The 102,280-nt window shown below is 66.8% G+C and carries 84 protein-coding genes and 1 tRNA gene; 54 read left to right on the top strand and 31 right to left on the bottom strand.

Annotated elements, in window-relative coordinates; genetic code table 11:
* Positions 1–489 precede the first annotated feature (489 nt).
* On the bottom strand, positions 490–1,071 hold the full coding sequence (locus J7J50_RS07805; RefSeq protein ID WP_215059652.1) for a MarR family winged helix-turn-helix transcriptional regulator: 582 nt from the start codon (positions 1,069–1,071) through the stop codon (positions 490–492).
* Positions 1,072–1,169: 98 nt separating this feature from the next.
* On the opposite strand from J7J50_RS07805, the gene hppD reads away from it, so the two are divergent.
* From hppD to J7J50_RS07770, 7 genes are all read left to right on the top strand, one after another.
* Entirely contained in the window at positions 1,170–2,261 is a 1,092-nt protein-coding gene (hppD, locus tag J7J50_RS07800; RefSeq protein WP_215059649.1) for a 4-hydroxyphenylpyruvate dioxygenase, read from the top strand.
* Positions 2,262–2,287: 26 nt separating this feature from the next.
* Complete coding sequence (locus J7J50_RS07795; protein ID WP_215059647.1) at positions 2,288–2,785, top strand: hypothetical protein; 498 nt, start codon at positions 2,288–2,290, stop codon at positions 2,783–2,785.
* Between the two features lie 190 nt (positions 2,786–2,975).
* Entirely contained in the window at positions 2,976–4,259 is a 1,284-nt protein-coding gene (gene hmgA / locus J7J50_RS07790) for a homogentisate 1,2-dioxygenase (RefSeq protein ID WP_215059658.1), read from the top strand.
* Positions 4,260–4,548: 289 nt separating this feature from the next.
* Entirely contained in the window at positions 4,549–5,169 is a 621-nt protein-coding gene (locus J7J50_RS07785; protein WP_215059656.1) for a lectin, read from the top strand.
* Positions 5,170–5,298: 129 nt separating this feature from the next.
* A complete protein-coding gene (locus tag J7J50_RS07780; RefSeq protein ID WP_251047316.1) occupies positions 5,299–6,324 on the top strand; it encodes a sodium:calcium antiporter in 1,026 nt (341 codons plus the stop codon).
* 172 nt (positions 6,325–6,496) lie between these two features.
* Positions 6,497–7,726 carry a Na+/H+ antiporter NhaA gene (gene nhaA, locus J7J50_RS07775; RefSeq protein ID WP_215059642.1) on the top strand — a complete coding sequence of 410 codons (1,230 nt, stop codon included), beginning with the start codon at positions 6,497–6,499 and terminating at the stop codon, positions 7,724–7,726.
* 4 nt (positions 7,727–7,730) lie between these two features.
* Positions 7,731–8,597, top strand: a complete 867-nt coding sequence (locus J7J50_RS07770) for a nucleoside-diphosphate sugar epimerase (protein ID WP_215059640.1) — start codon at positions 7,731–7,733, stop codon at positions 8,595–8,597.
* Positions 8,598–8,684: 87 nt separating this feature from the next.
* On the opposite strand, the gene J7J50_RS07765 is transcribed toward J7J50_RS07770, so the two are convergent.
* Entirely contained in the window at positions 8,685–11,606 is a 2,922-nt protein-coding gene (locus J7J50_RS07765; protein WP_215059638.1) for a S8 family serine peptidase, read from the bottom strand.
* 611 nt (positions 11,607–12,217) lie between these two features.
* Entirely contained in the window at positions 12,218–13,102 is an 885-nt protein-coding gene (locus tag J7J50_RS07760; protein WP_215059637.1) for an EamA family transporter, read from the bottom strand.
* A 78-nt stretch (positions 13,103–13,180) separates the two neighbouring features.
* On the opposite strand from J7J50_RS07760, the gene J7J50_RS07755 reads away from it, so the two are divergent.
* Complete coding sequence (locus tag J7J50_RS07755) at positions 13,181–13,606, top strand: hypothetical protein (RefSeq protein ID WP_215059635.1); 426 nt, start codon at positions 13,181–13,183, stop codon at positions 13,604–13,606.
* Between the two features lie 15 nt (positions 13,607–13,621).
* On the opposite strand, the gene J7J50_RS07750 is transcribed toward J7J50_RS07755, so the two are convergent.
* The 3 genes from J7J50_RS07750 to J7J50_RS07740 form a co-directional block, all read right to left on the bottom strand.
* The gene (locus J7J50_RS07750) at positions 13,622–14,116 is read right to left on the bottom strand and encodes an Mpo1-like protein (protein WP_215059633.1); all 495 of its coding nucleotides are present in this window, start codon (positions 14,114–14,116) and stop codon (positions 13,622–13,624) included.
* Positions 14,117–14,195: 79 nt separating this feature from the next.
* Positions 14,196–14,531 (bottom strand): multidrug efflux SMR transporter, encoded by a 336-nt coding sequence (locus tag J7J50_RS07745; RefSeq protein ID WP_215059631.1) that lies wholly within the window; start codon positions 14,529–14,531, stop codon positions 14,196–14,198.
* Positions 14,532–14,930: 399 nt separating this feature from the next.
* Positions 14,931–15,860 carry a phosphoribosylaminoimidazolesuccinocarboxamide synthase gene (locus J7J50_RS07740; RefSeq protein WP_057944238.1) on the bottom strand — a complete coding sequence of 310 codons (930 nt, stop codon included), beginning with the start codon at positions 15,858–15,860 and terminating at the stop codon, positions 14,931–14,933.
* Between the two features lie 240 nt (positions 15,861–16,100).
* Here J7J50_RS07740 and J7J50_RS07735 point away from each other — a divergent pair, with 240 nt between their 5' ends.
* From J7J50_RS07735 to J7J50_RS07650, 18 genes are all read left to right on the top strand, one after another.
* Positions 16,101–16,433, top strand: coding sequence for a DnaJ domain-containing protein (locus tag J7J50_RS07735; protein WP_251044474.1), 333 nt, complete (start codon positions 16,101–16,103; stop codon positions 16,431–16,433).
* Positions 16,434–16,564: 131 nt separating this feature from the next.
* On the top strand, positions 16,565–17,260 hold the full coding sequence (gene rpe / locus J7J50_RS07730) for a ribulose-phosphate 3-epimerase (protein WP_215059627.1): 696 nt from the start codon (positions 16,565–16,567) through the stop codon (positions 17,258–17,260).
* A 125-nt stretch (positions 17,261–17,385) separates the two neighbouring features.
* The gene (locus J7J50_RS07725; protein WP_343222453.1) at positions 17,386–19,911 is read left to right on the top strand and encodes a N,N-dimethylformamidase beta subunit family domain-containing protein; all 2,526 of its coding nucleotides are present in this window, start codon (positions 17,386–17,388) and stop codon (positions 19,909–19,911) included.
* Between the two features lie 159 nt (positions 19,912–20,070).
* Positions 20,071–20,544: a ribonuclease E activity regulator RraA gene (rraA, locus tag J7J50_RS07720; RefSeq protein WP_251044475.1), complete on the top strand. Its 474-nt coding sequence runs from the start codon at positions 20,071–20,073 to the stop codon at positions 20,542–20,544.
* A gap of 334 nt (positions 20,545–20,878) precedes the next feature.
* Positions 20,879–21,865, top strand: coding sequence for a lipid kinase YegS (gene yegS, locus J7J50_RS07715; protein WP_215059623.1), 987 nt, complete (start codon positions 20,879–20,881; stop codon positions 21,863–21,865).
* 147 nt (positions 21,866–22,012) lie between these two features.
* Positions 22,013–23,503: an anthranilate synthase component I gene (gene trpE, locus J7J50_RS07710; RefSeq protein ID WP_215059621.1), complete on the top strand. Its 1,491-nt coding sequence runs from the start codon at positions 22,013–22,015 to the stop codon at positions 23,501–23,503.
* A gap of 320 nt (positions 23,504–23,823) precedes the next feature.
* Positions 23,824–24,018 (top strand): hypothetical protein, encoded by a 195-nt coding sequence (locus J7J50_RS07705; protein WP_215059619.1) that lies wholly within the window; start codon positions 23,824–23,826, stop codon positions 24,016–24,018.
* Positions 24,019–24,272: 254 nt separating this feature from the next.
* Entirely contained in the window at positions 24,273–24,947 is a 675-nt protein-coding gene (locus J7J50_RS07700; RefSeq protein WP_057944232.1) for a response regulator transcription factor, read from the top strand.
* A 52-nt stretch (positions 24,948–24,999) separates the two neighbouring features.
* Positions 25,000–26,358: a sensor histidine kinase gene (locus J7J50_RS07695; protein ID WP_215059617.1), complete on the top strand. Its 1,359-nt coding sequence runs from the start codon at positions 25,000–25,002 to the stop codon at positions 26,356–26,358.
* Between the two features lie 522 nt (positions 26,359–26,880).
* Positions 26,881–27,462 (top strand): aminodeoxychorismate/anthranilate synthase component II, encoded by a 582-nt coding sequence (locus tag J7J50_RS07690; RefSeq protein WP_215059614.1) that lies wholly within the window; start codon positions 26,881–26,883, stop codon positions 27,460–27,462.
* A 152-nt stretch (positions 27,463–27,614) separates the two neighbouring features.
* The gene (gene trpD, locus J7J50_RS07685; RefSeq protein ID WP_215059612.1) at positions 27,615–28,649 is read left to right on the top strand and encodes an anthranilate phosphoribosyltransferase; all 1,035 of its coding nucleotides are present in this window, start codon (positions 27,615–27,617) and stop codon (positions 28,647–28,649) included.
* A 221-nt stretch (positions 28,650–28,870) separates the two neighbouring features.
* Complete coding sequence (locus tag J7J50_RS07680) at positions 28,871–29,236, top strand: antibiotic biosynthesis monooxygenase (RefSeq protein WP_215059609.1); 366 nt, start codon at positions 28,871–28,873, stop codon at positions 29,234–29,236.
* Positions 29,229–30,434 carry a beta-aspartyl-peptidase gene (gene iadA / locus J7J50_RS07675; protein ID WP_215059608.1) on the top strand — a complete coding sequence of 402 codons (1,206 nt, stop codon included), beginning with the start codon at positions 29,229–29,231 and terminating at the stop codon, positions 30,432–30,434. The genes J7J50_RS07680 and iadA overlap by 8 nt, the downstream gene beginning before the upstream one ends.
* Before the next feature lie 31 nt (positions 30,435–30,465).
* Positions 30,466–31,311 (top strand): cyanophycinase, encoded by an 846-nt coding sequence (locus tag J7J50_RS07670; protein WP_215059606.1) that lies wholly within the window; start codon positions 30,466–30,468, stop codon positions 31,309–31,311.
* A gap of 72 nt (positions 31,312–31,383) precedes the next feature.
* Positions 31,384–34,173: a cyanophycin synthetase gene (gene cphA / locus J7J50_RS07665; RefSeq protein ID WP_215059604.1), complete on the top strand. Its 2,790-nt coding sequence runs from the start codon at positions 31,384–31,386 to the stop codon at positions 34,171–34,173.
* A 3-nt stretch (positions 34,174–34,176) separates the two neighbouring features.
* Positions 34,177–36,006 carry a Mur ligase family protein gene (locus J7J50_RS07660; RefSeq protein ID WP_215059602.1) on the top strand — a complete coding sequence of 610 codons (1,830 nt, stop codon included), beginning with the start codon at positions 34,177–34,179 and terminating at the stop codon, positions 36,004–36,006.
* A 3-nt stretch (positions 36,007–36,009) separates the two neighbouring features.
* Complete coding sequence (gene trpC / locus J7J50_RS07655; RefSeq protein WP_215059600.1) at positions 36,010–36,801, top strand: indole-3-glycerol phosphate synthase TrpC; 792 nt, start codon at positions 36,010–36,012, stop codon at positions 36,799–36,801.
* A gap of 35 nt (positions 36,802–36,836) precedes the next feature.
* On the top strand, positions 36,837–37,571 hold the full coding sequence (locus J7J50_RS07650) for an HAD-IB family phosphatase (RefSeq protein WP_251044479.1): 735 nt from the start codon (positions 36,837–36,839) through the stop codon (positions 37,569–37,571).
* Between the two features lie 158 nt (positions 37,572–37,729).
* On the opposite strand, the gene J7J50_RS07645 is transcribed toward J7J50_RS07650, so the two are convergent.
* Both J7J50_RS07645 and crp read right to left on the bottom strand, forming a co-directional pair.
* Positions 37,730–38,191 carry a GNAT family N-acetyltransferase gene (locus tag J7J50_RS07645; protein WP_215059595.1) on the bottom strand — a complete coding sequence of 154 codons (462 nt, stop codon included), beginning with the start codon at positions 38,189–38,191 and terminating at the stop codon, positions 37,730–37,732.
* Positions 38,192–38,197: 6 nt separating this feature from the next.
* Positions 38,198–38,863 carry a cAMP-activated global transcriptional regulator CRP gene (gene crp, locus J7J50_RS07640; protein WP_056106010.1) on the bottom strand — a complete coding sequence of 222 codons (666 nt, stop codon included), beginning with the start codon at positions 38,861–38,863 and terminating at the stop codon, positions 38,198–38,200.
* A 237-nt stretch (positions 38,864–39,100) separates the two neighbouring features.
* On the opposite strand from crp, the gene speD reads away from it, so the two are divergent.
* The gene (gene speD, locus J7J50_RS07635; RefSeq protein ID WP_215059592.1) at positions 39,101–39,895 is read left to right on the top strand and encodes an adenosylmethionine decarboxylase; all 795 of its coding nucleotides are present in this window, start codon (positions 39,101–39,103) and stop codon (positions 39,893–39,895) included.
* Positions 39,896–40,116: 221 nt separating this feature from the next.
* On the opposite strand, the gene coq7 is transcribed toward speD, so the two are convergent.
* Together coq7 and J7J50_RS07625 are read right to left on the bottom strand one after the other, a co-directional pair.
* A complete protein-coding gene (coq7, locus tag J7J50_RS07630) occupies positions 40,117–40,758 on the bottom strand; it encodes a 2-polyprenyl-3-methyl-6-methoxy-1,4-benzoquinone monooxygenase (RefSeq protein ID WP_057944219.1) in 642 nt (213 codons plus the stop codon).
* A gap of 247 nt (positions 40,759–41,005) precedes the next feature.
* A complete protein-coding gene (locus tag J7J50_RS07625; RefSeq protein ID WP_215055963.1) occupies positions 41,006–42,169 on the bottom strand; it encodes a (Fe-S)-binding protein in 1,164 nt (387 codons plus the stop codon).
* 168 nt (positions 42,170–42,337) lie between these two features.
* Between J7J50_RS07625 and rplM the strand changes: the two genes are divergently transcribed.
* From rplM to J7J50_RS07600, 5 genes are all read left to right on the top strand, one after another.
* The gene (rplM, locus tag J7J50_RS07620) at positions 42,338–42,766 is read left to right on the top strand and encodes a 50S ribosomal protein L13 (RefSeq protein ID WP_215055964.1); all 429 of its coding nucleotides are present in this window, start codon (positions 42,338–42,340) and stop codon (positions 42,764–42,766) included.
* 9 nt (positions 42,767–42,775) lie between these two features.
* Complete coding sequence (gene rpsI / locus J7J50_RS07615; RefSeq protein ID WP_057944216.1) at positions 42,776–43,168, top strand: 30S ribosomal protein S9; 393 nt, start codon at positions 42,776–42,778, stop codon at positions 43,166–43,168.
* A 72-nt stretch (positions 43,169–43,240) separates the two neighbouring features.
* Positions 43,241–43,315, top strand: a tRNA-Gln gene (locus J7J50_RS07610).
* A gap of 317 nt (positions 43,316–43,632) precedes the next feature.
* A complete protein-coding gene (locus J7J50_RS07605; protein WP_215055965.1) occupies positions 43,633–44,184 on the top strand; it encodes an ECF-type sigma factor in 552 nt (183 codons plus the stop codon).
* 28 nt (positions 44,185–44,212) lie between these two features.
* Positions 44,213–46,996, top strand: a complete 2,784-nt coding sequence (locus J7J50_RS07600; protein WP_215055966.1) for a serine/threonine-protein kinase — start codon at positions 44,213–44,215, stop codon at positions 46,994–46,996.
* A gap of 329 nt (positions 46,997–47,325) precedes the next feature.
* Here J7J50_RS07600 and J7J50_RS07595 read toward each other — a convergent pair whose 3' ends face one another.
* On the bottom strand, positions 47,326–49,293 hold the full coding sequence (locus J7J50_RS07595; protein ID WP_215055967.1) for a peptidoglycan DD-metalloendopeptidase family protein: 1,968 nt from the start codon (positions 49,291–49,293) through the stop codon (positions 47,326–47,328).
* A 492-nt stretch (positions 49,294–49,785) separates the two neighbouring features.
* Between J7J50_RS07595 and J7J50_RS07590 the strand changes: the two genes are divergently transcribed.
* Together J7J50_RS07590 and maiA are read left to right on the top strand one after the other, a co-directional pair.
* Entirely contained in the window at positions 49,786–50,772 is a 987-nt protein-coding gene (locus J7J50_RS07590) for a fumarylacetoacetate hydrolase family protein (RefSeq protein ID WP_215055968.1), read from the top strand.
* 188 nt (positions 50,773–50,960) lie between these two features.
* Complete coding sequence (gene maiA / locus J7J50_RS07585) at positions 50,961–51,623, top strand: maleylacetoacetate isomerase (protein WP_215055969.1); 663 nt, start codon at positions 50,961–50,963, stop codon at positions 51,621–51,623.
* A gap of 1,080 nt (positions 51,624–52,703) precedes the next feature.
* Here the strand turns inward: maiA and J7J50_RS07580 are convergent.
* Positions 52,704–53,819 (bottom strand): PilT/PilU family type 4a pilus ATPase, encoded by a 1,116-nt coding sequence (locus tag J7J50_RS07580; protein WP_057944209.1) that lies wholly within the window; start codon positions 53,817–53,819, stop codon positions 52,704–52,706.
* Positions 53,820–53,917: 98 nt separating this feature from the next.
* Here J7J50_RS07580 and J7J50_RS07575 point away from each other — a divergent pair, with 98 nt between their 5' ends.
* The 13 genes from J7J50_RS07575 (at position 53,918) to J7J50_RS07515 (ending at position 71,687) form a co-directional block, all read left to right on the top strand.
* Positions 53,918–54,298: a DUF4398 domain-containing protein gene (locus J7J50_RS07575; protein WP_215055970.1), complete on the top strand. Its 381-nt coding sequence runs from the start codon at positions 53,918–53,920 to the stop codon at positions 54,296–54,298.
* A complete protein-coding gene (locus J7J50_RS07570; protein WP_215055971.1) occupies positions 54,295–54,933 on the top strand; it encodes a hypothetical protein in 639 nt (212 codons plus the stop codon). Before J7J50_RS07575 ends, J7J50_RS07570 begins: the two co-directional genes overlap by 4 nt.
* A gap of 615 nt (positions 54,934–55,548) precedes the next feature.
* Positions 55,549–55,764: a YdcH family protein gene (locus J7J50_RS07565; protein ID WP_215055972.1), complete on the top strand. Its 216-nt coding sequence runs from the start codon at positions 55,549–55,551 to the stop codon at positions 55,762–55,764.
* 451 nt (positions 55,765–56,215) lie between these two features.
* Positions 56,216–57,586: a pyridoxal-phosphate dependent enzyme gene (locus tag J7J50_RS07560; protein WP_215055973.1), complete on the top strand. Its 1,371-nt coding sequence runs from the start codon at positions 56,216–56,218 to the stop codon at positions 57,584–57,586.
* 415 nt (positions 57,587–58,001) lie between these two features.
* Positions 58,002–59,183, top strand: a complete 1,182-nt coding sequence (locus J7J50_RS07555) for a cystathionine gamma-synthase (protein WP_215055974.1) — start codon at positions 58,002–58,004, stop codon at positions 59,181–59,183.
* A gap of 80 nt (positions 59,184–59,263) precedes the next feature.
* Positions 59,264–60,643: a glycosyltransferase gene (locus J7J50_RS07550; protein WP_251044482.1), complete on the top strand. Its 1,380-nt coding sequence runs from the start codon at positions 59,264–59,266 to the stop codon at positions 60,641–60,643.
* 2 nt (positions 60,644–60,645) lie between these two features.
* Entirely contained in the window at positions 60,646–61,437 is a 792-nt protein-coding gene (locus J7J50_RS07545) for an ABC transporter permease (protein WP_215055976.1), read from the top strand.
* Positions 61,434–62,690: an ABC transporter ATP-binding protein gene (locus J7J50_RS07540; RefSeq protein WP_215055977.1), complete on the top strand. Its 1,257-nt coding sequence runs from the start codon at positions 61,434–61,436 to the stop codon at positions 62,688–62,690. Before J7J50_RS07545 ends, J7J50_RS07540 begins: the two co-directional genes overlap by 4 nt.
* On the top strand, positions 62,687–64,087 hold the full coding sequence (locus J7J50_RS07535) for a methyltransferase domain-containing protein (protein WP_215055978.1): 1,401 nt from the start codon (positions 62,687–62,689) through the stop codon (positions 64,085–64,087). Before J7J50_RS07540 ends, J7J50_RS07535 begins: the two co-directional genes overlap by 4 nt.
* The gene (locus J7J50_RS07530; RefSeq protein ID WP_215055979.1) at positions 64,084–65,019 is read left to right on the top strand and encodes a GDP-mannose 4,6-dehydratase; all 936 of its coding nucleotides are present in this window, start codon (positions 64,084–64,086) and stop codon (positions 65,017–65,019) included. The genes J7J50_RS07535 and J7J50_RS07530 overlap by 4 nt, the downstream gene beginning before the upstream one ends.
* Complete coding sequence (locus tag J7J50_RS07525) at positions 65,016–65,990, top strand: GDP-mannose 4,6-dehydratase (RefSeq protein WP_215055980.1); 975 nt, start codon at positions 65,016–65,018, stop codon at positions 65,988–65,990. Before J7J50_RS07530 ends, J7J50_RS07525 begins: the two co-directional genes overlap by 4 nt.
* Positions 65,991–66,049: 59 nt before the next feature.
* Complete coding sequence (locus tag J7J50_RS07520) at positions 66,050–70,186, top strand: glycosyltransferase (protein WP_215055981.1); 4,137 nt, start codon at positions 66,050–66,052, stop codon at positions 70,184–70,186.
* Positions 70,146–71,687 carry a class I SAM-dependent methyltransferase gene (locus tag J7J50_RS07515; protein ID WP_215055982.1) on the top strand — a complete coding sequence of 514 codons (1,542 nt, stop codon included), beginning with the start codon at positions 70,146–70,148 and terminating at the stop codon, positions 71,685–71,687. Before J7J50_RS07520 ends, J7J50_RS07515 begins: the two co-directional genes overlap by 41 nt.
* Positions 71,688–71,911: 224 nt before the next feature.
* On the opposite strand, the gene J7J50_RS07510 is transcribed toward J7J50_RS07515, so the two are convergent.
* From J7J50_RS07510 to J7J50_RS07475, 8 genes are all read right to left on the bottom strand, one after another.
* Positions 71,912–73,927, bottom strand: coding sequence for a hypothetical protein (locus tag J7J50_RS07510; RefSeq protein WP_215055983.1), 2,016 nt, complete (start codon positions 73,925–73,927; stop codon positions 71,912–71,914).
* 11 nt (positions 73,928–73,938) lie between these two features.
* Complete coding sequence (locus tag J7J50_RS07505) at positions 73,939–75,267, bottom strand: NAD(P)/FAD-dependent oxidoreductase (protein WP_215055984.1); 1,329 nt, start codon at positions 75,265–75,267, stop codon at positions 73,939–73,941.
* A gap of 25 nt (positions 75,268–75,292) precedes the next feature.
* Positions 75,293–75,703, bottom strand: a complete 411-nt coding sequence (locus tag J7J50_RS07500) for a GtrA family protein (RefSeq protein ID WP_343222452.1) — start codon at positions 75,701–75,703, stop codon at positions 75,293–75,295.
* The gene (locus J7J50_RS07495) at positions 75,696–76,655 is read right to left on the bottom strand and encodes a glycosyltransferase family 2 protein (protein WP_215055985.1); all 960 of its coding nucleotides are present in this window, start codon (positions 76,653–76,655) and stop codon (positions 75,696–75,698) included. Before J7J50_RS07495 ends, J7J50_RS07500 begins: the two co-directional genes overlap by 8 nt.
* A complete protein-coding gene (locus J7J50_RS07490; protein ID WP_215055986.1) occupies positions 76,652–77,344 on the bottom strand; it encodes an NAD-dependent epimerase/dehydratase family protein in 693 nt (230 codons plus the stop codon). The genes J7J50_RS07495 and J7J50_RS07490 overlap by 4 nt, the downstream gene beginning before the upstream one ends.
* Positions 77,345–77,501: 157 nt before the next feature.
* Positions 77,502–78,443, bottom strand: coding sequence for an electron transfer flavoprotein subunit alpha/FixB family protein (locus tag J7J50_RS07485; protein WP_215055987.1), 942 nt, complete (start codon positions 78,441–78,443; stop codon positions 77,502–77,504).
* Positions 78,443–79,189 (bottom strand): electron transfer flavoprotein subunit beta/FixA family protein, encoded by a 747-nt coding sequence (locus J7J50_RS07480; protein ID WP_215055988.1) that lies wholly within the window; start codon positions 79,187–79,189, stop codon positions 78,443–78,445. The genes J7J50_RS07485 and J7J50_RS07480 overlap by 1 nt, the downstream gene beginning before the upstream one ends.
* Before the next feature lie 151 nt (positions 79,190–79,340).
* Entirely contained in the window at positions 79,341–80,177 is an 837-nt protein-coding gene (locus J7J50_RS07475; RefSeq protein WP_215055989.1) for a D-hexose-6-phosphate mutarotase, read from the bottom strand.
* A 180-nt stretch (positions 80,178–80,357) separates the two neighbouring features.
* On the opposite strand from J7J50_RS07475, the gene J7J50_RS07470 reads away from it, so the two are divergent.
* A complete protein-coding gene (locus J7J50_RS07470; protein WP_215055990.1) occupies positions 80,358–81,770 on the top strand; it encodes a mannose-1-phosphate guanylyltransferase/mannose-6-phosphate isomerase in 1,413 nt (470 codons plus the stop codon).
* A 191-nt stretch (positions 81,771–81,961) separates the two neighbouring features.
* On the opposite strand, the gene J7J50_RS07465 is transcribed toward J7J50_RS07470, so the two are convergent.
* Positions 81,962–82,870, bottom strand: coding sequence for a hypothetical protein (locus J7J50_RS07465; RefSeq protein ID WP_215055991.1), 909 nt, complete (start codon positions 82,868–82,870; stop codon positions 81,962–81,964).
* A 117-nt stretch (positions 82,871–82,987) separates the two neighbouring features.
* Between J7J50_RS07465 and J7J50_RS07460 the strand changes: the two genes are divergently transcribed.
* The 3 genes from J7J50_RS07460 (at position 82,988) to J7J50_RS07450 (ending at position 87,003) form a co-directional block, all read left to right on the top strand.
* Positions 82,988–83,707: a CoA transferase subunit A gene (locus J7J50_RS07460; protein ID WP_057944181.1), complete on the top strand. Its 720-nt coding sequence runs from the start codon at positions 82,988–82,990 to the stop codon at positions 83,705–83,707.
* A gap of 178 nt (positions 83,708–83,885) precedes the next feature.
* The gene (locus tag J7J50_RS07455; protein ID WP_215055992.1) at positions 83,886–84,518 is read left to right on the top strand and encodes a CoA transferase subunit B; all 633 of its coding nucleotides are present in this window, start codon (positions 83,886–83,888) and stop codon (positions 84,516–84,518) included.
* Positions 84,519–84,678: 160 nt separating this feature from the next.
* Positions 84,679–87,003 (top strand): FG-GAP-like repeat-containing protein, encoded by a 2,325-nt coding sequence (locus J7J50_RS07450; protein ID WP_215055993.1) that lies wholly within the window; start codon positions 84,679–84,681, stop codon positions 87,001–87,003.
* 167 nt (positions 87,004–87,170) lie between these two features.
* On the opposite strand, the gene J7J50_RS07445 is transcribed toward J7J50_RS07450, so the two are convergent.
* Positions 87,171–88,838, bottom strand: a complete 1,668-nt coding sequence (locus tag J7J50_RS07445; protein ID WP_215055994.1) for an electron transfer flavoprotein-ubiquinone oxidoreductase — start codon at positions 88,836–88,838, stop codon at positions 87,171–87,173.
* A gap of 293 nt (positions 88,839–89,131) precedes the next feature.
* Between J7J50_RS07445 and J7J50_RS07440 the strand changes: the two genes are divergently transcribed.
* Positions 89,132–89,722: an alpha-ketoglutarate-dependent dioxygenase AlkB gene (locus tag J7J50_RS07440; protein ID WP_215055995.1), complete on the top strand. Its 591-nt coding sequence runs from the start codon at positions 89,132–89,134 to the stop codon at positions 89,720–89,722.
* 208 nt (positions 89,723–89,930) lie between these two features.
* Here J7J50_RS07440 and J7J50_RS07435 read toward each other — a convergent pair whose 3' ends face one another.
* From J7J50_RS07435 to J7J50_RS07410, 6 genes are all read right to left on the bottom strand, one after another.
* Positions 89,931–91,127: a glycoside hydrolase family 16 protein gene (locus tag J7J50_RS07435; RefSeq protein WP_215055996.1), complete on the bottom strand. Its 1,197-nt coding sequence runs from the start codon at positions 91,125–91,127 to the stop codon at positions 89,931–89,933.
* Between the two features lie 200 nt (positions 91,128–91,327).
* Entirely contained in the window at positions 91,328–92,005 is a 678-nt protein-coding gene (locus J7J50_RS07430) for an ABC-type transport auxiliary lipoprotein family protein (RefSeq protein WP_215062830.1), read from the bottom strand.
* 56 nt (positions 92,006–92,061) lie between these two features.
* Positions 92,062–93,003 (bottom strand): MlaD family protein, encoded by a 942-nt coding sequence (locus J7J50_RS07425; RefSeq protein WP_057944176.1) that lies wholly within the window; start codon positions 93,001–93,003, stop codon positions 92,062–92,064.
* Between the two features lie 34 nt (positions 93,004–93,037).
* On the bottom strand, positions 93,038–93,922 hold the full coding sequence (locus J7J50_RS07420) for a CPBP family intramembrane glutamic endopeptidase (RefSeq protein WP_215060932.1): 885 nt from the start codon (positions 93,920–93,922) through the stop codon (positions 93,038–93,040).
* Positions 93,919–94,779 carry an ABC transporter ATP-binding protein gene (locus tag J7J50_RS07415; protein ID WP_215060930.1) on the bottom strand — a complete coding sequence of 287 codons (861 nt, stop codon included), beginning with the start codon at positions 94,777–94,779 and terminating at the stop codon, positions 93,919–93,921. Before J7J50_RS07415 ends, J7J50_RS07420 begins: the two co-directional genes overlap by 4 nt.
* 85 nt (positions 94,780–94,864) lie before the next feature.
* Positions 94,865–95,986 (bottom strand): ABC transporter permease, encoded by a 1,122-nt coding sequence (locus tag J7J50_RS07410; RefSeq protein ID WP_215060928.1) that lies wholly within the window; start codon positions 95,984–95,986, stop codon positions 94,865–94,867.
* 198 nt (positions 95,987–96,184) lie between these two features.
* Between J7J50_RS07410 and J7J50_RS07405 the strand changes: the two genes are divergently transcribed.
* On the top strand, positions 96,185–97,435 hold the full coding sequence (locus J7J50_RS07405; protein ID WP_215060926.1) for a threonine/serine exporter family protein: 1,251 nt from the start codon (positions 96,185–96,187) through the stop codon (positions 97,433–97,435).
* 160 nt (positions 97,436–97,595) lie between these two features.
* Here the strand turns inward: J7J50_RS07405 and J7J50_RS07400 are convergent, their stop codons facing one another.
* The 3 genes from J7J50_RS07400 to J7J50_RS07390 form a co-directional block, all read right to left on the bottom strand.
* Positions 97,596–97,991 carry an H-NS histone family protein gene (locus tag J7J50_RS07400; protein WP_215060919.1) on the bottom strand — a complete coding sequence of 132 codons (396 nt, stop codon included), beginning with the start codon at positions 97,989–97,991 and terminating at the stop codon, positions 97,596–97,598.
* Between the two features lie 765 nt (positions 97,992–98,756).
* On the bottom strand, positions 98,757–100,478 hold the full coding sequence (locus J7J50_RS07395) for a proline--tRNA ligase (protein ID WP_215060917.1): 1,722 nt from the start codon (positions 100,476–100,478) through the stop codon (positions 98,757–98,759).
* A gap of 216 nt (positions 100,479–100,694) precedes the next feature.
* Entirely contained in the window at positions 100,695–101,198 is a 504-nt protein-coding gene (locus J7J50_RS07390; RefSeq protein ID WP_251044476.1) for a DUF4124 domain-containing protein, read from the bottom strand.
* 110 nt (positions 101,199–101,308) lie between these two features.
* Here J7J50_RS07390 and pssA point away from each other — a divergent pair, with 110 nt between their 5' ends.
* Positions 101,309–102,106, top strand: a complete 798-nt coding sequence (gene pssA, locus J7J50_RS07385) for a CDP-diacylglycerol--serine O-phosphatidyltransferase (protein ID WP_215060916.1) — start codon at positions 101,309–101,311, stop codon at positions 102,104–102,106.
* Positions 102,107–102,280 lie beyond the last annotated feature (174 nt).

Genomic DNA, 102,280 nt, shown 5'->3' with positions numbered 1-102,280 from the left:
CAAACGCTTCAAGCAAGAGCAAACGCTACAAGCAAGATCAAACGCTAAACGCTTCCGCCATGGAGCGGCGGGTCACTTTCTTTGTCCAAAGCCACAAAGAAAGTAACCAAAGAAAGGGCTTTGGGCTGTTTCGAGTCAAAAGCCACGAGTGCGGTGCTTGCGCAGGCAGGTGCCACATTGGGCATCCTGCCCAAGGTGGCACCCGGCGCACGTCCATGTGCGCCGCCCTTCGGGTGTCCCTGGTCTCGCGAGTTACAAGCTGCGCCCGGCAACAACAACAACAACAACAACAACAGCAACGGCAACGGCAACGGCAACGGAAGCCACCATTGTCAGTGCAATTTAGAATGGGGTTGTGGCGGTATCGCAACCGCAAAGCGGATTACGGTATGCGCCGGAAGCACGTCGCAGCCCGCAGCCTCAGCGCGCGGCGCTCAAGGTCGGAGCGTCAGCGCGCACCACCCGCGCCGACGGCAGCGCGCGCGCTGGTCAGCGCTTATCCGCCGCCATCTCCGCTTCAGCCTGCATCTCCAACTCATCCAGCCGGTCCAGCAGACGAAAGAGCGCATCGCGCTCGGCCGACTCGATCCCCGCCAACAAGCGCTGCTCGAACGCCAACGCCATCGGCGCGACCTCGTCGTAAATCTTGTAGCCGTCCGGCGACAACTGCAGCACCGAACGGCGACGGTCGTCGTCGTGGGTGTCGCGCTCCAAACGGCCGGCCTCGGTCAGGCGGGCGACGGCGCGGCTCACCGCGACCTTGTCCATCGCCGTGCGCTGCGCCACTTCGTTCGCGGACAAACCGGGGAAGCGGCCGAGTACGGCCATCACCCGCCACTCGGTCACGCTCAGGGCGTAACGCTCGGAATAGACCCGCGCGATCGCGCCGCTGACCCGGTTCGACAACACCGACAGGCGATAGGGCAGGAAATGGTCCAGGTCCAGCTCGGCATGCCGGGCCGGGCCGCGCGCGGCGGCGCGGACGGGGGGCGCGGTCGGGCCGGGGCCGGCCTGTTCAGGGTCGGAGGGGGCGGTGCCGGCCGGGCCGGACTGTGAGGGCGGTCGATTCATGCTGCACTGTGCCTTGCTTATGGTTTCATGTGAAACTATAACGACCCTTTCCCTGAGGCCGTCCGCAGCGGATCCGGCCGCCACCCGAGAACAATGCCATGAATGCACAGCCCAACCTCGGCATGCAGGTCACCACCTTCGAAAATCCGCTCGGCATCGACGGCTTCGAGTTCGTCGAGTTCGCCGCCCCGGTCGGCCAAGGCGAGCTGCTCCACGACTATTTCCGCCGCCTGGGCTTCACCGCCGTGCTGCGGCACAAGTCGCGGCCGATCACGGTCTACCGCCAGGGCGGGGTGAACTTCCTGGTCAACGAAAGCCCGGACAGCTTCGCCTCGGCCTTCGCCGACGCGCACGGCCCCTGCGCGGCCGGATTCGCGATCCGCTTCAAGAAGCCGGCGGCCGAGGTGCTCAAGGCGGTGCTCGGCAACGGCGGCGAAGCGGTGGGCGAGCGTGCCGACACCCGCGTCATCGACGCGCCCGTGGTCAAGGGCATCGGCGACTGCATGCTGTACCTGGTCGATCAGTACGGCGACAAGGGCAATGCCTACGCCGACTACGAGCCGATCCCGGGCGCGGACCAGAACCCGGCCGGGTTCGGCCTGACCTTCATCGACCACCTGACCCACAACCTGTACTTCGGCAACATGCAGAAGTGGTCGGACTACTACGAGCGCTTGTTCAACTTCCGCGAAATCCGCTACTTCGACATCAAGGGCGTCAAGACCGGCCTGGTGTCCAAGGCGATGACCGCGCCCGACGGCGTGGTGCGCATTCCGCTCAACGAGTCCAACGATCCCAAGAGCCAGATCAACGAATACCTGGACGCCTACAAGGGCGAGGGCATCCAGCACATCGCCTGCTTCACCGACAACATCTACGAGACCGTCGAGGCGATGCGCGCGCGCAATGTCGAGTTCCTCGATACGCCGGATACGTATTTCGACGTGATCGACATGCGCGTTCCTGACCATGGCGAGGACGTCGCGCGGTTGGCCAAGAACAAGATCTTGATCGACGCCGACCCGGAGACCCATCAGCGCAAGCTGCTGCAGATCTTCACCAAGAACGCGATCGGCCCGATCTTCTTCGAGATCATCCAGCGCAAGGGCAACGAAGGCTTCGGCGAGGGCAATTTCCAGGCCCTGTTCGAGAGCATCGAGCGCGATCAGATGCAGCGCGGCGTACTATAAGGCTTCCTCATCACAAGGCTGTGGGCATGCTCAGGGAACTCGTCGATCGCTTGACCTTTCGCGAACTGGAATCCGAGGAAGTGGATTCGCTGGTCGCTTCGATCGAAGGCGCCGGAAACGATCCGGACTTCGACTGGATGGAAGACCCCTCGCCCGAAGAGGTGAGGCAGACCGCGCTGGTGTTCCGGCTGATGCAGCACTTCGCGGTCGGCGACAAGATCGACGAGGTGCACGAGCAGATCAGCGACTGGTTCGACCCGCCGCTGCCGGACTTTCCGCAAGGCGAGAACGGTTCCAAGTGGCTGGTCAGCGAGTATTTCGCCTGGCTCGACCCGCTGCTGGCCGAGCGCGAGGACAACGGTGGCTACGAGACGCTGGTGATCGACGACCGTATCAGCGACAACTTGAACGTCATCATGGTGTGGCGCGCGGATACGCCACGAATCCTGGAGCTGGCGACGCAACTGGCGCTGGTCATCGACCGCACGCACCCCTACGTGCTCAGCCGCGCCCTGGGCATGTAAGGGGCGCCGGCTCGCTCGTATCGATTCACCGCCGTATGCATCACCACCTGCGTCACGACCCGATTGCGCGCCGCCCGCGGCGCGGCGTCCAACAGCCCAGCGAGCCCGTATGAGCACCGCAGCCACCGACATCGACAACGTCATCCCGATGCCCAGCACTGACAGCCTGCGCCAGCGTCCGCGCGGCTACATGAGCGGGTTCGGCAACGAATTCGCAAGTGAAGCGGTGGCCGGCGCGTTGCCGGAAGGGCAGAACTCGCCGCAGCGCGTGGCGATGGGCTTGTACGCCGAGCAGCTCAGCGGCACCGCGTTCACCGCGCCGCGCAAGGAAAACCGGCGCAGCTGGCTGTACCGCATTCGTCCGGCGGCGATGCACGGCACCTTCTCGCAATATCGGCAGCCTCAGTTCCATAACGAGTTCGGCGACGGCCCGGTTTCGCCCGACCAGTTGCGCTGGGACCCGCTGCCGTTGCCGCAGGCGCCGGTCGATTTCGTCGATGGCCTGTACACGATGGCCGGCAATGGCTCGGCCGCGGGCCAGCATGGCTGCGGCATCCATCTGTACGCCGCCAACCGTTCGATGGAAGGCCGATATTTCTACGACGCCGACGGCGAGTTGTTGATCGTGCCGCAACACGGCCGCCTGCTGATCGGCACCGAGTTCGGCGCGATCGAGGTCGAGCCGTTCGAAGTGGCGGTGATTCCGCGCGGCGTGCGCTTCCGCGTCGAGCTGCCCGACGGCGCTTCGCGCGGCTACGTGTGCGAGAACTTCGGCGCCGCGCTGCGGTTGCCCGACCTGGGCCCGATCGGTTCCAACGGCCTGGCCAATTCGCGCGATTTCCTCACCCCGCACGCGGCCTACGAGGACATCGACGGCGAGTTCGAACTGGTCGGAAAATTCCAGGGGCATCTGTGGCGCGCCGACATCGGCCACTCGCCGCTGGACGTGGTCGCCTGGCACGGCAACTACGCGCCGTACAAATACGATCTGCGCCGCTTCAACACCATCGGCTCGATCAGCTTCGACCATCCCGATCCGTCGATCTTCACCGTGCTGACCTCGCCCAGCGATACGCCTGGCACGGCCAATATCGATTTCGTGATCTTCCCGCCGCGCTGGCTGGTGGCGCAGCACACCTTCCGGCCGCCGTGGTTCCATCGCAACATCGCCAGCGAGTTCATGGGACTGGTGCACGGTGTGTACGACGCCAAGGCCGGTGGCTTCGCCCCGGGCGGCGCTTCGCTGCACAACTGCATGACCGGGCATGGGCCGGATGCGGAGACGTTCGAGAAAGCCTCGCATGCCGACCTGAGCAAGCCGCATGTGATCACCGACACCATGGCTTTCATGTTCGAGACCCGCGCGGTGATTCGTCCGACCGAGCAGGCGTTCGATGCGGCGCACCGGCAGCGCGACTATCAGGCGTGCTGGGCGGGGTTGCGCAAGCATTTCGATCCGAATCGGAAGGAGTGAGCGTAGCGGTCGCCGGTCTCGTGCGAGGGCTTTTGTGTGAGGGGCTTTTGTGGGAGGGGCTTCAGCCCCGATGCTCTTCGCTCCGATCGCTTGGAACTTCACTACTTCTGATCGAAGAGCATCGGGGCTGAAGCCCCTCCCACAAAAGCCTCACGCCGCTTCTCGCCGCGTTCACGTAAAAACGCTAGGCTGCTTCGGCCATTCGAATCGCGCCCCGGGCGCCGGAGTTCCGCCGATGACACACACGCCGACGACCTTCGCACCGACCCGCGCCGCTTTGCTCGCCGCGATGGCGTTGAGCCTGGGCCTGAGCGCCTGCCAGCGCGAGGCGGCGCCGACCGCCGCGACGCCCGCGGCCGACACCGCGCCGGCGGTCAATCCCGCGCCGATCACCGATCAACCCGCTGAAAACGTGCCGCCGGCGACCGCGCCGGTGTCCAACCCGCCGCCGGCCGCGAGCAGCACGCTCGCGCGCTTCGACGGCTACGGCGACATGCGCTTCGGCATGAGCGTGGAGCAGACCAAGCAGGCCTGGGGCGGCGAACTCAAGGGCAAGCCCTCGGCAGACAGCACCTGCTATTACCTGCTGCCGATCTGGGTGAACAATGCGCGCGAGTTCGGCTTCATGGTCGAAGACGGCAAGTTCGCGCGCGTGGACGTGGGCGGCGACAAAGAAGTCGCGCCCGGCGGCGGCAAGCGCGGCATGAGCGCGGACGACATCCGCCGTTTGTATCCGGGCAAGGTCGAAGAGCAGCCGCACAAGTACGAGCAGGGCGGCACGTATCTGCGCGTGGCCGATCCGGCCGGCGGCGCCGGTGTGCTGGTGTTCGAAACCGGCGCCGACGGCAAGGTCGGTCGCTGGCGCATCGGCGTGCCGCCGCAGGTGGACTACGTCGAGGGTTGTTTCTAGCGCGCCGCTCCCGGCGCGGTGGCCGTCGCCGCCGGCGTTGACCGCCGGCGGACGAACCGGCCCGCCCGGGCATAGAATCGGGTTCGGAACGCTCGCGCCGGTAGTGCGCGAATCATTGATCGCAAGGGGATGACCGCCATGTTCGAAGCCGTCGGCTTGTTCGTATTGGGCCTGTTTCTGCTGGCTCTGGGCGGCGATTCGATCGTCAAGGGCGCGTCCGGCCTGGCCCAGCGCTTCGGCGCCTCGCCGTTCGCGGCCGGTCTGGTGCTGGTGGCCTTCGGCACCTCGCTGCCGGAACTGGCGGTCAATCTGCAGGCGGTGCTGCGTGGGCAGCAGGCGCTGGCGCTGGGCAACGCGGTCGGCAGCAACGTGGTCAATTTCGGCCTGACCCTGGGTCTGGCCGCGCTCGCGGCGCCGCTGCTGGTGCGCTGGCGGGCGCTGGCGCCGCTGTTGCTGGTGCTGCTGGTGGGCACGGCGGCGGTGATCGGCCTGAGCCTGGACGGCGCGCTGAGCCGGGCCGAGGGCCTGGGCATGATCGTGGTGTTCGTCGCGGTGGTCGCCTTCGCGGTCGCACGCACGCGCCGCGAGACGCCGGAGCTGCAGGACGCGATCGCCGCGTTCGCGCAGACCCAGACCCATCTGGGCTTGAATCTGGTGCGGGTGTTCATCGCTGCGGTGCTGTTGCACATGGGCGCGTATCTGATCGTCGGCGGCAACGGGCTGTGGAGCTTCGCCGCCGCCGCGCCGGCCGTCGCGGGCGGTTTCGGTTCGCCCAACGCGGCGATCATCGGCGCCGGCCTGGGCCTGTCGCCGCTGCTGACCGGCTTGTTGCCGGTCGCGATCGGCACCGCCTTGCCGGAAGTCGCCGCCGCCATCGCCGCGGCGCGGCGCGGGCAGGGCGACATCGTGGTCGGCCACGTGATCGGTTCGAGCCTGTTCAATCTGCTGATCGTGCTCGGCGGCATGGCCGCGCTGCACACGGTGCCGTTGCCGGAATCGTTCGTGCGTTTCGAACTGCCGGCCGCGGCGGTGTTCGCGCTGATGCTGTATCCGATGCTGCGCGGCGATCTGCGGGTGAGCAAGCGCGAGGGCGGGATCTTGCTGGCCGGGTTGCTGGCGTGGGTGGCGTTCGAGTTGGTGATGTTGCATCACTGATCCGGTTCGGATCGCGGATATCGCTGAGTAGCCGCGGTTCTCCCTCGCCCGCGCGCGGGCCGGGGTTCCGCGTACCCTCATCCGCCCCCGGGCCCCTTGTCCCGTAAACGGGAGAAGGGAATAAGCCGCGCATCCACAAACCCCATGCAACCCTCACCCCTATAATGGCCCGATGAGCGAACTCACCTCCTCGCCGCGCCTCACGCGCCGCGCCCTGCGCGCACTCAGCGAATTCTTCCGCCTCGAAGCCGCTGGCGGCATCGTCCTGATCGGCGCCGCGGTGCTGGCGCTGATCGCGGCCAATTCGCCGCTGCACGAGGCCTACGAAGCGTTCCGCCAGATTCCGGTGCAAGTGCGCATCGGCGCGCTCGACATCAGCAAGCCGCTGCTGCTGTGGATCAACGACGGGCTGATGGCGATCTTCTTCCTGGTCGTCGCGCTGGAGATCAAGCGCGAAGCCCTCAGCGGGCAATTGGCCGAACGCTCGCAACTGGTGCTGCCGTTGCTGTGCGCCTGCGCCGGCGTGATCGCGCCGGCGCTGTTGTTCTACGCGCTCAATCACGGCGATGCCGCGTCGATGCGCGGCTGGGCCGTGCCGACCGCGACCGACATCGCCTTCGCGCTGGGCGTGCTGGCGCTGCTGGGCTCGCGCGTGCCGGTGGCGATGAAGCTGCTGTTGTCGACCATCGCCGTGGTCGATGACCTGATGGCGATCCTGATCATCGCGTTCTTCTATTCGCACGGCATGTCGGTCGCCGCCCTCATCTGGGCCGCGGTCGCGCTGGCGGCGATGTGGCTGCTCAACCGGCGCGGAGTGAAGTCGCTCGGGCCGTATCTGGCGCTGGGCGTGGTGCTGTGGGTGTGCGTGCTCAAGTCGGGCGTGCACGCCACCTTGGCCGGCGTCGCCACCGGTCTGATGATTCCGCACATCGACAAGCGCAACAACATCGACGACGCCCACGAGCATTCGCCGCTGGAAACCCTGGAGCATGCGCTGCATCCGTGGGTGGCCTACGCGATCCTGCCCTTGTTCGCCTTCGTCAACGCCGGCCTGTCGCTGAGCGGCGTCAAGCTGGAGGACGCCACCGCGGCGTTGCCGATGGGCATCGTGCTGGGCCTGGTGATCGGCAAGCCGGTCGGCATCGTCGGCGCCGCGGTGCTGATGCGCGCGCTGGGCTGGGCGCGTTTCCCCAACGGCATGGACCTGCGCGCGATGATCGGTCTGGGGCTGATGTGCGGTATCGGTTTCACCATGAGCCTGTTCATCGCCTCGCTGGCCTATCAGGACCCGGCGCTGTACGAGGAAGCGGTTCTGGGTATCCTTGCCGCCTCGCTGCTGTCGGCGGTGATCGGCTTCGGTTGGCTGCGCGCGGTATTGCCGGTGCGCGGCGCCCAGGATTGAGTGCATGAAACATGCTTTGGTGTTCGGCGGCAGCGGCCAGATCGGCCTGCCGCTGCTGCAACGTTTGTCCCACGCCGGTTGGCGGGTGACCGCGATCTCGCGGCACGAACAATTCGATCGCCCCGGTCTGCACTGGCTGCAGGGCGATCTTGAGCAGATGCCGGAATTGCCGCCGCGGGTGGATGCGATCTTCAGCTGCGGTCCGCTGCTGAAGTTCGCCCATTGGTATGCGCAGTCCGGGATCGAGGCCACGCGGGTGATCGCGTTCGGCTCGACCAGCGCCGATACCAAGCGCGGCTCGGCCGATGCGGAAGAACGCCGCGTGGCCGGCGAATTGCGCGAAGGCGAGGCGGCCTTGTTCGCCGCCGCGCAACCGCGCAGCGACGCGGCCACGGTGCTGCGTCCGACCCTGATCTACGGCGCCGGCCGCGACGCGACCCTGACCCGGATCGCCCAGCTCGCCAAGCGCCTGAAGTATTTCCCGCTGCCGCGCGGCGCCAACGGCCTGCGCCAGCCGGTGCACGTGGACGATCTGGCCGACGCCGCCTTCGCCGCGCTGACCGCGCCGGCGAGTTTCGGCAACACCTACGCGGTGCCGGGCGGAGAGACCTTGAGTTATCGCGACATGGTCGAACGCACGCTGGCCTGCCTGCGTCCGCCGGTGAAGCTGGTCGAGTTGCCGTCGCCGTTGTTCAACCTCGCGCTGGTGGCCGCGCAGGCCGCCGGCCGCGCGACCGGGCTGGGCGAAGCGGCGGTGCGGCGCATGCGCACCGACATGACCTTCGACGCGGCGCCGGCGCGGCGCGATTTCGGTTATGCGCCGCGCAGCTTTCAGCCGAGCGCGGAGATGTTCGAGACGCCGCGCGAGTAAGCGCCCGAGGCAGTGGTTGTGGGAGGGCTCTTTGTGGGAGGGCCTTCCTCCGCGCAGCGCCCCGAGCCGGGGCGCTGCGCGAGACGATCAGCCGCCGTTGGCCGCTGCCGCCGTTTCCGTCGTAGCCACCGCCGCCGGAGTCGCCGGCGCCGCGGCCGGAGCCGGAGCCGGAGCCGAACTCACGCAGCCCGACAGGACGCCTTCGACATCGCTGCCGATCGCGCGCACCGCATAGCCATAGGTCTTGCCAGCGGCGATGAGGCCGTCGCTGAGGCTGGTGCCGGTGCCGGCCGCGACCAGGCGATAGGCCTTGGCGCCCACGGCCGGACAGCCGCCTTCGGCGCGGTAGAGCTGGTAGCCGGTGGCGTCGGCGACCGCGCCGAAGCTGAGCGAGGCGCTGGTGGCGTCCGCCGCGCGCGCGGTCGCGCTCAGTTCGGCCGGAGCAGCCAACTGCGCCTTGCCGGCCGCCGGCCCGAACGCGCCGGACACCGCCAGCGCATAACCCTGGCGATCGCTGCCTGCCAGCGACTCGCCCGCGCCCGGCACCGCGGCGCCCTTGATGCGCAGGATGTATTTGCCGGCGGTCGGCGCGGTCAGTCGGACCTGTTCGACGTTGTTGAGCGCGTCGGTGTGAGTGGCGCCGGCCACGGTGCAGCCCGTCTGGGTTTCCGAGCGGGTCTTGGTGCAGTACTCGGTCGAAACGCCGGCGGTGAGCTGGTTGCCGCGGTAGATGCGACCGTCCGGCCCTTCGACTTCCAGGTCGAGGTTGTTGACCAGAGCCAACGCCGCACCGGTCGTGGCCGGCGGATCGGTCCAGGTCAGGGTGATGCGTAACTCCTCGCCCGCGCGCACCGCGGCGATTTCGTACTCGTTCGAGTCGCCGGTCTTCAGGCCGCTGCCGTTGCCGCGTTCGAACAGGCGCAGGCGGCGCTTGTCGTCGCCGCCGGTCTTGGTGCTTTTGAACCACAGGTTGCCGTCCAGCCACGGCCGGCCCCAGCCGCCGCCGACGATCGGCCAGTCGGTGCTGCCCTTGTTGACATAGCTGGAAGCGTTGGCCGAATCCTTCACTGGCTGCGTTGCGTTCAGCAGCACCGCCTTGAGCAAGGCCGAACTCGGGACGATCCCATCGGCGGCGTTGCGCGCGCCGGACGGATAGAAGCCGTCGGTGAAGTACTGGCGCACGAGCGTCGCGGCCGCGCTGATCGCGGGCGTCGCCATCGACGTGCCGGTCTTCGTGGCCGTCTTCGGTTTGTAGAGCGCCTTGTTGACATCGGTGCTGGTTTGATAAGCCACCGAAACCACGCTGCTGCCCGGTGCCATGATGTCGGGCCTGAAGCGTCCATCCAGCGTGCCGCGGGCGGAGTAGTCGGCGACGTCTTTCGACGAGCCGTGGCCCAGCGCGCCCACCACGAGAAGGTTCTTGGCCGCGGCCGGATCGCCCATGCTGTTCCAGCAACGGCCGCCGCGGTAATCGCTTTCGCCGCAAACCAGGCGGTCGCCGCTGGATTGCGTAGTGTCGGCGTTGCCGGTGTTGCCGGCGGATTTGACCACCAGAAGATCGTCGTTGCGATAGGTCGCGATGTCCGCCGAGCGCGACAGTTGCGCGTACGTGCCGTATGTAGCGCTCCAGCTGTCGCTGTGGATTCGCGCACCCGCGGCATGAGCCTGATCGAGCAGCTTCTGCAGCGGGTAAGCGCCATCGTCGTAAGTGAGGAACTCCAGACTCGTTCCCAGCAGCTGCGCGTTCGGCGCGATGCCGTCGGCCGCATCGTGATTGGCTTGGCTCTCGCTCGACGCTGCGTACTGGCTGGTGCCGTATTTTCCGGACAGGTCGCCGGCGATGGTGCCGGCCGTATGGGTCCCGTGGTCTTGTGCCCCGTCCACTTCATTGGGTTTGACCCAGAAGCCGATGATCTTGTTACCCGGATGCAGCGAGCCCAATGCGAGCGCCGCCCCGTCGGTGGACGCGGCGATCTCCGAGCGCGGCGTGATGGCGATGGCCGCGGTGTCGCTGTCGGTCTTGCGCTGGTAGACGAAGGAAGCTTCGTCGCGGTCGATTCTCGAATCCAGCAGGCCGACGATCTGGCCCGCGCCGACGATGCCCTGGTCCCACAAAGGCGTCGCCCCGGCGACTTTGCCCGTGCCTGGCTCGGAGGTCGACCCCGGTGTGTAATTGCTCTGCAACACCGGAATGGTCGCGGTGTTGTCCAGTTGCGGCCCCACGTACAGGCTCAGCTGCTGCACCGCATCGAGCTGGCTCAACGCCGACAGGGCCTCGGCCAGCATCTTGCCGGGCACCTCAAGGTTCAAGGCCGGCGCTTCGGCATCGTTGAAGATATTGCCCACACGGGCGTCGGGCAGGCGCGACTGGATCGCCTGGGCCGCGCGCCGCGCGTTCTCGCGATCGAACAAGGTCGCCACCAACCGGGTCGGGCCGGCTTGATCGGTGGAGGCCACGTGTTGCAGCAGGCCCGGCGCGAGTTTCATGTCGGAGCGGTAACCGCCTGCCCAGCGCACGCCGCTCAGGCCTTGCAACCCGGCGATGCCGCCGCGGTTGTCGGCGCGCACCAGATAGGCGTTGTTGGGCACGTAGCCCAGGATCGTCGCGCCGCTGCGTTCCAGCGCCTCGCGCGGCGACTGCGCGCCCGCGGCGAACTGCACGATCGCGTAGCGCTGCGACACCGAGACACCGGCATTGGGCGCGTTCTGGCGGGTGTCGAGTGGATCGAACAGGCCCGATTGCAGGATCAACTGGTGCGGATCGCGCACGGCCGCGCCGATGCTGGCCGGGCCGGGCTGCGCGACGCCGCTGGGCGGCGTCACGGCGGACAGCCATTGCTGACGCGCGCGGCGCGCGGCCGGATGGTCGGCTTGGCCGTCGCCGGTGTCGGCTTGCGCGACGGTACTGGCCGATCCGGTTTGCGCGTAGTTGGTATAGGCCAGGCCGCCGAGTGCGACGGCGACGGCCGCGGCGATGCCGCTGCGGATCAGCTTTCCTCTCTTGCTCATGCGATTCCCCTGCAGTGCGGTTGAAGTCGGAGGTGCGAACCGCCGCGCAACGCGGGAGCGTCGGTTCGGCGATGCGGGGCACATGAGGCAAACCAGCCCGGCCGACGAACGACACCGCGGACGCGCCGCGCGACCAGGTTCGCAAGAGGAGCTCGCGCGTCGAAATGGTTTCCGGCGTTACGGATCGCACATTGAATTTGCGAACTCCATCCGGGATATCGCTGTAGCTCCCATAACGCGGACATGGGCCGCGACCTCGGCGCCCGCGAATCGGTTTCGTGTGCCGTCATGCGGGCTTTCGAAGGATTGCGCTACGCGGCGATGCATGCGCCGTTCGGCGTGGGCGCGGGCGCCGTGCGCGTTCGGTGCGGTGGCGATCGACGGCGCGAACGGTCGGCGAAGGCATTGCAGCCGGCATCGCGTCCCATGGCGGCGTGTGATGTCGGGACGTGGCGCAGGAACGCGCCCCTATGTACGAAAACGGCGCCGTTGCGGCTCGCTCTGCCGAGCGGGCGCACGCCTTCCTGCGCGCGCAGACGCTTCAGCGCGCCAAGTTCACCAATGCATATTTCATGACAGGTCGCGGCACGGATCGCCGCGGCGTGGGCGCTTCAGTCGATCGCGGCCGCACGCGCACGCGATTTGGACAACGCGCGCAGCGCGATCATCAGCACGCCGCCGAGCACCATCGCGCCGCCGATCCACAGGCTCGGCCCGGGCCGATCGCCCCAGAACGCGATGCCGAGCGCGATCGCGAACACCGGCACCAGCAGCAGCCACGGCGTCACTTGCGCCACCGGATGACGCTGCACCAGCACGTAGTACAGGCCGTGGCCGAGCAGCGAGGACACGAACGCGGCATAGATCGCGCCGGCCCAGGCGACCCAGCTGATCCGCGGCAACGCGACCACGCCGCCGGGCTCCAGCACCAGGCTGATGATCAGCAGCGGCGGCACCGCGATCAGCGCGGTCCAGCCTTGCTGGGAAAACATGTCGAGCCCGCGCAGGCCCTTCATCAGCACCGTGCCCAGGGCCAGGAACGCGGCCGAAACCAGCATCAGCACCACCGCCAGCGGCTTGTCCAGCACCAGCGGATCGAAGCCCAGCACCAGCACGCCGCAGAAGCTGATCGCGATCGCCACGCCGGTGCGCCAGGCGAAACGCTCGCCCAGCAGCCACCACGCCAGCAGCGCGGTCATCGGCACGTAGCTCTGCAACACGATCGCCGGCGAGGACAGATCGCCGGCGGCCTTGAGCGCGCTGAAGCTCAGGCCGAAATGCAGCACGCCGATGCACAGGCACACCGCGATCAGGCGCGGCCACTGGCCCGGCGCCGGCCGCTTGAGGAAGAACACCAGCGGCAGCGCGAGCAGGGCGAAGCGCAGCGCGGTGAACAGGAACGGCGGGATTTCGCGCAGCGCCAGCGCCGAGGTCAGGAAATTGATCGCCCACGACAGGACGACGAGCATCAGCAGAACCAGATCGCGGGCGGGCATGGCGGTGTCGCTGGCCTGTCGTGTGGGCTATCGTGGCCGCCTTGCGGACGGACGCGAACGGCGCGGTGGATCATCATTGTGAACGATGCGATGCAGTCTGCGGGGCCGCTGTTGTGGCTGCTGGGCATGGCGGCGCTGGTGGCCGCGCTGGCGCCGGGCGCGTGGCTGTTGCGCGCGCTGGTCGCGCGCGTGGTCGGAGCGCGGCCGGCGTTCGGCGCGGCGCTGTGGTCGGTGGTGTTCGGCCTGATCGTGTGGGCGATGCTGGCGGTGATCGCGCTGATGGTCGCGCGCGGCAGCGCCGTGGGCAGCGGCGCGCCGTTCGTGGCGCTGGCGATGGCGTTGTCGTGGTGCGCGCTCAGCCTGAGCGTGCGCCTGTATCTGCCCGATCCGGCCGGGCTCAAACTGCCGTGGCCGCGCGCGCTGTGGGTGTCGTTGGCGCCGGTGCTGTTGCTGTGGGCGGAACTGGCGCTGGCGTGGTGGTGGCTGATGCCGCGGATCGACTGAGGCCGCGCGCGCGCCTCAGTACGACCAGCCCAGCTTGCGATACAGCTTGGACAGCACCCAGGCCGGGCCGATCAGCAGATAGGTCAGGTCGGTGAGGAAGCTGGGCTTCTTGCCTTCGATCTTGTGGCCGATGAACTGCGCGATCCAGGCGACCACGAATACGCCGATCGCCAGCCACAGCAGCGCGTTCAAGCCCAAGCTCGCGGCGATCCAGTGGGTCAGCAGGGTGAACGCCGCGAACTGCACCAGCATGCCCAGGCCGAGTTTGCGCGAGGCGCGGTAGTAGAACAGCATCGCGGCGAACATCGCCATGGCGGCCCAGATGCCCGGCTTGAACCAAGTGCCGGGCGCGGGGATGCACCACAGCAGCGCGATCACGCTCCACAGGATCGCCGGCACGGCGAATACGTGGATGAGCTGGTTGGTGTCGTTGCGGTGATCGCCGGAGTAGCTGGCGAACCAGCGGTCGATCGGGCGGTCGTGTTCGGTGGCGTGGGCGACGCGGCTCATGTTCGGCTCCCGGTGAGGCGTGACGGGCGCGAGGCCCGCGCGGTGGCTGGCGCGCCCGCGACGGGCGCGCGTGGTGCGGCTAGTGCGCGGCCGCTTTCGAGAATAGCTGGATCACGATGACGCCGGCGACGATCAGGCCGATGCCGGCCAGCGCGCCCGCGTCCAGGGCCTGTTTCATGAACAGCCAGCCGATCATGGCGATCAGCACGATGCCCACGCCCGACCAGATCGCGTAGGCGACGCCGACCGGCACGGTCTTGAGCACCAGCGACAGGAAATAGAACGCGACCGAGTAGCCGGCGGCGACGACGATCGTCGGCCCGGCCTTGGTGAATCCGTCCGAGGCCTTGAGCGCGCTGGTGGCGACGACCTCGGCGGCGATGGCGATGGCCAGGTAGAAGTAGCCGATGTTCATGCGCACCCGGGGCTGCGTGGAGTAAGGCGGGCAGGGTAGCGCGCATGGCGGGCAGGCGTGGCGGAGGGCGTCGGGGCAGTGTTGCGTATTGGGTGGGCGGGGTCTGTAAAGCAGACGACAGTCGGTTAAGAGCAAATCCCCCCTAGCCCCCCTTTTTCAAAGGGGGGAACAACAACGGCAACAGCAACAGCCGCGTCAGCATCAACGGCCCGTGCTGTTCCCCCTTAGCAACAGCCGCGTCAGCATCAACGGCCCGTGCTGTTCCCCCCTTAGCAACAGCCGCGTCAGCATCAACGGCTCGTGCTGTTCCCCCCTTTGAAAAAGGGGGGCAGGGGGGATTTGCTCCACCCAACAAAAAGGCCGCATCCGCGGCCCTTTCGCTCAAACCCACCGCCCAAATCAATCCACCGAAATCCCCGCCAGCTTCAGCAAGGCCTCGGCGTACTTCGCCCGCGTGCGCTCGATCACTTCCGCCGGCAGGTTCGGACCCGGCGGGGTCTTGTCCCAGCCCAGCGTCTCCAGATAGTCGCGCACGAACTGCTTGTCGTAGCTCGGCGGGCTGGTGCCGACCTGGTATTCGTCGGCCGGCCAGTAACGCGAGGAATCCGGCGTCAGCATCTCGTCCATCACGTACAGACGGCCGTCGGCGTCGGTGCCGAATTCGAACTTGGTGTCGGCCAGCAGAATCCCGCGCTCGGCGGCGAAATCGGCGGCGAAACGGTACAGCCGCAAGGTCGCGTCGCGCACCGCTTCGGCCAACTCGGCGCCGACCGTGCGCACCGCGGTGTCGAAGTCGATGTTTTCGTCGTGATCGCCCACCGCCGCCTTGGTCGAGGGGGTGAAGATCGGCTCGGCCAGCTTCTCGGCCTGACGCAGGCCGCTGGGCAGGGCGATGCCGCTGATCCGGCCGGTGCGCTGGTAATCCTTCCAGCCGCTGCCGATCACGTAGCCGCGGGCGATGCATTCGATCGCCACCGGCTTGAGCCGCTTGGTCACCACCGCGCGCTTGGCGTAGAGCGCGGCGTCCACGCCCTGCGGCAATACCGCGGCGACGTCGATGCCGGTGAGGTGGTTAGGAATGATGTGCGCGGTCTTGCCGAACCAGAAATTGCTGATCTGGCACAGCATCTCGCCCTTGCCCGGGATCGGGTCGGGCAGGACCACGTCGAAGGCGCTGAGCCGGTCGGTGGCGACCATCAGCAGGCAGTCGCCGCCGGGAGCGGCGCCCGCGGGCAGGCGGTCGGCGGGCAGATCGAAGACATCGCGGACTTTGCCGCGGTGGCGCAAGGGCAGGCCGGGCAGTTCGGATTGCAGCAGTGTGGTCGTCAACGTGGGGACCCCTGAAGGCAGTGCGTAGTCCCTCCATCGCGGTGCACAGGTCTGAAGCCGGCCTCCGGGAGCCGTCCGGCTCGCGCGTGCGTGCGCGACGGGGCCGGGCAGTGTACGCCGCCTGAGGGGTATGTGTAGCCCCCCGCCGGCCGGCGGGCCCGGGCCCGGCCGCGGCGGCCCCCGGTTAAGATGACCGCCGGTGGGCCGCGACGGCCCGGAAACGAGGCGGCCGGCGACCCGATGAAGCGTTGGTACGGCAAATTGCTGGGATTCTTCGCCGGCGCGGCCCTGCTGCGCGGCAACCCCTTTCTGGGCGCGGTGATCGGCGTGCTGATCGGCCACGCCTTCGACACCGACTGGTTCAAGCTGCGCGGCGACAACCCCTACGAGGTGCTGGGCCTGACCCTGGAGGCCACCGACGCCGAAGTCGATCAGGCCTACCGCCGGCTGATGGGGCAATACCACCCCGACCGCGTCGCCCAGGCCGCGCCCGACATCCGCCAGCAGGCCGAGACCAAGGCGCGCGAGATCAACCGGGCTTACGATCGCATCAAGACGCTGCGAGGGCGCTAGAGCCAGAAACGAGTGCACAGGAGTGAGGAGTGAGTAAAAGCCCCGGTCTCGCCGCTTTTACTCACTCCTCACTCCTGTGCACTCGTTCCTGAGCTTTTACAATAGCCGCCAGTCCCGTCCGGCCCGCCCCCATGTCCCTGCAATCCACCGTCATCGCCCCTTCGATCCTTTCGGCCAACTTCGCCAAGCTCGGCGAGGAAGTGGACAACGTGCTCAAGGCCGGCGCCGACTGGGTCCATTTCGATGTGATGGACAACCATTACGTGCCCAACCTGACCATCGGTCCGCTGGTCTGCGAAGCGCTGCGCAAGCACGGGGTGACCGCGCCGATCGACGTGCACCTGATGGTCGATCCGGTCGATCGCATCGTCCCCGACTTCGCCAAGGCCGGCGCCAGCACCATCAGCTTCCATCCCGAAGCCAGCCTGCACGTGCACCGCACCATCCAGCTGATCAAGTCGCACGGTTGCGGCGCTGGTCTGGTGTTGAACCCGGCCACGCCGATCGAAGTGCTGGACTGGGTGCTGGAGGATCTGGATCTGGTGCTGCTGATGTCGGTCAACCCGGGCTTCGGCGGCCAGAGCTTCATCCCGTCGGCGCTGGACAAGCTGCGCCGCGTGCGCGAGCGCATCGACAACAGCGGGCGCGCGATCCGGCTGGAAATCGACGGCGGAGTGAAGGCGGACAACATCGCCGAGATCGCCGCCGCCGGCGCCGACACCTTCGTCGCGGGGTCGGCGATCTTCAATGCGCCGGGGGCGGATCAGCACGGCTATGGCGATATCGTGCGGCGGATGAAGGACGCGGTGGCCGCGGTGCGTGCCTGAGGAAACTACTCGGCACATCTGTTCCATACCGAGTCAAACAACAAGCGAAAATACTTGTTTTCGGCTCTTAACCAGCGAGATTCGAAGCGAGTAACGTGAGCTCCGTACCACCCACGGAGCTTTTCATGAATCGAGTTCAGCAGGAAAACCAACGCCCCGGCCATTCCGATTGGCCGCTCACCGATCCCGCCACCGCGCGTGAGATCGAGGGTTACGCCTCCAAGACCAGCTACAACCGCGGCGAAGAGGTGGTGTTCTTCGTCAACATGGGCAACGGTGCGGCGCCCGGCACCAACTGCAGCGCGCCGGGCGCGAATTGCCCGCGTTATACGCTGGAAGTGTTCCGCATGGGGTGGTACGCCGGCGCCGGCGCGCGCAGGGTGTTCGGGCCGCAACAATTGCCCGGTTACGCGCAACCGATGCCGGTGTTGGATGCATCCAATCCCGCTTACGCGGAATTCGGCCTGATCGAATGCCAGTGGCAGGAGTCGTATCGCCTGTCGACCGCGTTCACGACCGATGCGGATTGGGTCAGCGGCATTTATCTGGCGCGGGTGACCATCGTCGCCGACGGCGCGCAACAGCCGCAGGCCAAGCAGAGCTACGTCGTGTTCGCGATCCGCGACGATGCGCGCGCTTCGGATTATTTGTTTCAGCAGAGCGTGACGACCTATCAGTCGTACAACAACTGGCCCGGTGCACTGGCCGGCGGTAAATCCAGCTATGGCAACTCAAGTCCGTTTCCGGATGCAAATCCCACGGGGGAGAGTGGCATATACGCCCGAAAAATATCGTTCGATCGGCCGTATGGGATTCGCGAAAATCCGTCATACCTCGACAATGGAGCGCCCGCGAATGCGATAGTCTCCGGTCGCGAAGCCGGCAAGTACGGCGTGGGTGCCGGTGAATTCCTGACCACGCTCAACCATACGCACTTCACCAGCGGTCGTGGCCAGGAATACAACTTCGTCCGCTTTCTCGAACGCGAAGGCTACGACGTTACTTATGCCACCAATGTTGATGTGCATCGATCCGCCAGTGTGCTGTTGAACCATCGCGGCTTCCTGTCGGTGGGGCACGACGAGTATTGGTCCAAATCGATGCGCGATCATGTGGAGGCGGCGCGGGATGCTGGGGTCAATCTCGGATTTTTCTCGGCCAATACCTGCTTCATCCAGATTCGTTTCGAGGCCGGTGCTGGCGGCGCAGATCGCGTGGTGGTGTCTTACAAAAGCGCTGCCGATCCCTGCGCGTCGTCCACGACTGGCGACTGCCCGGCCAACGCCACGATGCCCTTCAGAGAGTTGCCTGTGCCCAGGCCGGAGCATTGGTTGCTTGGCGTCGCCTTCCGTTCCCATCTCGATCAACCTAAAGGATCGGCGGGAACACCGACGGGTAACCCGACGGATTACTACAGTGCCGATTTCGTCGTCGATGACGCCGGCACCTGGGTGACTCAGGACACTGGTCTGCAACACAGCGATCATTTGCGCGCGCTGATGGGCTATGAGGTCGACAGCCTTCCCGAAAACATCGCGGACCGGCGCCCTGGAATCAAGACGATCGGCGCGTCGCAAACCCACTCCATCGACAACAGCACGATCGCGCACACCACCACCCACGATGTTGCATCGGGCGCCACCGTGTTCGCATCGGGCTCGATCCAATGGAGCTGGGGCGTCGATAACTACAATGCCGATCCGGTCGTGTATCCCGATGCCAACGGCGTGCCGTTCAACACGCAACTGGAAAGCGAGCCGGCCAAGCAGATCACCCGCAACGTGCTAGAACGCCTGCGCAGCCGCAACCGCACCGATGTGTTCGCGCTCGGCCTGGACAATGGCATGTACTGGCGATCGAGAGTCGGCGGGGTCTGGCAGGATTGGCAGGGGCTCGGAGGCGGCTTCCTGTTCGCGCCCGCGGTGACTTCGAAGGCGGCGAACCGGCTTTCCTTGTTCGCGGTCGGTCTGGACAGTCATCTGTATCAGAACCTGTGGAACGGCTCGGCCTGGTTGGGCTGGACCCACCTGGGCGCGCCAGCCGGTCGCACGCTGACCTCGAACCCGGCGGCGATCAGCCGTGACGGCGTGACCACCGACGTGTTCGCGCGGACCAGCAACGGCAGCGACTTCGAGATCTGGCGCCTCACGCACGACGGCACCTCATGGGGCAGTTGGCAGTCGCTGGGTGGCGGTTTCAAGTCGGGTCCGGCCGTGTCGTCCTGGAACAGCCAGGAGATGACCGTGTTCGCCATCGGTCTGGACGATGCGCTGTGGAACAACCAGTGGACCGCCGGAACCTGGTCGGGCTGGGTGTCGCTGGGCGGGCCAGGGCAGGCCCTGGTATCGACGCCGGCGGCGGTGTCGCGGGGCGACGGCAAGATGGATGTGTTCGCGCTCGGCGCCAACAAGCAGATATGGCAGCGCAGCCACGACAACGGCTGGCAGCCGTGGGCGTCGCGCGGCGGTGTGGCGGGGCAGGGACCGGCGGTGGCTTCGTGGCATGCCAATCGATTGACCCTGGTGGCGGTCGACGAGAACAAAAAGCCGATGGTCTGCGAGTGGGATCGCGGTGTGTGGTCGTCCTGGACCGGCCAGGACGGCAGCCTGATCTCGGCTCCGGCCGCCGTTTCCTGGTACGGCAACGAATGACCTGAGTACCGGCCGGCCCGGGGTTCGGGCCGGTCTTTCAGGCCGATCGGGGGGATTTTCCGCGCACGACCGTCACCGGCGGTTCCGTTATCTTTGACGAACGCCGCGGATCGACGTACCACCGTCGCTGCGGTGAACGGCCATCGGCGGAGAATCCGGATGAACACCTGCGACCTGTGCGACCTCCACGAAGCGCAAGTGCGCGTGCTCGAACTGCCGCTGCGCGACTACGGCGGCCGCATCGCCTTCGACGGCATCGTCAGCACCATCAAGGCCTACGAAGACAACGCCCTGGTCCGCGAGGCGGTGGCCGAAGCCGGCAACGGCCGGGTGCTGGTGATCGACGGCGGCGGCTCGCTGCGGCGGGCGATGCTCGGCGATCTGCTCGCGGCCAAGGCGGTCGAGAACGGTTGGGCCGGGGTGATCGTGTTCGGCGCGATCCGCGACAGCGGCGCGATCGGCGCGATGGAACTGGGCGTCAAGGCGTTGGGCACCTGCCCGCGCAAGACCGACAAGCGCGGCCAGGGGTTGCGCGATGTCGAGGTCGAATTCGGCGGGGCGACGATCCGGCCGGGCGAGTGGCTGTGCGCGGATGAGGATGGCGTGGTGTTGGCGCGCGAGCGGTTGCGCTGAGGCGAGCGGCGGTTTTTTGTAGGAGGGCCTTCAGGCCCGATGCTTTTCTTTCAGATCGCGACGATCGGAAAGAAAAGCATCGGGCCTGAAGGCCCTCCCACAAGGGCTTTGCGCGATGGCCGCCACAAACAAAAGAACGCGGACCTTGCGGCCCGCGTTCCTGGAATATTTGGAGGCAATCCAGCCTCCGCCCGTCGTCCCTGATATGGCCTCCCATATTCCGGATCGGCCATGACAGGTGTGTGACAGGTTTTGCGCATTCGTACATTCACCTGCGCCGACGGCGGCGGCTGTTAGCCTCGCGGGCCCTGCATAACCGACGGATCGGCGACTCATGAGCTCACCGCGCTGGCGTTTAATCCTCAACGGCAAATCGGCCGGCGACGATGCCCTGCGCGAAGCGGTGGCGGCGATGCGCGACCGCGGCGTCGCCCTGGATGTGCGGGTGACCTGGGAAGGCGGCGACGCCGAGCGCTACGTCGCCGAAGCCATCGCCGATGGAGTCGGCACGATCATCGCCGCCGGCGGCGACGGCACGCTGAGCGAAGTGGCGACCACGCTGGCGCATCGCGACGAACCGGCCGACGCGCTGCCCAGTCTCGGTCTGGTTCCGCTCGGCACCGCGAACGATTTCGCCAGCGCCGCGCTGATTCCGGCCGATCCGGCGCTGGCGCTGGATCTGATCCATCGCCAGCCGCCGCGGCCGATCGACCTGATCCGGCTGCAGGCGCCCGACGGCCTGCACTGGGCCGCCAATCTGGCCAGCGGCGGGTTCGGCACGCAGGTCACGATCGAAACCGATGCGGGGTTGAAGAAGATGTTGGGTGGGCTGGCGTATCTGGTCACCGGCATCTCCAAACTCGGCAAGATCGAGCCGATCCGCGCGCGCCTGCACGGCGAGGATTTCGAATGGGAAGGCGAGTTCATCGCCCTGGGCATCGGCAACGGCAAGCAGGCCGGCGGCGGCCAGGTGTTGTGTCCGGACGCCCTGATCGACGACGGCCTGCTCGATGTGACCGTGGTTCCGGATCTGTCCGGCGAAGTCGGCGCGACCGCGCGCACCTTGCTCACGCAAGGCAAGCACGCCGCGCTGGACCGCGTCGCCACGCGCGCGCAACTGCGCTGGGTCGAGATCGAATCGCCGAAGTCGCTGACCCTCAACCTCGACGGCGAACCGGTCCAGTCGCATCACTTCCGCATCGACTGCATCCCGGCGCGCGTGCGCATGCACCTGCCGGCCGACTGTCCGCTGCTGTCGGCGGTCGCGCACGCTGCCGTCGCCGCCGGTGCGACCGCCGCGGCCGACGATCCGGGCGCCTGACCCCGTCGCGCCGCGCCTGCGAAGCAGTTACAGTTACCGGCATGAAAGCCTGGGCGAACCCGCATTTCCTCTGTGCCGACGTGGGTTGGCGATGGTGGCCGTCGGCCATCGTCGCTCCTGCCCACTCGTCCATGAAGGAACCGCCGCGTGATTTCGCACGAACTCTTCCAGCAACAGGCCGCTAACGGCTACACCCGCATCCCCGTCGTGCGCGAGGTCCTGTCCGACCTCGATACGCCGCTGTCGGTCTATCTCAAACTCGCCGACGGCCCGCACACCTACCTGTTCGAATCGGTCGAAGGCGGCGAACGCTTCGGCCGTTACTCGATCATCGGCCTGCCCGCGCAGCGCGTGTACGCCTTCGCCGGCCACACCTTGTTCGTCAGCGAGCACGGCGAGCTGATCGAAAGCCGCGTGGTCGAAGACCCCTTCGCCGAAGTCGAACGCCTGCGCACCGAATACCGCGTGCCGAAGATCGACGGCCTGCCCGGATTCACCGGCGGCCTGGTCGGCTGGTTCGGCTTCGAGTGCATCCAGTACATCGAAAAGCGCCTGGCCGGCCCGGGGCCGGACGGCGCGCACAAGCCCGATGAGCTCGGCACGCCCGATATCCTGCTGATGCAGAGCGAGGAAATCGCGGTATTCGACAACCTCAAGGGCCGGCTGTACCTGATCGTCCACGCCGATCCGCGCGAACCGCAGGCCTATGCGCGCGCCAACCGTCGCCTGGATCAACTGGTGCATCGCCTGCGCATCGGCGGCGCCAGCTATCCGGAAACGCTCGATCCGGCGGGCCTGGAGGAAGGCGACTTCGTTTCCGGCTTCACCCGCGAAGGCTTCATCGACGCGGTGGAGAAATCCAAGGAACTGATCCGCGCCGGCGACATCTTCCAGGTGGTGCTGTCTCAGCGGCTCAGCGTGCCGTTCAAGGCGCGCCCGGTCGATGTGTACCGCGCGCTGCGCGCCTTGAACCCGTCGCCATACATGTATTTCCTCGATGTCGGCGGCACTCAGGTGGTCGGTTCGTCGCCGGAAATCCTGGTGCGCCTGCAGGACGGCGAAGTCACCGTGCGTCCGATCGCCGGCACCCGCCCGCGCGGCAAGACGGTGGAGGAAGACCACGCGCTGGAAGCCGAATTGCTGGCCGATCCGAAGGAGCGCGCCGAGCACCTGATGCTGATCGACCTGGGCCGCAACGACGTCGGCCGCGTATCGCTGCCGGGCACGGTCGAGGTCGGCGAACAGTTCGGCATCGAGCGCTACAGCCACGTCATGCACATCGTCAGCGAAGTCACCGGCAAGCTGAAGGCGGACATGAGCTACATGGACGTGCTGCGCGCGACGTTCCCGGCCGGCACCGTCAGCGGCGCGCCGAAGATCCGCGCGCTGGAAGTGATCCGCGAGTTCGAGCCGGTCAAGCGCAACGTCTACTCCGGCGCGGTCGGCTACATCGGCTGGCACGGCGACGCCGACACCGCGATCGCGATCCGCACCGCGGTCATCCAGGACGGCCGCCTGCACGTGCAGGCCGGCGCAGGTATCGTCTACGACTCCGACCCGCAGAAGGAATGGGAAGAGACGATGAGCAAGGGCCGCGCGCTGTTCCGCGCGGTGGCCGAGGCGGCTCGCGGGCTCTGAGGTTCGGAGCGATCGCGCCATGAAGCGATGACGCTCGCCTGAGTCGGCGGCGTCATCCGCTAATCGCAGTCGCGGCTTCGAGTGTCGCTGCGCTCTTGCTCGTCATTCCCGCGTTCGCGGGAATGACGGACTGGCGATCTTGAGCGGGCCATGGCACAGCCCCCAGCGGCAAACCCGCCGTCGCCATTCCAACCCCCCACATTAAAAAAAGTTCATCCGCCGGAAAGGCCCGGGGCAGGGCGGCGGGAGCAATCTGACTTCGCGATGGGGCCCACCCCACCGGCCAGACCTCCCACCCAAACGTTTCCCAGGAGCCTCACATGAACGTCCGCAACGCTCTGATCGCCGTCGCTCTCACCGCGTTCGCCGGTTCCGCCTTCGCTGCCGCGCCGGCCACGACCACTTCGGCCGCCGCGCCGGCCGCCAAGACCGTCAAGCACAAGCATCACAAGGCCAAGAAGGCTGTGGCACCCAAGGCCGCCGCGGCTGCGGACGCGGCGCCGGCATCGAACTGATCCTTCGCGAGCCTGCTCCCCCGAGCCCCACGCATCGTCGGCGTGGGGGCGATACCCCGCCGGTGTGAGCCGGCGGGGTATCTTTTTTCCGGGATTCGGGATTCGGGAATCGGGAATCGGGAATCGAAAAAAGCCCGGCGAGGACAGGCATTCCCGGTTTTGGCTTGGCTTTTCCGATTCCCGATTCCCGATTCCCCATTCCCGCCCTTATCCTGTCCCCGCCACCTCACGCACCATCGCGATCCGGAGTCGGCATGCGCGTCCTGCTCGTCGAAGACGATCCCCACACCGCCGCCTTCATCGCCAAGGGCCTGCGCGAGGACGGGCACACCGTCGATCTCGCCGACAACGGCAAGGACGGCCTGTTCCTGGCCACCACCGAGAACGTGGATGCGATCGTGCTCGATCGCATGCTGCCGGCGCTCGACGGCCTGACTCTGCTGCAGACCCTGCGCGGCGCCGGCAATCGCACGCCGGTGCTGCTGCTGACCGCGCTGGGCGAAGTCGATCACCGGGTCGAGGGCCTGCGCGCCGGCGCCGACGACTATCTGGTCAAACCCTTCGCCTACGCCGAACTCAGCGCGCGCCTGGACAGCGTGCTGCGTCGCGGCAGTTCCGGCGGCAGCGAGCCCACCCGCCTGCGCGTGGCCGATCTGGAACTGGATCTGCTCAGCCGCGAAGCCCGCCGCGGCGACAAGCGCATCGAATTGCAACCGCGCGAATTCCGCCTGCTGGAATACCTGATGCGCCAGGCCGAACGCGTGGTCACCCGCACCATGCTGCTGGAAGCGGTGTGGGACTATCACTTCGACCCGCAGACCAACGTCATCGACGTGCACATCAGCCGCCTGCGCCAGAAGATCGATCAAGGCTATCCGCGCCCGCTGCTGCACACCGTGCGCGGCGCCGGTTACCGGCTCGGCGTATGAGCGCGGCCCGCGCGCGGACGCGAGCATGGCCGCATCGGCAGGAGCAGGCCGCATGCGCCTGATGCCGCGCTCGACCAGCGCGCGTCTGGCCCTGGCGGTGACCGCCTCGTTCCTGCTCGCCTTCGTGCTGCTCGGCTTCGGCGTGCATTACGCGGTGTCGGCGATGCTGATCCAGGACGCGCGCGAACTGGTGCGCGTGGACGCCGCCGGTCTGGTCGAGATGTACCAGGACGACGGCCGCGCCGCGCTGCTGGGCGAATTACGCGACCGCATCGGTTCGGGCGAAGACCCCGACGCGGTGTACGCGCTGACCGCGCCCGACGGCCGCGTGGTCGCCGGCAACACTGCGCTGCCGATCCATCGCCAGGGCGCGCGCTGGATCGAATTCACCGAACACGGCGACGACGGCGACCTGCGCGTGGTCGCGCAATTGCAGCGCCTGCCCGACGGCACCACTCTGCTGACCGGCACCCGCACGCGCAGCCAGGACCGTTTTTTATCGTTGATGCTGCGCACCGCGCTGGCCGCGTTCGTGGTCGCCGCCACCCTGGGCGCGCTGATCGGCTGGATGACCTCGCGCTGGGTGTCGCGCCGGCTCAGCCATCTGGACGACACCGCCGAGCGCGTGGGCAGCGGCGAACTCGGATTGCGCGCGCGCCTGGACGGCAGCGACGACGCCTTCGACCGGCTGGCGCGCCGCTTCAACGCCATGCTCGACCGGATCGAGGAATTGCTCGGCGGCGTGCGCCATGCCACCGATCACATCGCCCACGATCTGCGCACGCCGCTGACGCGTTTGCGCAACCGTCTGGAGGAAGTGCGCCGGCGCGAGCAGGGCGCCGAGGCCGGCGTCCAGCTCGATGCGGCGATCGGCGAAACCGACCAGTTGCTGCATTCCTTCGGCGCATTGCTGCGGCTGGCGCGGATCGAAGCGCAGCCGCCGGTGCACGACGAGCCGATGCTGGACCTGTCCGATCTGGCCCGCGACGCGGCCGAGCTGTACACGCCGATCGCCGGCGAACGCGGCATCGCCTTGAACACGCAACTGCCCGCGCCGGACGAGGCGGCGGTGCGCGGCGATGCCGACCAGTTGTTCCAGATGCTGGTCAATCTGCTCGACAACGCTGTGAAGTACGCGCCGGCCGACACCGAAGTGCGCCTGAGCGTGCTGCGCGAACGCGGCGCCATCGCGGTGCAGATCGACGATCGCGGCCCGGGCATTCCCGCCGCCGTCCGCGAGCGCGTGTTCGACCGCTTCCAGCGCCTGGAGACCCATCGCGGCTCGCCCGGCACCGGCCTGGGCATGAGCCTGGTGCGCGCGATCGTGCACCGCCACGGTGGCCATATCGCCTTGTTCGACAACGCCCCCGGCCTGCGCGTGCGGGTGACCCTGGGCGAAGCGGCGGCCTGAGCCGGCGCGCGCGGCGGGCCGTCGCACAAACCGCCGCGCGCCGGTTACAGTAGGGCCATGATCCTCCGCGCGATCCCGCACAATTCCCGCAAGGCCGGCCAGGGCTGGCGATGGTGGCGCAGCGCCTCCGTCCGCCTGTCGTCGTCTTTCGAGGAATCCGTGCGTGTCCCCGCCATCTCTATCCACCCCCGCGGCCGCTGAGCGCCGCCGCCGTCCCGTCCGGGACGCGCTCCCCGTCACCCCCGCCGTTCCGCCCGCCGCCCGCGCCCTGTCGCTGGCGCGCGCCGGCGATTCCTGTCCCGTATCACGCCCGCAGCCCGTTCGCAGACGGGATAATGGCGGGCTGGTGCCCGCGCCAGGGGGCCGCCGGAACGTTGGCGGCGGTGGGGCGCCGATTCGCGGGCCGACTCGGTCGCACTGCGGGACATCTTCCGCGGGCACGATAGCCGGGCCGGCCCCCGGCGTTGGTCCGTATCCAGGCATTCCAGACATCCAAGGCACCACCCGCATTCGAGGCGCGTCATGTCCGTTCTGATGATCGACAACTACGACAGCTTTACCTACAACCTCGTGCAGTATCTGCAGGCGCTCGGCGCGGACGTGAAGGTGATCCGCAACGATGAATTGTCGGTGGAGGAGATCGAGAAACTCGCGCCCGAGCGCATCGTGATTTCGCCCGGACCGAGCACGCCCGATCACGCCGGCGTGTCCCTCGACGTGATCCGCCGGCTCGGCGAGCGCACGCCGATCCTCGGCGTGTGCCTGGGCCATCAGAGCCTGGGTCAGGCCTACGGCGGCCAGGTGATCCGCGCCAAGCGGATCATGCACGGCAAGACCTCGGCGATCCGCCACCAGGGCCTGGGCGTGTTCGCCGGCCTGCCCGACCGCTACGAAGCCACCCGCTATCACTCGCTGGTGGTCGAGCGCGAAACGCTGCCGGCGCATCTGGAAGTCACCGCCTGGACCGAATACGACGACGGCGGCTTCGAGGAAATCATGGGCCTGCGCCATCGCGAGCATCCGGTGGAGGGCGTGCAATTCCATCCCGAATCGATCAAGACCGAGCACGGCTACGCGCTGCTGCGGAATTTCCTGGAGCGGTGAGGGGATGAGGCGGGCAATGAAACGCGTGGGCGGGCAATGGAAGCGGCGATGGCGAAGCCCGTCGTTCGCGGCCCGACGCCGTGCGTCCGCGCGATCCCCCGGTTCCCTGATGTCTCCTGATTGCCTTTGTGCCTAATTCGCGAATCCATCCCATGCCCCTGACTCCGCAAGAAGCCCTGCAACGCACCATCGAGCACCGCGAGATCTTCCACGACGAGATGGTCGATCTGATGCGCACCATCATGCGCGGCGAGATTTCCCCGACCATGACCGCGGCGATACTGACCGGATTGCGGGTGAAGAAGGAAACCGTCGGCGAAATCGCCGGCGCGGCGACCGTGCTGCGCGAATTCGCGCGGCCGGTGGAGGTCGCCGATCGCACTCATCTGGTCGATATCGTCGGCACCGGCGGCGACGGCGCGCATACCTTCAATATTTCCACCGCAAGCATGTTCGTGGTCGCCGCCAGCGGCGCCAAGGTCGCCAAGCACGGCAACCGCAGCGTGTCGTCCAAGTCCGGCAGCGCCGACGTGCTCGAAGCCCTCGGCGCGGTGATCGAGCTGCAGCCCGAACAGGTCGGCCGCTGCATCGAACAGGCCGGCATCGGCTTCATGTTCGCGCCGGTGCATCATCCGGCGATGAAGGTGGTGTCGCCGGTGCGGCGCGAGATGGGCGTGCGCACTTTGTTCAATATTCTCGGGCCGCTGACCAATCCCGCCAACGCGCCGAGCATCCTGATGGGCGTGTTTCATCCCGACCTGGTCGGCATCCAGGTGCGCGTGCTGCAGGAACTGGGCGCGCAGCGCGCGCTGGTGGTGTGGGGGCGCGATGGGATGGACGAAATCTCGCTCGGCGCCGGTTCGCTGGTCGGCGAACTGCGCGACGGCGTGGTGCGCGAGTACGAAGTGCATCCGGAGGATTTCGGGATCGCGATGGCGGCCAGCCGCAATCTGCGCGTGAACGATGCGGAGGAATCCAAGGCGATGCTGTTGCAGGCGCTGGAGAATCGCGATGGGCTGCCGCGGGAGATCGTGGCGCTGAATTCGGGCGCGGCGTTGTATGCGGCGGGGGTGGTGGAGAGCATCGCGGAAGGGATCGATTTGGCGCGCAAGTCGCTGGCCTCGGGTGCGGCTCGGGCCAAGCTGGATGAGTTTGTTGCGCTGACTCAGCGGTTGGCGGTGGGGTGATTGCTTGGGGGGAAGCGCAGAAGCAAAAGCGAATCCCCCCTAACCCCCCTTTTTCAAAGGGGGGAACTGCAGGCGCGGTGATCGGGGGCGTGCGCATGCCCCATTGAGCGGTGCCGAGATATGCCCTCGCACCGTCCTTCCCGCAAACCCGTGCTGTTCCCCCCTTTGAAAAAGGGGGGCAGGGGGGATTCGCTTTTAACCGTAAAAAAAACGAGCCAGCCATGTCAGCCAGCTTCGCCACCCCGCCCAAGCCGCCGTACTACGCGGTGATCTTCAGCTCCCAGCGCACCGACCAGGGCGAGGACGCCTACGGCGAAGCCGCCGCGCGCATGGTCGAGCTGGCCGCGCAGCAGCCCGGTTACCTCGGCGTGGAATCCAGCCGCGGCGCGGACGGTTTCGGCATCACCGTCAGCTACTGGATCGACGAAGCCTCGATCCTGGGCTGGAAACGCAACCTGGAACACACCGCCATCCGCGAGCGCGGCCGCAAGGAGTGGTACCAGCAGTTCGAACTGCGTGTGGCCAAGGTCGAACGCGCTTATGGTTGGAGCCGCAGCGATGCGCCGCGCAGCCCCGCCCATGAGTAACCCCGCCATGACCGAACACCCCGCCGACGAACCCGCGCTGCGCCTGCTCCTCAACGCCCAGGTCTACGCCCCGCAAGCGCTGGGCCGGCAGAACCTGTTGCTCGGCGGCGGCAAGATTCTGTGGATGGGCATCGATACGCCCGAGCTGCCGGCGCAGGTTCCGGTCGAGACCATCGACCTGCAAGGCCGGCGCCTGATTCCGGGCCTGATCGACGGCCACGTCCACGTCACCGGCGGCGGCGGCGAAGCCGGGTTCCGCACCCGCGTGCCGGCGCCGATGCTGTCGCGCTACACCCGCGCCGGCGTCACCAGCGTGGTCGGGCTGCTCGGCACCGACGACCTCGCCCGCGGCACCCGCGAGCTGGTCGCCGGCATCTACGCGCTGCGCGAGGAAGGCCTCAACGCCTGGGGTTACTGCGGCGGCTATCACCTGCCGCCGGCCACGTTGACCGGCAGCGTGCGCGGCGACGTCGTGTTCGTCGAGCCGTTGATCGGCGTGGGCGAAATCGCGATCAGCGATCACCGCTCCAGCCAGCCCACGCTCGACGAACTGCTGAAACTGGCCTCGGAAGCGCATGTCGCCGGCCTGATGACCCACAAGGCCGGCATCGTTCACCTGCACTTGGGCGATGGCCCGCGCGGCCTGCAATTGGTGCGGCAGGCGCTGGACATCAGCGAACTGCCGGCGCGCGTGTTCAACCCGACCCACGTCAACCGGCGCAAGGCGTTGTTCGAGGAAGCGGTGGAACTGGCGCGGCGCGGCTGCCATATCGATCTGACCGCGTTCCCGGTCGAAGAAGGCGAGGACGCCTGGACCGCGGAGGAAGCGCTGATCCGCTACCTCGACAGCGGCGCGCCGCCCGAGCGCGTCAGCGTGAGTTCCGACGCCGGCGGCTGCCTGGCCTGCTTCGACGAACACGGCCGGATGTGCGGCATGGGCGTGGGCGAATCGGGCGCCTTGCTCGACTGCCTGAACGCGGTGCTGGCGCGCGGCGTCGATCTGGAGCGCGCGCTGCCGGCTTTCACCCTGAATCCGGCGCGCCTGCTGCGGCTGCCCGGCAAGGGCCTGATCGCCGCCGGCGCCGATGCCGACCTGGTCGCGCTGGACGCAAACGGCGCCGCCTTCGATGTGTTCATCGCCGGCCGGGCCCATCTGCGCGGCGGCGCGGTGCTGCGGCGTGGTAATTTCGAAGCCTGATTCCAAGAACGATCAAAGCGAGTACGTACGGATGTCACCAAGCAGAATCCCCGACGGTGAAGAGCGGGGCTGGATCGTTCCGATTGGCGGGGCCGAAGACAAGGAAAACGGAGCGAAGATACTGCAGCGTTTCCTCGACCTGTGCGGCGGCGACGGCGCCGACATCGTGGTGATTCCCACCGCCAGCCGCTTGCCCGACACCGGCGATCGCTACGAAAAACTGTTTTCCGACCTCGGCGCCAATCGGGTCGAGGCGATGGATTTCGACACCCGCCGCGATTGCTTCGAGCCCAACCGGATCAAGCGCATCGAGCAGGCCAGCGGGATTTTCTTCACCGGCGGCAACCAGCTGCGCATCTCGACCATGCTCGGCGGCACGCCGATTGCGCAGGCGATCCGCGCGCAGAACGCACGCGGCGTGGCCGTGGGCGGCACCAGCGCCGGCGCGAGCATCCTCAGCGAACACATGATCGCCTTCGGCACCGAAGGCTCCTCGCCGCGCGCCGACAGCGTGCGCCTGGCGCCGGGCCTGGGCCTGACCAATCGCGTGGTGATCGACCAGCATTTCCGCCAGCGCGACCGTCTCGGCCGCCTGGTCGCGGCGCTGGCCTACAACCCGTTCGCGATCGGCATCGGCCTGGACGAGGACACCGCGGCCTTCATCGGCCCGGACAACACCATCGAAGTGGAAGGCAGCGGCTCGGTCACCGTGGTCGATGCCGACGGCCTGCAGTTCTCCTCGATGCACATGGTCGGCGAGGACGAGCCGGTCTGCCTGCTGGGTCTGGGCGTGCACATCCTGACCAAAGGCGCTACGTTCAACCTCAACACCCGCAAGGCGTCGGCGGGTTCGTTGGCCGGCTCCAAATCGGCATGACCCGGGCCGGCACGAACTGAATCGGTATGACCCCATCCGCATGATCCGAATCACCATGAACTGAGGTTTTCTATGCGCATTCTCGATCGTTCCGTCTACGTCGGTCCTTCGCTGTATGCGCACTTCCCGGTCATACGGCTGGAGCTGGACCTGCAGGCGCTGGAAGCCTGGCCGACCGCGCGGCTGGGGCCGGCGTTCATCGATGCGCTGGTCGAGGCGCTGCCCGGCCTGGCCGAACACGGTTGCTCGTATCGCCAGCCCGGCGGCTTCGTGCGGCGCATGCGCGAGGACGAAGGCACCTGGCTCGGCCACGTGCTCGAACACGTCGCGATCGAACTGCAGAACGTCGCCGGCGAAAACGTCACCTTCGGCAAGACCCGCAGCATCAGCGAGGATCGGCCCGGCGTGTATTCGGTGGTGTACGAGTACGCGCAGCGCGATGAAGGCATCGCCGCCGGCGAGCTGGGCATCAAGTTGTTGTGCTCGCTGCTGCCGGTGGAGATCCGCCCGGCCGGCAGCGTGCCCGAAGACTGGGAATGGGAAAGCGCGCGCGACAGCTTCATCCGCTACGCCCAGCGCCGAGCGCTGGGGCCGTCCACCGCCTCGCTGGTGCGCGCGGCGGAAGAACGCAATATTCCGTGGTTGCGGCTCAACACCCAGTCGCTGATCCAGTTCGGCCACGGCAAGTATCAGCAGCGCATCCAGGCGACGGTGACCGGCAAGACCTCGCATATCGCGGTCGAGCTGGCCAGCGACAAGGAAGAGACCAACAAGATTCTCGCCTCGCTCGGTCTGCCGGTGCCGCGGCAGGAGTTGGTCACCGATTCCAGCGGCGCGATCCGCGCGGCGCGCAAGCTCGGCGGCAGCGTGGTGACCAAGCCGTACAACGGCAACCACGGCCGCGGCATCACCATCGACATCTCCAGCGACGACGACATCCGTGCCGGCTTCGAAGCCGCGCGCGAGCATTCGCGTTCGGTGATCGTGGAAACCTTCGTCGGCGGCGACGATCATCGCCTGCTGGTGATCAACGGCGAGCTGATCGCCGCGACCAAGCGCACGCCGGGGCATGTGGTCGGCGACGGCACGTCCAGCATCGCCGACCTGGTCGAAGGGGTGAACCAGGACCCGCGCCGCGGCGTCGGCCACGAGAAAGTGCTGACGCGGCTGGAACTGGATTCGCAGGCCGAACAGATGATGGAGCGGGTCGGCTACACCGCCGCGTCGATCCCGAAGGACGGCGAAATCGTCTACCTGCGCTCCACCGCCAATCTGTCCACCGGCGGCACCGCCACCGACGTCACCGACATCATCCATCCCGACAACCGCGACATGGCCGTGCGCGCGGTGCGCGCGATCGGCCTGGACGTGGGCGGCGTGGATTTCATCTCGCCCAATATCGCCGAGAGCTACAAGAACATCGGCGGCGGCATCTGCGAAATCAACGCCGCGCCGGGTTTCCGCATGCACGTCGCACCCAGCGAAGGCACTCCGCGCGATGCCGCCGGCCCGGTGATCGACATGCTGTTCGCGCCGGGCGCGCCCACGCGCGTGCCGATCGCGGCGGTGACCGGCACCAACGGCAAGACCACCACCGCGCGCATGCTCGCCCACATCACCAAGATGGGCGGCTTCACCCCGGGCCTGACCACCACCGACGGCGTCTACATCGACGGCCAGCGCACGGTCGAAGGCGACATGACCGGGCCGGTGTCGGCGCGCATGGTGCTGTCGGACCCGCACGTGGATATCGCCGTGCTGGAAACCGCGCGCGGCGGTCTGCTGCGCGCCGGCATGGGCGTGTCCGAGGTCAACGTCGGCGCGGTGCTCAACATCCAGTCCGATCACCTGGGCCTGAAGGGCATCGACACGCTGGAGCAGCTGGCCGAGATCAAGCGCGTGGTGGTCGAAGTGGCCACCGACTGCGCGGTGCTCAACGCCGACGATCCGAACGTGCTGAAGATGTCGGCCTACACCGACGCCAAGGTGATCTGCTACGTCACCATGAACCCCTCGCACGCGCTGGTGCGCGAGCACATCCGCGCCGGCGGCCGCGCCTGCGCGCTGGAGGCCGGCATCAACGGCCACATGATCACGCTGTACGACAAGGGCAGCCATATCCCGCTGCTGTGGACGCACCTGATTCCGGCGACGATGGAAGGGCGCGCGCTGCACAACGTGCAGAACGCGATGGTGGCCGCGGCGATGGCGTTCTCGCTGGGGATCAAGCTCGACGCGATCCGCCACGGCCTGCGCACCTTCGACACCACCTTCTTCCAGGCCCCGGGCCGGATGAACGTCTACAACGAGCATCCGTTCAAGGTGCTGATGGACTACGGCCACAACGCGCATGCGGTCGGGGTGATGGCCGATCTGGCCCAGCGCCTGGACGTGAGCGGCCGCCGCATCGTGGTGCTGGCCGGTCCCGGCGATCGCCGCGACGAAGACCTGCACGCGATCGCCGAAGCCGTGGCCGGCCGTTTCGATCATTACATCTGCCGCCGCGACGATTCGCTGCGCGGCCGCGACGGCGACGAAGTGCCGCGCATCATCGCCAAGGCGCTGATGGCGCGCGGCGTGACGGAGGCGACGATCTCGATCATTCCCGACGAGCAGCAGGCGGTGGAAGCGGCGCTGCGCTTGGGCCAGACCGGCGATCTGGTGCTGGTGTTCGCCGACGCGCTGGCGCGTTCGTGGAAGCAGATCATCCACTTCCAGCCCGAAGGCGTGGTCGCGGCGGTGGCGCAGCGCGCCGAACTGCCGCCGCTGGAGCCGGCGCTGGACGAAGCCGCCTTCGCGGCGATGGAAGGCGTGGTGCGCGACGAACGCGGTCTGGTGTTCGAACGCGAAGAGAGCGATTGATCCGTGCCTTCGCAATCTGCCGACAACGCGGCGACGTCCGATAAGGTTTCGCCCGACTATGCCTTCGCTTTCGAAGATTCGCGCCGGCTCACCGGCGCGAATCTGTATTTCGACGAGCCCGGCGCCGCCCTGGAAACCCATGGCGTCGCCGCCGATGCGCGCGCGTTGAGCGGTTGGCGGCGCAACCTCGCCGACGCCCGCGACGCCCTGCATTGGAGCGAAGGCCGGATCGTTGTGCGCGAACACGCCAGCGGCGCGTCGCTGGCCTTCGTCGCGCCAATCGACCAACTGTACGCCGCCACCGAAGTCAACGAATGGGCCTGGACCGACGCCGCCGGCGCGATCGGGCAATCGGCGCTGCCGCCGCACGCGCCCGGCCATGCCGCGTGGTGGGATCGCGGCGACGCCTTGCGCACCTTGCGCGCGCTCGCCGAAGCCGAAGCGCGGCCGGATCTGATCGAGCTGCTGGAGCAGGCGCGGATACACGGCCTGCCGGCGTACAGCGACGACGACGCGGTGTCGATCGGCGAGGGCGCCGGCAGCCAGACCTGGCCGCTGGACGCGCTGCCCGGTTCCACCCAGGTGCCGTGGCCGCGCCTGCATGCGATCCCCACCGCCGTGGTCACCGGTTCCAACGGCAAGACCACCAGCGTGCGACTGCTCGCGGCGATGGCGCGCGCGCAGGGCTGGATCACCGCCTACAGCAGCACCGACGGTTTGTTCGTCGATGGCGAACGCGTGGACAGCGGCGATTATTCCGGCCCGGTCGGCGCGCGCACCTTGTTGCGCCAGCCCACGGTGCAGGCGGCGATCCTGGAAACCGCGCGCGGCGGCATGCTGCGCCGTGGGGTGACGCCGCAGCAGGCGCGGGCGGCCTTGGTCACCAACATCAGCCCGGATCATTTCGGCGAGTACGGCATCCATTCGCTGGAAGACCTGGCCCAGGTCAAGCTGACCGTGGCGCGCGCGCTCGCCGACGACGGCGTGCTGGTGCTCAACGCCGACGACGCGCTGCTGCTCAAGCGCGGCGCGTCCTTGCCGCATCCGCTGGCCTGGTTCGCGCTCGACGATGCGCATCCGCGACTGCGCGCGCATCGCGAGCGCGGCGGCGCCACCTGCGGCGTCGGCGACGGCCGCCTGTGGCTGAGCCTGGGCGAGGCGCGGCATGACCTGGGCGAGGTCGAGGCCCTGCCGCTGACCCTGGGCGGCCGCGCTCGCTACAACGTCGCCAATCTGGCCGGCGCGGCGCTGGCCGCGGCCGCGCTGGGCGTGGACCCGGCGCGGATCGCGGCGGTGCTGGCGCGCTTCGGCTCGCAACCCGGCGACAACCCCGGCCGGCTGCAGCGCTGGAGCTTCGGCGCCAGCGAGGTCTACCTGGACTACGCGCACAACCCCGACGGCCTGCGCGGCCTGCTGGAAGTCGCGGCCCGCCGCGACGGCCGGCTGGGCATCGTGCTCGGCCAGGCCGGCAACCGCGAGGACGAGGACATCCGCGCGCTGGCCGCGGTGGTGGCCTCGTTCCGGCCCGACCGGGTGGTGCTCAAGGACATCGAAAGCTTCCTGCGCGGCCGCGCGCCGGGCGAGGTCGCGGCGATCCTGCGCGCCGAGCTGCTGCGCCTGGGCGTGCCCGAAAGCGCGATCGCGCTGTGCCTGGAGGAGGCCCGCGCCGCCGCCGAATTGCTGCAATGGGCGGCCGAGGGCGACGTGCTGGTGTTGCCGATTCACAATTCCGACGCCCGCGACGCGGTTGTCGCCTTGCTCGATCGGCTGCAACTGGGACAATGGCGCCCCGGCCTGCCCCTGGCAGGCGACACGACTGGCGAAACGGAGTAACCGATGACCGATGTCTTGCGCACGATCCTGGCCCGCAAGGTCGAGGAAATCGAACAACGCAGCCGCGTGCGCTCCCTGGCCGACCTGCGCGCGCGCGCCGGCGCGCAGGCGCCCGCGCGCGGCTTCGTCGATGCGATCAAGCGCAAGCACGCCCTGGGCGAGGCCGCGGTGATCGCCGAGGTCAAGAAGGCCAGCCCGTCCAAGGGCGTGATCCGCGCCGACTTCCGCCCCGGCGAGATCGCGCGCAGCTACGAGGCCGGCGGCGCCGCCTGCCTGTCGGTGCTGACCGACGTGGACTTCTTCCAGGGCAGCAACGCCTACCTGGGCGAAGCGCGCGAAGCCTGCTCGCTGCCGGCGCTGCGCAAGGACTTCACCATCGATCCCTATCAGGTCTACGAGGCGCGCACGATCGGCGCCGACGCGATCTTGCTGATCGTCGCCGCGCTGGAAGACGGGCCGATGATCGAGATGGCCGGCCTGGCGATGGAACTGGGCATGGACGTGCTGGTCGAGGTCCACGACATCGACGAGCTGGAACGCGCGCTGCAGACCGACTGCGAGTTGATCGGCGTCAACAACCGCAATCTGCGCACGTTCGAGGTTTCGCTGGACACCTCGATCGCATTGCGCGCGGCGGTGCCGAAGGACCGCACGCTGGTGACCGAAAGCGGCATCGTCACGGCCGGCGACGTCGCCCGCATGCGCGGTGCGGGGATCGACACCTTCCTCGTCGGCGAGACCTTCATGCGCGAACGCGATCCGGGCACGGCCCTGCAGCGTCTGTTCGCGGCATGAGCGCGACGGCGGCGCCTCCGGTGTCGACCGCATCGCTGTCGGGCGCGCGCTTTCCCGCGCTGCGCGCCGACGCGCCGCTGATCGTGTTCGACTTCGACCACACCTTGTACGACGGCGATTCGGGCAGCCATCTGTTCGCCTGGCTGATCAAGCGCTCGTGGTGGCGGATGGCGCTGGCGCTGCTGATCGCGCCGGTGGCCGGGCCGATGGTGGCGTGGCTGAAGACGCGGCGCGTGGGGATTTCCGCGTTCGTGTGGGTCGGCACCATCGGCATGCGCCGCGCCGGCAGCCTGGACGCGGCGATCGACCGTTACGTCGCCTCGCACACGCCGCAGATCCGCGCGCGCCTGCTGCCGATCGCGCTGGACGTGCTGCACCATCATCGCGAACAGGGCGATCAGGTGGTGATCGCCACCGGCGCGCCGCCGGAGCTGGCGCGGGCGATCCTGGCCTTCGTCGCCCATGAAGACATGCCCGTGGTCGGCACCCTGGTCGGCCCGCGCCTGGGCGCGCTGGGCGCGCGCCGGCACTGCCACTCGCGCATGAAGATGACGATGCTGCGCGAAGCCGGCTTCACCGCGCCGGTGGAGATGGCCTATTCCGACAGCAGCGCCGACCTGCCGCTGCTGCAGGCCGCGCGCCATCCGGTGGTGGTCAATCCCAAGCCGCGGCGCGTGGAGATGTTCCGCCGCGTGCTGCCGCCGGGCACGCCGATCCTCAACTGGGGCTGCCCCGGCCGGGGCGGGGATGAGGTCGCTTCGGCGCCGTAAGCCACGAGATCTTTTGTAGGAGGGGCTTCAGCCCCGATGCTCTTGGCTCAAATCGCCGCGCACTTCCAGCAAGCGGCTCCGCCCTTGGGGGAATATGGCGATCGGATCGGAAAGCATCGGGGCTGAAGCCCCTCCCACAAAAGACCAACAACTTCGTCTCAGTCGCCCAGCGTCTTGACGAACTTCAACGACCCGTCCGAGTACCCGCAGCTGCGGTAGAACTCGTGCGCCTCGGCGCGGCGGGCGTTGCTGGTGACCTCGATGCGGCTGACGCCGTCGCGGCGGGCGCGGCGTTCGACTTCGCGCAGCAGCCGCCGGCCGATGCCCTGGCGATGGCAGGACTGGGCGACCACCAGGGCGGTGATCCGGGTCAGGTCGCTGCCGTGGGTCAGCGAATAACGGGTGTGGCTGGCGACCAGACCGCAGGCGTGGCCGTCGATTTCGGCCAGCAACAGGTAATGGCGGGGATCGTCGTGCAGGGTGGCGATGCGCTCGATGGCCTCATCGCGGGTGCAGGGATAGCCCAGCTGGCCGAGCAGTTCGGCTACGTCGCTGGCATCGCCCAGCTCCGCGAGCCGCACCGAGGGTGCGGTCTGCGCAGAGGGGGCGATACGTCCCATCGAGGCTTAGCGGGTCCCGTACAGGACGACCGTCTTGCCGCGAGCGTGCAGTTTGCCGTCGGCCTGCAGCTTCTTGAGCACGCGTCCGGCCATTTCGCGGGAGCAGCCGACCAGGCGCGAAAGCTCCTGGCGCGACACCCGCAACTGGGTGCCCTGCGGGTGACTCATGGCCTCGGGTTCCTTGGCCAGGTCGTGCAGGGCGCGGACGATGCGGTCGGTCACGTCGAGGAAGGCCAGGCGGCCGGCCTTGCGGCTGGTGTCGAGCAGGCGCCGGGAAATCTGCGCGCCGATCGCATACAGCAGCTTGGGCGCGTCCAGCGACAGCCGGGTCAGCAGCAGGTCGTAGAGGCGCTCATGGCCGATTTCGGCCAGTTCGCAGGTGGCCCGGGTTCGCAGGATCACCTCGCGATGGTCGCTCTCGATGAACAGGCCGAGTTCGCCTACGAACTCGCCGGGGCCGAAATAGCCCAGGACCAGTTCGCGACCGTCTTCTTCTTCGGTAATGATGCTAACCGAGCCGGAAACGACGTAATACAGAGTGCTGGCCGGATCGCCGGGGCGGAACACGTCCGTACGGGACGGGTAGCGCCTGCGGTGGCAGTGGGCCAGGAAACGTTCGATCGTCGCGCCGTCAGGCAACAACGGGCTATTGGTTCGGCGCAAAGCAGTCAAGGGGGCTACCGGGTTGGCGGACATTGGAATGGGCTTCGTTTTCGGCCGAGCTTAGGGCGATACGGCCGCTGGAGCAAATCCTGCCGCTGAAAATGACGGGCCGATAGAGAGCGATGATGGAAGTTCAGTGGCGGTCACGCTTTTGTCACCAATACAGTCCAAAAACACCATGCGTTTCCCCCCGGGGCCAATTGCCTCATAATCTCGGCCCTCGCCGTCCGTCCGGAATCTCACTCAGTGGTCAAGCCGTTGCCGCGCCTGCGGTTGCAGGGTTTTAACAACCTCACCAAGGCCCTCTCGTTCAATATCTACGATGTTTGCTTCGCGGCTTCAGAAGACGAGCGCCGCCGGTATATCGAGTACATCGACGAGGCGTATAACGCCGACCGCCTCACCCAGATCCTCACGGATGTGGCGGAAATCATCGGTGCGAATATCCTGAACATCGCCCGCCAGGACTACGACCCGCAAGGGGCGTCGGTCACGATCCTGATCTCGGAAGAGCCGGTGATCGACAAGAAGGACGCCGGCAAGGAGATCATCTCCGACGCCGTGGTGGCGCACATGGACAAGTCGCACATCACCGTGCATACCTATCCGGAAACCCATCCGGACAACGGCATCGCGACCTTCCGCGCCGACATCGACGTGGCGACCTGCGGGGTGATTTCGCCGCTGAAAGCCCTGAATTACCTGATCGAGAGCTTCGAGTCCGACATCGTGGTGATGGACTATCGCGTGCGCGGCTTCACCCGCGACATCAAGGGCAAGAAGCACTACATCGATCACAAGATCCACTCGATCCAGGACTACCTGGCCAAGAACATCAAGTCGCGCTACGAGATGATCGACGTCAACGTCTATCAGGAAAATATCTTCCACACGAAGATGCACCTGAAGGAATTCGACCTCGACACCTACCTGTTCGAAGAGAAGGCCAAGAACCTCTCGTTCAAGGAGCGCATGAAGATCGAGGCGCGCCTGCGCCGCGAGATCGAGGAGCTGTACCACGGGCGCAATCTGGCCGATTGACGGCCGGGATTGGGGATTGGGAATTCGGGATTCGCCAAGGCGATGATCGGACCCGATCCGCCGTGGCGCCCGGGGTCTCCCGGTCGTTCAGAAAAAGGCCGGCGCAAGCCGGCCTTTTTCGTTTGCGCAGTTTGTCTCCCTCTCCCGCTTGCGGGGCGGGAGAGGAAGCCAAAGCGGGGCGGCGAGGCTCGGGGCGGGCGCAAAAGCGGCCCGCCCGGGCTTTAAAGCCGGTAAGCCACCGTCTTCATCAGTTTCGACGCCGCCGCCATGATCGTCGGCACCGGCATCGGCAGGATCCGCGCCCCGGCGTTTTCGGCATTTTCGGCATGGCGGGCTTCGTCGGCCTTCATCGTGCGCAGGATCGCCCGGCTGCGCTGGTCGCCTTCGGGCAGCGATTCCAGGTGTTCGTCGATGTGCGCCTCGACCTGGCGCTCGGTCTCGACCACGAAACCCAGGTTCCAGCCGTCGCCGCGCAGGCCGGCCAGCACGCCGATGCTGAAGCTGCCGGCGTACCACAGCGGGTTGAGCAGGCTGGGCCGGCTGTCGAGTTCGCGCAGGCGGTCGGCGCACCAGGCCAGGTGATCGGTTTCTTCCTGGGCCGCTTCCAGCAGGTGCTCGCGAGTGGACTCGTCGCGCGCCACCGCCGCCTGGCCGCAGTACAGCGCCTGCGCGCAGACCTCGCCGACGTGGTTGATACGCATGAGTCCGGCGGAATGGCGTTTTTCGGCCGGTTCCAGCACCAGTTCGGCGGTGTTGCCGGCCGGATTGGGGCGTTCGGCGCCGGGGGCGCCGAAAACGGTGTCCAGGGCGCGCTGAGCTTCGCTGAGCACGCGATCCAAGGGGCTGAGGGCGCGAGGGTTCATGCGCCGATTCTACGGCGCGGGCGGGGACTGTTGTGGGAGCGGCTTCAGTCCAAAGCTTTTGGCTGTTGTGGGAGGGGCTTCAGCCCCGATGCTTTTAGCTGTTGTTGTGGGAGGGGCTTCAGCCCCGATGCTTTCCGATCCGATCGCGGCGACCTGAGCCAAAAGCATCGGGGCTGAAGCCCCTCCCACAACAGCGGAAAGCATCGGGGGCTGAAGTCTCTCCCGCACCAGCGAAAGTTGGCGGAAATCAGCCCGGCGGGATTTCTTCCAGGCACTGAGCCAGAAACTCCAGCGGATGCTGCACCGGCGCCGTCGTGCCGTTGCCCAGGTGCAGCCGGCAGCCGATATTCGCGCTGAGCAGACGGGTCGCGCCGCTGCGCAGGAATTGCTCGATCAGCGGCGCGCGGTATTCGGCCGCGCGCCCGGGGTCGGCGAACATCTGCGTGCCCGAGGCGCCGCAGCAGCCATAACCGGCGTCGAGTTCGATCACCTCCAGCCCGGGCACGCCGGCCAGCAGGCGCCGCAGCGCCGGCACCGACTTGACCACGTTGCGCTGGGTGCAGGGCAGATGCAGCGCCACCCGCTGCGGGGTCGCGCGCCAGCGCAACGCGGCGGCGCGTTCGCCGAGGAAGCTCAACGCATCGACCGTGCGCACGCCGCCGCCCAGGGCCCGGGCGACGCCGTCGTGACAGCCGCTGGCCAGGGTCAGTACGGTGTCGTGGCCGGCGAAGGCGGCGCGATTGCCGGCGGCCAGCCGCGCCGCGGAATCGCGGTTGCCGGCGTGCTCATGCAGCGCGCCGCAGCAGCCTTGGCCGGCGACCGGGTCGAGTTCGACCCCGAGCGCGCCGCACAGCCGGGCCAGGGCCGCGCGCAGCGGGCTTTCATAGGCTTGGGCGACACAGCCCACGAACAGGCCGACGCGGGTCGCCGGGGCCGGCCTGGACGGCCAGGGCACCGGCCGGGGCGGTCGCGGCAGCGGCCGCAGCGAGGCGGGCAGCCAGCCATGGGCGCGCCGGTACAGGCCGAGCCCGGCGTTCAGCCAGCGCGGCCGCGCCGCCAGGCCTTCGATCAGGCGCTGGCGCCAGGCCGGCAGGCGCCGTTCGCGCTGGCGCTGGCGCGCCTGGACCAATAATTGGCCATACTCCACGCCGGCCGGGCAGACCGCCTCGCAGCTGCGGCAGCCCAGGCAGTGATCCAGATGGGTGTCGGCGGCGGCGGTCGGGGCGATGGTGTCCAGCGCCCAGGCCCGGGTCAGCGCGATCCGGCCCCGCGGCGATTCGGTCTCCAGCCGTTCCAGGCTGTAGGTGGGGCACACCGGCAGGCACAGCCCGCATTGGACGCAGCGGTCGGCCAGGGCCACCAGCGGGTCCGGGACCGGCGGAGCAGGGGTCGGCGGGCGGGCGGCGGGCATGCGGCAGATGCTAGCGCAGCGGCCGCCGACTTGCGCAGGGGGCCCCAGGCCGCTATCATTCCGCCTCTTTCGTTCCACAAACACAACGCGCGGCGAAATTCCGCCCCCGCTTCCTGCTCGGAAGCCCGGCGAAATCAGCCCGACCACTGCACCCATATAAGAGTTTTCATGAAGACTTTCACCGCCAAGAACGAGACCGTCCAGCGCGACTGGTACGTCGTCGACGCGTCGGGCAAGACGCTCGGCCGTTTGTGCTCCGAACTCGCGCGCCGTCTGCGCGGCAAGCACAAGCCCGTCTACACCCCGCACGTCGATACCGGCGATTACCTGGTGGTAATCAACGCCGAAAAGATCGCCGTCACCGGCAACAAGCTGCAGGACAAGATGTACTACCGGTTCACCGGTTACGTCGGCAACCTGAAGAGCGAGACGCTGGGCCAGGCGCTTGAGCGCCACCCGGAACGCGTCATCGAGATCGGTGTGAAGGGCATGCTGCCGAAGAATCCCCTCGGCCGCGCCATGTACCGCAAGCTCAAGGTCTACAAGGGCTCCGAGCATCCGCACGCCGCGCAGCAGCCGCAGCCCCTGGACATCTAAGGTACGAACATGGCCATCCAACACAATTACGGCACCGGTCGCCGCAAGTCCTCCACCGCTCGCGTGTTCCTGCGCAAGGGCGAAGGCAAGATCACCATCAATCAGCGCACCATCGAAGACTTCTTCGGTCGCGAGACGGCGCGCATGATCGTGCGCCAGCCGCTCGAGCTGACCCAGTCGACCGACAAGTTCGACGTCAATGTCACCGTCTCCGGCGGCGGCATCACCGGCCAGGCCGGTGCGATCCGTCTGGGCATCGCCCGCGCGCTGGTCGAGTACGACGAAACCCTGAAGTCCGAGCTGCGCAAGGCCGGCTTCATGACCCGCGACGCCCGTGAAGTCGAGCGTAAGAAGGTCGGTCTGCACAAGGCTCGCCGCGCAACGCAGTTCTCCAAGCGCTAATCGCCGTGCGCTGCGTTTTTCGCAGCATCCGGTTTTTGCAGCTTCGACGTTTTGCGCTAGAATCCGTTCCATAGCCCCGTCGCCAAGCGGTAAGGCACCTGACTCTGACTCAGGCATTCGGTGGTTCGAATCCATCCGGGGCTGCCATACCCAAGCCGGCCACTGCAATCCAACGCAGTCGGCCGCAACGAAAAACCCGCCAAACGGCGGGTTTTTTGTTTTCCGGGCCGGGCGATGCGGCGATAGCGTGGCGCAAACGGCGCCCGCACAGGCCCGTACCTGCGCTCGCCGGCGGTCCAGCCGCGCCCGACAACGGCCCGACTCGCACACCGCCGCGCCCGGCGACCCGTCGAACCGTGCCGTCCGTCGCGTCTGCGATCTGCCGCCTCGCGCATTCTGCCTCTGCGCCGCGCCCGCTCGGCTACCATCCGCGCGCAGGGGCGAAGCGGCGTCGGGGGACGCGCATGAGCGAGGATCTGACTCGATTGCTGCACGACTGGCGCGGTGGCGATATCGCCTCGCGCGATCGATTGTTCGCGCAGGTCTACGACACCCTGCGCGGCATGGCCGCGGCGCGCCTGGGCGCGCGCGGCGGCGACCGCACGCTGCAGGCGACCTCGCTGGTCAACGAAGCGCTGATCCGGCTGATCGGCAGCGACGTGGATTGGCAGGACCGCGCGCACTTCTACGCGCTGGCCTCGCTGAAGATGCGTTCGGTGCTGGTGGACGAAGCGCGGGCGCGGGCGGCCGACAAGCGCGGCGCGCGGCCGGTGATGCTGACCTTGTCGCAGGCCGATCTGCAGGGCGGGCAGACCGTCGGTTTCGACGTGCTGGCCTTGCACGATGCGCTGCAACGTTTGTCCGAACGCGACCCGCGCGCCGCGCGCGCGGTCGAGATGGCTTATTTCGGCGGCATGGAGCAGCGCGATATCGCCTGCGTGCTGGAAGTCTCCACGCCCACGGTCGAGCGCGACCTGCGTTTCGCCCGCGCCTGGTTGAGCCAGCAGTTGAGTTGAACCGGCCCCGCGCCGCGCAGGAGACGATATGCAAACTCAGCGTTGGCAGGAACTGCGCCGCTTGTTCGATGCGGTCTGCGATCTGCCGGCCGAGCGCTGGCGCGAGCAGTTGCGCGCGCTCAGCGACGACGATTCGCTGATCGAGGAAGTCCTGCAACTGCTCGGCGCGCAGACCGAGGCCTTCGGCCAGGTCGCGCGGCCGCTGGGCGAGTTGCTCGCCGACAGCGGCGGCAGCGAACTGCAGGCCGGCGACCGGCTCGATGCCTGGTTGCTGGTCGAGCGATTGGCCAGCGGCGGCATGGGCACGGTGTTCACCGCCGAACGCGTCGATGGGCTGTTCCGCCAGCAGGTCGCGATCAAGCTGTTGCGCAGCAACGCGGTCAATCAAGCGGAATTCGCCCAGCGCCTGGCGGCCGAACGGCAGCTGCTGGCCGAACTGCAGCATCCGAACATCGCCCGCCTGTACGACGGCGGCACCACCCCGACCGGGCAGCCGTATCTGGTGATGGAGTACGTGCCCGGGCGGGCGCTGGACGACTACTGCGACCGGCGCGCGCCGGACCTGCGCCAGCGCCTGCATCTGTTCCAGCGCATCTGCGGCGCGGTGCAGAGCGCGCACCAGCGCCTGATCGTGCATTGCGACCTCAAGCCCGGCAACGTGCTGGTGCTGGACGATGGCGAGCCGGTGCTGCTGGATTTCGGCATCGCCCAGGTGCTGGACCGGCAGCAAGGCGACGGCGAACGCAACAACACTTTCTGCACGCCGGCTTACGCCAGCCCGGAACTGCTCGGCGGCGCGCGGGTCAGCGTGGTCAGCGATGTGTTCGCGCTCGGCGTGCTGCTGACCGAGCTGCTCGCCTGCAATACGCTCGCGCGCACGCTGGCCGATCGCGACACGCCGGTGCCGCTGCCGAGCGAGCTGGCGCAGGCCGATTGCGCGTGGCGCTCGCAATTGCGCGGCGACCTGGACGCGATCGCCGCGCGCGCCTGCGACCTGGACCCGCGCAAACGCTATTCCTCGGTCGAGGCTTTGTCGCAGGACATCGGCCGCCATCTGGACTGGCGCACGGTGACCGCGCGGCCGCCGACCTGGAGTTACCGCAGCACCCGTTATCTGCGCCGGCATTGGCGCGAAACCGCCGCGACCGCGACGGTGCTGTTGCTGGCCGGCGGATTCGTCTGGCGCGTCACCACCGAGCGCGCGCGCGCCCAGCGCGAGGCCGCGGTCGCCGAGCAGGTCAGCGAATTTCTGGTCTCGGCCTTCGACGCCGCTGACCCGCGCATGCGCGGCGCGCGCGCCGATGAGGAGGTCAGTGCGCGGCAAGTGCTCGACGCTTCGGCGGCGCGCATCGGGCAAGGGTTGAACGACACGCCGGCGATCCGCGCGCGGTTGCGCGCGGTGCTCGGCCGCGCCTATCGCAACCTCGGCCAGCCGCAGCGCGCCGAGGCGCTGCTGGATCAGGCGGCGAAGGAGTTTCTCGATCCGGCGGTGGCGCGTCCGGATCAGGCCGCGCAGGCGCTGGCGGAATTGTCGCGTTCGATGAGCGATCGCCAGTACGGCCCGCAGGCGGTCGCGGTCGCGCGGCGCGCGTTGGCGCTGAGCGAAGGCGAGGGCGAGCCGCGCGCGCTGGCCGATGCCTACGACACCCTCGGTCTGGCCTTGGTGGCCGACAGCCAGTACGACCCGGCCGAACGCGCCTTCGAACAATCCCGGCGATTGCGCGGCAAGTACGCGATGGCGCAGTCGCCGGAGCAGCGCGCCGCGATGCTCGGCCATCTGGCGCAACTGTATCTGCGCCGCGGCGAACTCAAGCGCGCCGAGCAGACCTTCCGCGAGGCCTTGCAGCTGTCGCGACAGATCGGCGCGAACACGGTGGCGGTGCAGCTCAATCAGTTCGGCTTGGCCAAGGCCTTGTTCGGGCAGGGGCGCGCCGAGGACATGCGTCGCGAGCTGGTCGAGAATCTGACGCTGGCGCGCGATCTGTACGGCGAGCAGAGCGACATGGTTGCCAACATCCATTCCGATCTGGCCAACGCCGCGCAGGATCTGGGCGAGACGCGCCAGGCCGACGAGCACTACCGCGCCGCGCTGGCGATCCTGGGCGTGGTCGCCGGCAAGCGCAGCCTCGACTACGGGCGCGTGCTCAACAACTGGGCGGTGCTGGCCGACGAACGCGGCGATGTCGGCGAGGCCGAGCGACGCTGGCGCGAGGCCTTGTCGATCCGGCGCGAACACCTGGGCCCGGACGAACGCCGTGTGTTGCGGGTGGAAAGCGCGCTCGGACGGCTGCTGGCGCGCTCCGGCCGCACCGAGCAGGCGCAGCCGTTCATCGAGCACTCCATGTCGATCTGGCGCAAGCAGCACGGCGAGGATCACGCCGGATTGTTGATGGTGGAACTGACCCGGATCGAATGGCTGCTCAGCCGCGACCGCCTCGATGAGGCCGGCGCGGAATTGGCGGCGCTGAATGTCGCGCAGGGCGAATACAACGCCTTCATGCTCGCGCGCATTCCGGCGTTGCAGGCCGAACTCGCGCAGCGCCGCGGCGACTGGGGCGAGGCCGAGCGCGGCTGGGCGCGGGTAGTCGCCGACAGCGCGCAGGCCAGCGGCGAGCAACAGCTCAAGACCGCCAAGGCGCGGGTGCCGTACGCCGAGGTGCTGCTGGCGCGCGGCGATGTCGCCGGGATGCGGCGGCAACTGCAATCGGCCGCGCCGGTGCTGCGGCGCGAATTGCACCGCGAGTCGGAATTGTTGCGGCGATTGAATGCGCTGGAGAGTGGGCAGGCCAGGTTGCAGATGGCGGTGAGGTGACTGGGCAGGATGGAGGGCGGGCCCTGCACGTATTACTTCCGTCATTCCCGCGAACGCGGGAATCCAGTGTCTTTAGTCGCCACCGCACGAAAGTCGCTGGATTCCCGCGTTCGCGGGAATGACGATCTGGAGAGGCACGTAGCGTTCTCTGCCAGAAGATGTTCGCACCCGCGACCGCACTGCCGCCGACGAGCATCGTCCAGACAAAAAAACGCCGCCCGTAGGCGGCGTTTCTCATTGCGCTGAACCTAACCCCGCGCTGAGCTGACTATCAAGCCGGGCCGAATGAACCGAACCAAGCCAAGCCCAGCCCAGCCCCCCTCAAGCAATCACTCGATCGCTTGCACATCCACCAGTCGCAAGCCCTTGGTGGCGTACTTCTCCGACGACTGGAACAGACCCTGCCAGCCCTTGACCGCTTCCAGCGCATGGCCGCCGGAACCGGCGCGGAACACGCCGACATAGTTGCGCACGCCGGCATCGACGAAGGTGTCGACATCGATCAGGCGGTAGCCGTTGTCGGACAACTCGTCCCACTTCGCGGTGAAGCCGCTCCACGAGGTCGAACGCCACAGCGCGGTGCTGTCGGTGCCTTCGCGGTACACGCCGACGAACTGGCGCTGACCATTGCCGATGTCGAAGCTTTCCATGTCGATCAGGCGCAGCCCCAGGCCCTTGGCGATTTCGCGCTGATTGGCGAAGGCGCTGAAACCGGTGTGGCTCCACAGGCCGGCGTTGCCGGTGCCCGGACGGAACACGCCGACGTAGTGGCGGGTGGTGCCGCTCAGGTAGGTGGTCATATCCACCAGGCGCTGACCGTCGTCGCTGAGTTGCTTCCACACCGCGGTGAAGTTTTCCCAGCTGTCGGCGTTGTACAGAGCACCGCTGCCGGTTTCGCGCTTGAACACGCCGACGAAGTGACGGTCGCCGTTCTCGACATAGGTGTCGATATTCTCCAGGCGGAAGCCGTCGGCGATCAGCTCGGTGCGCTTCTGGGTGAAGGCGGTCCAGCTGGGCTTGTTGATGCGCATCTCGATCTCGTTGCTGGCGCGCCACACTCCCAGGTAGGTCCTGTTGTCGGTTTCGGCGGCGTCGAACGCGTACGGGGTGCTGGCCGGATACAGCAGGCTGAAGGGATGCGGCGCGGAGTGGTTGCTCAGCGCGGTCCAGTCGGTCGGGTCCATGCTGTTGGCGCCGGCCATCGCGGTGGCTTCGGTGCGGGTCAGGCTCTGCAGCTGGGCGAAGGTCATCGGACGCGGACGCACGGAGTTGCCGACGCACGAACCCGGCGAGGTTTCCTGGCTGACGTGCACATGCACGTGCGGGCCGCTGGATTGGCCGGTGTAGCCGACCTTGCCCAGATACTGGCCTTGCTTGATGACCGCGCCGGGCACCAGCAGTTCGGCCGGGATCGAGCCGGGCTGCATGTGCGCGTACAGGGCGACTTCGTTACCGGCCTGGATCTTGAGGAAGTTGCCGCCGGCCGAATACTGGCCGGTGCTCGGCGCGATCGGCTCGGGTTCGATTTCCTTCGACACGCGCGGATAGTTCTTCCACTCCGGCAGATCGTTGAGGCCTTCGCAGACGATGCCGTCGGCCATCGCGTACAGCGGCAGGCCATAGGCGCGGCGGCCTTCGGGCTTGGTCGAATCCGCGCCCGGGCGGCGATCGTCCCAGGAGTCGCCGTCCCAGCCGGTGACGCTGTTGTCCAGGCCATAGGCCTGGCTGCCGCCGACGTGGTTGCTCGAGGTCTGCCAGGCTTCGTTGAAGCGCAGATCGGTGGCCTTGCCCGGGAAGCGCAGCGGGCCGTTGTCGTTGGTGGCGGCGGCGAAGGGCAGGTTCTTGATCACCGGCGCGGAGAAGCCCTGCACGTAGACCGCGACCTTGACCGTGGTCGGGTAGGGCGCGCTGATGATGATCGGGAACGAGGCCGGCACGTCCGGCGCGTTCGGGTCCGCGTTTTCGTAGTCGCAATTGCAGTTCTGGAACGCGTACTGGGTGCCCGGGGCGATTTCGACCGGGGCCAGGAAGTTGGACGCGAGCTGGTTGAGGATCTCGACCTTGGTGATCTTCAGCGGCGTGGCGCCGTCGTTGCGGATACCCATGCGCAGCGACACGCGGCCTTGCTTGGCGCCGCCGACCTGGGCCGGGCCGAGCGCTTCGAACACGACCCTGCCGTCCTTGATCGGGTTGACCACGTCGATGGTGAGGGCCTGGGCGTTGGCGCCGGTGGCGACGCACAGGGCGAGCGCGGCCGGCAGGGCGCGCAGGAGCAGCGAAGAGGACTGGATTTTCATGGTGGACTCCATAGGCATGATTGGAAAATCACGCGGTCGCAGAGGGACGAGCCCTCAACTGGTGAGGCCGGGATTTGGGATTGGGGATTCGGATTGGTGAAGCGGCTGCGTCGTTTCTGGCTTGCCAATCCCGAATCTCTAATCCCAAATCCCGGCTCTTCCCGGCTGGGTCTGTCCCGGCGAACCCGGGCGTGACCACGCCGCGCTTAACTCAACAAACCGCAGAAGGGCGGCCGCACCCATCAGCGGATCTCAAATTTTTTTCGGGCCGGCCCGGAAGGCGGCAAAATGGCCGGCGAAGCGGGCGGCGGCGGGCTTCGGCGGGGCGCGCAAACGCTGTCCCGGCGGGGCTTGGGCGGCGGAACGGCGGGTTTGCGGCCGGCCCGGGCCCGCTGCGTGTCGCCTGCGACCCGTGCGGCTGCCAATGGCGCCGCTAGTGGTTACAATTGAAACCATTGCGCCGCGGCGCCCTGAAACGACATCGAGGTCTGGATGAAGCTTGGTTCCCTGAAGGAAGGCGGCCGCGACGGCACGCTGATCGTCGTCTCGCGCGACCTGAGCCGCGCCGTGCGCGCCACCGGCATCGCGCCGACCCTGCAGCGCGCGCTGGAGGACTGGTCCAACACCGCGCCGCGCTTGAACGCCTTGTCCGATGCGCTCAACGAGGGCAGCGCCGAGGGCGCGTTCGACGTCGATTTCGCCGCGCTCGCCGCGCCCTTGCCGCGCGCGTATGAGTTCGTCGATGGCAGCGCCTACCTGCCGCACGTCGAGCGCGTGCGCCGCGCCCGCGGCGCCGAGGTGCCGGAGAGCTTCTACAGCGACCCGCTGATGTACCAGGCCGTCAGCGCCGGCTTCTACGGCCCGCGCGACCCGGTGCGCGTGGTCAGCGAGGACTACGGCATCGACCTGGAAGCCGAAGTGGTGATCGTCACCGACGACGTGCCGATGGCAGTCACCCCGGACGACGCCGCCGGCCACATCCAGCTGATCGGCCTGGTCAACGATGTCTCGCTGCGCAATCTGATTCCGAACGAACTGGCGAAGGGCTTCGGCTTCCTGCAGTCCAAGCCGCGTTCGGCGCTGAGCCCGGTGTTCGTGACTCCGGACGAACTCGGCCCGGCCTGGATCGACAGCAAGGTCCATCGCCCGCTGACGACCCACATCAACGGCGAATGGTTCGGCGCGCCGGAAGCCGGGATCGACATGCAGTTCAACTTCGCCCAGCTGGTGGCGCATGCGGCCAAGACCCGGCCCTTGTCGGCCGGCACCATCGTCGGTTCCGGCACGGTCGCCAACGAGGACACCAGCCTGGGCGCGTCGTGCTTCGCCGAGCGCCGCACCGTGGAAACGCTGGAGCACGGCAAGCCGCTGACCCCGTTCATGAAGTTCGGCGACGTCGTGCGCATCGAGATGCTCGACGCCGACGGCAGCAGCCTGTTCGGCGCGATCGAGCAGCGCATGGAGCGGCCTTCCGCCTGACGGCATCGCGCGCGGGACGAGTGGTCGCCCGTTCCGACGTGTTGCGGCGCGCATCCCGGTAAGGTGCGCGTCGACGCCTGGACGCGTGCGTGGAAACCAGGCGCCAGTCGCAGCCCCGGCGTTGCGATCGACCCCGAACGCACGCGTTCCTCGTTACTCTCCACTCGGTTCTCTTTCAAGGCCATCCGGTGAGCGATCAACTGCGGCTGTATTCGTACTGGCGGTCCAGCGCGTCCTATCGCGTGCGCATCGGGCTCAACCTGAAGGGCCTGGAGTACGAGATCGTCCCGATCCATCTGGTCCGCAACGGCGGCGAGCAGCACGATCCGGCCTATCGCGCGCTCAACCCGCAGGGGCTGGTGCCGGTGCTGCAGCACGGCGCGCGCACGCTGACGCAATCCATCGCGATCCTGGAATACCTGGACGAAACCTGGCCGCGGCCGAACCTGCTGCCGGTGACCGCGCGCGATCGCCATCGCGTGCGCGCGATCGCCCAGACCATCGCCTGCGAAATCCACCCGCTCAACAACCTGCGTGTGCTGCAGTACCTGGACGGCACCTGGAACGTTCCGCAGCCCGAGCGCGACGGTTGGGTCAAGCACTGGATCATCGAAGGCTTCACCGCGGTGGAGACGATGCTGGCCGAGGACGCCGCCACCGGCACCTACTGCGAAGGCGACGCCCCGGGCCTGGCCGACTGCTGCCTGATCCCGCAGTTGTACAACGCGCGCCGCTTCGGCGTGCCGCTGGAAGCGTTCCCGACCATCCTGCGCATCGAACAGGCCTGCCTGGCCTTGCCCGAGTTCGACAAGGCGTTGCCCGAGAATCAGCCCGACCGCCCGCCGGGCTGAGCATCTGCGGCAGAGTCGGGCTCTTGTAGGAGGGGCTTCAGCCCCGATGCTGTTGGCTCAGATCGCCGGAAAGTCTGTCGCGCGTGATCGAAAGGCATCGGGCCTGAAGGCCCTCCCACAAAAGCCTTCGAGGGCGGAGCCGGGCTCTTGTAGGAGGGGCTTCAGCCCCGATGCTGTTGGCTCAAATCGCCGGAAAGCCTGTCGCGCCTGATCGAAAGGCATCGGGCCTAAAGGCCCTCCCACAAAAGCTTTCGAAGGCAGAGCCGGGCTCTTGTAGGAGGGGCTTCAGCCCCGATGCTGTTGGCTCAACTCGCCGGAAAGCTTGTCGCGCCTGATCGGAAGGCATCGGGCCTGAAGGCCCTCCCACAAAAGCCTTCGGCGGCAGAGCCGGGCTCTTGTAGGAGGGGCTTCAGCCCCGATGTTGTTGGCTCAACTCGCCGGAAAGCTTGTCGCGCCTGATCGGAAGGCATCGGGCCTGAAGGCCCTCCCACAAAAGCCTTCGGCGGCAGAGTCGGGCTCTTGTAGGAGGGGCTTCAGCCCCGATGCTGTTCGCTCAAATCGCCGGAAAGTCCGTCGCGCCTGATCGAAAGGCATCGAGCCTGAAGGCCCTCCCACAAAAGCCTTCGAGGCGGAGCCGGGCTCTTGTGGGAGGGGCTTCAGCCCCGATGCTGTTCGCTCAAATCGCCGGAAAGTTTGTCGCGTCTGATCGAAAGGCATCGGGCCTGAGGGCCCTCCCACAAAAGCTTTCGAGGGGGCAGAGCTGGGCTCTTGTGGGAGGGGCTTCAGCCCCGATGCTGTTCGCTCAAATCGCCGGAAAGTTTGTCGCGCCTGATTGAAAGGCGTCGGGCCTGAAGGCCCTCCCACAAAAGCTTTCGAGGGGGGCAGAGCCGGGCTCTTGTGGGAGGGGCTTCAGCCCCGATGCTGTTGGCTCAGATCGCCGGAAAGTTTGTCGCGCCTGATCGAAAGGCATCGGGCCTGAAGGCCCTCCTACAAAAGCACAGGCGCCCAATCCGGCGCCGGCAAAAAAAATCGGCCGCTGAATCAGCGGCCGATCTTCGTTGTCGCTATGCCAGAAACCGGTCAGTGCGCCGCGGACGCGTCGTACATGTCCGCATACGGATCGTGCTCGCCGGTGCCGCCCTCGGACAGGCGGAATTTCAGCGCCAGGCCGTCGCGCGAGTCGGCCGCCTTGAGCGCCTCCTCCATCTCGATCTTGCCTTCCTTGTACAGGCGGAACAGGCACTGGTCGAACGACTCCATGCCTTCTTCCAGCGACTCTTCCATCGCCTGCTTGATCTCATGCACCTGGCCGCGACGCATCAGGTCGCGCACGTGCGGGGTGTTGATCAGGATCTCGGCCGCCGGCAGGCGACGCCCGTCCACGCCGATCACCAGGCGCTGCGAAACCACCGCCTTGAGGTTCAGCGCCAGATTCATCAGCACGTTCTTGTGCGCGGCTTCCGGGAAGAAGTTGAGGATGCGCTCCAGCGTCTGGTCGGCGTTGTTGGAGTGCAGCGTCGCCAGGCACAGATGGCCGGTTTCGGCGAAGGCGATCGCTGCTTCCATCGTGGTCGCGTCGAGGATTTCGCCGATCAGGATCACGTCCGGCGCTTCGCGCATCGCGTTCTTGAGCGCGTTGTGGAAGGCATGGGTGTCCAGGCCGACCTCGCGCTGGTTGACGATCGACTTCTTGTGCTTGTGCAGGTACTCGATCGGGTCCTCGATGGTGAGGATGTGACCGGCCGTGCTGGAGTTGCGGTGGTCGATCATCGAGGCCAGCGTGGTCGATTTGCCCGAACCGGTGGACCCCACGATCAGCACCAGCCCGCGCGGGGCCATGATGATGTTCTTGAGCACCTGCGGCAGCTGCAGCTCTTCGATGCTCGGAATGATGCTGCGAATGGCGCGGATGACCATGCCGACTTCGCCGCGCTGCTTGAACACGTTGATGCGGAAGCGGCCGGCGTCGGGCAGGGCAAGGGCCATGTTCAGTTCGAGGTCACGCTCGAACAGCGGCACCTGGCCCTCGTCCATCAGCGAATACGCGATCTTCTTGACCATGCCCGGAGGCAGGCCCGTATTGCCGAGCGGGTACAAACGGCCTTCGACCTTGATGTACACCGGCGCGCCGGTCGTCAAGAACATGTCCGACGCGTTCTTTTCCGTCATCAGCTTCAGGAAATAGCCGATGTCCATGCATTCATACCCCTTGTTGACGGCGCGCGCCGTTGCAAGCACGCTGCCGGCTTGACGACAATGTCCGTGCGTCATCCCTTCCGCACAGCGCTCCCCTAATGCCCACAAGCTTCGCACAAATTCGTTTGCCGCTGCTGGCCGCAGTTCTCGCTTCCGGTCTGGCCGGCTGCGCGTCCACGCCTCCGCCCACCGGCGATCTGTCCGCCGCGCAGCAGGCGGTGATGCGCGCCGACGACGCCGACGCCGACCAGTACGCGCCGCAGGACCTCGCCGCCGCGCGCAGCGCCCTCAGCGGCGCCCAGGCGGCGATGTCGCAGGGCAAGGACGAAGACGCCCGGCGCCTGGCGCTGACCGCCGCGGCCGAGGCCGATCTGGCCTTCGCCCACAGCCGCGAGACCCTGACCACCGCCGAACTCAATCAGCGCCGGGCCGAGATCGCCGAGTTGCGCCGCCGCCTGCAGAGCGGAGGTGGCCAATGAGCGCGCGTCTGTTCGCCCTGCGCATCGCCGCCGCCGGCGCCCTGTCGCTGGCCTGCCTGAGCGCGCTGGCCGCGTCGGCGGACGATCCGGACGTGGCCCGGCTGGTCCAGCGCGTCAACGTCAGCGAGGCCAGTCCCGATGCCGCGCAATACGGCGCGTATGAGCGCTTGAAGGCGCGTCAGGCCATCGACGCGGTGCGCACCGCGCGCAGCCGCGACCGCGCCTGGGTCCTGCGCATCGCCGATCGCCGGGTGGAAATCGCCGAAATTGTGACGCGCACCCAATTGGCGCAGCGCGAGATCGACCGTCTGGACCGCGAGCGCAGCGATCTGCTGGTCGAAGCCAGCCGCCGCGACGCCGACCGCGCCCGCGCCGAAAGCGAGCGCCTGCGCGTGCAGGCGCAGATCCAGGCGGAAGAAGCCGAGCGCCTGCGCCTGGCCGCCGAGCAGGAGACCCAGGCCCGGCAACAGGCCGAAGGCCTGCTCGACAACGTCGCCGGCCAGCAGGCCGCCAAGCTGCGGGCCGCGCGCGAGCGCGACGCCGAGCTGGCGCGCAAGGAGGCCGAACTGCTCGGCCAGACCGGTCAGACCGTCGATACCCCAAAGCCGGCCAAGCCCAAGCCGAAGAAAAAGTAACCGCTTCGCCTTCGGGCGCTGCCCGATATGCGACCACGAGCCAGCTTGTCCGGCTCGTGCTGCTTTTGTGGGAGGGGCTTTTGTGGGAGGGGCTTCAGCCCCGATGCTTTTCGATCAGAACCTGATGAAGCACGAAGCGATCGGATCGAAAAGCATCGGGGCTGAAGCCCCTCCTACAAAAGACCCGGCGCGGGCGCTTTCGCCGCTCTCAGCCGACGAACGGCCGCGTGCGATACGGCCTCATCGCAAGTGGCACCGAGCCTTGGCGACAGTCACCGCAAGTGTGACCGCCATATCAAGTAAAACAATGGTTTGCGATCGGTTTTCCGCTCGTCGGCCATTCCTGGCGGGCACCTGAAAACGCTTGCGGACCGCCCTTGCCGGATCCAGAACACAGGAGTAGGGTCAATTATCCGGGCGCTCCGCAAGCGCTCGGCGAAGAGCCAGGCCGATGACGCAAACGCCCCTTCCGCAGGACTCCGCCGCCGCACACTCAGGTGCGGTCGAATTGCGTGAAGCCGGCGCCGCACCGCGCCTGACCCACCATCTCACGCTCCCCCGCAACGCCCTGGTCTCGCGACCGGGGCGTTTGCATTCGTGCTGAAGGAGGCTTTCATGTTCGAAGAACGACCGCAGCCTGAAATCGACGCGCTCATCAAGAGCAACCCGGAGTTCAAGCAGCTCTACCAGCGCCACAGGGACCTCGACAAGAAGGTCATGGACGCCGAACTTGGTGTATTGCCGATCGACGACACCACCTTGGGCCAGATGAAGCGCGAGAAGCTCGCGGCGAAGGATCGGCTGATCCAACTTTACGATCAGCAACATTGATGCCGTTCGCGTGCGTGCGGCCCACCTTCGGATGAGGCGATCACGCATGCAGCGCAGCCGGCGCGACGCCGGTTGCGCACCGGTCGGGCCCGGAAGTCCCGACTCAGTCCAGATGGACCCGACCCGCCCGCGGTCGCGGCTCCAGGCTTAGCGCGGGCGGCGGCGGTCATCCTCGTCGATCGCCGCCGCCCGCGGCTACCAACCCCCGAATGCACCCGATCCCGCCGCCCGGCGGCGTTTTGCCCTGCGCGCCTGTAGGAGGGGCTTCAGCCCCGATGCTTTCCGATCAGCCAGGCGGAAACTCCGGTCGCCTTGGTGCCGCAGCCGAGAACCGGCACAAAAGCATCGGAGCTCAAGCCCCTCCCACAAACGCACCCCAGGCGGCAACGCCCGCGCGGGCGCCGGCTAGAATGGTCCGATTCGCCGCACGGTAGCGGCTAGCAGGAATCTCATGGCCATCCATTCCTCGGTACTCGAACTCATCGGCAACACCCCGATCGTCAAGGCGCAGCGCCTGGACGCGGGCGTATGCGAGCTCTACCTCAAGCTCGAATCGCAGAACCCCGGCGGTTCGATCAAGGACCGCATCGGCCTGTCGATGATCGAAGCGGCGGAAAAGGCCGGCCGGATCAAGCCCGGCGACACCCTGGTGGAAGGCACCGCCGGCAACACCGGCATCGGCCTGGCCCTGGTCGCCCAGCAGAAGGGCTACAAGTTGCTGCTGGTCGTGCCCGACAAGATGAGCCGCGAGAAGATCTTCAACCTCAAGGCCATGGGCGCGCAGGTGGTGCTGACCCGCTCGGACGTGGCCAAGGGCCATCCGGACTACTACCAGGACCTGGCCGAGCGCATCGCGAAGGAAACCCCGGGCGCGTACTTCATCAACCAGTTCGGCAATCCGGACAACCCGGCCGCGCACGAGTTCGGCACCGGCCCGGAAATCCTCGAACAGATGGGCGGCGAGCTCGACGCGATCGTGTTCGGCTGCGGCAGCTCCGGCACCATGACCGGGCTGTCGCGCGCCTTCGCCAAGCTCTCGCCCGCCACCGAGTTGATCCTGGCCGATCCGGTCGGTTCGATCCTCGAGGAATACATCAACCGCGGCACCTTGTCGGACAAGTCCGCCAGTTGGATGGTCGAAGGCATCGGCGAGGATTTCCTGCCGCCGATCTCCGACTTCACCCGGGTCAAGAAGGCCTACGCGATCAACGACCAGGAAAGCTTCCTGACCGCGCGCGAGTTGCTGGAAAAAGAAGGCATCCTCGGCGGCTCCTCGACCGGCACCCTGCTGGCGGCGGCGCTGAAGTATTGCCGCGAGCAGACCGTGCGCAAGAAGGTGCTGGTGTTCGTCTGCGACACCGGCAACAAGTACCTGTCGAAGATGTACAACGACTACTGGATGCTCGACAACGGCTTCATCCAGCGCCAGCAGCACGGGGATTTGCGCGATCTGATCCTGCGGCCGTATTCGCAGCGCGATACGGTGGTGGTGGGGCCGAACGATCTGTTGGTCACCGCCTACCAGCGCATGAAGCTTTACGACGTCTCGCAGCTGCCGGTGATGGACGGCGAGCACATCGTCGGCATCGTCGATGAAAGCGACGTGCTGCTGCACGTGTACGGCGACGAATCGCGTTTCCGCGACCCGGTGTCGACCGCGATGGTCAGCAAGCTCGACAAGATTCCGGTCGCCGATCCGATCGAATCGCTGCTGCCGGTGTTCGATCGCGGCCATGTCGCCATCGTCATGGATGGGGACAAGTTCCTGGGGCTGATCACCCGTATCGATCTGTTGAACTTCCTGCGCCGCCGGGTGCAGTAAGGGCGGCTGAGCTGGCCGATGAGGGGGCGTTGAGGTCGTGTGGGGTGGGGCGGGTGGGCCATCGGCCCGTGCGGCGCCCAGCAGCATTCGCGCCTTCGGCGCTCATCCCCTCACCCCGGCCCTCTCCCGCAAGCGGGAGAGGGAGTCGATCGGCCGGGCCGCCGCCGCAGAGGTGCCGCGCGACCCGTCCGCGTCCAGTCCCGGCCCACCGCCTGAACCGCGCATTCAGCTAGTGGCCGCCACGTGGACTGTGTGCGCCGTCTCAGCCCCGCCGTGTGGGGCTCCACAGCACGCCTGCACACCCGCTGAAGTGCCGCCATGTGAACCAGGGGGCTCACAACCGCAATGTTAGAATTCGCGGTTGCGCCAATCGGCCGAATAGCTCGGTCGATCACTCAGCGGACGGAACGATTCAATGAGCCAACAACAGCCGCAAGGCGGAGCCCGCAAGCTCGGCCTGGGAACCCTCGCCATTCATGCCGGACAGTCGCCCGATCCGAGCACCGGCGCGGTCATGCCGCCGATCTACGCGACCTCGACCTACGCCCAGAGCAGCCCCGGGCAGCATCAGGGCTTCGAATACTCGCGCAGCCACAACCCGACCCGCTTCGCCTACGAGCGCTGCATCGCCGGCCTGGAAGGCGGCAGCCAGGGTTACGCCTTCGCCTCCGGCCTGGCCGCGACCTCGACCATCCTGGAGATGTTCGACGCCGGCAGCCACGTGATCGCGATGGACGACGTCTACGGCGGCACCTACCGCCTGTTCGAGCGCGTGCGTCGGCGCAGCGCCGGGCTGGATTTCAGTTGGGTCGATCTGAGCGACGCGGCCGCCTTCGAAGCGGCGATCCGCCCGGAAACCAAGCTGGTGTGGATCGAGACCCCGACCAACCCGCTGCTCAAGCTGGTCGATGTCGCCGAGATCGCCGCCATCGCGCGCAAGCGCGGCCTGGTGGTGGTGGTCGATAACACCTTCTCCTCGCCGATCCTGCAGCGGCCGCTGGAACTGGGCGCGCACATCGTCATGCACTCGGCGACCAAGTACCTCAACGGCCACTCCGACATCGTCGGCGGCATCGCCGTGGTCGGCGACGACGCCGAACTGGCCGAGCGCATGACCTTCCTGCAGAACGCGGTGGGCGGCATCCAGGGCCCGTTCGACAGCTTCCTCGCCTTGCGCGGCCTGAAGACCCTGCACCTGCGCATGAAAGCGCACTGCGACAACGCCCAGGCCCTGGCCGAATGGCTGCAGACTCATCCTTCGGTGGAGAAGGTGATCTACCCGGGCCTGAAGTCGCACCCGCAGCACGAACTGGCCAAGCGCCAGATGCACGGCTTCGGCGGCATGGTCAGCATCTACGTCAAGGGCGGCATGGACGGCGCGCGCCGGATGATGGAGCGCTGCGAACTGTTCACCATCGCCGAATCGCTCGGCGGCGTGGAGAGTCTGGTCAATCACCCGGCGGTGATGACCCACGCCTCGATTCCGCCCGACCGCCGCGCCGCGCTGGGCATCACCGACAATCTGGTGCGCCTGAGCGTGGGCGTGGAAGATCTGGCGGATTTGCGGGCTGAGCTTGAGCACGCGCTTGCGAACTGATCCGAATGGTCGCGTCCGCGAAACAGGAACCATCGGGTGAGCCGTTGAGCGATCTCACGATCTCCAGGTCCGACACGGGCATGTTCCTGCTTGGGCTGTCGGCGTGGGTGCGCCGGCAGAGCTGGCTGCGCGCGCTGTACCGGCGTTTCCCGCAGCGCCTGCGCGACAAGGTGTCGTTCATGCTGGCCGCGCGGGCGAGCCGGCGCGCGCGTTTCGAGCGCACGCCGGCATGGTCGCGTCCGCTGCAGGCCCAGGCTGAAATCGCCGCGCCCGCCGTCGCCCGCGACGACACGCCGGGCGTGAACATCTTCGCCTACCTGCGCGGGCAGTTCGGCTTGGCCGAGAGCGCGCGCATGTACGGTCGCGCGCTGATCGAATCGGGTTATCCGGTGGCCCTGCACGACATCGCCATCGATCTGCCGCACGGCCTGGACGACCGCAGCCTGGATGCGCATATCGGCGACGACGCCGCGCACGCGATCAGCATCATCTTCGTCAATCCCGATTATCTGGACGAGGCGCTGCGGCATATCGGCCAGGCCAAGCTCAACGGCCGCTACCTGATCGCCTGCTGGTTCTGGGAACTGGAAGAAATTCCCCAGGACTGGTTGCCGGCATTGGACCTGGTCGACGAAATCCTGGTCGCGACGGCGTTCGTCGAACAGGCGTTCCGGCGCGTGACCGACAAGCCGATTCTGCGGGTGCCGCTGCCGTTGTGTCCGGTGCCCGACAGCGGGCTCGGCCGCGAGGACTTCGGCCTGGCGCCCGAGCGCTTCGTGTTTCTGGTGACGTTCGACTTCAACTCCTGGATACACCGCAAGAACCCGTTCGCGGCGGTCGAAGCGTTCCAGCGCGCGTTCCCGCCCGAGCGCGACGACGTGCAACTGCTGCTCAAGTCCAGCAATGGCTACCGCCATCCGGACAATTTCCTGAGCCTGCTGGCGCTGGGCGCGCGCGATCCGCGTATCGTCGTGCGCGACGAAGTGATCGACCGAGCCCACGTGCATGCGCTGCAGCGTTGCGCCGACGCCTACGTGTCGTTGCATCGCGCCGAGGGATTCGGCCTGGGCCTGGCCGAGAGCATGGCGCTGGGCAAGCCGGTGATCGGCACCGGCTGGTCCGGCAATCTGGAATTCATGAACGCCGACAACAGCTGCCTGGTCGATTACACGCTGGTGCCGGTCGGCGAAGGCGAATATCCGCATCCGCCCGGCGCGAAGTGGGCGCAGGCCGACGTCGACCACGCCGCTATGCACATGCGCCGCCTGGCCGACGATCGCCGATACGCCGCCGAACTGGGCCGGCGCGCGCGCGAGGGCGTGCTGCACACGCTGTCGCCACGCGCCGCCGCCGATGCTATCGCCGCGCGGCTACGCGATCTTTCCGCAGCATCGGCGACGAAGCGCTCCGGCGCCCGCGCGGACGCGCCGTCGGGCCCACCAATCATGGGAAGTCACTAACTATGTTCCGTTTGTTCGGCGCCGCATGGCGCTACCGCGGCTTCATCGCCTCATCGGTGGTGAACGAGTTCAAGTCGCGCTTCTCGCGCAGCACCTTCGGCGCCTTGTGGATCATTCTGCAGCCGCTCGCGCAGGTGATCATCTTCGCCACGATTTTGTCCAATGTGCTGGCAGCGCGGCTGGAAGGGGTCGATAACAAGTACGCCTACGCGATCTACCTGATTTCGGGGATCCTGTGCTGGTCGCTGTTCGCCGAGATCGTGCAGCGCTGCCAGAACGTGTTCATCGAAAACACCTCGCTGCTCAAGAAGATGCATTTCCCGCGCATCGCCCTGCCGGTGATCGCGATCGGTTCCTCGATGGTCAACAACATCGCGCTGCTGTGCGTGGTGATGGTGATCCTGCCGATCCTCGGCGTCTATCCGAACGTGCACTACCTGTGGCTGCCGCTGCTGATCGCCCTGACCGTCGCGCTGGCCACCGGCGTCGGCCTGATCGTCGGCGTGCTCAACGTGTTCATGCGCGACGTCGGCCACGTGATGGCGGTGGTGCTGCAGTTCTGGTTCTGGGTCACGCCGATCATTTATCCGATCAAGGTGGTGCCCGACACCTTCAAGGCGTCGCTGGCGTTCAACCCGGTCGCGCCGCTGGCGATGGCCTACCACGACGTCATCGTCTATCAGCGCGCGCCGCAGCAGAGCCTGGTGCTGGTGGCGGTCATCGCCGCGGTGCTGCTGCTGATCGCGATGGTGCTGTTCCGCCGCGCCTCTTCGGAAATGGTGGACGTGCTATGAGCCTGCCGGTGATGGTGGTCGAAAATGTCGGCAAGGCCTATGTCGAGTACGCCAGCGAACTGCAGCGTTTCGCGCGTTGGTTCGGCGTGCCGGTGAAGCCGCGCGCCGAGCACTGGGTGATCCGCAACGTGTCCTTCAGCGTGCACCAGGGCGAATCGATCGGCGTGATCGGCCAGAACGGCGCCGGCAAGAGCACGCTGCTGAAGATGATCACCGGCACCACCAAGCCCAGCGAAGGGCAGGTGACGGTGCGCGGACGGGTGTCGGCGCTGCTGGAACTCGGGCTGGGTTTCAGCGGCGAGCTCACCGGTCGCCAGAACGTGGTCCACGCCGGCGGCCTGATGGGCCTGCCGCAAGACCAGATCGAAGCTTTGATGCCGCAGATCGAGGCGTTCGCCGAGGTGGGCGAATACTTCGATCAGCCGGTGCGTACCTATTCCAGCGGCATGCAGATGCGCGTCGCGTTCTCGATCGCGACGGCGGTGCGTCCGGACGTGCTGATCGTCGATGAGGCGCTGTCGGTCGGCGACACCTACTTCGTCCACAAGTGTTTCAAGCGCATCCATGAATTCCGCGACGCCGGCACCACCTTGCTGATCGTGTCGCACGATCCGGTCGCGATCCAGGCGCTGTGCGACCGCGCGATCCTGCTCGACGGCGGCAAGGCCGTGCTCGACAGCGATCCCTACGAGGTCTTCGATTACTACAACGCGCTGATCGCCAAGCGCGAAAACAGCTCGGTGCGCACCGAGGTGTCGAAGGACGGCAAGGTCGCCACCGAGTCGGGCACCGGCGAGGCGGAGATCGCCGAACTGCAACTGCTGGATCAGCACGGCGCGCCGGTGGAATTCATCGGTGTCGGCCAGGAGGTGACGCTGCGCGCGCGCGTTCGCGTTCACCATGCGGTGGATCGGCTGGTGTTCGGCTACATGATCCGCGACCGCCTGGGCCAGGCGATCTTCGGCACCAATACCCATCACACCGGGCAAGTGCGCGAGCACCTGGACGCCGGTTCGGATATCGAATATCGGGTGCGCTTCCCGGCCAACCTGGGGGTCGGCACCTATTCGTTCTCGGTCGCGCTGACCAGCGCCGAGACCCACTTGCAGAAGAATTATCAGTGGCGCGATCTCGCGCTGGTGTTCACCGTGGCCAATCTGGACAAGTCGATGTTCGTGGGCACCGCCTGGATTCCGCCCGCCATCGACGTGGTGTCGGCGTTGCCGGCGCCGCGGCCGGAGGCCGTGCGATGAGCCGCGCGCTGGACCCGATGGACGTGGATGGGGTGATGCGGGCCGTCGCCACGCGTCTGCGCGACTCGATTCCGATCGAGTCCGACGGCGCGGTGGATGCCGACGGCGCCGTCGCGCGGATGCGCGAACTCGTCGATCGCCTTTTCGTGGGGCACGACAGCGGTGCGCACAGTTTGCAGCGCTGGCGCTCGAGCAGCTATTCGGTTCCGGTCAAGCGCGAATATACGTTGCATGAGTTGCTCGGGCCCTCCGACGCCAGCTTCGTGGAAATGGCCTACCGCGTCGTGCTGCGTCGCGAGCCCGATCCGGAGGGTTTCAACTACTTCCTGCACGAGTTGCGTTCCGGGCACACCACCAAGGTGGAAGTGCTGGCCGAGCTGCGCTGGTCGCCGGAGGGCATGGCCAAGCAGGTCCACATAGACGGGCTGTTGCTGCCGTACAAGCTGCAGCGGTGGAAGCGCAAGCCGGTGATCGGCCATGTGCTGTCCTGGCTGCATGGCGCGGCGCGCCTGGGCGCTCTTTTCGACCGTCACTACACCATCGAAGCGACTCAGGCGCGTGAGACCCACGAACTGGGCCGGCATCTGAACCTGTTGATGGACGAGCTGACGGAACTGCGCGGACAGAACGCCGGCCTGATGCGCAACGTCGCCCGGATGATGCCGATGTTCGAGCGCATGCATAGCGCGGAACTCGAACGCGAGCGCGTGCGGCCGACGATGGACAAGCTGTATGCGGATTTCGAAGACGAGTTCCGCGGTTCGCGCGAACTGGTGCGCGCGCGCATCGAGCCGTACCTGGAATGGATTCACGAGGTCGGCGCCGGCGTGCCCGGGGCGCCTGTCATCGACATCGGCTGCGGCCGCGGCGAATGGCTGGAACTGCTCGGCGAGCACGACCTGGAGGCCGTCGGCATCGATCTCAACCACGATTTCGTCGCCAGCTGCGCCGACACCGGTTTGAAAGTGATCGAAGGCGATGCGATAGATGTCTTGCGCAGCATGCCGGAGGGTTCGGCCGGCGCGATCACCTCGATGCATCTGGTCGAACACTTGCCGTTCGAGCGGGTGGTGGCGTTGATCGACGAAGCGCTGCGCGCGCTGCGGCCGGGCGGCTTGCTGTTCCTGGAGACGCCGAACCCGGAAAACCTGATGGTCGGCTCGCATTATTTTTATATGGACCCCACCCACCTCAACCCGTTGCCGCCGGCGATGTTGCGTTGGGTGGTGGAGAACCGCGGTTTCGCCGAGGCGCGCATCGAGCGGTTGAGCGCCCATCGCGCGCTCAACGCGCCGGAGCTGCTGTCGCCGGAGATTCCCGGTTCCAAGTCGATCAATGACATGTTGTGGCATATGCATGTCGCACCCGATTACGCCATCGTGGCGAGGCGCCCATGAGCGCCGTCGATACGCTGGCGGCGCCGCGGCGCCTGCTGGTCACCGGCGGCAGCGGATTCGTCGGCCGTTACGTGGAAGCGGCGGTGGGAGCCGGCGATTTCGGCGACTGCGAGCTGCATATGCCACCGCACGGCTGGGATATCCGCGACATCGACGCGGTGCAGCAAGTCGTCGAACAGGTGCGCCCCGACGCGGTGCTGCATTTGGCCGCGCAGAGTTTCGTGCCGCGCTCGTTCGAGCACCCGCGCGAGACCTTCGAGATCAACACGCTGGGCACGCTGAATTTGTTGCAGGCGCTCAAGCGCGTCGACTTCGGCGGACGCTTCCTGTTCGTGAGCTCGGGCGACGTCTACGGCCAAGTGGCCGAAGCGGACATGCCGGTGACCGAACAGCTGATGCCGGCGCCGCGTAATCCCTATGCGGTCAGCAAGTTCGCGGCCGAGCAGCTGTGCCTGCAGTGGCAGCGCAGCGAAGGCCTGGACGCGATCGTGCTGCGGCCGTTCAATCACGTCGGGCCGGGCCAGGGGCGGCAATTCGTGCTGCCCGCGCTGGCCGGCCAGGTGGTGGCCATCGCCCAGGGGCGGCAGGCGCCGGTGATCGAAGCCGGCGATATCGACACCACGCGCGACTTCACCGACGTGCGCGATATCGTCGCCGCTTATGCGGCGGCATTGCGCGACGGCGTCAGCGGCAGTTTGTATCTGATCGCATCGGGCGTGGAGCGCAAAGTGCGCGACCTGCTCGAGGCCATGTGCCGGATCGAAGGCGTCGAGGTCGAGGTCCGCCAGGACCCGGCCAAGCTGCGCCGCGCCGAACAACGAAGGATGGTGGGCTCATCGCGGGCGTTGCATGACGCGACCGGTTGGGCTCCACGCATCCCGATGGACCAGACCTTGCAAGACATTCTCATCGACCAACGGAATAACTCATGAGCAACAAGAACGCATTGATCACCGGCATCACCGGTCAGGATGGCGCCTACCTTTCGCAATTGCTGCTGTCCAAGGGCTATGGCGTGTACGGCGTCTTGGCCCGTCGCAGCACCGACACGCTGTGGCGCCTGCGCGAACTGGGGATCGCCGATCAGGTGACGTTGCTCGACGGCGACCTGACCGACCTGTCGTCGATGATACGCGCGATGCAGACTTCCAAGGCCGACGAGGTCTACAACCTCGGCGCGCAGAGCTTCGTCGGTTCGTCCTGGCAGCAGCCGTTGCTGACCGCGCAGGTCGATGGCGTGGGCGCGCTGAACGTGCTCGAGGCGGTGCGCATCGTCAATCCCCAGGCGCGTTTCTACCAGGCGTCCACCAGCGAAATGTTCGGCCTGATCCAGGCCGAAATGCAGGACGAGAAGACCCCGTTCTATCCGCGCAGCCCCTACGGCGTGGCCAAGCTGATGGCGCATTGGGCCACGGTGAACTATCGCGAAAGCTTCAACCTGCATGCCTCCAGCGGCATCTTGTTCAATCACGAATCGCCGCTGCGCGGCATCGAGTTCGTGACCCGCAAGGTCACCGACGCGGTGGCGCGCATCAAGCTGGGTCAGCAGAAAGAGCTGCGCCTGGGCAACATCGATTCCAAGCGCGACTGGGGCTTCGCCGGCGACTACGTCGAAGCGATGTGGCTGATGACCCAGCAGGACAGCGGCGACGACTACGTGGTCGCCACCGGCCAGACCACGACCGTGCGCGACATGTGCGCGATCGCGTTCGGTCACGTCGGCCTGAACATGGACGATCACCTGATCATCGACGAGAAGTTCTTCCGTCCGGCCGAAGTGGACGTGCTGCTCGGCAATCCGGCCAAGGCCAAGGCCAAGCTGGGCTGGGCGCCCAAGACCTCGTTGCAGGAGCTCATCACGATGATGGTCGACGCCGACCTGCGCCGCTTGCAGGCGCGTTGAGGCAACACGCCGGTCCCGATCGGGACCGGCCTAAAACAAAGGACTGACCGGACTCGGAAATGGCTCAGAAGCGACACAAGTTACTGGCGATCAATTTTTTCCCCGCGTTCGTACCGCCGCGCAGCGGCGGTGAGCAGCGCTATTACATGTTGTACCGCCATCTTAGTGACGTCTTCGACGTGACCTTGCTGTCGGCGACCTACGCCGACGCCAAGGTCGAAACCATCGTGCACTCGCCGTCTTTCCGCGAGATCCGCGTACCCAAGCCGCGCGAGGCCGATCAGATCCACTGGAAGCTCGACTCCGAGCAGATCGGGCCGGAATGCTCCGGCCTGGCGCTGGCATTGGCGGGCGAATTCGACACCGAACTCGGCCGGCAAATGGGGCGGCTGGTCGCGGCGGCCGATTTGATCGTGCACGAATCGCCGTTCACCCTGCCGTACGACCGGGGCGCCGGCAGCGACGGCAAGTTGCGCGTCTACAACGCGTACAACGTCGAGTACCGGCTCGCCGAGCAGATGTTCCATGGCGAGATCGGCCAGCGCGGAGCGGCGTTCATCCGCGACCTGGAAGCCCGGATGATCGCCTGCAGTTCCGCGGTGCTGGCGATTAGCGAGGAGGAGCGAAACGAGTTCGCGGACACCTTCGGGTTTGCGCGTGAGCGGATTTTCCTTGCGCCCAACGGTTTCGAGCCCGAAGCCGGGCCCGATCCCGCGCCGCGGCGCGAGCGTTCGGCGCTGTTCCTGGGCAGTGCGCATCCGCCCAACATCAATGCATTGGAGTACATCGCCAAGGATCTGGCGCCGGCGCTGAGCGATGTCACCTTCTACGTGCTCGGCGCGGTGTGTCAGGCCTATACCCAGCCGGTGCCGCCCAACGTAAAACTGTTGGGATTCGTCGACGCGGCGCAGAAGGACGATTTGCTCTGGCGCTGCGGCGCGGCGATCAATCCGCTGCGTCACGGCGCCGGTACCAATCTCAAGATGCTCGACTACATGGGGCACGCAGCGCCGGTGGTGTCCACCCCGGTCGGCGCGCGCGGATTGGACATCGAGCCGGGCGTGCAAGCCCGGATCAGCGAGCTCGATGATTTCGCGGCGGCCTTGCGCGAAGTGCTCGACGACGCCGAGGCCGCGAGTGCGCTGGGCGCGCGCGGCGCGCAGTTCGCCGACGCGCGCTATACCTGGGCGGGTATAGCCAAGAACACGGTCGCGTCGATCCAGCAGGTTCTGGCTGCGCCGGCCGGCGCGGCCGGCCGCAAGCGCATCCTCGCGGTCTGCGACTACGAAGTGCATCAGGCCGCGGGCGGCGGTCAGGTGCGGATCAAGGAGTTGCTCACTGAAGCCGGACGCGAGTTCGACGTGACGTTGCTGTGCTTCAACAACGGCGATGCCGAGATCCGGCGCGCGATCGCGCCCGGTGTGCTGCAGCGCTCCGTGCCCAAGACCGCCGAGCACCGGCGCGAGGATATTCAGTCGCTGAAGGGGCAAAGCGTGTCGGTGGCCGATCTGGTCGCGGCCAAGCACTGCCTGGACAACCCGGCGATGGTCGCGGCGTTTCGCGAGGAAATCGCGACCGCGGCCGTGGTGAGTTTCGAACAATGCTTTCTGGCGCCGCTGCTCGGGCTGGTCCCGCAGGGCATGCCGATCGTGCATTCATCGCAGAACGTCGAGATCGAGCTCAAGCGCGAGCTGTTGGCGGCGCGCGACGACGGCGGCCAGTGGATCGAGCTGACCGAGCGGTTGGAGCGCGAGATGGCCGAGCGCGCGGATCTGGTCCTGTGCGTCAGCGATAGCGATACCGCGCGTTTCCGTGAGCGTTACGGCCTCTCGCAGGTGCTCACGGTCGAAAACGGCGTGCGTATGCCGCAAGTGCATCGCGCCGGACTGCGGCCGTCCGATCGCGCGCGGAATCTGCCGCCGCTGGCGGTGTTCGTCGGTAGCGCGCATCCGCCGAACGCGCGCGCCGCGCAGTTCATCATCGACGAACTGGCCGCGCGCAATCCGCAGGTGAATTTCGCCTTGGTCGGCTCGGTGTGCGAAGCGATCAATGTCGCGGCGTTGCCGCCCAATGTGGCCTTGCTCGGCTTTTTGAGTCAGTCCGACAAGGAGGCGTTGTTCGCGATCGCCGACATCGCGGTCAATCCGCTGTTCGAGGGCGGCGGCTCCAGCCTCAAGGTGCCGGATTTCCTCGCCGCCGGATTGCCGTTGCTCAGTTCGGCGGTCGGCGCGCGCGGTTTCCCGGGACTGCAAGCCGGTACGCATTACATCGAGACGAATCCGGAAGCGATGAGCGACTGGATTCCCAAGCTGTGCGACGACGTCGAGTTGAGCGCGCGCCTGTCCGCGGAAGCGACCGACTACGTGGCCTCGCACCTGGACTGGCGCATCCTGGGCGGGCGCATGCGCCGGGAGCTGCGTCGTCTGATCGGCCGCGACGGGCCGTGCCGGGTGCTGGTGCTGACTTACCGCTTCGGCGAGCCCGCGCGCGGCGGCGCCGAGACTTTTTTGCTCAACGTCCTGCGCGAGTTGGACAAGAGCGAGGACCTGCAGATCGACGTGGTGGCGCCGGCCGTGGGGGCGATCCACGATCGCCTGCATTTCTCCGCCGACTACGAGCCGCCTTCGGCGCACGATGGCGTTCCGGCGTTGCGCGGACAGGTGCGGTTGTTTCCGACCGATCCGCCGCCGCAAGACCGTTTCGACGACGCGGCCGTTCTGCAAACAGCCTGGATGAAGGAATCGTTGCTGATCGGCGCGGACCTGGCGCAAGAGCTTGGCGTAGGCCTGCTCGGCGGCTGGAATTTCCCGGAGAACAGCGACGGCCGGATCGTGCGCTGGGCCGGGCGGATCGCTCAGGTGAAATTGCCCGCCGGGATCGAGTCGGTCCGGGTCTCGGGTCTCGCGCTGCAGCCTGTGCAAGTATCGATGCGGGTCGGCGGCGCCGAATCGGCCGTGAAGAGTTTGTCCGGCAAATTCTCGTTCCAGCAGGCGCTGCCTGCGACGGGCGAGCTGTTGGAATTGCGCGCCTCGGCGGTGATGGACAGCAGCGAGGACGCGCGTGAACTGGCTTACATCGTCTCCTCGATCGAACTGATCGGGACGGACGGCAGCGTCGAGATCGATTTGCGCCAAGGCATGGAAGAGCGCGCCCGCGCCAACCTGCCCGAACGCTGGGTGGCCAAGCTGATCGAAGTCGTCAAGCGCCGTCCGCGCGACATCGACCGTCGTTTCTGCCGTATCCGCGGCCCGCACAGCCGTGCGATGGAGCGTTGGCTCGACCAGAACGCCGCCAACTACGACGTGATCCTGGCTCAAGGCGTTCCGTTCGCCAGCTCGGTCCTGGGCGTGCGCACGGGCGCGGTCAACGGTCTGGCCACGGTCGTATTGCCGCACTTCCACATGGAAGACCGCTATTACCACTGGCGCGATTTCTACGACGCGTTCGCGCGCGCCGACGCGGTCGTCGCGGCGCCGGCCGCGAGCAAGGCCGCGTTCTTCGACCGGGTTTGCGAGCGGTCGGTGGCGTTGCCCGGCGGCGGCTTGACGACCGAGGATTTCTCGGACGAATCGGTCGCCCGCGGTCGCGAGGCCTTCCGTCGCCTGCACCGCGGCGAGCGCCCGTTCGTACTGGTCCTGGGCCGCAAGACCGGCGCCAAGCATTACCGCATGATCGTGCAGGCCTGCGAAAAGCTGCGCCGGGCCGGGCACGATCTGGACGTGGTGCTGATCGGACCCGACGACGACGGCCTGCCCCTGCAGGGCGCCGGTGTTCACTACTACGGCGCGCAGTCGCGCGATGTGGTGATCGGAGCGCTGGCCGATTCGTTGTGTCTGGCGAATATGAGCGAGAGCGAGAGTTTCGGAATCGTGTTGCTCGAGTCGTGGATGGCGAAACGCCCGGTGATCGCGCGCAGCTCGACCGTGGCGTTCACCGAGTTGGTGCGCGACGGCGAGAACGGTTATCTGGCCGACAACTTCGACGACGTGGCCGCCGCGATCGAGCGTTACCTCGGCGACCGGGCGCTGGCCGATCGGCACGGCACAGCGGGAATCGACACGGCACAGGGATACAGTTGGGCGGCTTTGGCGGACCATCTGCGACAGATCATTTTGGGGGTGGCAAGTGAGCGAAATCGAAGCGTTGCACGGAAGGGTGATTCATCAGCTCCGGAACAAGGAGGTACACGACCCTGATTTCCAGGCGCTGGCCTGGATCAACAGTCATCTGCGGACGATCCGCACGGTGCTGGACATCGGGGCCAACGGTGGGCAGACCATCGCTTCGGTCAGGGCGGTCCTCGGCGAGACCGTGGAAATCCACTCCTTCGAGGCCAATCCGAAGCTGTGGCCGGGGCTGGAGCGGGTCGCGCAGGAATCCGGCGGGGCGGTGCATGTGCATCGTTCGGCGCTGGGTACGCAGGCCGGCGAACTGATCCTGCATGTACCGTCCTCGGGCGGCCAGGTGTTTCTTGAGGAATCCACTTTCGACCCGAGCCAGTTCGACAAGCCGTGGGTGCGCGAAAAGTATCTCGCGCGCGGCGGCCAGGCGCCGGAACTGTTGCAGATGCGTGTGCCGGTCGAGCGCGGCGACGATTGCGCGCTGCGCCCCGACCTGATCAAGGTGGATGTCGAAGGTTTCGAGGCGTCGGCGATCCGCGGCCTGTTGCGGACGATTGTCGAGTTCCAGCCGGTGCTGTTGGTGGAGAACAGCGATTGGCACAACGTGACCGAGTTGCTGAGCGAACTCGGCTATCGGCCGTTCCGCTGGGACGACGGCGCGATGAATCCGTTTCATGGCGCGACAACCAATACGTTCTATTTGCCCGCGGGGAAATTACCGGTGACCGCAACGGATAACGAAACCCCGGATCAGCCAGCTCAGCCCGAGGCCGCCAGCGGAGGTTATTCCGAGGCCGCGGACGTCGCCGAGCATTTGGCCGATGTCGAGCGCATGCGGCAATTGCTGGGATCGCTGGGCGTAACGCTTCCCGCCGATGGACTGGCGCTGGACGTGGGCGGCGGTGCCGGCGGCCACAGTGCGTTGTTGGCCAACGATGTGAGACGCATCTACTGCACCGACTACTTCGATCAGAACGCGCGCTTCGGCGGTGAGCTGGTGAAGCTGGTGAAAGAGAAGGTCCTGCGCCACGGCCACGATTTCCCGGTCGAACGCTTCGAGTTCCACGCCGTCGACGCGATGAGCACGATCTATCGCGACGATCTGTTCGACGTGGTCTTGTCTTTCAACGCCTTCGAGCACATTCCCGATCCGGCCGCGGCCCTGCGCGAGATCGTGCGCGTGCTCAAGCCCGGTGGGATGGCCTATCTCACTTTCGACCCGATCTGGACGTGCGATTTCGGCAGCCACTTCCAACATCGCGTTCCCCGGCCCTGGCAGCACCTGATCAGCGACGACGGGCAGTTCGTGGAAATGATGAAGCAGGCGGGCGGCTCGGACGAAGAAGGGCAGGAGTACGTGCATGCCATGAATCGGCGCCGTCTTTCCTTCTACCGCGAATTGTTCGCGTCGATCCGCGGCGAGGTGGAGTATCTGCACGAAGGCGAATGGAGCGGTTGCGTCGTGCCCGGCAGCGAATCGCACGAGAATTTCCAGCACTGTTTGTCGCTGGGGTTCAGCCGCGAAGAATTGCTGCTGCGGGGCATGGTGAAGGTGTTCAGGAAGAAAGCGGTCTAGGCGCAGGCAACCGGAAGAGTCCGGCGCGCGCTTGCGTCGGCATTTGCCGACTACCGCACACACAGGGGCCGCCCACCGGGCGGCCTGCTTCGCTCCATTCGATTCGCCATTCGCAACGGAAGGCAGATTCTGCCGGGCTCGTCTGTTCCGGCAGTCGAGGCCGGCGGGATCGTCGTTGGCTTCGGTGGCACCGCGCAACCGGGCAAAGCCGGTCGCTCGCGTTATCAGTGCGCCGCCGCCGGATGGCGGGTGAGCTCAATCCACTCCACGCCTATGCCGAGCAGGCGGGTATCAGGACCGAGCCGCAGCGAAGACGGGGTGACCGCGCCGGTGATATCGAAATCCAACGCGAGCACGTTCCCCAAGCGGCGCGCGTCAGCGCAGGAAAACTCGAACTGCAATTGCTTGGGGCCGGCGCTGTCCACGGTGAAATCGTAGGCGCCCACTTTGCGCCCGGCGACCTGCACCGCCGCGACGACGCGCGGGTTCTGTGGGATCGCGAATCCGCGCGCGCTGATCGTGGCATGCAGTACATCCGAGCCACAATCCGCGACATTAATCTCGATCCTGGGGCGCGCCGAGTTGGACCACGTGCCCCAAGCTTCCGGAGCGCTCCAGCCAGCGCTCAGCGTCGCGCTGCCTTTCGCTTCAGCGCCGAAGACGATTCGTCCGACGCCAAATTTCAGCCGTAGACGCTCGGCGTCGGTTTCACTCAAACGTATGTATATGCCCTTGACCGCGTCCTGCCGCGGACGTTCGGCCAATTTGTCCGCGACCAGGGCCGCTACCCGATCGTCGTCGAAATTGCAGTGGTGCCGCGATGCTATTTTCATCGCCTTGGCGCCGAGCAATTCTGCAGGGATATACAGTTTTCGGCAGCCCGGGCCGGCGATAGCGGCGAGCGGAATATCGATTTCGCTATGGCCGGAGTTGCGCTCGATGAAGATTTCCGGCGGCGGATCGTACAGGTCGGGGAATCTCGACTGCAGCATCTGCGAGACGATGCTCGGCTCGGTATAGCGATCGTACTGAGGCGGCCAATACCAGCTCAGATTCCAGGCGACCAGGGGCGCGGCGACAGCGGTCATCACGAGCGCTAGCAGCCAGCGGATCGGCCTTCGGGTCGATTCAGCGATGAGCCAAACCAGCGGTGCGTAGAAGATCGGCACGTACCACAGCGCATAACGCGACAGATCGATCGAACCGGAATTGAGGTTGACGGTAGATGCCTGGGCGAACAGGTTGGTGATCAGGTATATCGCCGCGATCGCCGTGTAGACGAACTTCAAGCTCGGTCGATAGCGCAGTGCAAGCGCCAGGCCTGCGACGAGGATGAAGGTTCCGAACCACCAGTTAGGGAACAGCCCGATGTCCGGGTCGATCAATACCGCCAGCAACTGATTGGCATTGCCGCCGACCACGGCGCCACCCGCCTTCAGTTGCGGGGTGACGACGCCGTGGCGATAGAGATAGTAGAGCGGATGCAGCGCCGTCGCGGCCAAGGCGAGCGCGGCCGCGACCCATTCGCAAACGCCGGTCGAACGATTGAAAAGGCGATTGCCGAGCAGACCGAAAGCGATCAGGGCCCAAGCGGTAGCGGCGAGGCTGATGTTCTGCGTAGAGGCAACGGCGATGGGCAGCGCCGCGTACAAGAGCTTGCCGCGGCTCACCAGGATGAAGGTCTGCAGTACCAGTGCGACGGTAAAGAACTCCGTGTGCACCTTCGCCGCGAACCACAGTACGGGCGAAGCCGCGAACAGCAATGCCGTTGCCGCGGCGCCGCGCACGCCATGCAGTCGCCCGGCCAGTGTCAGCGTGGCGCCGAACAAAAGGGCGTGCAACGTAAGGAAGGCGGTATGCGGCGCCAGGTTCAGTCCGACCAGTTTCAGCGCGGCCGCTATGCCCGCAGCAAGCGCGGGATAGAACCAGAAATGGTTGAAATCGGCGGTGTGCGCGTCCGCCAGTACCGGGAAGGCAGCGCGCAGTCTGGCGGTATCGACCATGGACGCGATGGATCCGTCGCCCGCGAGCGCGGCGTAGTCGCGCCACGCTCCTTCGATCATGAACGGCCGTCCGTGTTCCAAAATGGCCAGGTAAAGCGCGTAGTACTCGGCGCCGTCGCCGAACCTCCAAGCCGGCTGGGCCACGAGCACGGCCAGCACGATCGCGGCGCCGACGGCGCCGACGAGGGGCCATGCGAAGCCGGCCCATCGATTCCGGGCCGCAGTCGCATTGTCCATAGGGGGCGAGCTCATCCTTGAGGCGTCGCGCCCGGTTCACCCAGGAGCTTGCGTGCGAGTTGCCTGCCCTCGCGGACGGCGTAGTTCGTGCCCCGATCCTCGGGGTACACCTGCGCCATCGTGGTGACGAATACGTTGGGCAGCGGGGTCGCATTGCCGGGCACGAGCGCGGAGTAGTTCTTTTCCGCGATCGGCTGCGCGTAATCCGCGCGCCAGACGTAGTGCTGATCTATCCATTCGCGCTTGAAGTCGGGGAACATGCGCTGGATATGGGGGATGGAGAACTCCAGCATTTCGTCCGCGCTCATCGTGTACATCGGATCCGAAGGCGGCAGATACTTCGACAGATACACGATGTGGTGGCCGCCGTAGGACGACGGCGGCTCGAAGTTGGTGTGCTCGATCACTCCCACGAACGGAAAACCCGGGTCGTTGACGTTCAGCCAGTAGGTTTCCGACAGGCTTCGATTCAGCGCAAGCACAAGGCAGACGTTCGAGAGATAGCGGATTCTGCGCAGGGATTCGACATACGCCGCCGGAGCGATCGCCTCGATCAGGTCCGCCGTAACTGGCAGCGCAGTGGTAAGTACGACGTTGTCGGCCTCGATCATGCCCTCGGCGGTTTCGACGCCGGCAGCGCGTCCATCGGCGCCCGCGACGACACGCAGGGCCGGGGTGCGCAATCGCACTTCGCCCCCGAGCTTTTTGATTTCCTGTTCGAGACGTTCGGCGAGCGCCGCGAAGCCGCCCTTGTAGTACGCCAGCACTTCATCGCCGGAACTGCTGCGGCTGCCGCCTCGCAGGACCAGCTTCTTCCAGAACCATACCGCCGACACGTCTTCGGCTACGGCGCCGAACTTGCCGGTCAGCAGCGGGTCCCAGACCACGTCGTAGGCGCGCTGGCCGCACAGGTCGATCAGCCATTCCTTGGCGCTCAGGTGCTCCAACTTGGACCAATCTTTCACCGAGCGGGCGCGCAGCACCGCCACGCCCAGGCGGATGCGGTCGAGGAAGGGCAGGGCCTTGAAGCGCAGCAGGTCGAGCGGCGTGCTCAAGCGGAAGAACTGGTCGGCGTAGTACATGCCGGTTCGAGTAGGGCGCAGGAGAACGTTTCCGTTCTCTCCAAGCTCCTCGATCAGTTCGAGGATGTGCTTGTCGTTGTTGAACCAGTGGTGATAGAACTTCTCCAGAACGTGTCCGCCGATATCGAAGCCGCCGGCGAGGCCGCCCACGGCGTCGTCGCGTTCCAGAACCACGACGCGCTTTCCGTTCCGGGCCAACTCGTATGCCGCGGCAAGTCCGGCGAATCCGCCGCCAACGATGGCTGTATCAAACTGCATATCGGTACCTGAGGTAGTTGTGCTTTTATCGCTGGCGGAACGTAATCGCCCGATTCAGAGAGAACTGGACGACCAGAACCACGCCCAACGTGGCGATCTTGGCGAGCAGCGGGTTGAGCCCGATGCGATCGATCAGCAGCCAAAGCGCGATGGACGAAATTACATAGCCGACGCCTGCCGCGGCGAAAAACAAGGCGAGGCGCCGCAGCGTGTTGTCGTAGGTTTGGAAGGTGAAATGGCGGTTCAGCGCGAAACTCAGCAGCGTGCCGGCCAGATAACCGCATGCGTTGGCGGCCTGGTAGTGGATGCCGAAGGACAGCAGCGTCGTGTAGGTGGCGAAGTCCAGCAAGACGCCGGAGCCTCCGCAGATCGCGTACAGCACCAGTTTGCGCATGCCGTCGTGCGCCAGCAGCTTGTCGAGGCGGCGGTCAGTCACGTTCGCCGGCCTCTACATTGATCGTCGAGCCCACCACGGCCTGCGGCGTTCCGTTCACGTGCAACAGGACGCGGCCGACATACTCGCCGATGATGCCCAACGCCAGTAGTTGGATGCCGCCGAGGATCAGCACCGAGACGATCAGCGAGGACCAGCCCACGGGCATGGCGTTCAAGGTGAAACGTTGCACGATCAGGGCGACCGCGGCGAGAAAGCCGAAGCCGGAGAAAAAGATGCCGAGCAACGAGGCGATGCGCAGGGGCTCGATGGAGAAACTCGTGGCCATTTTCAGCCACAGCGAGATCGATTTGGTCAGGCTGTAGCCGGATTGGCCGTCGAGCCGTTCGTGATGGTCGAGCTCGATCATCGCCACATGATTTGTGCTGGCCAGGATCAGGCCGTCGAGGTACACATGCGGGCCGACGAAGCGGACCATCTGATCGCGAACGCCGCGGACGACGCCCTTGAACGGCGACAGGTAGAGGTCTTTGGGCTTTCGCAGCAGGCGGTCGGCGATCATGCTGTTGAAGCGGCTGCCGAGTCGTTTCCACAGCGCGTGGCGCTTGGACTTGAATCTGGCATAGCACACGTCGTTTCCGGCCTTGAGCGAGGCGACGATTTTGGGAATGTCGGCCGGATCGTGCTGAAGATCGTCGTCCATCATGATGATGTACCGACCACGGGCGTAGCGCAGGCCGGTCAGCAGGGCGTTGTGCTGTCCGGCGTTCTTGCGCAGGTTGACGCCCTGCAGCCAGGGGCGATCGCGCGACAGTTCCTCCAGGCACGCCCAGGTGTCGTCAGGGCTGCAGTCGTTGACCAGAATCACCTGATAGCGCTGTTCGCCGCCAGCGTCCGGATACATGCCGTCCAACGCTTCTTGCAGTCGCTGCGCCAGCAGCGGAAGGATCTTGGCGCTGCGGTAAGCGGGAATGACTACGCTCGTTTCGATCATGGTCGCCGGCCTCCGTAATATTTTCTCAGCACTCTTTCCGGGTAGCGGTCGAGCAGGTCGATTCCGAGCTTTTGCGCGAACTGCATCGTCAGGGCGGCGTCAGGAACATTGCCGCCGCCGCGTTCCACCAGATCGTAGTTGCCCTTCCTGGCCAGAAGCCGCTCCATCGTCTCCACCAGTTCCATCATCGTCAGCGCGCCGGGCGCGGCGATATCCGTCACGCGTCCAGTGAAGCCACTGTCGATCATGGCCGTTGCGATGCTGGCGATGTCGTCGACGTCGATCAACGACCGGATCGCCTTCGTCCACAAGGTGAAGCGTTCTCCGCTCGCGATGCGCGAAGCGAGGAAGTTCGTGAGCGTGTGCGGATTGGGCGTATAGCCCACCACCTGGGGCAGGCGCAGCACCAGCGCGTCGCCATAGGCGAGCACCAGCGCTTCCATTTCTGTCTTGTGCACCACGTATGGCGTGGTTTTCCGATCGGCGTCGGTCAGGCTGCAGGTGCTGAAATAAACGAACTTGCCCTGCGCGGCGCGCAGCGTTTCGAGCAGAAGCTGGCGTTCGCGCGCGAACGACTGCTCCGATGTTTCCGAAGAGTTCGAGACCCCGGAGGCGAAAATGGTCGTCGCCCGATCGTTTTCGGAGCGCGCCTGGAATGCCTTAGCGATTAAACCATTGCCCACTATCATTCTGGATCCATCGCCGATGAGTTCGCTGGCTATTCGTTCGTCGGCTTCTGAGCCGAGCAGGCGTTCCGCTTACAGGAAAATACTGCCGCGATAGCGCGTAATGCCGGTTTCCGCCGATGGCGCGCGGACGCATCCGCGGCCACCGGCGGCAGTGCTTTCAACCCAGCGCCGCTTCCAGTTCCGGCAACAGCTTGAACAAATCCCCCACCAGGCCGATATCGGCGATCTCGAAGATCGGCGCTTCGCCGTCCTTGTTGATGGCGACGATGGTGCCGGCGTCCTTGATGCCGGTCAGGTGCTGGATCGCGCCGCTGATGCCGACGGCGACGTACAGCTCCGGGGCGATGATCTTGCCGGTCTGGCCGACCTGCAGTTCGTTCGGCACGTAGCCGGCATCGACCGCGGCGCGCGAGGCGCCGACGGCGGCGCCGAGCTTGTCCGCGAAGTCGTAGATGATCTTGAAGTTGTCCGCCGAACCCACGCCGCGGCCGCCGGAGACGACGCGCTTGGCGCTCTGCAGGTCGGGGCGATCCGACTTGCCCGCGGCCAGGCCGACGAAACGGGTGTGGGTCGGAAGCGCGGCTTCGACTGACGCGGCTTCGATCGCGGCGCTGCCGCCCTTCGCCGCTTCCGGCCACGAGGCCGTGCGCACGGTGGCGACGACGGTGTGATCGCCCGGCGCTTCGACGGTGATGATCGCGTTGCCGGCGTAGATCGGACGCTTGAAGGTGTGGCTGCCTTCCACCGCCATGACGTCGGACACCTGGGCCACGTGCAACAGCGCGGCGACGCAGGGCATCAGGTCCTTGCCGAAGGTGGTCGAGGGGCCGAACACGTGGCTGTAGCCCTTGGCCAGCGCGGCGATCTGCGGCGCCAGCACCTGCGCGATGGCGTGGGCGTTGGCGGCGTTGGCGACGGTCAGCACGCGGGCGACGCCGGCGATCTGCGCGGCCTGCGCGGCGATGCCGGCCGGATCGGCGGCGAGCACGACGATGTCGATGGAGTCGGGCTTCAGAGCCTGCGCGGCCGACACGCACTTGGCGGTGGACGCGTTGAGCTTGCCGTCGAGATGTTCGGCAACAATTAAAACCTTGCTCATCACAGCAACCCCTTCTGCTTAAGTGCGGCGACCAGTTCGGCCGCGTCCTTCACCATCACGCCCTTGCTGCGCTTGGGCGGCGGGGCGAAATGGGTGGTCTTGAGCGTGTCGCCGGTGTCCACGCCGAGCTCGGCGAACTGGATGGTCTCCAGCGGCTTGCTCTTGGCCTTCATGATGTCGGGCAGCTTGATGAAACGCGGCTCGTTGAGGCGCAGGTCGGTGGTGATCACCGCCGGCAGGTCCACTTCCAGCGTTTCCAGGCCGGCGTCGACTTCGCGCGTCACCGTGGCCTTGCCGTCGGCGACTTCGAGCTTGGAAGCGAAGGTCGCCTGCGGGCGGCCCCACAGGGTGGCGAGCATCTGGCCGGTCTGGCTGGCGTCGTCGTCGATGGCCTGCTTGCCGAGGATGACGATGTCGGGCTGTTCTTTTTCGATCAGCTTGAGCAGCGCGCGCGCGGCGGTCAGCGGCTGGATCGGCTGGTCGCTGACCACGTGCACGGCGCGGTTGGCGCCCATGGCCAGGCCGTTGCGCAGATGCGGCTGGGCATCGGCGGGGGCGATCGTGGCGACCACGACCTCGGTGGCGATGCCCTTGTCGCGCAGGCGCAGGGCCTCTTCCAGGGCGATATCGTCGAACGGATTGGCCGACAGCTTGACGCCGTCGGTGACCACGCCGGAGCCATCCGGCTTGACCTGAATGCGGACGTTGTAGTCCACCACGCGCTTGTAGCCGACGAGGATCTTCATCGTGCGGGATTTCCTTGTGGGGGGTGTCCGGCCGGGAGCGGCCAAGAGCCGCCAATTCTAACGGAGACGGCCCGGCCGGGGCAGCGCGCCATGGGTTTTGGCCGCGTGGGCGTTTTAAACGCCGGCCTTGCCCGGGCCCGCGCGGCGGGCCTCAGCGGCCGGCGGAGGGCTCGACGGTGAGGATCTGCGCGCCGGTCCAGACCGCGCCGGGTTCCAGCCGCACCGGGCTGAGCACGTTCCCGGCTTCCACGCAGACGAAATGGCGGTGCTCGCCGGCGCCCAGATCGGCCAGCCCGGCGGCGAGTTCGGCGCCGGGATTCCACACCACGGTGTCGGCGAAGCCTTCCGCTTCCAGGCGCAGCAGTTGCTCGCCGTCGGTGACCCGCAGCGGCTGCCGGGTGTCGGCGTAGATGCGGTCGATTTCGCCCTCGAAGCGCACCGGCGCGTCGCTGGCCGCGAATGCCGCGCCGCCTTGGGTGGAATCGATGTAACCGCGGTCTTCCAGGCCGTGGACCAGGGTGCCGGCGATGTCGGCCACGCGCAGATAGGTGTGCAGGGCGGCGCTGAATTCGAACGCCTCCTGGCCGGTGTTGCGCACGCTCAGGGCGATGCGCAGCCGGTTCGCGGCCGGTTCGATGTCCAGTTCAGCTTCGAACGGATACGGCCAGTGGCGGCGGGTTTGCGCGCTGTCGCGCAGCGCGAACGCCAGCCGCGGCGGCACGCTGCCGGCGGTGTCCAGCGCGTCCCAGGCCAGGGTGCGGGCGAAGCCGTGGCGCGGGCCGTCGCCGCGTTCGCCGAATTGCGGAAAGATCACCGGCACGCCGCCGCGGATCGCCTTGCCGGCGCCGAAACTGGCGTTCGGGCTCAGGTACAGCCGCTCGCGGCCGCGGCAGCGCCACGACAGCAGATGGGCGCCGAAGGCGCTGGCTTCGACGCGGGACGCGTCGGGGCCGTCCAGATGCAGGGAGGCGGGCAGTGAGTGGGGCATGAAAGTCCATCCGTGGAAGGAACGCCGAGGGCGAAGCATGGCGCGGCGCGACGGCCCGGGCTGGCACGGCGATCATAGTACCGACAGCGCCGCGGACGTGGTTTAGGTGCCGTGAAGCCTGCCAGGCAGGGGGTTCGGCTATTCTTGGCGCCCCTTTCCGTTCCGAAATCTGGAGCCAGGATGCTTCATCCCGTCGTTCTAAGCGGTGGCAGCGGTTCGCGCCTGTGGCCGCTGTCCCGTCAGAATCAGCCCAAGCAGTTCCTGTCGCTGATCGGCGATCACTCGCTGTTCCAGGAAACCATCCTGCGCGCCAACGCCCTGCCCGACACCGGTGCCCCCGTCACCGTGTGCGCCGAGGACCATCGCTTCATGGTCGGCGAGCAGTTGCAGGGCATCGGCGTCGCCAACGGCGCCATACTGCTCGAACCGATCGCGCGCAACACCGCGCCGGCGATCGCGCTGGCCGCGCTGCACCTGGTCGCCAGCGAACCCGACGCGACCATGCTGGTGCTGCCGGCCGATCACCTGATCGAAGACGTCGACGCGTTCCGCGACGCGGTCGCGCGCGCGGCGATACTGGCCGATCAGGATTGGCTGGTCACCTTCGGCATTCATCCGGACTATCCGGAAACCGGCTACGGCTATATCGATCGCGGCGACGCGCTGGGCGAGGGCGGCTACAAGGTCAGCCGTTTCGTCGAGAAGCCCGATCTGGCCACCGCCGAGGGCTATCTGGCCGCCGGCACCTATGCCTGGAACTCGGGCATGTTCCTGTTCAAGGCCCAGCGTTATCTCGACGAACTGGCGAGGCTGGCGCCGAAGATTCTCGAATCGGCGCGTGCGGCCTACGCCAAGGCCAACACCGATCTGGACTTCATCCGTCTGGGCAAGGAGGAATTCGCCGCCAGCCCGAACGATTCCATCGACTACGCGGTGATGGAAAAGACCGACCGCGCCGCGGTGGTGCCGGTGAGCTGCGGCTGGAGCGACATCGGTTCGTGGTCGTCGCTGTGGGCGGTGGCCGAGCGCGACGACGACGGCAATCGCTACGAAGGCGATGTGATCTCGGTCGACACCAGCGGCTCGCTGGTGCGCGCTTCGGACCGGCGCATGATCGCGACGATCGGCGTGGAAGACCTGGTCATCATCGACACGCCCGACGCGACCCTGGTCGCGCGCAAGGACCGGGTGCAGGACGTCAAGACCATCGTCGACAAGCTCAAGCAGGCCGGGCGTCAGGAGCATCTGTTCCATCGCAAGGTCTATCGTCCGTGGGGCAATTACGACTCCATCGACATGGGCGACCGTTTCCAGGTCAAGCGCATCGAGGTCAAGCCCGGCGGCGTGCTGAGCCTGCAGAAGCATCACAAGCGCGCCGAGCATTGGATCGTGGTGTCGGGCGTGGCCGAGGTCACCTGCGACGACAAGGTGTTCGAGCTGCGCGAGAACGAGAGCACTTACATCCCGCTGGGCAGCGTGCATCGCCTGCGCAACCGCGGCACCGAGCCGGTCGAGTTGATCGAGGTGCAGTCGGGCAGTTATCTGGGCGAGGACGATATTGTTCGCCTGGAAGACGTGTACGGGCGTTCGTAAGCGGCGTTGCTTTGTTGGTTGCAAAGACCGGCCATTGGCCGGTCTTTGCTTTTGTGGGGTTGTCGCCGCGGACCGGAAAGCATCGGGGCTGAAGCCCCTCCCACAAAAGACTTCGCGGCTTCGCAATCTTTTGTGGGAGGGGCTTCAGCCCCGATGCTTTTCGCTCAGATCAGGCAACCCTCACACCTGACTCAAAGCGCCGCCGTCTGCAACCACTGCGCCAACACCTCGGCGAACCGATCCGCGCTGCCCGCCTCATGCGCGAAGAACAACGAAGGCTCGCACAACTCCAGTTCCAGCAACTGCGGCAGCCCTTCGCCATCGCGGATCAGATCGACCCGCGCATACGGCAGCGGCTCTTCCAGATCCAGCCGCGCGGTCATCGCGGTCAGCGCATGCATCGCCACCGCGCGCTCGTCTTCGCCGGCTTCGCGCGCGTTGATGCGCTCCACCGCGCGCAGGTTCAGCGCGTCCTCGCGTTGCAGCATCGCGCCCTTGCGAATGGCATGGCTGAAAACACCGTTGAAATACATCAGCGCGGTTTCGCCGTCGCGATCCACCGAGGCCAGGTACGGCTGCAGCATCGCGCTGCGGCCCTCGTCGAGCAGCCGCGCGATGTGATTGGCCGCGGCGAATTCCTGCGCGCGCGCATAACGCTGGGTGTCGCGCGAGCCGGCGCTGATCGCCGGCTTGACCACGAACTCGTCCGCCTGCGGCTGCGCCAGCAGGAATTCCTGCAGCGCCGGCAGCGGGTCCATTTCCGGCTCGACGAACGCGGTCGTCACCACCGGCACGCCGCGCGCGGCCAGATCGGCCAGGTAGTGTTTGTCGGTGTTCCAGCGCAGCACCGGCCAGGGATTGAGCAGGCGGGCGAGGGCTTCGACCCGTTCGCACCACGCGGTGAATTCATCGAAGCGCTCGGTGTAATCCCACGGCGAGCGCAGCAATACGGTGTCGTATCGCGCCCAGGCCACGCTGGGGTCGTCCCAGGCGCGGATCTCGGCGCGCAGGCCGCGCGCCAGGCAGGCGGCATGCAGCAGCGGCAGGTCGTCGTCCTGCGCGGCGGTGGCGATGGCGGTGACCAGGGCGAGTCGGCTCATATCGCAAGTCTAGCGTCGGCACACAATCAAGGCATTGTGGCGCCATTGCCCGAAAGTCCGCTACGTCCCGGCGCGGGCGCGCGTTAAACTGCGCTCATTCCGCAACGGAGTTGTCCCATGGCCCAGGCCATCGCCGCGAAAACCAAGCTGTATCCCAGTGCCAAAGACGCGCTGCAGGGCGTCGTCGCCGACGATCAGACCCTGGCGGTCGGCGGTTTCGGTCTGTGCGGCATCCCCGAGGCCCTGATCGGCGCGCTGCGCGACAGCGGGGTCAAGGGGCTGACCGCGATCTCCAACAACGCCGGCGTGGACGGCTTCGGCCTGGGCCTGCTGCTGGAAACGCGCCAGATCAGGAAGATGATTTCGTCCTACGTCGGCGAGAACAAGGAATTCGAGCGCCAATTCCTGTCCGGCGAGCTCGAACTCGAGTTCAACCCGCAAGGCACCCTGGCCGAGCGCCTGCGCGCCGGCGGCGCCGGCATTCCGGCCTTCTTCACCCGCACCGGCTACGGCACCGTGGTCGCCGAAGGCAAGGAGACGCGCGAGTTCGACGGCCATCATTACGTGATGGAAACCGCGCTCAAGGCCGACGTGTCGCTGGTCAAGGCCTGGAAGGCGGACACTTCCGGCAACCTGGTGTTCCGCAAGACCGCGCGCAATTTCAATCCGGCCTGCGCGATGGCCGGCAAGGTCTGCATCGCCGAGGTCGAGGAACTGGTCGCGCTGGGCGACATCGATCCCGACCACGTGCATCTGCCGGGCATCTACGTCGATCGCATCGTGGTCAACGCCACGCCGGAGAAGCGGATCGAGCAGCGGACGGTGCGGGCTGGGTGAGAGGGCTTGAGTGAGCCCAGGCCGTTTCGATTCGCGCGCGCTGATCTGGTGGACGCGTTGAAGTCAAAGTGGTCGATGCTGCTCGCCGCTTGTCTTTCCGAAGCCAGAGCCGTTCGGCGCAGGCCGACGTTCTCCGTAATCAATTCATTTGCGTCCACCTAAACAGGAAGAACTCCCAATGGCATGGTCCCGCGACGAAATGGCGCAGCGCGCCGCGCAGGAACTCACCGACGGCGCTTACGTCAATCTCGGCATCGGTCTGCCGACGCTGGTCGCCAACTTCATTCCCGACGGCATGGACGTGTGGCTGCAGTCCGAGAACGGTCTGCTCGGCATCGGTCCGTTCCCGACCGAAACGCAAGTAGACGCCGACCTCATCAACGCCGGCAAGCAGACCGTCACCGCGCGCGAAGGCGCCAGCTATTTCGGCAGTCACGACAGCTTCGCGATGATCCGCGGCGGCCACATCGATCTGGCCATCCTCGGCGCGATGCAGGTCACCGCCAAGGGCGATCTGGCCAACTGGATGGTGCCGGGCAAGATGGTCAAGGGCATGGGCGGCGCGATGGATCTGGTCGCCGGCGTCAAGCGCGTGGTCGTGCTGATGGAACACACCGCCAAGAGCGGCGAGCACAAGATCCTGCCCGAATGCACGCTGCCGCTGACCGGCCTGGGCGTGGTCAACCGGATCATCACCGAACTTGCGGTCATGGATGTGACCGAACAGGGACTGGTGCTGGTCGAGTCGGCGCCGGGCGTGAGTGAAGACGAACTGCGCGAGAAGACCGGCGTGCCGTTTCGGCGCGCCTGAACAGGTCTGAGGCGGGCGCCAGCGCGCTCATCGGATCCGGATTCGAATATTTGCGAATCCGGCCCGAAAAGTCGCATGTGAAACTGAATCCGCGGGCATTGCAGTCTGCACGCCGGGCGTGCAGCATGGCGCGCTGCTATCCCCCGCCGGCTGGTTCGTCATGCGCAATTTGTTCCTTGTCACTGCTCTGCTCCTTGGCGGAGCGGGCTGCACTTCCACGGACCGCGATTCATCGTCGGAAGGCGCACGCAAGGACGCAACCGCGGCGTCCGCGAGCGCGCACGCCGGCCCCGCCGCATACGCACGCGCACTGCCGCTCGCGGCCAAGCGCCGCGTCGGTTTCGGCCAATGGCCGGACCGCGGCGAGCTGGTCGGCTATTCCGATCCGCGCGCCACGATCAGCGAAGGCGCCTACACCTGGCATCCGGTCGATCTGAGCGAACGCCATGCGATCGCCGCGATCGCGCAGGGCCACCTCAGCCTGACCACCCCGTCGGGCGAGCAGCTCGACTTCTGCTACGAGCGCCACATCGAACATCCCGGCGGCGACTGGACCTGGGTCGGCCGCGTCGATCGCGACGGCGTCGTCCAGCAGGCGATCATCACCTTCGGCGAACGCGCCGCGTTCGGCGCGATCGACCAGGACGGCAAGCCGGCGTTGAAGCTGACCATGCGCGACGGCAAGGCCTGGCTGGTGGAAACCGATCCGGTCAAGCTGGCCCTGGTCGAGAAGCAGTTCGGCGCCGGGCATCGCGACGATTTCCTGATTCCCAGCGCCGCCGTCGGCGCCGCCACGGATTCGCAGTCCAACCCGTTGGCGGCCGCCGCCGTCGCCGCGGCCAAGGCCGCGACCACGGTCGATGTGCTGGTCGGTTACAGCAACGGTTTCGCCGCCGGCCTGGGCGGCGCTTCGCAAGCGCAGACCCGCATCAACAATCTGGTCGATATCACCAATCAGGCTTACATCAACAGCCAGATCGACGCGCGCATCCGCCTGGTGCATGCGATGCAGGTGAACTATCCGGACAACACCGACAACGGCGACGCGTTGGAGAAACTCACCGGCACCCGCACCACGCCGGTCGACCCGGCGTTCAACGCCCTGCGCGCGGCGCGCGACCAGTACGGCGCCGATCTGGTTTCGCTGGTGCGCAAGTATGACCGCCAGACCCAGAACGGCTGCGGCATCGCCTGGTTGATCGGCGGCGACCGCCAGCCGTACACCACCGGATCGGCCGGCAACGGCTATTCGGTGGTCAGCGACGGACGCCAGCAGGACGGCAATACCACGTATTTCTGCCGCGACGAATCCTTCGCCCACGAGCTCGGCCACAACATGGGCGCGCAGCACGATCGCGAAACCGCGACCACGGGCGGCACGCTGAAGTACGGTGCGTTCGTGTATTCCTTCGGTTACAAGACCGATGCCGCCGGCGGCAACTTCTACGACATCATGGCCTACGGCGATCAGGGCCAGACCGCGTACCGGGTGTTCTCCAACCCGCGCGTGACCTTGTGCGGCGGACGCGCCTGCGGCGTGGAGAATCAGGCCGACAACGCGCGCACGCTGACTCAGACCATGCCCACGGCCGCGGCGTTCCGCGCCACGGTGGTGCCGCTCAGCGCCAAGGACGACTACAACAGCGACGGGAAGTCGGACCTTTTGATGGTCAGGAACAGCGACGGGGTGTTGTGCTACTTCCTCATGGACGGCGCGAGCTTGGTCTCCAACCAATGTCCTGGCGCGGTCGGTAACGGCTACCGAATCGTGTCCACGGGCGATTTCGATGGCGACCGCGTGCCCGATGTCATGTGGAGCAACGGCTACGCCCTCAAACTGTGGACCGGCAACGGGGCCGGTGGCACGGCGACGCAGCAATCGGTGTTTACTTACGACAGCACGTGGTTGATCGATAAGTCCGCGGACATGAACTCCGACGGCAAGACCGACTTGCTCGTGACCAAAGACGGTGTGCTGTGCGTGTATTTCATGAGCGGCAATTCATTGGCTTCGGCAAGTTGCCCGGGTGGAGCGGGCGCCGGCTTCCGAATTCTGGCCGCCGCCGATTTCAATGGCGATAGCCGCGTCGATCTGCTTTGGACCAACGGCAATTACCTGAAGCTGTGGTTCGGCAACGGTGCGGGAGGTTTCTCGTCGATGCAGGATATCGGCGGCTACGATGGCAGTTGGACGATGTCGGCCGCGGCTGACATGAATTCCGACGGTAAAGCCGACATTTTGATGGCGAAAGACGGCGTTCTGTGCATGTTGTTCATGAACGGCGGGACGCTGAATTCTTCAAGTTGCCCGGGCGGGGCAGGTAGCGGTTTCCGCATCGTCAAAACGGCGGACTTCAATGGCGATGGCAACAACGATATTTTGTGGAGCAATGGTTACTTCGCCAAGATCTGGTTGGGCAATGGCGCCGGAGGCTTGAGCATGTACGACTTCGGCGGCTACGACAGCGCTTGGATCATCAATTGACCCATGGATGAAGCCCCCGGGCTGTGTCGGGGAATAGCCGCATCATCTTCAGGTGCGGCTGTTCGATTGATCGATCGAGCCCGAGGCGCTGACGCCGAGGCAAACGAAAAAGGCGCGATCTTCACGATCGCGCCTTTTTTATTTACCCGGCCGCGGCGCGGGTAGCGTTACAAGTTCTGATAGTTCGGACCCGAGCCGCCTTCCGGCGTGACCCAGTTGATGATCTCGTACGGGTCCTTGATGTCGCAGGTCTTGCAGTGCACGCAGTTGGCGGAGTTGATCTGCAGGCGCTTGGCGCCGGCTTCTTCCACGATTTCGTACACGCCCGCCGGGCAGAAGCGCGTGCACGGGTTGCCGTACTCTTCCGCGCATTGGGTGATGCAGATGTTGGTGTCGGCGACCTTCAGGTGCACGGGCTGGTCTTCGTCGTGTTCGGTCGCGGCGAAATACACCGAGGCCAGACGGTCGCGCGGCGCCAGCGTGCGATCGATGTAATCGCGCTTGGGCTTTTCCGCCTCGCTCAGTTTCTGCAGCGACGGCCAGTCGGCCTTGTTCTTCAGCGTCCACGGCGACAGACCGCCGGTGACGGTTTCCCATGCGGCGTTGAGCATGCCGAACCAGAAGCCCTTCTTGAAACCGGGCTTGATGTTGCGGACCTTCTTGAGCTCGGCCATGGCGTTGGAGGCGCGCAGTTTGGCGTCGAAACCGGTGCTGTCGAGCGCGCCCGCCGCATGCTGCGCGGCAAGATGTTCCGCGGCGAGCATGCCGCTGCGGATCGCCTGATGCGTGCCCTTGATCTTGGGCACGTTGAGCAGGCCGGCGGTGTCGCCGATCAGCAGCGCGCCGGGCATGTCCAGCTTGGGCAGCGACTGCCAGCCGCCGGTGACGATCGCGCGCGCGCCGGCCGAAACCAGATTGCCGCCTTCCAGCAGCGGCTTGATCATCGGATGGTTCTTCCACTGCTGGAACGCTTCCCACGGCTTGTAGTCGGGGTCGCGGTAATCCAGCCCGCTGACGTAGCCCAGCGCGATGCGGCCCTTGTCCAGGTGATACAGGAAGCTGCCGCCGTAAGTGTGGCTGTCGGCCGGCCAGCCCACGCTGTGCACGATCTTGCCGGGCGTGACGCGGTCTTCCGGCACCTGCCACAGTTCCTTGATGCCGATGGAATACCCCTGCGGATCGCTGTCGGCGTCGAGCTTGAAGCGCTTGACCAGGCGCTTGGTCAGATGGCCGCGCGCGCCTTCGGCGAACACGGTGACCTTGGCGCGGATGTCGATGCCGGCGGTGAAGCCGGACTTGTGCGTTCCGTCCTTGGCGATGCCCATGTCGCCGATGCGCACGCCGGCGACGCGGCCGTCGGCATCGTGCAGGGTCTCGGCGGCGGCGAAGCCCGGATAGATTTCCACGCCCAGCGCTTCGGCCTGCGGCGCCATCCACGCGCACATCGCGCCGAGGCTGACGATGAAATTGCCGTGGTTGTTCATGTCCGGCGGCACGATCGGCGACTTGTAGCCGCCGGTCTTGGTCATCAGCCAGAACTCGTCCTCGCCGGCCGGCACGCAGATCGGCGGCGGATTGTCGCGCCAGCCCGGCAACAGCGCGTCGAGCGGGCCCGGTTCGATCACCGCGCCGGACAGGATGTGCGCGCCGATGGTGCTGGATTTTTCGATCACGCACACCGACAGCTCGGGGTTGAGCTGCTTAAGCCGGATCGCGAACGACAGCCCGGCCGGGCCGGCGCCGACGGTGACGACGTCGTACTCCATGACGTCGCGTTCGATCTCGATGGCTGGCGTGTCGGACGGCTGGACCGAATCGATCGGCTGTTCGCTCATGCTGGCGGTACTCGTGCGTGCAATCCGCTTATTGTCGCGGGTTTGCCCGGATGGGCCAAGCGCGGCGGGCCGATCCGGACGCCGGACCGTTTTAAACGCGATGGCGGGCCGGTCGCGAGCGGGCCGCCATCGGGGCGCGATCGGGCGCCCGGAGGGCCGGCGGGCACGGATTTGGGGCATGGTTGGCGGCTGGTTCGCGGGCGATCGGCGGGGGCGCCTTTACGGCGCAGGAGTGCGATGCCGGCCGCAAGATCCGGATCGCGGCGGCGCGCGGCCGCGTGCTAGCGTGCTGCATGCCCGTGAAACCGCTGCCGCTGCAAGGCGCCGAACTCGCCTTCGATCCGCACTGGCTCGCGCATGAGGCGGCCGACGCCTTGTACGCGGCCGTGCTGGATGAAGTCGCCTGGGAGGTGCATCGCATCCGATTGTTCGGCCGCGAGCACGACTCGCCGCGATTGAGCAGTTGGATCGGCGATCCCGATGCGCATTACCGTTATTCCGGCGCCGATTTCCGTCCGCATCCTTGGCCGCCGGCCTTGCTCGGGATTCGCCTGCGGCTGGCGCAGGAACTCGGCGCACCGTTCAACAGCGTGCTGGCCAATCGCTACCGCGACGGCCGCGACGCGATGGGTTGGCACAGCGACGACGAACCCGAACTCGGGCCGGCGCCAGTGATCGCCTCATTGAGCCTCGGCGCGAGCCGGCGCTTCACCCTCAAGCATCGCCGCGATGCGTCGTTGAAGGCGGCGTTGGAATTGGGGCACGGCAGCTTGCTGGTGATGTCCGGGGCGACGCAGGCGAATTATCGGCATGCATTGCCGCGCACGGCCAAGCCGGTGGGGGAGCGGATCAATTTGACGTTTCGGGTGATCGGGCGGCGGTGAGTGGGGTTTGCTGCTGGGTTATCGCGAGCTGAGCGAAAAGCATCGGGCCTGAAGGCCCTCCCACAAAAGTGGCCGAAGCCCGCATGGCTTTTGTGGAATGGCCTTCAGTCCCAACGCTTTTGTGGGAGGGCCTTCAGGCCCGATGCCTTTCGTTCCGATTGCGGCGCACCCGCAACCGGAACGATGCATCACCCTCAACCTGCGCGAATCAAGGCCGCTGCCAAGCGCGAACGTAATCCACATACGTCGTAGCCGACTGCGTACCCGCAGCCGGCGGCTTGCCCGCATAGACGAAATGATCGACCAGAATCGATGTTTCGATCTGGCTGATATTGCGAGTCGTACGAACCAGCTGCCCATCCACATAGAACCGCGTCGCGTCGGGCGCGATCTCGGCGCCGTAGACGTGATAACCCGCGCTCGGATCGAAGCCGATGGTGTGGATGTAACTGTCCAGATCCTCCGTGCCGTTCTTGATCACATACTGATTCAAGTACAGCCGGCTCTTGTTGTCGGAGTAATACTCGAACACATCGGTTTCGTTCCACTGCTGCGCGCCGGGCGCCTGGAAGGTCCAGAACGCCGGCCAGAAACCGGCCACGCCCGGCAGTTTCATGCGCGCTTCGATAAAACCGTAGCGGAAGTTGTAGCGCTTGTGCGAGGACAGCAGGCACGAGGTCCAGTCGTAGTAGCGCCCCGACGGCGAGCGCACGCGTTCGCGCTTGGCCTGCATCGCCAGCACGCCGTTGCCGACCGAGCAATTGGCGGCCTGATTCCACTCCAGTTGCTGGTTGCCGGGATTGCCGTGGCCGTTATCGGATTCGGCCGAGGAATTGTCGGCCCACTTGTTCCAGTCCACCGCGGCGGCGGTGAATTCGTCGCCGAACTTGTAGACCCAGTTGCTGCCGGCGCCGAGCGGACGGGTATTGACCGGATCGCCGCCGGACGGTGCGGCGGCGACGGTGAAGCTGCGCTCGGGAGCGAGATTGGTCCATTGCCCGCCGGCGTAGTACGACAGCCAGTAGCGATACTGCCCGGCCGGGAATTGCCCGCTCGCGGTGAGCTCGCGCTGGGTCGCGCCGACGGTGTAGTTGTTCTGATGGCCCAGGTCGAAATTGCGGTCGGACGCGTCGCGCACCGCGAACACGATCTGATCGTAGGTGACCGGTTGCGGATTGAGCAACCGCGCGCCGAACAGCACGCTGGTATTCGCGACCGGCGCCTGGATGTCGCGGCCGATCGCGCGCAGCGGCGTGCCGTCGACGTTTTCATAATCGATGGTGCCCGCCGGCGTGGCCTGGGCCAGGCCGATAAAGGCGAGAAGCTCGACGCCCAGCGCGAGCGCGAGCGTGAGCAGGGTGCGGCGCGCGCTGACGCGGCGGCGCTGCGAGAACGGTGCGGTCATGATTTTTCTCCGGAAACTGCGCCAGGCATCGGCGCCGCGCAGTCTAGGAGCGCGCCGTGGCGCGGCTTGTGTTGGCAGTCACCGATTACAACGTTTGCGCGAACCTGTCGAAAAGCTGTCGGCAAGCTGTCGCCGCAAACGAAAACGGCCACGCTCGCGCATGACCGTTGTCGGTGACCGGCGTCGGCGCGACAGGCGGATCAGCGCTTGTGCGTCTTCTCGTGCGCATCGCCCGAAGTCAGCGTCCACCCGGCGATCTGGGTGACGACGGTCTGCATCGATTGCTCGAAGGCGTTGATGACCGCCGGGACTTCGACGCTCGCGGCCGGGCTGGATTGCAGGAAGGTGCGCGAGGCGACCACTTTCTGATCGGCGTTGTGCATCAGCTTGGCGTTGATCTCGATCACCGCCGATGGCGTGGCGTTGCCGGCGTAGTCGGATTCGAAGCGGCGCAGGTCCAGCACCAGCTTGTACTCCGCGGCGATGCCCGCGCCCTGGCGCGCGACCGCGGCGATCTTGCCCGAGTCCTCCAGCGTGCGCAGCAACGCGTCCTCGATCATGCTGCTGGGCAGCTTGGCCCAGGCGGCGCCCTTGTAGACCTGGATTTCGTTGCCGCTGGGACGCACGGCGATGCGCAGGCTGTCGATCATGCGCGCGGCGTTGGGCGCGCTCACCGCCAACTGCCAGTTGGCGTCGGGCCAGGCCGGATCGGCCTGCACGCGCGGATCGGGCGCGTACTGGACGGTCGGGGTCTTGGGTTTTTCGCCGAGGATCGACGAGCAGCCGCTGAGCGTGAGCAGCGCGGCCAGGCCGGCGGCGAGCGCGCGCGGCGGCGCGGCGGTGAAGAGCGGGCGGTTGCGCGCGCGGGTCGTCGTCATGGTCGTCGTCTTCGCAGTCGTCATCGCAGGGTCGGGCGAACGCATCGAGGGGCGGCTCATCGCGCGGCTTTCTCCGGCTCGAATTCCTTCGTCGCGTCGCGGCCCAGCAGGTAGCGGGTGGGATTGCTGTCCAGGCGGTCGCTGATCCGGCGCAGATCGCGCACCAGCGAGCGCAGTTCGCTCAGGGTCGGGCCGAGCTGGGCCAGACCGTCGTTGGCGAAGCTGCTGATCGCGGCGCGGTTGTCGTTGAGGATGCCGTTGGCGCCGTTGGCGGCCGAGTCGAGCTTGGTCAGGGTGCTGTCGAGCTTGTTGATGATGCCCGGCAGCTTGCCGGCCAGTTCGCGATCCACCGTTTCCACCGCGCGGTTGGTGGTGGTCAGGGTGGCGCTGAGTTGTTCGCTGGACTTCTTGGCGTTGGCGATCAGCTCGCGCAGGTCGCCGCGCTGGTCGGCGATCGAGCCGGTCAGCGATTCGATGTTGGCCAGGGTGTTGGACACGTGCTTGACGTTGTCGTCGCTGAGCACCTGATCCAGGCGCGCGACCAGGCGGTTGGCGGTGTCGGCGATGTTCTGCAGCGCCGAGGCTTCGGTCTGGATGATCGGAATCTCGCCACTGCCCTCGGCGTCGGCCAGCGCCGGGCTGTTGGGGCTGCCGCCGGTGAGCTGGATGATCGGCGTGCCGGTGATGCCGGTCAGCGACAGTTTGGCGCGCGTATCGGTCTTCACCGGCGCGTCGGCCTGCAGGCGCAGCTTGGCGATGACCCGGCGCGGATCGTCCGGCGCCAGGCTCAGCTGCTGCACCGTGCCCACGCCGATGCCGTTGTATTGCACGGTGCTGCCTTCCGACAGGCCGGTGACCGGTTCGTTGAAGATCACCGCGTACTCGCGCCAGCTCTTCTCGGACGAATACTTGGCCGCCCACAGCGCGAACAACAGCAGGAACAGCGTCACGACGATCGTGAACGCACCGATGAGGACGTAATTGGCCTTGGTTTCCATCAGGCACCTTTGAGCGATGAAGCCCTGGCCGGCATCATGCCAGCATGGGATAGGTAAACACGGTGAAATGCAGCAGATTGAGGCCGAAATGGGCGAGTACGGCGCCGAGCAGGCCGCCCTTGCGATAGGCCCAACCGTAAGCCAGTCCCGCCAACGTGGCCAGAACGACCCAGCGCCAGCCGCCGCCGGCATGCACCAGGCCGAAGGCCAGCGCCGAGACCATGGTGGCGTAAGTCGCGCCGTGCCGGACCTCGCGCCAGCGCCGCTGCAGCGATTCGAGAAGATACCCGCGGAACATGGCTTCTTCGGTCAGCGCCACCAGCAGCAGATTGTTGAGCGCCCACAGCGCGCCGAAGGCCGGCCATTTCGGCGCCCATGTAAGCAGGTGCAAAGCCAGCGCCAAGCCCAGGCACAAAACGCCGGCGACTGTCGCGCCGATCAGACCCGCGGCCAGCGAAGCGGCGACCGGCCGTTCGCCTTCGCCATGCAGGCGCAGCAGCGGCCAGCACAGCAGCAGCCAGAACCCGGCCAGCGGTTTGTCGAAGTTGAAGTACAGCGACATCGGCGCCGAATCGGGCGTGAGCCGCAGGTCCTGGAGCAACTGCGGGTTGTGGAACCCCGGCATCAGGTGCAGGCCCAGGGCGAAGGCGACCAGCACGAACAAGACATGCCCGGCGATGCGCGCGCCCTTGGCCCGCGCCGGCATCACCAGCCATGCGGCCAGGATCAGCAGGGCGAAGGACATCAGCGCCAGCGGATCGAGCAGGCCGCGCGCCAGGGCGGCGACCATCGCCACCGTCAGCAACGCGAGGCTGGCCTTGCGCGCCCGCGGCCACCACAGCAGCGCCGCGGCCGCACACAGCAGTCCCCAGATCGACACGCTCCACTGCGTGTCGGCGTGCGCGAGCAGCCCGGTCATCCTGCCTGCGCATCCGACGGCTTGTGCGCCGTGCCAGCCACGTTCTTGTCGCGCGCGACCTGGGCGGCGCGCGCGCGCGGGCCGTGGAAATATTCCTGCACCCACGGATGATCGAGCTTTTCCACCTCCTCGATCGGCGCGCAGGCGATGACCTTCTTGTCCGCCAGCACGGCGATGCGGTCGCAGATCGCGTACAGCGTGTCCAGGTCGTGGGTGATCAGGAACACGGTCAGGCCCAGCGCCTGTTGCAGCGTGCGGATCAGGCGGTCGAACGCGGCCGCGCCGATCGGGTCCAGGCCGGCGGTGGGTTCGTCGAGGAACAGCAGCGGCGGGTCCAGCGCCAGCGCGCGCGCCAGGCCGGCGCGCTTGCGCATGCCGCCGGACAACTGCGAGGGCAGCTTGTCGATCGCATCGGCCGGCAGGCCCGACAGCTTGACCTTCAGCAGCGCCAGTTCGTAGCGCAGCGAATCGGGCAGGTCGCCGTGGTACTCCTTCAGCGGCACCTGCACGTTCTCGCCGACGGTCAGCGACGAGAACAGCGCGCCGTCCTGGAACAGCACGCCGGTGTTGCGTTCGATCTCGCGGCGCAGGCGCGGATCGGGATTGCGCGCGTCGATGCCGAGCACTTCGATCTCGCCGGCATTGGGCCGGCGCAGGCCGAGGATGGATCGCATCATCACCGACTTGCCGGTGCCCGAGCCGCCGACCACGCCGATGATCTCGCCGCGCCTGACGTCCAGGTCCAGCCCGTCGTGCACGACCTGGTCGCCGAAGCGATTGACCAGGCCGCGGATGCGGATGATGACGTCGTCTTCGACGGCGTCGGGAATCGGGAATCGGGAATCGGGAATCGTCAAAGCGGCTTCTCCGCGAATTTGGCAGCCGCGAGCGCAGCACGCTTTTCAACGACTCCCGATTCCCGACTCCCGATTCCCGCCCGAATCACCAGCCCATCTCCATGAACCAGATCGCGAAGAACGCGTCGAGAACGATCACCAGCGAAATCGACTGGACCACGCTGGAGGTCGTGCGTTCGCCGACCGATTGCGCCGTGCCTTGCACCTGCAGGCCTTCCAGGCAGCCGATCAGGCTGATCAGCAGGGCGAAGATCGGCGCCTTGGACATGCCGACCAGGAAGTGGCGCAGCTGCATGGTGTCGTGCATGCGCGCCAGGTATTGCTGCGGTGGAATGTCCAGGCCGTAGGCGCCGACGGTGAGGCCGCCGAGCAGGCCGGCGACCATCGCGATGAAGGTCAGCAGCGGCAGCATCACCAGCAGCGCCAGCACGCGCGGGATCACCAGCAGGTCGATCGGGTCCATGCCCAGGGTGCGGATCGCATCGACTTCCTCGCGGCTGACCATCGCGCCGATCTGCGCGGTGAAGGCGCTGGCGGTGCGGCCGGCGAGCACGATCGCGGTCAGCAGCACGCCGAACTCGCGCAGGAAGGCGATGCTGACCAGCTCGACCACGAAGATGGTCGCGCCGAAATCCTTGAGGATGGTCGAGCCCAGGAACGCCACCACCGCGCCGACCAGGTAGCACAGCAGCGCGATCAGCGGCACCGCGTCCAGGCCGACCTGCTCCATGTGATGCACGGTCGCGGTCGGGCGGAAGCGGCCCGGGTTCTTGAACAAGCGCAGCATCTTGACCAGGGTTTCGCCGAAGAAGGCGACCAGCGCCAGCACTTCCTTCCAGTTGTCGGTGACCGCGAAGCCCAGGCGCGCGAGCGCGGCCTGGAAGCCGTATTCGCGTTTCTTCTTCGGGCGCTCGTCGGCGACGTCCTCGATCGCGCTGACCAGCGCGCGATGACTGTCGTGGAAGCTGAAGGTGGCGTCGAAATCCATCTGGTGGCGGCGCGCGTAGCGCATCAGCTGCAGCACGCCGACCGAGTCCAGGCGCTCGACTCCGGTCGCGTCGATTTCGCTGACGCCCTCGGGCACGTGCTTGAGCACGCTGCCGATGGTCACCGCATGTTCCAGCGTCCAACAGCCGGAAAGGCGTAGCCGCGAGGGCGCTTGGCCATCGGCGGCGATTTCCGGCGCTTGCGTGGTCGATACGGTCATAGGGCCTCGAGCGGGAGGATACAGGCTAGGGACGGCATGGTGAGTGTTGCGTGCAGTTTTGGGGGGACGGGAATCGGGAATGGGGAATCGGGAATCGAAACCTCGAAGGATGCGATCAACCGCCGACCGCGTTTGCTTTATCCGATTCCCTATTCCCGATTCCCGATTCCCGTCCCCCCATGCGATCCTTGCGCGGACATGTCCACCCCGCATCCGCTCAGCGCGACCAGTTACGCCGCCCGCATCGCCTTCGTGGTCGAGCTGGCCGAGCGTCTGCACAGTTACGGCACGACCGCGCAGCGCCTGGAAGGCGCGGTGACGGCGGTGGCGCAGAAACTGCGTTTGGAATGCGAGCCGTGGTCGAACCCGACCGGGTTGATCCTGACCTTCAGCGATCCCAACCGGCCCCTGGGCGACAGCGACACCACCCGCGTCATCCGCCTGCCGCCGGGCGAAAACGACCTCTACCGGCTCAGCGAAACCGACCGCATCGCCGAAGAGGTGATGGCCGGCAATCTGGACCTGGCCGCCGGCCACGCCGCGCTGGAGGCGCTGGACCGGCCGCGCAGCAAACGCTGGCGCGCGATGCAGGTGTTCGGCTACGGCCTGGCCGCCGGCGCGGTCGCCAGTCTGCTGCGGCTGCCGTGGCTGGACATCGGCGTGGCGGCGTTGAACGGATTGATGATCGGCCTGCTGGTGGATATTTCCGGCCAGCGCCCGCGCCTGCGCGAAGCGCTGGAGGCGATCGCCGGCATGTTCGCGGCGGCCTCGGTGCTGCTGGTGGCGAATTTCATCGCGCCGTTGAATCAGAACACGGTGATCATCGCCTCGCTGATCGTGCTGCTGCCCGGCATGGCGCTGACCAACGCGGTCAACGAATTGACCAGCCAGCATCTGGTGTCGGGCACGGCGCGATTCGCCGGCGCGGTGACCACGGTGGTGAAACTCGCGGTGGGCACGGTCATCGGCCTGTACCTGGCCGATCTGGTCGGCCTGGAACCGGTGGTGCGGGCGTCGCGGCCGCAGGAATCCTGGGTCGAATGGGCCGGACTGGCGGTGGCCTCGTACGCCTTCGCGGTGCTGTTCCGGGCTCATCGCAACGATTACCTGAAAGTCATGGCCTCGGCGGCGGCCGGTTATCTGATTTCGCGGTTCGTGGGTTTGGCCTGGGGCAGCCCGGCCGGGATATTCCTCGCCGCCCTGATCATGACCGCGATCGGCAACGCCTACGCGCGCTGGGGCAATCGGCCCGGGGCGATCATCCGGGTGCCCGGGATCATCCTGCTGGTGCCCGGCAGCGTGAGCCTGCGCGGGCTGCTGACGATGATCCAGCAGCAGGACGTGAACGTCGGCCAGGACGCGATCCTGGCGGTGATCAATATCCTGCTGGCGCTGATCGCGGGGTTGATATTCGGGAACTTGCTGTTGCCTTCTCGGCGGAATCTTTGAGGGGCTGGGATTGGGGGCGGGGGATTCGGGATTGGGGCGGCGGGGTGTTGTTGTTGCCGTTGCTCTTGCTAATCCCTAATCTCCAATCCCTAATCACGGCTCCAATGAAAACGCCGGCTTAAGGCCGGCGTTTTCGTTTGATTTTGGTTTTTCGTCCAGATTACTTGATCAGGAAATCTTCCAGCTTCTTGCCCTGCGCCGTATAAGCGGCGAGCCAGCGCGGCTGCTTGCCGCGGCCGGTCCAGGTTTCGCCGGTATTGGCCGGGTTGCGGTACTTCGGGGCGACCTTGCCCAACGGCTTGCGCGCCTTGCGGGTGGCGGCTGCGGTGGCCGGCTTGGCGGCCTTGCTGGCCTTGCCGGCGCTGCGGGCAGCGGCCGGAGCGGCGCCACCGAACAGTTCTTCCAGGGTGTAACCCTCGGTTTTGAGCACTTGGCTGATTCTTTTGCGCACCGCCGCGATCGGCTTGCGCTTGTTCAACGTGGTCTTGCGCTTCTTGGCCAGGCTGATCAGGGATTCGAGTTCTTTCGCGGACAACGAGGACAGATCGATCGACATGGAGCCTCCGGGGAGTAATGGTCGGAAAACGGCCAGTCCCTGGCGCGCGGCAGCATACTAATGGCAGCGCAGTCTGCCGTAAACGTACGCAAAGATATATACCCCGATATTGGGGGCGCCGGTCGCGCGCGGCGGCGGAATCGCGGCGTCGGCGCCGCGGTTAACCGCGATACCCTCGCGTGGCGTCGGGGCGGGCCACACGCTTGTCGTTTATCCAGCGCTATTCGGCCGTTTTGCCGGCGAAAGCGGGCGAATCGGGCTTGCGCGGCATGACCGGCGGGGATTACGTCGAAGGGTTTTAGACGGATTTATCCAAACCCGGCGCCACCGGTTTCGTGCCGCGCGGCGGCGGTTTGGAAAGCAGGCACGAAACCTGCTTATAAAAGCCGATTAGGCGATGGTGTGAAGGACGGCTCAGGGCCGACCCCAAACTCTTGCCGGGATTACCCTTGGGGCGGCGAAAATAATCGTCGCTGTTGCCGCGATGGAGGGCGGCGGGTTTAGAGCGGCTAGCAAACCGTAACCGCATCTTCTCCCTCTCTCTCGCCATTCTCCGTCTCCCGCTTGCCACCCAAGGTGACTTCTTTCGGGTAGAGGGCTGGGGTGAGGGGGAGCGCCGAAGGCGCGAATGCTCTCGCGTGGAGTTCCGCGACTGCTCGGCCCTCACCCCAACCCCTCTCCCGCAGCGGGAGAGGGGCTCTGGTTGCCCGCGGGCAAGACGGTTTTAGTGATTCTTAATCGCCCAGCCGCGAGCGCGGCCCCGGCTTACCGAGTCGCGCCGCCGATCCGAGCCAGCACCGCGGCGCGGTCGAGATTCTCCGCCTCGCTGGCGCGGCGGTGGCGGTATTCGAAACTGCCCGCGGCCAAGCCGCGTTCGGACACCACCACCCGGTGCGGCACGCCGATCAGTTCCATGTCGGCGAACATCGCGCCCGGACGCAGGCCGCGGTCGTCGAGGGCGGCGTCCACGCCGGCCTTGAGCAGGTCCTGGTACAGCGCCTGCGCGGCTTCGGCCACGGCGGCGTCGTTCTTCGGATTGATCACGCACACCACCGCCTGCCACGGCGCCATCGCCTCGGGCCAGGCGATGCCGGCGTCGTCGAAGTTCTGCTCGATCGCCGCGGCGACGATGCGCGATACGCCGATGCCGTAGCAGCCCATCGCCGGAGTCGCGGCCTTGCCGCTGTCGTCGAGCACGCTGAGCTTCATCGCTTCGGCGTACTTGCGGCCGAGCTGGAACACATGGCCGACCTCGATGCCGCGGGCGATGCCCAGGGTGCCCTTGCCGTCGGGCGAGGGATCGCCGGCGACGGCGTTGCGGATGTCGGCGACTTCATCGGCCTCGGCCAGATCGCGGCCCCAGTTGACGCCGGCGAGGTGGTAGCCGTTTTCGTTCGCGCCGACCACGAAGTCGGCCATGGCCGCGACGCTGCGGTCGGCGATCACGCGCACGGGCTTGAGCGGCTTGACCGGCCCCAGGAAGCCCGGCTGCGCGCCGAGGTGTTCGAGGATTTCCGCTTCGGTGGCCAGGCGGTACTCGGCCAGGCCGGCGAGCTTGGACAACTTGATCTCGTTGACCAGGTGATCGCCGCGCACCAGCGCCAGGGCGAACTGCGGCTTGCCTTCGCCGTCGCTGCCGATGATCGCCACCGACTTGACCGTGCGCGCCAGGCCGATGCCGAGCAGGGCGGCGACGTCCTCGCAGGTTTTCTGCGTCGGGGTATCGACCTTGCGCAGGTCTTCGCCGGCCGCGGCGCGCGCGCCCGGCGCCAGCGCTTCGGCCAGTTCGACGTTGGCCGCGTAGTCCGAGCCGTCGGAGAAAGCGATCGCGTCCTCGCCCGAATCGGCCAGCACGTGGAACTCGTGCGAGGCGCTGCCGCCGATCGCACCGGTGTCGGCGAACACGGCGCGGAACTTCAGCCCCAAGCGGGTGAAGATGCGGCCGTAGGTGTCGTACATGTTGCGGTATTCGCGGCCCAGGTCCTCGTCGGTGACATGGAAGGAATAGGCGTCCTTCATCAGGAACTCGCGCGCGCGCATCACGCCGAAACGCGGGCGGATTTCGTCGCGGAACTTGGTCTGGATCTGATAGAAATTGACCGGCAGCTGCTTGTAGCTGGACAGCTCGTTGCGGGCGAAGTCGGTGATGACTTCCTCATGCGTGGGGCCGAAGCAATACCACGCTTCCTTGCGGTCCTTGATCTTCAGCAACTGGCCGCCGAATTTCTCCCAGCGCCCGGTTTCCTCCCACAGCTCCTTGGGCTGCACCGCCGGCATCAGCACTTCGATCGCGCCCGCGGCGTTCATTTCCTCGCGCACCGCGCGCTCGACCTTGCGCAATACGCGCAGGCCCAGCGGCGACCAGGTGTACAGGCCGGCGGCGAGCTTGCGGATCATGCCGGCCTTGAGCATCAGCTTGTGGCTGACGATTTCGGCTTCGGCGGGCGTTTCCTTGCTGGTGTGGAGGTGGAACTGCGACAGGCGCATCGTGGGGAATTCGCGGGCTGGGAAAGCGAACAGTTTGCCATGAGCCGGGATTCGGGACTGGGATCGGGGATTGGCCGAAGCGGGGAACGGCGGACTCCTCGCGCTTCGACGGCGGCCGCGCAAAACAAAACGCCGGCCGCCGCAGTGCGGCGTCCGGCGTCGTCGTTACGATGGCGAAGACCCGGGACGAATCCCGAATCCCCGCTGCCGAACCTGTCAGCTGTCGGCCTTCCTGGGCCCGCCCGGCGGATTGGGCGCGGTGCTCGGCGTGGAGGTCGCCGCGGCCGGAGCGCCGGGCGTGGCCGGCGCGGTGCAGTAGGCGCGGATCGAGGTCTGGGCCAGATCGACCTGGGCCTGGCGCTGCTTGGCGTCGAGCACGTTGTCGGGCTTGCCGTCGCCGTTGCTGTCCACGCCGACCTGGGCCGAGCTCTGCAACTGCTTGAGGTTGGCCCGCGCGGTGATGCACTGGCTGCTCTCGCTGGAGGCGGTGACGGTGGCGGACTGGGTCGGCGTACCGGTCTTGTTCTTGATCACCCGGTTCTTGACCTGACCGGATTGGCTGGGCGGCGGCGAGTCGGAATAGTGGGTGACGCCCTGGGCGTCCTTCCACTGATACAGCTCGGTGGCGGCGGCCGGCGCGGCCAGCACGACGGCCAGGGCGGCGCTCAGGCCCAGCGCCGAAAGGGCGCGACGGGCGGAAAGACGGGACATGCGGGACATGAGTGGCTCCGGAAGCGGGGCAGGGCGGAACAGCCGGGACTAAGGTACGGCGGGGGAACGCGAATTGCAGCATCCTGCCGGGGCGCAGGCAAGCGCTACACTTCCCAGTTATGGAACCTCAACCCTCGCCCCGCCCGCGCGGCCGCGGCATCTATTTGCTGCCTAATTTGTTCACCACCGGCGGCATGTTCGCCGGCTTCTACGCGATTATCGCCGCCACGCAGGGGCGTTTCGACGAAGCCTGCATGGCGATTTTCATCGCCGCCATCCTCGACGGCGTGGACGGCCGGGTCGCCCGGCTGACCAATACCCAGAGCGAATTCGGGGTCCAGTACGACTCCCTGGCCGATCTGATCAGCTTCGGCCTGGCCCCGGCCCTGGTCATGTACCACTGGGCCCTGGAATCGACCAAGCTCGACGGGGTGATCCCGGGCAAGATCGGCTGGGTCGGCGCCTTTCTGTACGCCGCCTGCGCGGCCTTGCGGCTGGCGCGCTTCAATTCCCAGGTCGGCCAGGTGGACAAGCGCTGGTTCATCGGCCTGGCCAGCCCGGCCGCGGCCGGACTGGTGGCCAGCTTCGTATGGACCTGCCACAGCTTCGACCTGGACGGCGAGCAACTGCGCTACGGCGCGCTGGCGGTGACCACCCTCGCCGGCCTGCTGATGGTCAGCCGGCTGCGCTACGTCAGCTTCAAGGGCAGCGGCCCGCGCAACGACCGGGTGCCGTTCCTGGCGATCCTGGTGGTGGTGGCGGTGCTGGTGGCGATCGCGATCGACCCGCCGCGGGTGCTGCTGGCGATCTTCGCCCCGTACGCGCTGTCCGGCCCGGTCCAGGCCATCTGGCGGCGGATGCGGCGCACGCCGGCGCCGGACGCCGCGGCCGCGCCGCCGCCCAAGAACGAGAGCTGAGCGCATGAGCGAACTGTGGAGCGCGCAACAGCGCGAGTGGCTGCAGGCGATGGGACACACGGTGCTGGCCCTGGCAGGCACCGAGACGACGGCCGCGCCCGCGCTCGCGCAGGAAGGCGAACGCGCCGGCGATGCGCGCCCCGCGCCGGCCCGCGCCGACAGCGGCCGCTCCGC

The sequence above is a fragment of the Lysobacter sp. ISL-50 genome, assembly GCF_018612875.1.
In the GTDB taxonomy this organism is placed as follows: domain Bacteria; phylum Pseudomonadota; class Gammaproteobacteria; order Xanthomonadales; family Xanthomonadaceae; genus Lysobacter.
Note: the sequence above shows the minus strand (reverse complement) of the source record. Positions and strands in the feature narration are given on the sequence as shown.

Bases quoted from the DNA above. Each gene is read 5' to 3' on its own strand.
- J7J50_RS07805 (WP_215059652.1), bottom strand. From the start codon at position 1,071: ATGAATCGACCGCCCTCACAGTCCGGCCCGGCCGGCACCGCCCCCTCC.
- hppD (WP_215059649.1), top strand. From the start codon at position 1,170: ATGAATGCACAGCCCAACCTCGGCATGCAGGTCACCACCTTCGAAAAT.
- J7J50_RS07795 (WP_215059647.1), top strand. From the start codon at position 2,288: ATGCTCAGGGAACTCGTCGATCGCTTGACCTTTCGCGAACTGGAATCC.
- hmgA (WP_215059658.1), top strand. From the start codon at position 2,976: ATGAGCGGGTTCGGCAACGAATTCGCAAGTGAAGCGGTGGCCGGCGCG.
- J7J50_RS07785 (WP_215059656.1), top strand. From the start codon at position 4,549: ATGGCGTTGAGCCTGGGCCTGAGCGCCTGCCAGCGCGAGGCGGCGCCG.
- J7J50_RS07780 (WP_251047316.1), top strand. From the start codon at position 5,299: ATGACCGCCATGTTCGAAGCCGTCGGCTTGTTCGTATTGGGCCTGTTT.
- nhaA (WP_215059642.1), top strand. From the start codon at position 6,497: ATGAGCGAACTCACCTCCTCGCCGCGCCTCACGCGCCGCGCCCTGCGC.
- J7J50_RS07770 (WP_215059640.1), top strand. From the start codon at position 7,731: ATGAAACATGCTTTGGTGTTCGGCGGCAGCGGCCAGATCGGCCTGCCG.
- J7J50_RS07765 (WP_215059638.1), bottom strand. From the start codon at position 11,606: ATGAGCAAGAGAGGAAAGCTGATCCGCAGCGGCATCGCCGCGGCCGTC.
- J7J50_RS07760 (WP_215059637.1), bottom strand. From the start codon at position 13,102: ATGCCCGCCCGCGATCTGGTTCTGCTGATGCTCGTCGTCCTGTCGTGG.
- J7J50_RS07750 (WP_215059633.1), bottom strand. From the start codon at position 14,116: ATGAGCCGCGTCGCCCACGCCACCGAACACGACCGCCCGATCGACCGC.
- J7J50_RS07745 (WP_215059631.1), bottom strand. From the start codon at position 14,531: ATGAACATCGGCTACTTCTACCTGGCCATCGCCATCGCCGCCGAGGTC.
- J7J50_RS07735 (WP_251044474.1), top strand. From the start codon at position 16,101: ATGAAGCGTTGGTACGGCAAATTGCTGGGATTCTTCGCCGGCGCGGCC.
- rpe (WP_215059627.1), top strand. From the start codon at position 16,565: ATGTCCCTGCAATCCACCGTCATCGCCCCTTCGATCCTTTCGGCCAAC.
- J7J50_RS07725 (WP_343222453.1), top strand. From the start codon at position 17,386: ATGAATCGAGTTCAGCAGGAAAACCAACGCCCCGGCCATTCCGATTGG.
- rraA (WP_251044475.1), top strand. From the start codon at position 20,071: ATGAACACCTGCGACCTGTGCGACCTCCACGAAGCGCAAGTGCGCGTG.
- yegS (WP_215059623.1), top strand. From the start codon at position 20,879: ATGAGCTCACCGCGCTGGCGTTTAATCCTCAACGGCAAATCGGCCGGC.
- J7J50_RS07705 (WP_215059619.1), top strand. From the start codon at position 23,824: ATGAACGTCCGCAACGCTCTGATCGCCGTCGCTCTCACCGCGTTCGCC.
- J7J50_RS07700 (WP_057944232.1), top strand. From the start codon at position 24,273: ATGCGCGTCCTGCTCGTCGAAGACGATCCCCACACCGCCGCCTTCATC.
- J7J50_RS07695 (WP_215059617.1), top strand. From the start codon at position 25,000: ATGCGCCTGATGCCGCGCTCGACCAGCGCGCGTCTGGCCCTGGCGGTG.
- J7J50_RS07690 (WP_215059614.1), top strand. From the start codon at position 26,881: ATGTCCGTTCTGATGATCGACAACTACGACAGCTTTACCTACAACCTC.
- trpD (WP_215059612.1), top strand. From the start codon at position 27,615: ATGCCCCTGACTCCGCAAGAAGCCCTGCAACGCACCATCGAGCACCGC.
- J7J50_RS07680 (WP_215059609.1), top strand. From the start codon at position 28,871: ATGTCAGCCAGCTTCGCCACCCCGCCCAAGCCGCCGTACTACGCGGTG.
- iadA (WP_215059608.1), top strand. From the start codon at position 29,229: ATGAGTAACCCCGCCATGACCGAACACCCCGCCGACGAACCCGCGCTG.
- J7J50_RS07670 (WP_215059606.1), top strand. From the start codon at position 30,466: ATGTCACCAAGCAGAATCCCCGACGGTGAAGAGCGGGGCTGGATCGTT.
- cphA (WP_215059604.1), top strand. From the start codon at position 31,384: ATGCGCATTCTCGATCGTTCCGTCTACGTCGGTCCTTCGCTGTATGCG.
- trpC (WP_215059600.1), top strand. From the start codon at position 36,010: ATGACCGATGTCTTGCGCACGATCCTGGCCCGCAAGGTCGAGGAAATC.
- J7J50_RS07645 (WP_215059595.1), bottom strand. From the start codon at position 38,191: ATGGGACGTATCGCCCCCTCTGCGCAGACCGCACCCTCGGTGCGGCTC.
- coq7 (WP_057944219.1), bottom strand. From the start codon at position 40,758: ATGAACCCTCGCGCCCTCAGCCCCTTGGATCGCGTGCTCAGCGAAGCT.
- J7J50_RS07625 (WP_215055963.1), bottom strand. From the start codon at position 42,169: ATGCCCGCCGCCCGCCCGCCGACCCCTGCTCCGCCGGTCCCGGACCCG.
- rplM (WP_215055964.1), top strand. From the start codon at position 42,338: ATGAAGACTTTCACCGCCAAGAACGAGACCGTCCAGCGCGACTGGTAC.
- rpsI (WP_057944216.1), top strand. From the start codon at position 42,776: ATGGCCATCCAACACAATTACGGCACCGGTCGCCGCAAGTCCTCCACC.
- J7J50_RS07605 (WP_215055965.1), top strand. From the start codon at position 43,633: ATGAGCGAGGATCTGACTCGATTGCTGCACGACTGGCGCGGTGGCGAT.
- J7J50_RS07600 (WP_215055966.1), top strand. From the start codon at position 44,213: ATGCAAACTCAGCGTTGGCAGGAACTGCGCCGCTTGTTCGATGCGGTC.
- J7J50_RS07595 (WP_215055967.1), bottom strand. From the start codon at position 49,293: ATGAAAATCCAGTCCTCTTCGCTGCTCCTGCGCGCCCTGCCGGCCGCG.
- J7J50_RS07590 (WP_215055968.1), top strand. From the start codon at position 49,786: ATGAAGCTTGGTTCCCTGAAGGAAGGCGGCCGCGACGGCACGCTGATC.
- J7J50_RS07580 (WP_057944209.1), bottom strand. From the start codon at position 53,819: ATGGACATCGGCTATTTCCTGAAGCTGATGACGGAAAAGAACGCGTCG.
- J7J50_RS07575 (WP_215055970.1), top strand. From the start codon at position 53,918: ATGCCCACAAGCTTCGCACAAATTCGTTTGCCGCTGCTGGCCGCAGTT.
- J7J50_RS07570 (WP_215055971.1), top strand. From the start codon at position 54,295: ATGAGCGCGCGTCTGTTCGCCCTGCGCATCGCCGCCGCCGGCGCCCTG.
- J7J50_RS07565 (WP_215055972.1), top strand. From the start codon at position 55,549: ATGTTCGAAGAACGACCGCAGCCTGAAATCGACGCGCTCATCAAGAGC.
- J7J50_RS07560 (WP_215055973.1), top strand. From the start codon at position 56,216: ATGGCCATCCATTCCTCGGTACTCGAACTCATCGGCAACACCCCGATC.
- J7J50_RS07555 (WP_215055974.1), top strand. From the start codon at position 58,002: ATGAGCCAACAACAGCCGCAAGGCGGAGCCCGCAAGCTCGGCCTGGGA.
- J7J50_RS07550 (WP_251044482.1), top strand. From the start codon at position 59,264: ATGTTCCTGCTTGGGCTGTCGGCGTGGGTGCGCCGGCAGAGCTGGCTG.
- J7J50_RS07545 (WP_215055976.1), top strand. From the start codon at position 60,646: ATGTTCCGTTTGTTCGGCGCCGCATGGCGCTACCGCGGCTTCATCGCC.
- J7J50_RS07540 (WP_215055977.1), top strand. From the start codon at position 61,434: ATGAGCCTGCCGGTGATGGTGGTCGAAAATGTCGGCAAGGCCTATGTC.
- J7J50_RS07535 (WP_215055978.1), top strand. From the start codon at position 62,687: ATGAGCCGCGCGCTGGACCCGATGGACGTGGATGGGGTGATGCGGGCC.
- J7J50_RS07530 (WP_215055979.1), top strand. From the start codon at position 64,084: ATGAGCGCCGTCGATACGCTGGCGGCGCCGCGGCGCCTGCTGGTCACC.
- J7J50_RS07525 (WP_215055980.1), top strand. From the start codon at position 65,016: ATGAGCAACAAGAACGCATTGATCACCGGCATCACCGGTCAGGATGGC.
- J7J50_RS07520 (WP_215055981.1), top strand. From the start codon at position 66,050: ATGGCTCAGAAGCGACACAAGTTACTGGCGATCAATTTTTTCCCCGCG.
- J7J50_RS07510 (WP_215055983.1), bottom strand. From the start codon at position 73,927: ATGGACAATGCGACTGCGGCCCGGAATCGATGGGCCGGCTTCGCATGG.
- J7J50_RS07505 (WP_215055984.1), bottom strand. From the start codon at position 75,267: ATGCAGTTTGATACAGCCATCGTTGGCGGCGGATTCGCCGGACTTGCC.
- J7J50_RS07495 (WP_215055985.1), bottom strand. From the start codon at position 76,655: ATGATCGAAACGAGCGTAGTCATTCCCGCTTACCGCAGCGCCAAGATC.
- J7J50_RS07490 (WP_215055986.1), bottom strand. From the start codon at position 77,344: ATGATAGTGGGCAATGGTTTAATCGCTAAGGCATTCCAGGCGCGCTCC.
- J7J50_RS07485 (WP_215055987.1), bottom strand. From the start codon at position 78,443: ATGAGCAAGGTTTTAATTGTTGCCGAACATCTCGACGGCAAGCTCAAC.
- J7J50_RS07480 (WP_215055988.1), bottom strand. From the start codon at position 79,189: ATGAAGATCCTCGTCGGCTACAAGCGCGTGGTGGACTACAACGTCCGC.
- J7J50_RS07475 (WP_215055989.1), bottom strand. From the start codon at position 80,177: ATGCCCCACTCACTGCCCGCCTCCCTGCATCTGGACGGCCCCGACGCG.
- J7J50_RS07470 (WP_215055990.1), top strand. From the start codon at position 80,358: ATGCTTCATCCCGTCGTTCTAAGCGGTGGCAGCGGTTCGCGCCTGTGG.
- J7J50_RS07465 (WP_215055991.1), bottom strand. From the start codon at position 82,870: ATGAGCCGACTCGCCCTGGTCACCGCCATCGCCACCGCCGCGCAGGAC.
- J7J50_RS07460 (WP_057944181.1), top strand. From the start codon at position 82,988: ATGGCCCAGGCCATCGCCGCGAAAACCAAGCTGTATCCCAGTGCCAAA.
- J7J50_RS07455 (WP_215055992.1), top strand. From the start codon at position 83,886: ATGGCATGGTCCCGCGACGAAATGGCGCAGCGCGCCGCGCAGGAACTC.
- J7J50_RS07450 (WP_215055993.1), top strand. From the start codon at position 84,679: ATGCGCAATTTGTTCCTTGTCACTGCTCTGCTCCTTGGCGGAGCGGGC.
- J7J50_RS07445 (WP_215055994.1), bottom strand. From the start codon at position 88,838: ATGAGCGAACAGCCGATCGATTCGGTCCAGCCGTCCGACACGCCAGCC.
- J7J50_RS07440 (WP_215055995.1), top strand. From the start codon at position 89,132: ATGCCCGTGAAACCGCTGCCGCTGCAAGGCGCCGAACTCGCCTTCGAT.
- J7J50_RS07435 (WP_215055996.1), bottom strand. From the start codon at position 91,127: ATGACCGCACCGTTCTCGCAGCGCCGCCGCGTCAGCGCGCGCCGCACC.
- J7J50_RS07430 (WP_215062830.1), bottom strand. From the start codon at position 92,005: ATGACGACGACCCGCGCGCGCAACCGCCCGCTCTTCACCGCCGCGCCG.
- J7J50_RS07425 (WP_057944176.1), bottom strand. From the start codon at position 93,003: ATGGAAACCAAGGCCAATTACGTCCTCATCGGTGCGTTCACGATCGTC.
- J7J50_RS07420 (WP_215060932.1), bottom strand. From the start codon at position 93,922: ATGACCGGGCTGCTCGCGCACGCCGACACGCAGTGGAGCGTGTCGATC.
- J7J50_RS07410 (WP_215060928.1), bottom strand. From the start codon at position 95,986: ATGACCGTATCGACCACGCAAGCGCCGGAAATCGCCGCCGATGGCCAA.
- J7J50_RS07405 (WP_215060926.1), top strand. From the start codon at position 96,185: ATGTCCACCCCGCATCCGCTCAGCGCGACCAGTTACGCCGCCCGCATC.
- J7J50_RS07400 (WP_215060919.1), bottom strand. From the start codon at position 97,991: ATGTCGATCGATCTGTCCTCGTTGTCCGCGAAAGAACTCGAATCCCTG.
- J7J50_RS07395 (WP_215060917.1), bottom strand. From the start codon at position 100,478: ATGCGCCTGTCGCAGTTCCACCTCCACACCAGCAAGGAAACGCCCGCC.
- J7J50_RS07390 (WP_251044476.1), bottom strand. From the start codon at position 101,198: ATGTCCCGCATGTCCCGTCTTTCCGCCCGTCGCGCCCTTTCGGCGCTG.
- pssA (WP_215060916.1), top strand. From the start codon at position 101,309: ATGGAACCTCAACCCTCGCCCCGCCCGCGCGGCCGCGGCATCTATTTG.